This is a genomic window from Streptomyces sp. NPDC041135, assembly GCF_055592085.1.
Window position 1 is genome coordinate 56,436 of record NZ_JBVIYZ010000012.1, and the last position, 113,278, is coordinate 169,713.

101 protein-coding genes and 1 pseudogene (2 of these 102 only partly in view) are annotated in these 113,278 nt (G+C 73.0%); 74 read left to right on the top strand and 28 right to left on the bottom strand.

Features of this window, described 5'->3' with window-relative positions; all coding sequences use genetic code 11:
- Together ACZ6CZ_RS25535 and ACZ6CZ_RS25540 are read left to right on the top strand one after the other, a co-directional pair.
- Positions 1-674, top strand: the 3' portion of a protein-coding gene (locus ACZ6CZ_RS25535; protein WP_469025375.1) for an NAD(P)H-dependent glycerol-3-phosphate dehydrogenase. 337 nt of this gene lie to the left of the window's left edge; 674 of the gene's 1,011 nt are visible here — the last part of the coding sequence; the start codon falls outside the window, past its left edge; it ends in the stop codon at positions 672-674.
- Positions 675-744: 70 nt separating this feature from the next.
- Positions 745-1,920 carry a D-alanine--D-alanine ligase family protein gene (locus ACZ6CZ_RS25540; RefSeq protein WP_469025377.1) on the top strand — a complete coding sequence of 392 codons (1,176 nt, stop codon included), beginning with the start codon at positions 745-747 and terminating at the stop codon, positions 1,918-1,920.
- Positions 1,921-1,971: 51 nt separating this feature from the next.
- Here ACZ6CZ_RS25540 and ACZ6CZ_RS25545 read toward each other — a convergent pair whose 3' ends face one another.
- The gene (locus tag ACZ6CZ_RS25545) at positions 1,972-2,490 is read right to left on the bottom strand and encodes a DUF3515 domain-containing protein (RefSeq protein ID WP_469025380.1); all 519 of its coding nucleotides are present in this window, start codon (positions 2,488-2,490) and stop codon (positions 1,972-1,974) included.
- Positions 2,491-2,510: 20 nt separating this feature from the next.
- Positions 2,511-2,744, bottom strand: a complete 234-nt coding sequence (locus ACZ6CZ_RS25550) for an Lrp/AsnC family transcriptional regulator (RefSeq protein WP_469025382.1) — start codon at positions 2,742-2,744, stop codon at positions 2,511-2,513.
- Positions 2,745-3,024: 280 nt separating this feature from the next.
- On the opposite strand from ACZ6CZ_RS25550, the gene ACZ6CZ_RS25555 reads away from it, so the two are divergent.
- Both ACZ6CZ_RS25555 and thiD read left to right on the top strand, forming a co-directional pair.
- Positions 3,025-3,990 (top strand): thiamine-phosphate kinase, encoded by a 966-nt coding sequence (locus ACZ6CZ_RS25555; RefSeq protein ID WP_469025384.1) that lies wholly within the window; start codon positions 3,025-3,027, stop codon positions 3,988-3,990.
- Positions 3,987-4,772, top strand: a complete 786-nt coding sequence (thiD, locus tag ACZ6CZ_RS25560) for a bifunctional hydroxymethylpyrimidine kinase/phosphomethylpyrimidine kinase (RefSeq protein ID WP_469025387.1) — start codon at positions 3,987-3,989, stop codon at positions 4,770-4,772. The genes ACZ6CZ_RS25555 and thiD overlap by 4 nt, the downstream gene beginning before the upstream one ends.
- A gap of 156 nt (positions 4,773-4,928) precedes the next feature.
- On the opposite strand, the gene rpmB is transcribed toward thiD, so the two are convergent.
- Positions 4,929-5,114 carry a 50S ribosomal protein L28 gene (rpmB, locus tag ACZ6CZ_RS25565; RefSeq protein ID WP_004924906.1) on the bottom strand — a complete coding sequence of 62 codons (186 nt, stop codon included), beginning with the start codon at positions 5,112-5,114 and terminating at the stop codon, positions 4,929-4,931.
- A 257-nt stretch (positions 5,115-5,371) separates the two neighbouring features.
- On the opposite strand from rpmB, the gene ACZ6CZ_RS25570 reads away from it, so the two are divergent.
- Entirely contained in the window at positions 5,372-7,132 is a 1,761-nt protein-coding gene (locus tag ACZ6CZ_RS25570; RefSeq protein WP_469025389.1) for a DAK2 domain-containing protein, read from the top strand.
- A gap of 22 nt (positions 7,133-7,154) precedes the next feature.
- On the opposite strand, the gene ACZ6CZ_RS25575 is transcribed toward ACZ6CZ_RS25570, so the two are convergent.
- Together ACZ6CZ_RS25575 and ACZ6CZ_RS25580 are read right to left on the bottom strand one after the other, a co-directional pair.
- Entirely contained in the window at positions 7,155-10,154 is a 3,000-nt protein-coding gene (locus ACZ6CZ_RS25575) for a tetratricopeptide repeat protein (protein ID WP_469025391.1), read from the bottom strand.
- Entirely contained in the window at positions 10,154-11,995 is a 1,842-nt protein-coding gene (locus ACZ6CZ_RS25580; RefSeq protein ID WP_469025393.1) for an HSP90 family protein, read from the bottom strand. The genes ACZ6CZ_RS25575 and ACZ6CZ_RS25580 overlap by 1 nt, the downstream gene beginning before the upstream one ends.
- A gap of 169 nt (positions 11,996-12,164) precedes the next feature.
- Here ACZ6CZ_RS25580 and recG point away from each other — a divergent pair, with 169 nt between their 5' ends.
- From recG to mutM, 8 genes are all read left to right on the top strand, one after another.
- On the top strand, positions 12,165-14,381 hold the full coding sequence (gene recG / locus ACZ6CZ_RS25585; protein WP_469025396.1) for an ATP-dependent DNA helicase RecG: 2,217 nt from the start codon (positions 12,165-12,167) through the stop codon (positions 14,379-14,381).
- A gap of 150 nt (positions 14,382-14,531) precedes the next feature.
- Positions 14,532-15,119: a 16S rRNA (guanine(966)-N(2))-methyltransferase RsmD gene (gene rsmD, locus ACZ6CZ_RS25590; protein WP_469025398.1), complete on the top strand. Its 588-nt coding sequence runs from the start codon at positions 14,532-14,534 to the stop codon at positions 15,117-15,119.
- A 26-nt stretch (positions 15,120-15,145) separates the two neighbouring features.
- On the top strand, positions 15,146-15,625 hold the full coding sequence (gene coaD, locus ACZ6CZ_RS25595) for a pantetheine-phosphate adenylyltransferase (RefSeq protein WP_469025658.1): 480 nt from the start codon (positions 15,146-15,148) through the stop codon (positions 15,623-15,625).
- Between the two features lie 131 nt (positions 15,626-15,756).
- Positions 15,757-16,860 (top strand): ATP synthase F0 subunit B, encoded by a 1,104-nt coding sequence (locus ACZ6CZ_RS25600; protein WP_469025400.1) that lies wholly within the window; start codon positions 15,757-15,759, stop codon positions 16,858-16,860.
- A 178-nt stretch (positions 16,861-17,038) separates the two neighbouring features.
- Positions 17,039-17,692, top strand: a complete 654-nt coding sequence (locus ACZ6CZ_RS25605) for a YceD family protein (protein ID WP_469025402.1) — start codon at positions 17,039-17,041, stop codon at positions 17,690-17,692.
- Between the two features lie 2 nt (positions 17,693-17,694).
- Positions 17,695-17,868 (top strand): 50S ribosomal protein L32, encoded by a 174-nt coding sequence (gene rpmF, locus ACZ6CZ_RS25610; protein ID WP_007493396.1) that lies wholly within the window; start codon positions 17,695-17,697, stop codon positions 17,866-17,868.
- Between the two features lie 8 nt (positions 17,869-17,876).
- On the top strand, positions 17,877-18,704 hold the full coding sequence (rnc, locus tag ACZ6CZ_RS25615; RefSeq protein WP_469025404.1) for a ribonuclease III: 828 nt from the start codon (positions 17,877-17,879) through the stop codon (positions 18,702-18,704).
- Between the two features lie 81 nt (positions 18,705-18,785).
- Positions 18,786-19,700 carry a bifunctional DNA-formamidopyrimidine glycosylase/DNA-(apurinic or apyrimidinic site) lyase gene (mutM, locus tag ACZ6CZ_RS25620; RefSeq protein ID WP_469025407.1) on the top strand — a complete coding sequence of 305 codons (915 nt, stop codon included), beginning with the start codon at positions 18,786-18,788 and terminating at the stop codon, positions 19,698-19,700.
- Here mutM and ACZ6CZ_RS25625 read toward each other — a convergent pair.
- Positions 19,673-20,074 (bottom strand): winged helix-turn-helix transcriptional regulator, encoded by a 402-nt coding sequence (locus ACZ6CZ_RS25625; RefSeq protein ID WP_469025409.1) that lies wholly within the window; start codon positions 20,072-20,074, stop codon positions 19,673-19,675. The genes mutM and ACZ6CZ_RS25625 overlap by 28 nt on opposite strands.
- A 179-nt stretch (positions 20,075-20,253) precedes the next feature.
- Here ACZ6CZ_RS25625 and ACZ6CZ_RS25630 point away from each other — a divergent pair, with 179 nt between their 5' ends.
- Positions 20,254-20,838: a flavodoxin family protein gene (locus ACZ6CZ_RS25630; RefSeq protein ID WP_469025412.1), complete on the top strand. Its 585-nt coding sequence runs from the start codon at positions 20,254-20,256 to the stop codon at positions 20,836-20,838.
- 84 nt (positions 20,839-20,922) lie between these two features.
- On the opposite strand, the gene ACZ6CZ_RS25635 is transcribed toward ACZ6CZ_RS25630, so the two are convergent.
- On the bottom strand, positions 20,923-22,173 hold the full coding sequence (locus tag ACZ6CZ_RS25635; RefSeq protein WP_469025414.1) for a CAP domain-containing protein: 1,251 nt from the start codon (positions 22,171-22,173) through the stop codon (positions 20,923-20,925).
- A 191-nt stretch (positions 22,174-22,364) separates the two neighbouring features.
- Here ACZ6CZ_RS25635 and ACZ6CZ_RS25640 point away from each other — a divergent pair, with 191 nt between their 5' ends.
- The 5 genes from ACZ6CZ_RS25640 (at position 22,365) to ftsY (ending at position 30,197) form a co-directional block, all read left to right on the top strand.
- On the top strand, positions 22,365-22,646 hold the full coding sequence (locus ACZ6CZ_RS25640) for an acylphosphatase (protein ID WP_469025416.1): 282 nt from the start codon (positions 22,365-22,367) through the stop codon (positions 22,644-22,646).
- 379 nt (positions 22,647-23,025) lie between these two features.
- On the top strand, positions 23,026-23,229 hold the full coding sequence (locus tag ACZ6CZ_RS25645; protein WP_232032133.1) for a hypothetical protein: 204 nt from the start codon (positions 23,026-23,028) through the stop codon (positions 23,227-23,229).
- A gap of 220 nt (positions 23,230-23,449) precedes the next feature.
- Positions 23,450-27,040: a chromosome segregation protein SMC gene (gene smc, locus ACZ6CZ_RS25650; RefSeq protein WP_469025419.1), complete on the top strand. Its 3,591-nt coding sequence runs from the start codon at positions 23,450-23,452 to the stop codon at positions 27,038-27,040.
- 255 nt (positions 27,041-27,295) lie between these two features.
- Entirely contained in the window at positions 27,296-28,714 is a 1,419-nt protein-coding gene (locus tag ACZ6CZ_RS25655; RefSeq protein WP_469025422.1) for a sugar porter family MFS transporter, read from the top strand.
- Positions 28,715-28,985: 271 nt separating this feature from the next.
- Positions 28,986-30,197, top strand: a complete 1,212-nt coding sequence (gene ftsY, locus ACZ6CZ_RS25660; RefSeq protein ID WP_469025424.1) for a signal recognition particle-docking protein FtsY — start codon at positions 28,986-28,988, stop codon at positions 30,195-30,197.
- Positions 30,198-30,356: 159 nt separating this feature from the next.
- Here the strand turns inward: ftsY and ACZ6CZ_RS25665 are convergent, their stop codons facing one another.
- Positions 30,357-31,013 carry a bifunctional DNA primase/polymerase gene (locus ACZ6CZ_RS25665; RefSeq protein ID WP_469025426.1) on the bottom strand — a complete coding sequence of 219 codons (657 nt, stop codon included), beginning with the start codon at positions 31,011-31,013 and terminating at the stop codon, positions 30,357-30,359.
- Positions 31,014-31,470: 457 nt separating this feature from the next.
- On the opposite strand from ACZ6CZ_RS25665, the gene nsdA reads away from it, so the two are divergent.
- From nsdA to ffh, 5 genes are all read left to right on the top strand, one after another.
- A complete protein-coding gene (gene nsdA / locus ACZ6CZ_RS25670; RefSeq protein WP_469025429.1) occupies positions 31,471-32,952 on the top strand; it encodes a transcriptional repressor NsdA in 1,482 nt (493 codons plus the stop codon).
- A 333-nt stretch (positions 32,953-33,285) separates the two neighbouring features.
- Positions 33,286-34,626: an ammonium transporter gene (locus tag ACZ6CZ_RS25675; protein WP_469025431.1), complete on the top strand. Its 1,341-nt coding sequence runs from the start codon at positions 33,286-33,288 to the stop codon at positions 34,624-34,626.
- Positions 34,623-34,961 (top strand): P-II family nitrogen regulator, encoded by a 339-nt coding sequence (locus ACZ6CZ_RS25680; protein WP_392201172.1) that lies wholly within the window; start codon positions 34,623-34,625, stop codon positions 34,959-34,961. The genes ACZ6CZ_RS25675 and ACZ6CZ_RS25680 overlap by 4 nt, the downstream gene beginning before the upstream one ends.
- A gap of 28 nt (positions 34,962-34,989) precedes the next feature.
- Positions 34,990-37,506: a [protein-PII] uridylyltransferase gene (locus ACZ6CZ_RS25685; RefSeq protein ID WP_469025434.1), complete on the top strand. Its 2,517-nt coding sequence runs from the start codon at positions 34,990-34,992 to the stop codon at positions 37,504-37,506.
- A gap of 75 nt (positions 37,507-37,581) precedes the next feature.
- Positions 37,582-39,132 carry a signal recognition particle protein gene (ffh, locus tag ACZ6CZ_RS25690; protein ID WP_469025437.1) on the top strand — a complete coding sequence of 517 codons (1,551 nt, stop codon included), beginning with the start codon at positions 37,582-37,584 and terminating at the stop codon, positions 39,130-39,132.
- 119 nt (positions 39,133-39,251) lie between these two features.
- On the opposite strand, the gene ACZ6CZ_RS25695 is transcribed toward ffh, so the two are convergent.
- Positions 39,252-40,106, bottom strand: a complete 855-nt coding sequence (locus ACZ6CZ_RS25695; protein ID WP_469025439.1) for a class I SAM-dependent methyltransferase — start codon at positions 40,104-40,106, stop codon at positions 39,252-39,254.
- Positions 40,107-40,733: 627 nt separating this feature from the next.
- Here ACZ6CZ_RS25695 and ACZ6CZ_RS25700 point away from each other — a divergent pair.
- From ACZ6CZ_RS25700 to ACZ6CZ_RS25780, 17 genes are all read left to right on the top strand, one after another.
- Complete coding sequence (locus ACZ6CZ_RS25700) at positions 40,734-41,336, top strand: hypothetical protein (protein WP_469025442.1); 603 nt, start codon at positions 40,734-40,736, stop codon at positions 41,334-41,336.
- A 282-nt stretch (positions 41,337-41,618) separates the two neighbouring features.
- Positions 41,619-42,035, top strand: a complete 417-nt coding sequence (rpsP, locus tag ACZ6CZ_RS25705) for a 30S ribosomal protein S16 (RefSeq protein ID WP_469025444.1) — start codon at positions 41,619-41,621, stop codon at positions 42,033-42,035.
- A 5-nt stretch (positions 42,036-42,040) separates the two neighbouring features.
- Positions 42,041-42,280, top strand: a complete 240-nt coding sequence (locus tag ACZ6CZ_RS25710) for an RNA-binding protein (RefSeq protein ID WP_005479813.1) — start codon at positions 42,041-42,043, stop codon at positions 42,278-42,280.
- Between the two features lie 107 nt (positions 42,281-42,387).
- On the top strand, positions 42,388-42,930 hold the full coding sequence (gene rimM / locus ACZ6CZ_RS25715) for a ribosome maturation factor RimM (protein WP_469025446.1): 543 nt from the start codon (positions 42,388-42,390) through the stop codon (positions 42,928-42,930).
- Entirely contained in the window at positions 42,930-43,763 is an 834-nt protein-coding gene (gene trmD / locus ACZ6CZ_RS25720) for a tRNA (guanosine(37)-N1)-methyltransferase TrmD (RefSeq protein ID WP_469025449.1), read from the top strand. Before rimM ends, trmD begins: the two co-directional genes overlap by 1 nt.
- Positions 43,764-43,896: 133 nt before the next feature.
- Complete coding sequence (rplS, locus tag ACZ6CZ_RS25725; RefSeq protein WP_469025451.1) at positions 43,897-44,247, top strand: 50S ribosomal protein L19; 351 nt, start codon at positions 43,897-43,899, stop codon at positions 44,245-44,247.
- A 45-nt stretch (positions 44,248-44,292) separates the two neighbouring features.
- On the top strand, positions 44,293-45,027 hold the full coding sequence (gene lepB, locus ACZ6CZ_RS25730; RefSeq protein WP_469025454.1) for a signal peptidase I: 735 nt from the start codon (positions 44,293-44,295) through the stop codon (positions 45,025-45,027).
- A complete protein-coding gene (lepB, locus tag ACZ6CZ_RS25735) occupies positions 45,020-46,111 on the top strand; it encodes a signal peptidase I (protein WP_469025456.1) in 1,092 nt (363 codons plus the stop codon). Before lepB (ACZ6CZ_RS25730) ends, lepB (ACZ6CZ_RS25735) begins: the two co-directional genes overlap by 8 nt.
- A complete protein-coding gene (gene lepB / locus ACZ6CZ_RS25740) occupies positions 45,999-46,979 on the top strand; it encodes a signal peptidase I (protein WP_469025459.1) in 981 nt (326 codons plus the stop codon). Before lepB (ACZ6CZ_RS25735) ends, lepB (ACZ6CZ_RS25740) begins: the two co-directional genes overlap by 113 nt.
- 142 nt (positions 46,980-47,121) lie before the next feature.
- Positions 47,122-47,901, top strand: a complete 780-nt coding sequence (lepB, locus tag ACZ6CZ_RS25745; RefSeq protein ID WP_469025462.1) for a signal peptidase I — start codon at positions 47,122-47,124, stop codon at positions 47,899-47,901.
- Positions 47,891-48,427, top strand: a complete 537-nt coding sequence (locus ACZ6CZ_RS25750) for an NUDIX hydrolase (protein ID WP_469025464.1) — start codon at positions 47,891-47,893, stop codon at positions 48,425-48,427. The genes lepB (ACZ6CZ_RS25745) and ACZ6CZ_RS25750 overlap by 11 nt, the downstream gene beginning before the upstream one ends.
- An 87-nt stretch (positions 48,428-48,514) precedes the next feature.
- Entirely contained in the window at positions 48,515-48,823 is a 309-nt protein-coding gene (locus tag ACZ6CZ_RS25755; protein ID WP_003965949.1) for a DUF2469 domain-containing protein, read from the top strand.
- A 172-nt stretch (positions 48,824-48,995) separates the two neighbouring features.
- Entirely contained in the window at positions 48,996-49,361 is a 366-nt protein-coding gene (locus ACZ6CZ_RS25760; RefSeq protein ID WP_469025466.1) for a YraN family protein, read from the top strand.
- The gene (locus tag ACZ6CZ_RS25765) at positions 49,361-50,986 is read left to right on the top strand and encodes a YifB family Mg chelatase-like AAA ATPase (protein WP_469025469.1); all 1,626 of its coding nucleotides are present in this window, start codon (positions 49,361-49,363) and stop codon (positions 50,984-50,986) included. Before ACZ6CZ_RS25760 ends, ACZ6CZ_RS25765 begins: the two co-directional genes overlap by 1 nt.
- Positions 50,983-52,260 (top strand): DNA-processing protein DprA, encoded by a 1,278-nt coding sequence (gene dprA / locus ACZ6CZ_RS25770; RefSeq protein WP_469025471.1) that lies wholly within the window; start codon positions 50,983-50,985, stop codon positions 52,258-52,260. Before ACZ6CZ_RS25765 ends, dprA begins: the two co-directional genes overlap by 4 nt.
- 324 nt (positions 52,261-52,584) lie before the next feature.
- The gene (gene whiG / locus ACZ6CZ_RS25775; RefSeq protein ID WP_469025473.1) at positions 52,585-53,427 is read left to right on the top strand and encodes an RNA polymerase sigma factor WhiG; all 843 of its coding nucleotides are present in this window, start codon (positions 52,585-52,587) and stop codon (positions 53,425-53,427) included.
- 104 nt (positions 53,428-53,531) lie between these two features.
- A complete protein-coding gene (locus ACZ6CZ_RS25780) occupies positions 53,532-54,089 on the top strand; it encodes a TetR/AcrR family transcriptional regulator (protein ID WP_469025661.1) in 558 nt (185 codons plus the stop codon).
- Between the two features lie 66 nt (positions 54,090-54,155).
- Here ACZ6CZ_RS25780 and ACZ6CZ_RS25785 read toward each other — a convergent pair whose 3' ends face one another.
- Complete coding sequence (locus tag ACZ6CZ_RS25785; RefSeq protein WP_469025476.1) at positions 54,156-54,758, bottom strand: murein hydrolase activator EnvC family protein; 603 nt, start codon at positions 54,756-54,758, stop codon at positions 54,156-54,158.
- Between the two features lie 279 nt (positions 54,759-55,037).
- Between ACZ6CZ_RS25785 and rpsB the strand changes: the two genes are divergently transcribed.
- The 8 genes from rpsB to ACZ6CZ_RS25825 all read left to right on the top strand — a co-directional run bounded on the left by rpsB (position 55,038) and on the right by ACZ6CZ_RS25825 (position 63,238).
- Positions 55,038-55,979, top strand: coding sequence for a 30S ribosomal protein S2 (gene rpsB, locus ACZ6CZ_RS25790; protein WP_469025478.1), 942 nt, complete (start codon positions 55,038-55,040; stop codon positions 55,977-55,979).
- Positions 55,980-56,154: 175 nt separating this feature from the next.
- A complete protein-coding gene (gene tsf / locus ACZ6CZ_RS25795; RefSeq protein WP_469025479.1) occupies positions 56,155-56,991 on the top strand; it encodes a translation elongation factor Ts in 837 nt (278 codons plus the stop codon).
- Between the two features lie 190 nt (positions 56,992-57,181).
- On the top strand, positions 57,182-57,940 hold the full coding sequence (pyrH, locus tag ACZ6CZ_RS25800) for a UMP kinase (RefSeq protein ID WP_469025482.1): 759 nt from the start codon (positions 57,182-57,184) through the stop codon (positions 57,938-57,940).
- A 141-nt stretch (positions 57,941-58,081) separates the two neighbouring features.
- Positions 58,082-58,639 (top strand): ribosome recycling factor, encoded by a 558-nt coding sequence (gene frr / locus ACZ6CZ_RS25805; RefSeq protein ID WP_356346623.1) that lies wholly within the window; start codon positions 58,082-58,084, stop codon positions 58,637-58,639.
- Positions 58,639-59,763: a phosphatidate cytidylyltransferase gene (locus tag ACZ6CZ_RS25810; RefSeq protein WP_469025485.1), complete on the top strand. Its 1,125-nt coding sequence runs from the start codon at positions 58,639-58,641 to the stop codon at positions 59,761-59,763. Before frr ends, ACZ6CZ_RS25810 begins: the two co-directional genes overlap by 1 nt.
- A 236-nt stretch (positions 59,764-59,999) precedes the next feature.
- Positions 60,000-61,244: a cytochrome P450 gene (locus ACZ6CZ_RS25815; protein WP_469025488.1), complete on the top strand. Its 1,245-nt coding sequence runs from the start codon at positions 60,000-60,002 to the stop codon at positions 61,242-61,244.
- Between the two features lie 43 nt (positions 61,245-61,287).
- Complete coding sequence (locus tag ACZ6CZ_RS25820; RefSeq protein WP_469025490.1) at positions 61,288-62,925, top strand: serine hydrolase; 1,638 nt, start codon at positions 61,288-61,290, stop codon at positions 62,923-62,925.
- A 103-nt stretch (positions 62,926-63,028) separates the two neighbouring features.
- Positions 63,029-63,238, top strand: coding sequence for a hypothetical protein (locus tag ACZ6CZ_RS25825; RefSeq protein WP_469025492.1), 210 nt, complete (start codon positions 63,029-63,031; stop codon positions 63,236-63,238).
- 378 nt (positions 63,239-63,616) lie between these two features.
- Here ACZ6CZ_RS25825 and ACZ6CZ_RS25830 read toward each other — a convergent pair whose 3' ends face one another.
- Positions 63,617-63,838: a hypothetical protein gene (locus tag ACZ6CZ_RS25830; protein WP_469025664.1), complete on the bottom strand. Its 222-nt coding sequence runs from the start codon at positions 63,836-63,838 to the stop codon at positions 63,617-63,619.
- Between the two features lie 181 nt (positions 63,839-64,019).
- Here ACZ6CZ_RS25830 and rlmN point away from each other — a divergent pair, with 181 nt between their 5' ends.
- The 5 genes from rlmN (at position 64,020) to ACZ6CZ_RS25855 (ending at position 69,972) form a co-directional block, all read left to right on the top strand.
- On the top strand, positions 64,020-65,126 hold the full coding sequence (gene rlmN / locus ACZ6CZ_RS25835; protein ID WP_469025494.1) for a dual-specificity RNA methyltransferase RlmN: 1,107 nt from the start codon (positions 64,020-64,022) through the stop codon (positions 65,124-65,126).
- 222 nt (positions 65,127-65,348) lie between these two features.
- Positions 65,349-66,422, top strand: a complete 1,074-nt coding sequence (locus ACZ6CZ_RS25840; protein WP_469025496.1) for a thiamine ABC transporter substrate-binding protein — start codon at positions 65,349-65,351, stop codon at positions 66,420-66,422.
- A 53-nt stretch (positions 66,423-66,475) separates the two neighbouring features.
- Complete coding sequence (locus ACZ6CZ_RS25845) at positions 66,476-68,083, top strand: ABC transporter permease (RefSeq protein WP_469025498.1); 1,608 nt, start codon at positions 66,476-66,478, stop codon at positions 68,081-68,083.
- A complete protein-coding gene (locus ACZ6CZ_RS25850) occupies positions 68,083-69,156 on the top strand; it encodes an ABC transporter ATP-binding protein (protein WP_469025501.1) in 1,074 nt (357 codons plus the stop codon). Before ACZ6CZ_RS25845 ends, ACZ6CZ_RS25850 begins: the two co-directional genes overlap by 1 nt.
- A 24-nt stretch (positions 69,157-69,180) precedes the next feature.
- Positions 69,181-69,972, top strand: coding sequence for a maleylpyruvate isomerase N-terminal domain-containing protein (locus ACZ6CZ_RS25855; RefSeq protein WP_469025503.1), 792 nt, complete (start codon positions 69,181-69,183; stop codon positions 69,970-69,972).
- Positions 69,973-70,054: 82 nt separating this feature from the next.
- On the opposite strand, the gene ACZ6CZ_RS25860 is transcribed toward ACZ6CZ_RS25855, so the two are convergent.
- The 7 genes from ACZ6CZ_RS25860 to ACZ6CZ_RS25890 all read right to left on the bottom strand — a co-directional run bounded on the left by ACZ6CZ_RS25860 (position 70,055) and on the right by ACZ6CZ_RS25890 (position 76,865).
- A complete protein-coding gene (locus tag ACZ6CZ_RS25860) occupies positions 70,055-70,753 on the bottom strand; it encodes an LAETG motif-containing sortase-dependent surface protein (protein WP_469025505.1) in 699 nt (232 codons plus the stop codon).
- 159 nt (positions 70,754-70,912) lie between these two features.
- Entirely contained in the window at positions 70,913-72,037 is a 1,125-nt protein-coding gene (locus ACZ6CZ_RS25865) for an LOG family protein (RefSeq protein ID WP_469025508.1), read from the bottom strand.
- A 59-nt stretch (positions 72,038-72,096) separates the two neighbouring features.
- Positions 72,097-72,504, bottom strand: a complete 408-nt coding sequence (locus ACZ6CZ_RS25870) for a VOC family protein (RefSeq protein ID WP_469025510.1) — start codon at positions 72,502-72,504, stop codon at positions 72,097-72,099.
- A 106-nt stretch (positions 72,505-72,610) separates the two neighbouring features.
- Positions 72,611-74,026, bottom strand: coding sequence for a hypothetical protein (locus tag ACZ6CZ_RS25875; protein ID WP_469025512.1), 1,416 nt, complete (start codon positions 74,024-74,026; stop codon positions 72,611-72,613).
- Positions 74,008-74,748, bottom strand: a complete 741-nt coding sequence (locus tag ACZ6CZ_RS25880) for an ABC transporter ATP-binding protein (protein ID WP_469025515.1) — start codon at positions 74,746-74,748, stop codon at positions 74,008-74,010. Before ACZ6CZ_RS25880 ends, ACZ6CZ_RS25875 begins: the two co-directional genes overlap by 19 nt.
- 234 nt (positions 74,749-74,982) lie before the next feature.
- On the bottom strand, positions 74,983-76,365 hold the full coding sequence (locus ACZ6CZ_RS25885; protein ID WP_469025518.1) for an aspartate aminotransferase family protein: 1,383 nt from the start codon (positions 76,363-76,365) through the stop codon (positions 74,983-74,985).
- Entirely contained in the window at positions 76,350-76,865 is a 516-nt protein-coding gene (locus ACZ6CZ_RS25890) for an Lrp/AsnC family transcriptional regulator (protein WP_469025667.1), read from the bottom strand. Before ACZ6CZ_RS25890 ends, ACZ6CZ_RS25885 begins: the two co-directional genes overlap by 16 nt.
- Positions 76,866-77,045: 180 nt before the next feature.
- Here ACZ6CZ_RS25890 and ACZ6CZ_RS25895 point away from each other — a divergent pair, with 180 nt between their 5' ends.
- Positions 77,046-78,494 carry a gamma-aminobutyraldehyde dehydrogenase gene (locus ACZ6CZ_RS25895; protein WP_469025521.1) on the top strand — a complete coding sequence of 483 codons (1,449 nt, stop codon included), beginning with the start codon at positions 77,046-77,048 and terminating at the stop codon, positions 78,492-78,494.
- 283 nt (positions 78,495-78,777) lie between these two features.
- Here the strand turns inward: ACZ6CZ_RS25895 and ACZ6CZ_RS25900 are convergent, their stop codons facing one another.
- The 4 genes from ACZ6CZ_RS25900 to ACZ6CZ_RS25915 are packed head-to-tail and all read right to left on the bottom strand — an operon-like array spanning position 78,778 to position 82,971.
- On the bottom strand, positions 78,778-79,647 hold the full coding sequence (locus tag ACZ6CZ_RS25900) for a carbohydrate ABC transporter permease (RefSeq protein ID WP_469025524.1): 870 nt from the start codon (positions 79,645-79,647) through the stop codon (positions 78,778-78,780).
- Positions 79,644-80,603: a carbohydrate ABC transporter permease gene (locus tag ACZ6CZ_RS25905; protein ID WP_469025526.1), complete on the bottom strand. Its 960-nt coding sequence runs from the start codon at positions 80,601-80,603 to the stop codon at positions 79,644-79,646. The genes ACZ6CZ_RS25900 and ACZ6CZ_RS25905 overlap by 4 nt, the downstream gene beginning before the upstream one ends.
- On the bottom strand, positions 80,597-81,934 hold the full coding sequence (locus tag ACZ6CZ_RS25910) for an ABC transporter substrate-binding protein (RefSeq protein ID WP_469025529.1): 1,338 nt from the start codon (positions 81,932-81,934) through the stop codon (positions 80,597-80,599). The genes ACZ6CZ_RS25905 and ACZ6CZ_RS25910 overlap by 7 nt, the downstream gene beginning before the upstream one ends.
- The gene (locus ACZ6CZ_RS25915) at positions 81,931-82,971 is read right to left on the bottom strand and encodes a GNAT family N-acetyltransferase (protein ID WP_469025531.1); all 1,041 of its coding nucleotides are present in this window, start codon (positions 82,969-82,971) and stop codon (positions 81,931-81,933) included. The genes ACZ6CZ_RS25910 and ACZ6CZ_RS25915 overlap by 4 nt, the downstream gene beginning before the upstream one ends.
- Positions 82,972-83,281: 310 nt before the next feature.
- Between ACZ6CZ_RS25915 and ACZ6CZ_RS25920 the strand changes: the two genes are divergently transcribed.
- The 5 genes from ACZ6CZ_RS25920 to ACZ6CZ_RS25940 all read left to right on the top strand — a co-directional run bounded on the left by ACZ6CZ_RS25920 (position 83,282) and on the right by ACZ6CZ_RS25940 (position 85,993).
- The gene (locus tag ACZ6CZ_RS25920) at positions 83,282-83,686 is read left to right on the top strand and encodes a sortase-dependent protein (protein WP_469025534.1); all 405 of its coding nucleotides are present in this window, start codon (positions 83,282-83,284) and stop codon (positions 83,684-83,686) included.
- Positions 83,683-84,291 carry a class F sortase gene (locus tag ACZ6CZ_RS25925; RefSeq protein WP_469025536.1) on the top strand — a complete coding sequence of 203 codons (609 nt, stop codon included), beginning with the start codon at positions 83,683-83,685 and terminating at the stop codon, positions 84,289-84,291. The genes ACZ6CZ_RS25920 and ACZ6CZ_RS25925 overlap by 4 nt, the downstream gene beginning before the upstream one ends.
- A 92-nt stretch (positions 84,292-84,383) precedes the next feature.
- Positions 84,384-84,875 carry an RNA polymerase sigma factor gene (locus ACZ6CZ_RS25930; RefSeq protein ID WP_469025539.1) on the top strand — a complete coding sequence of 164 codons (492 nt, stop codon included), beginning with the start codon at positions 84,384-84,386 and terminating at the stop codon, positions 84,873-84,875.
- Positions 84,859-85,428 (top strand): hypothetical protein, encoded by a 570-nt coding sequence (locus ACZ6CZ_RS25935; protein WP_469025542.1) that lies wholly within the window; start codon positions 84,859-84,861, stop codon positions 85,426-85,428. Before ACZ6CZ_RS25930 ends, ACZ6CZ_RS25935 begins: the two co-directional genes overlap by 17 nt.
- Before the next feature lie 37 nt (positions 85,429-85,465).
- Positions 85,466-85,993 (top strand): hypothetical protein, encoded by a 528-nt coding sequence (locus tag ACZ6CZ_RS25940; RefSeq protein WP_469025544.1) that lies wholly within the window; start codon positions 85,466-85,468, stop codon positions 85,991-85,993.
- Positions 85,994-86,034: 41 nt separating this feature from the next.
- Here the strand turns inward: ACZ6CZ_RS25940 and ACZ6CZ_RS25945 are convergent, their stop codons facing one another.
- Positions 86,035-86,721 (bottom strand): glycerophosphodiester phosphodiesterase, encoded by a 687-nt coding sequence (locus ACZ6CZ_RS25945; protein ID WP_469025547.1) that lies wholly within the window; start codon positions 86,719-86,721, stop codon positions 86,035-86,037.
- Between the two features lie 35 nt (positions 86,722-86,756).
- Positions 86,757-87,981, bottom strand: a pseudogene (locus tag ACZ6CZ_RS25950) (adenosine deaminase).
- Between the two features lie 44 nt (positions 87,982-88,025).
- Here ACZ6CZ_RS25950 and ACZ6CZ_RS25955 point away from each other — a divergent pair.
- Entirely contained in the window at positions 88,026-88,964 is a 939-nt protein-coding gene (locus ACZ6CZ_RS25955; protein WP_469025550.1) for a DUF4190 domain-containing protein, read from the top strand.
- A 24-nt stretch (positions 88,965-88,988) separates the two neighbouring features.
- On the opposite strand, the gene ACZ6CZ_RS25960 is transcribed toward ACZ6CZ_RS25955, so the two are convergent.
- Positions 88,989-89,555 (bottom strand): NADAR family protein, encoded by a 567-nt coding sequence (locus tag ACZ6CZ_RS25960; RefSeq protein WP_469025552.1) that lies wholly within the window; start codon positions 89,553-89,555, stop codon positions 88,989-88,991.
- A 208-nt stretch (positions 89,556-89,763) separates the two neighbouring features.
- On the opposite strand from ACZ6CZ_RS25960, the gene ACZ6CZ_RS25965 reads away from it, so the two are divergent.
- From ACZ6CZ_RS25965 to ACZ6CZ_RS26000, 8 genes are all read left to right on the top strand, one after another.
- Positions 89,764-91,299, top strand: coding sequence for a gamma-aminobutyraldehyde dehydrogenase (locus ACZ6CZ_RS25965; RefSeq protein WP_469025555.1), 1,536 nt, complete (start codon positions 89,764-89,766; stop codon positions 91,297-91,299).
- A 52-nt stretch (positions 91,300-91,351) separates the two neighbouring features.
- On the top strand, positions 91,352-92,599 hold the full coding sequence (locus ACZ6CZ_RS25970) for a polyamine ABC transporter substrate-binding protein (protein ID WP_469025558.1): 1,248 nt from the start codon (positions 91,352-91,354) through the stop codon (positions 92,597-92,599).
- Entirely contained in the window at positions 92,596-93,762 is a 1,167-nt protein-coding gene (locus ACZ6CZ_RS25975; RefSeq protein ID WP_469025561.1) for an ABC transporter ATP-binding protein, read from the top strand. The genes ACZ6CZ_RS25970 and ACZ6CZ_RS25975 overlap by 4 nt, the downstream gene beginning before the upstream one ends.
- Positions 93,763-93,764: 2 nt before the next feature.
- Positions 93,765-94,694, top strand: a complete 930-nt coding sequence (locus ACZ6CZ_RS25980; protein ID WP_469025564.1) for an ABC transporter permease — start codon at positions 93,765-93,767, stop codon at positions 94,692-94,694.
- Positions 94,695-95,495 (top strand): ABC transporter permease, encoded by an 801-nt coding sequence (locus tag ACZ6CZ_RS25985; protein WP_469025566.1) that lies wholly within the window; start codon positions 94,695-94,697, stop codon positions 95,493-95,495.
- Between the two features lie 22 nt (positions 95,496-95,517).
- The gene (locus tag ACZ6CZ_RS25990; RefSeq protein ID WP_469025569.1) at positions 95,518-96,936 is read left to right on the top strand and encodes an NAD(P)/FAD-dependent oxidoreductase; all 1,419 of its coding nucleotides are present in this window, start codon (positions 95,518-95,520) and stop codon (positions 96,934-96,936) included.
- Positions 96,937-97,054: 118 nt separating this feature from the next.
- Entirely contained in the window at positions 97,055-97,513 is a 459-nt protein-coding gene (locus ACZ6CZ_RS25995; protein WP_469025571.1) for a hypothetical protein, read from the top strand.
- A 230-nt stretch (positions 97,514-97,743) separates the two neighbouring features.
- A complete protein-coding gene (locus ACZ6CZ_RS26000) occupies positions 97,744-99,492 on the top strand; it encodes a chitinase (protein ID WP_469025670.1) in 1,749 nt (582 codons plus the stop codon).
- Here ACZ6CZ_RS26000 and ACZ6CZ_RS26005 read toward each other — a convergent pair.
- Together ACZ6CZ_RS26005 and gabT are read right to left on the bottom strand one after the other, a co-directional pair.
- Positions 99,431-100,309, bottom strand: a complete 879-nt coding sequence (locus ACZ6CZ_RS26005; protein ID WP_469025574.1) for a phosphatase PAP2 family protein — start codon at positions 100,307-100,309, stop codon at positions 99,431-99,433. The two genes, ACZ6CZ_RS26000 and ACZ6CZ_RS26005, sit on opposite strands and share 62 nt — an antisense overlap.
- A 120-nt stretch (positions 100,310-100,429) precedes the next feature.
- Positions 100,430-101,764 (bottom strand): 4-aminobutyrate--2-oxoglutarate transaminase, encoded by a 1,335-nt coding sequence (gabT, locus tag ACZ6CZ_RS26010; protein ID WP_469025576.1) that lies wholly within the window; start codon positions 101,762-101,764, stop codon positions 100,430-100,432.
- A gap of 259 nt (positions 101,765-102,023) precedes the next feature.
- On the opposite strand from gabT, the gene ACZ6CZ_RS26015 reads away from it, so the two are divergent.
- From ACZ6CZ_RS26015 to ACZ6CZ_RS26025, 3 genes are all read left to right on the top strand, one after another.
- Positions 102,024-104,150, top strand: coding sequence for an ATP-binding protein (locus tag ACZ6CZ_RS26015; protein WP_469025579.1), 2,127 nt, complete (start codon positions 102,024-102,026; stop codon positions 104,148-104,150).
- A 146-nt stretch (positions 104,151-104,296) separates the two neighbouring features.
- Positions 104,297-105,955: a PucR family transcriptional regulator gene (locus tag ACZ6CZ_RS26020; RefSeq protein ID WP_469025582.1), complete on the top strand. Its 1,659-nt coding sequence runs from the start codon at positions 104,297-104,299 to the stop codon at positions 105,953-105,955.
- Positions 105,956-106,129: 174 nt separating this feature from the next.
- Positions 106,130-107,575 carry an aldehyde dehydrogenase family protein gene (locus ACZ6CZ_RS26025; RefSeq protein WP_469025585.1) on the top strand — a complete coding sequence of 482 codons (1,446 nt, stop codon included), beginning with the start codon at positions 106,130-106,132 and terminating at the stop codon, positions 107,573-107,575.
- A gap of 74 nt (positions 107,576-107,649) precedes the next feature.
- Here the strand turns inward: ACZ6CZ_RS26025 and ACZ6CZ_RS26030 are convergent, their stop codons facing one another.
- Positions 107,650-110,487, bottom strand: coding sequence for a glycoside hydrolase family 3 C-terminal domain-containing protein (locus tag ACZ6CZ_RS26030; RefSeq protein WP_469025587.1), 2,838 nt, complete (start codon positions 110,485-110,487; stop codon positions 107,650-107,652).
- 368 nt (positions 110,488-110,855) lie between these two features.
- Here ACZ6CZ_RS26030 and ACZ6CZ_RS26035 point away from each other — a divergent pair, with 368 nt between their 5' ends.
- Both ACZ6CZ_RS26035 and ACZ6CZ_RS26040 read left to right on the top strand, forming a co-directional pair.
- Positions 110,856-112,547: an extracellular solute-binding protein gene (locus ACZ6CZ_RS26035; protein WP_469025590.1), complete on the top strand. Its 1,692-nt coding sequence runs from the start codon at positions 110,856-110,858 to the stop codon at positions 112,545-112,547.
- A 27-nt stretch (positions 112,548-112,574) separates the two neighbouring features.
- On the top strand, positions 112,575-113,278 hold the 5' portion of the coding sequence (locus tag ACZ6CZ_RS26040) for an ABC transporter permease (RefSeq protein WP_469025593.1). It continues 331 nt past the right edge of the window; only the first 704 of its 1,035 coding nucleotides appear in the window; its start codon is at positions 112,575-112,577; its stop codon lies off the right edge, out of view.

A 113,278-nucleotide genomic window follows, 5' to 3' on the forward strand; every position in this document is an offset into this window, starting at 1 on the left:
TCGGCTCCGCCATGCGGATGAGCGAGGTCGTCGAGGACGTCGCGGGGGTCGGCCGGGACCGGATCGCCGTGGTCAGCGGGCCCAACCTCGCCCGGGAGATCGCCGCCCGGATGCCGGCCGCCGCCGTGGTCGCCTGCACCGACGAGGCGGTCGGACGGCGGTTGCAGACCGCCTGCCACACCCCGTACTTCCGCCCGTACACGATCACCGACGTCGTCGGCTGCGAACTCGGCGGCGCCGTCAAGAACGTCATCGGCCTCGCCGTCGGCATCGCGGACGGCATGGGCCTCGGCGACAACGCCAAGGGCTCCCTCATCACCCGCGGCCTCGCCGAGACCGCCCGGCTCGGCGCCGCGCTCGGGGCCGACCCGATGACCTTCGCCGGCCTCGCGGGCCTGGGCGACCTGGTGGCCACCTGCTCCTCGCCGCTGTCGCGCAACCACACCTTCGGCACCAACCTCGGCAAGGGCATGACCCTCCAGGAGACCATCGCCGTCACCCGGCAGACCGCCGAGGGCGTCAAGTCCTGCGAGTCGGTGCTGGATCTGGCGCGGCGGCACGGCGTCGACATGCCGATCACCGAGATGGTCGTCGGCATCGTGCACGAGGGCAAGCCGCCGGTGGTCGCCCTCAAGGAGCTGATGTCGCGCAGCGCGAAGCCGGAACGACACTGAGCGACAGCCCCCGTTCGGCGGCCCGCCGACGCTGTCTCCCGGCCCTGCCACCAGGTACTCTCATCGCGATATGAGCACCGAGAACCTCCCCCAGAGCCCTGAGCAGCCGTCACGCAAGCCGCGCGTGGCCGTCGTGTTCGGCGGCCGCAGCTCCGAACACGGGATCTCCGTGGTCACCGCCGGCGCCGTACTCAAGGCCATCGACCGGACCAAGTACGACGTCCTGCCGATCGGCATCACGCGGGACGGCCGCTGGGCGCTCACCGCCGACGAGCCGGAGCGGATGGCCATCACCGACCGCCGTACGCCCAGCGTCGACGAACTCGCCGAGTCCGACGAGGGCGGCGTGGTGCTCCCCGTCGACCCGGCCAGCCGCGAGGTCGTCTACAGCGAGCCGGGCTGCGTGCCCAAGGCGCTCGGCGAGGTCGACGTGGTCTTCCCGGTGCTGCACGGCCCCTACGGCGAGGACGGCACCCTCCAGGGCCTGCTGGAGCTGTCCGGGGTGCCGTACGTGGGCTCGGGCGTGCTCGCCTCGGCCGTCGGCCAGGACAAGGAGTACATGAAGCGGGTGTTCACCTCCTTCGGGCTCACCGTCGGCCCGTACGTGGTGATCCGGCCCCGCGAGTGGGAGCAGGCCGGCCCCGGCGGCGACCTGGGCGCCGCCGCCCGCAAGAAGATCGTCGACTTCGCCGGCGAGCACGGCTGGCCGCTGTTCGTGAAGCCCGCGCGCGCCGGCTCCTCGATCGGCATCACCAAGGTCGACGACCTCTCCGGCCTCGACGAGGCGATCGCCGAGGCCCGGCTGCACGACCCGAAGATCCTGGTGGAGGCCGCGCTGCGCGGCCGCGAGATCGAGTGCGGCGTCCTGGAGTTCGAGGACGGCCCGCGGGCCTCCGTACCGGCCGAGATCCCGCCGCCGGACGCCCACGCGTACTACGACTTCGAGGCCAAGTACATCGACTCCACGCCCGGCATCGTCCCGGCCCCGCTCACCGACGAGGAGAGCGCCGAGGTGCGGCGGCTGGCCGTGCGGGCCTTCGACGCCGCCTCCTGCGAGGGACTGGTCCGCGCGGACTTCTTCCTCACCGAGGACGGCGAGTTCGTGATCAACGAGATCAACACGATGCCCGGCTTCACCCCCATCTCGATGTACCCGCAGATGTGGCAGGCCGAGGGCATCGGCTACGCCGAGCTGGTGGACCTCCTGCTCCAGGCGGCGCTGCGCCGCTCCACCGGGCTGCGCTGACCCCGCCGGAGTGCTCCGGCCCCGGCGGGCCGCGCCGGTCCGCCGCGTGCGTCAGGTCATGGAGGCGGTCCCCACCGGGACCGCCTTCTTCACGCAGGCCGCGAGGCCGGTGAGGACCGCGGTGCCCTCGTCCTCGGGGGACATCCCCGCGGGCAGGGTCACCTGCACGTAGGCCAGCCGGTTGGCCGTGGTGAACCGCCAGGTGCCGTCGCCCTGCTTCTCCATCAGCCAGTCCACGCCGTTCACCCCGCCCGCCAGGACGTCGCGGTAGGCGCCCTCGGCCACCTTGGGGTCGATCATCTTCGGCGGCCGTACGACACCGCAGCGCAGTATGATCGCCGGGCTTCCCCAGCCCGCCGTGTAGCGGGACGGGGGCCCGGGGTCGTCGCGGTCCCGCCCGGCCAGCTTCTTCGGCAGCGCCGTGTCCAGGTCCCGGCAGACCGGGGCCGTCCTGGCGTCGGGGCGGGGAACCGCGACCGTGTCGCTGTCGTCTGCTGAGGAGCAGCCCGCGACCGCGATCAGCAGGGCCAGCGCGGGCAGGGCGGGGAGCCGGAGGGACGAGGAGTTCACCGGCCAAGGGTAGACGGGGGCTACAGATGCACCACCGGGCAGGTCAGGGTGCGCGTGATGCCGTCCACTTGCTGGACCTTCGCGACCACCATCCGACCGAGGTCGTCGACGGTGTCGGCCTGGGCGCGCACGATGACGTCGTACGGTCCCGTCACGTCCTCGGCCTGGATCACACCAGGGATCGTGCCGATCGTCTCGGCGACGGTCGACGCCTTGCCGACCTCCGTCTGGATCAGGATGTACGCCTGTACCACGGAACCTCCAGGGCGGCCACGAGGATCATGTGGGGAAAAGGAACGCCACGGTATCGCGTCGCCGCTCGTCACGGGGAGACCCGGGGACAGCGGGCTTGCGCGCCAGGGTGCGGGAACGACGGAAGTTGACGGTCCGCCCGCCGGTCTCCTCGACGGTAGCGGGGGCGAGGATGATGCGCGAGCAGGGCGGGCGAGCCGGGCGGCGCGCGGGCACGGACAGGCACGGACAGGCACGGACAGGCACGGACAGGCACGGACAGGCACAGAAGGGGCTTGAGCAATGAAGGGCACTGTGGGTGAGCTAGGTGAGTTCGGGCTCATCAGGGAGCTGACCTCCCGTCTCACCACCACCCCGGCGGTCCGGGTCGGCCCCGGCGACGACGCCGCGGTGGTCGCCGCACCCGACCGCAGGGTCGTGGCGAGCACCGACATCCTGCTGGAGGGGCGGCACTTCCGCCGCGACTGGTCCACGGCCTACGACGTGGGCCGCAAGGCGGCCGCGCAGAACCTCGCGGACATCGCCGCCATGGGCGCCGTACCGACCGCGCTGCTGCTCGGCCTGGTCGTCCCGGCCGAACTGCCGGTCACCTGGCCGAGCGAGCTGATGGACGGCCTGCGCGACGAGTGCCAGGTCGCGGGCGCCTCGGTGGTCGGCGGCGACGTGGTGCGCGGCGACACGATCATGGTGTCGATCACCGCGCTGGGCGATCTGCGCAACCAGGAGCCGGTGACCCGGGGCGGGGCCCAGCCCGGCGACCTGGTGGCGGTCACGGGCTGGCTGGGCTGGTCGGCGGCCGGGTACGCGGTGCTCTCCCGCGGCTTCCGCTCACCGCGCGCCTTCGTGGAGGCCCACCGGCGCCCCGAACCGCCGTACCACGCCGGTCCGGCGGCCGCCGGGCTGGGCGCGACGGCCATGTGCGACGTGAGCGACGGGCTGATCGCCGACCTCGGGCACATCGCGGAGGCCAGCAAGGTCCGCATCGACGTCCGCTCCGGCGCCATCGACATCCCCTCGCAGATGAACGACATCGGGCAGGCCGTCGGCGTCGACCCGCTGCAATGGGTGCTGACCGGGGGCGAGGACCACGCGATCGTGGCCACGTTCCCGCCGGACGTGAAGCTGCCCGCCCGCTGGAAGGTGATCGGCGAGGTCCTCAACCCCTCGGCGCTGCCCCAGGTGACGGTCGACGGGGCGCCGTGGACCAGCAAGGGCGGCTGGGACCACTTCGGGGACATCGAGTCGTGATCCCCAGGGTGCTCACGGTGGCGGGCTCCGACTCCGGCGGCGGCGCCGGGGTCCAGGCCGACCTCAAGACGATGCTGGCGCTCGGGGTGCACGGGATGAGCGTGATCACGGCCGTGACCGCGCAGAACTCCCTCGGCGTGCAGGGCGTCTGGGAGCTGCCGGCGCAGGCGGTGCGCGCCCAGTACCGCAGCGTCGTCGACGACATCGGCGTACAGGCCGTCAAGACCGGCATGCTCGCCTCGGCCGCACTGGTCGAGGAGGTCGCCGGCCTGCTGGCCGGGACGGACGCGCCGGCGGTCGTGGACCCGGTGGGCGTCTCCAAGCACGGGGACCCGCTGCTGGCGGCCTCCGCGCTGGAGGCGGTGCGCACGGTGCTGCTGCCGGTGGCGACCGTGGCCACGCCCAACCTCGACGAAGTGGCGCAGCTCACCGGGGTGCGGGTGGAGACGGAGGACGATCTGCGGCGGGCCGCCGAAGCCGTGCTGGCCCACGGCCCGCGGTGGGTGCTGATCAAGGGCGGCCATCTGCCCGGCGACGCCGTGGACCTGCTGACGGACGGCTCCGCCGAGCACCGGCTGCGGGCGCCCCGGCGCGACAACCGGCACACGCACGGCACGGGGTGCACGCTGGCCTCGGCGATCGCGGCGGGGCTGGCGCGGGGGCTGCCCGTGCCGGAGGCGGTGGCGGCGGCCAAGCGCTACGTCACCGGGGCGATCGAGGCGGGCTTCGCACTCGGCGCGGGCATCGGACCGGTGGACCACGGGTGGCGCCTGCGCAGCTGACCGCGGGGCGCCGTGGGACACGCCTCGGGGACGCTCACCTCGGGGACGTTCACCTCGCGGACGCGCACCTCGGGGAACGGCAAAAAGCCGGCCCACCCTGAGGTGGACCGGCTCCGTGCAGCGAACCAGGCAGTGGCCGCGCGCTCAGCTGTAGCGTCAGCGCGAGACCTTGCCGGCCTTGATGCACGAGGTGCAAGCGTTCACGCGCTTCGGCGTCCCGCCGACCACGGTACGCACGCGCTGGATGTTCGGGTTCCAGCGGCGGGGCGTACGGCGGTGCGAATGCGAGATGTTGTTGCCGAAGCCCGGGCCCTTGCCGCAGACGTCGCAGTTGGCAGCCACGGGTCACTCCAAAGACTTCAGATGCTCTTACGGTTGATCCCGGCATGCCGGGATCGAGATCAGAACAAGAGATCTTGAGTGGCGCTGCCAGGGGGAATGGCCCGATCGGATCGGGCAACCGGAGCAGCATACAACGACTGCGTCCGGACAACGAAACTACCATGGCAGCTCAGGCCCCCGTCCCGGCCCTCTTCCGGCGCGCACCGATCCGGGGTCTACGCTGCGTCCCACGTCCGACAGCACCCAGGGAGGCGCAGGTGCCGCAGGTGCCGCCGACATTCTTCGACGCCCTCGCGGTGCGCACCTGGTGCGGACTGTCGCTGCGGGCGCTGGGGCGGGCGCGCGAGGAGATCGACGCGATCAACGTCTACCCGGTGGCGGACGGCGACACGGGCACGAACCTGTACCTGACCGTGGAGTCCGCGGCCACGGCCGTGGAGGCGGTGTTCGCCGGGCACGCGGCCGGACCGGGGGAGGGCGGTGACCCCTCGCTGGCCGACGCCGTGCGCGCGATGGCGCACGGGGCGCTCATCGGGGCCCGGGGCAACTCCGGGACGATCCTCGCGCAGCTGCTGCGCGGCATGGCCCAGGTCCTCGCCGAGGACGGGCGCACCCACGCCGACGGCAGCGGACTGCGGCGGGCCCTGCGCCGGGCCGCCGACTCCGCCCGCCGGGCCGTGGCCCACCCGGTCGACGGCACGGTGCTGTCGGTCGCCTCGGCCGCCGCCGACGCCGCCGAGGGGGCCGGGGACGACTGCGCGGCGGTGGCGCGCGCGGCTCACGCGGGGGCCTGCGTGGCGCTGGCGGCCACTCCGGGGCAGCTGGCCGTCCTGCGGCGGGCCGGGGTGGTCGACGCCGGGGGCCGGGGGCTGGTGGCGGTGCTGGGGGCCCTGGTGGAGGCGTGCACGGGGGAGGCGGTGCGGGAGGCAGAACCGGGCGCGGGGTCCGGTGCGCGGGGGCGGTCCGTGCCCGGCGACGAGGGCGCGCAGGCCGCCGCCGACGCCCACGCGCGCGTGGGGACGGCCTGCGAGGCCGTGACCGTCTCGGAAGCGGCACCCGCCGCCGCGACGGCGCCCTGCCCCGAGGAGACCGGCGGCGGCCCCGCCTTCGAGGTCATCTACCTGCTGGAGGCCGACGACACCGCCGTGGCCCGGCTGCGGGCGCGGCTCGACGCCCTCGGGGACTCACTGGTCGTGGTCGGCGGCGACGGCCTGTGGAACGTCCACGTGCACGTCGACGACGCCGGCGCCGCCGTGGAGGCGGGCGTGGAGGCGGGCCGGCCGTACCGCATCCGGATCACCCACTTCGGGCAGGGCGACGTGCACACCGGTGGCGAGCGGCCGCCCCGGGAACCCGTCCAGCGCGCCGTCGTCGCCGTCGTACCCGGCGAGGGGCTGGCCGGGCTGTACGGCGAGGCGGGCGCGACCACCGTCCTCGCGCGCCCCGGGGAGCCGCCCGCCAGCGGTGAGCTGGTGCAGGCCGTGCGGCGGGCCCACGCGCGCGAGGTCGTGCTGCTGCCCAACGACGCCGAGCTGCGGCACACGGCGGCCGCAGCGGCCGAGCAGGCCCGCGTCGAGGGCATCCGCGTCGCCCTCATCCCCACCCGCTCCGCGGTCCAGGGCATCGCCGCCCTCGCGGTGCACGAGCCGGAGCGCCGCTTCGACGAGGACGTCGTGCAGATGACCTCGGCGGCGGGCGCCACCCGCTACGCCGAGGTGGTCGTCGCCGAACGCGAGTCCTGGACGATGGCCGGGATCTGCCAGGCCGGTGACGTCCTCGGCCTGATCGACGGCGACGTGGCGGTGATCGGCTCGGACGTCACCGCCACCGCCGAGACCGTGCTGGACCGCATGCTCCAGGCGGGCGGCGAGCTGGTCACCCTCGTCCTGGGCGACGGCGCCCCGCAGTCCGTCGCCGAGCGCCTGGAGGCACGCGTGCGCGAGTCCTACCTGGCCGTCGACACCGTGGTGTACCGGGGCGGCCGGCAGGGAGCGCCGCTCCTCATCGGCGTGGAGTGAGCGGCGCCGGCGCCGGCCGGCCTCACGGCCGCTCGTCGCCCGTCCCGTCCACCGACCGCAGCAGCTGCTCCGCCTCCGCCCGCCGGGCCGCCACGGTCCCCTCCGCGTCGTCGTGCCCGTCCCCGGCGTCCTCGTACGGTTCCGGGCCGGCCTCGGCCCCGTCGTACGCCGCCAGCACCGCACGCGCGCGGGCCGCCGCCCCGGCCGTCCGGCCCAGGTCGGCCTCCAGCCAGCCGGCGGCCAGTTCGGCCCCCGTACGGCTGTGCAGCGCGGCCCCGCCGAGGTCGTCGAAGACGGCCGCGGCCCGGGTCATGTGGGCCAGGGCCTCCTCGAAGGCGGCCCGGATCGCCGCGTCGTCGGCCTCCTCGGAGACCGAGCGGGCCAGCAGGTCACCGAACTGGCGGTGGGTGTTGCCGAGTTCGGCGGTGAGCCGGTCGCGCTCGGCCGGGTCGGCGGCCTCGGCGAGGGCGCCGGCGCACTCCAGGACCGCGTCCGCCATCAGCTCCCGCGCCCCGTCGGCCCCCGCCTCGCCGCGCAGCGCCAGCCAGGCGCGGGCCCGCAGCGAGCGGACCAGGAAGTGCACGTTGCCCAGCGAGCGCCACAGGTCGCCCGCGCGCGCGTAGGCCCGGTCCGCCTCGGCGGTCAGCCCCGCCTGGCCGAGGGACTCGGCGGCGAGGTGGGCGAGCGTCGCGTGGTCCTGCTGCTCGGGCCAGTGCCGGGCGGTCTCGGCGGCCTGAAGCCGGCGTTCGGCTGCCGCGCGGTGCTCGCCCAGCTCGCTCAGGCAGTCACCCAGCCACCACTGCGTCTGCACGACCGCGCCGTCGCCGTGCGTCTCCACGTCCAGCTCGGGCAGCGCCGACTCCAGCACCTCGGCGGCCTCCGCGTACCGCCCCTGCCGCAGCAGGAATCCGCCGAGCTGGTGGCGCGCCCAGGCGCCCAGGGTGCCGCTCTCGCCCGCCTCGTCGGCCCAGTGCGCCGCTTCCAGGGCCTGCTCGGCGGCCTCCTCGACCGCGCCCCGGGCGCCGGTCACCTCGGCCAGCTGGAGATGCAGCTGGGCCCGCCCGGCCGGCTCCACGTACGGCCCGCCGTGCTCCAGGGCGGCCCGCAGCGCCCGCTCGGCCCCCGGGAGGTCGCCGAGGTGATGGGCGAGGGCGGCCACCCGCACCTCGTACTCCACCGCGAACCACGGCAGCCCCACCCCGGTGAACTCCTCCGCCGCCCGCCGGAACAGCTCCACCGCCCGCGGCAGGTCACCGGCGAGTTCGGTCAGCTCCGCCAGCATCGCGCGGGCCTCGGCGCCCCGGGACACCAGCCGGACGTCCGTGCCGCCGTGCCCGTCGACGAGCGCCAGCACCTCCCGCACGGCCCGCTCGGCGTCGCGGGGGGCGTCCCGGACGCCGCCCCCGGCGGCCCCGGCCCGCTCGTGCACCCGCCGCAGCAGCACCCGCGCCCGGCTCATCAGCACCGACGCCGTCTGCCGGATGCCGGTGTCGCCCTGGGCATACAGCGTCAGGATGCGGTCGTACGGTTCGGCGACCGCGGCCAGCGCCTCGTCCACCTCGCCCGCCAGGGCCCGTACGTAGGCTCCCCGCGCGCGTGCCGCCAGCGCCTCCCCGGGGTCGCCCGCCTCCGCGTACAGCTGCGCCGCCCGCTCGAACAGCGCGGCGCCCCCGGGACCGCTGTCCATCGCCCGGTGCTCGGCGATCTCCGCCCGGGCACGGGCGTCCAGCTCGACCCCCTCGGCGGCCCGGGCGACCTCCGCCCACGCCTGGAGCGCGTGCGGCCGCAGCCCCTCCGACAGCCGCCGCGCCCGCGCCAGCAGCGCGGCCAGGTCCGCCGGCTCCGCACCGGCCGCGGGCTCCGCCTCCGCGGGTGGCGACACGGCCGGCGCCGCGGCCGGGCCCGGCCGGGCCGCGCGCACGCCCAGCGGCAGCCGGTCCACCAGCGGGCGCTGCGCCATCCGCGCGCGCACCCGCTCACCCACGTACGGCGTGCCGTTGCGCTGGTCGAACCGCCCGGCCAGCTCCAGGGCCTCCGCGCGCGCGTGGGCGGCCAGTTCCCGCGCCGTCCACACCCGCCCGGCGGGCCCGGGCACCCGCTCGCCGCCCAGACCCAGCTCGCCCAGCCGGTCCATCAGCAGCGCCACCACGGCCAGGAAGTCCAGCCGGCTGCGCGGATGCCCGGTGCCGGTGAAGTACGCGGGCCGCTCGGCGAGCAGCTCCAGGCCGCGCGCCTCGTTGCCGGTCAGCGCGCAGAACTCCACATGGTCGGCGTACGCGCCGCGCATGCTCTCCATCGGCCGCACCAGCCGGAAACCGCGCAGGTGATGGGCGCGCGCCTCGTCCAGCCGGCCCAGGCGCAGCAGCGGCGCCAGGGAGGAGGCGAGCACGGTGTGCGGTTCGTGCGCGCAGCTGTACTCGCCCTCCAGCACCGGCCGCCACAGCTCCAGCGCCTGCGCGTCCCGGCCCCGCCGGACCTGCCAGGTGCCCTGCCCGTGCAGCTCACAGGCGTGGCAGTCGGCCATGTCGTCCCGGTCGGCGGCCAGCCAGGCGGCGTACGCCCGCTCCGCGCGCGCCAGGTCCCCGATGTGCGCGGCGACGCTGAACTCCGCGCTGCGCACCGCCCGTTCGGAGTGCCCGGCGAGCCGGTAGCGGTGCTCCATCTCGCCGAGCCACTTCTCGATGGAGGCGAGCGGCACGTGCGGCTGGTCCAGCATGCCGGCCGACACCCACTTGAACACCCAGTGCAGCGAGTGCGTCTCGTAGGCGTCGAAGTCCTCGGGGCGCTCGTCCCACATGCGCAGCAGCCGCGCGAACGGGACGAACATCTTGTCCTTCTCGGAGCTGTAGTTGTAGACCTTCAGCTGGTGCCCGAGCGCCTCGATCACCGCCAGCGGGACGTCCAGTTTCTCGGCCTGCGCCAGCAGCTGCTCCGCGCGCGCGTTGCGGGCCGGTCCCTCCGGCTGCTCCGCGTTCTGGGCCAGCGCCCGGCGCAGCGCGTCGAAGTCCGTGATCCCGGCCATCAGCGACCGTCCTCCCCGTGTGCGGATTCCCCGTGAGTGGCCCACTCCAGCAGGCCGATGAACGCCCGGTTCAGCAGCGCGGAGTCCGCGGGCCGCAGCGGACGCTGCGCCATCAGCAGCGCCTGTCCGTACAGCGACTCGGTCGCCGTGCCGATCAGCTCCGACTCCCGCAGCGAGCCGATCCGCCGCACCAGCGGGTTGAGATGGTTGAGCACCAGCCGCGCGCGCGGGGCGCTGCCGCGCAGCGAGCCGAGGATGCCCGCCCACAGGTCGTCGGCCTGCTCCTCGGCCGCCGCGCGGGCCTGCTCGTGCCGGGCGGCCCGGTCGTCGAGGTGCAGCGCGGGCACCGACAGCGGATGGAAGGAGCGCAGCACCACGTCACAGCCCAGGGGGTCGAGCTTCGCCCGGGCGGCCGCCAGGAAGCCGGACAGGGCCAGCTCCTCGGCCGGGTCGACGGCGTCCAGGTGGGCGGTCACGGTGTCCGCGTCCAGCTCGGCGACCACCGTCCCCGGGCGCACCGACGGCAGCGCCTCGACCAGCTCGCTGTCGTAGGTGTAGCCGCCGTTGACCACGCCGACGCCCTGCGCGGCGGCGATCGGCGCGACCTGCCGGTACTCCTCGACCGTCCGGGTGAAGTGCACCACCGGGTGGCGCCGCGCGAACTCCTCCAGGGACACCCGCCCGTCGGTGGTCTCGAACGGCAGCCACGGCAGCATCGTGCGCAGCATCCCGGCGTCGTGCCGGGCCAGCGACTTCACGCCCAGGTGGTGCACCGACAGGAACGCCGCCAGCCGCTCCGGGTCACCGGCCGCCAGCGACGTCAGCCAGGACCTGATCCGCTCGCCCAGCGCCTCCCGCACGGCGGCCAGCGTCTCGTCCTCGTACAGCGACTCCCGGGAGGCCGTCGGGCGCAGGCTGTCGGTGTCCAGCACGCAGCGCACGAAGAACGCCCAGTCCGGCAGCAGCTGTTCGGCCCGCTCGGTCAGCAGCATGCCCTTCAGGTGCACCCGGTGCGACGCCCGCTGCGCCGGGCTGACCGCCGACGGCAGCACGTAGGCCACGCCCCGGACACCGGCCAGCGGCACGCTCAGGTCCACGGCGTCCAGCGGGGTGAAGCCGAAGGTGTCGTGGCAGTGCCGGGCCAGCGCCACCCGGCGGGCGGCGGGGGAGGGATAGGCGCGGTCCCAGGGCGCGGGCAGGTCGGTGACCGCCTCCGCGCCCACCCGCACGTCGTAGGGCAGCAGCGCGCCGAAGTCCCGGGCCAGCGCCAGCACGCGCTCCTCGCTCAGCCAGTCCGCCGACCCCGGGCGGGCCACCAGGTGCACCGTGGTGCCCGGCTCCGGCCGCGCCGACGCGGGCAGTGTGCGCACGGTGTACGACCCGTCGTCGCGGGCCGTCCACTCCACGGGCGGGGCGTCCGGCGTGCGGGCGCTGCGGCTGACCACCCGGATCCGCTCGGCCACCACGAAACAGGCCAGCAGGCCGATGCCGAACTGGCCGAGGAAGTCCGACCGGGCCTCCTGGAGACCCTCGGCCCGCTTGGAGCTGCGCCCGATGGTCGCCAGCAGGCTGTGCACGTCCGACTCGGTCAGCCCGACGCCGCTGTCCTCCACCCGCAGCTCACCGTCCGCCGCGTGCAGCCGCACCCGCGCCGGAGCACCGGGCTCCGCGGCCCGCCGGGCGGTGATGGCGTCCACCGCGTTCTGCAGCAGCTCGCGCAGATAGACCTTGGGACTGGAGTACAGGTGATGGGAGAGCAGGTCCACCAGACCGCGCAGGTCGACCTGGAAGGTGTGGGGTGACGGGGAGCCTTGGGATGACTGTGGGGTCTGGTAGTCCATCGTCGCAGCGCCGGAGGGGGGAGGGGCACGATCGGCGCGGGGTCGGGCGGTCCGGGTGGGGCGGTGACCGCGGGGGGATGGCCGGAGCGCGTCATCCTAGGCCCGGAACAGCGCCGCTGACCAGGGGTTTCGGGGGACGTATACGGCATTGTCGGTGCCGTGGTGTGCAATGGATCTCGTGCCCGCACCGCAAGAACCACTACAACAGCCGCTGAAGGTGGTGCTCGGTCCCGCCACCGCCAAGGTGATGGCCGAGCACCTCGGCCTGCACACCGTCGGCGACCTGCTGCACCACTACCCGCGCAGGTACGAGGAGCGCGGCCAGCTCACCCACCTCGCCGACCTGCCGATGGACGAGCACGTCACGGTCGTCGCCCAGGTCGCCGACGCCCGGCTGCACTCCTTCGCCTCCGCCAAGGCCCCCCGCGGCAAGGGCCAGCGGCTGGAGGTGACGATCACCGACGGCAGCGGCCGGCTCCAACTGGTCTTCTTCGGCGCCGGCGTGCACAAGCCCCACAAGGAACTGCTGCCCGGCACGCGCGCGATGTTCGCGGGCAAGGTCTCGGTGTTCAACCGCCGGCTGCAACTCGCCCACCCGGCCTACGAACTGCTGCGCGCGGAGGGCGAGGAGGCGGTGGAGACCTGGGCCGGCGCCCTCATCCCGCTCTACCCCGCCACCGCCAAGCTGGAGTCCTGGAAGATCGGCAAGGCCGTGCAGACGGTGCTGCCCAGCGCCTCCGACGCCACGGATCCGCTCCCGGACTCCCTGCGCGAGGGCCGCGGACTGGTCTCCCTCCCGGAGGCCCTGCTCAAGATCCACCGCCCGCACACCAAGGCCGACATCGCCGACGCCCGCGCCCGCCTGAAGTGGGACGAGGCCTTCGTCCTCCAGGTCGCCCTGGCCCGCCGCCGGCACGCCGACGCGCTGCTGCCCGCCGTCGCGCGCCGACCCGCACCCGACGGCCTGCTCGCCGCCTTCGACGACCGGCTGCCCTTCACCCTCACCGAGGGCCAGCGGAAGGTCTCCCGGGAGATCTTCGCCGACCTGGCCACCGACCACCCCATGCACCGCCTGCTCCAGGGCGAGGTCGGCTCCGGCAAGACCATGGTCGCCCTGCGCGCCATGCTCGCCGTCGTCGACGCGGGCGGCCAGGCCGCCATGCTCGCGCCCACCGAGGTGCTCGCCCAGCAGCACCACCGGTCGGTGACCGAGATGATGGGCGAGCTGGCCCAGGGCGGCATGCTGGGCGGCGCCGAGCACGCCACCAAGGTGGTGCTGCTGACCGGGTCGATGGGCACCGGCGCCCGGCGGCAGGCGCTGCTCGACCTGGCCACCGGTGAGGCCGGCATCGTCATCGGCACCCACGCCCTGATCGAGGACAAGGTGCAGTTCCACGACCTCGGCCTGGTCGTCGTCGACGAACAGCACCGCTTCGGCGTCGAGCAGCGCGACGCCCTGCGCGGCAAGGGCAAACAGCCCCCGCACCTGCTGGTCATGACCGCCACGCCGATCCCGCGCACCGTCGCCATGACCGTCTTCGGCGACCTGGAGACCTCCGTCCTCGACCAGCTCCCGGCCGGCCGCTCGCCCATCGCCAGCCATGTCGTCCCGGCCGCCGACAAGCCCCACTTCCTGGCCCGCGCCTGGGAGCGGGTGCGCGAGGAGGTGGAGAACGGCCACCAGGCCTACGTCGTCTGTCCCCGCATCGGCGACGACGCCGACGACGCCGCCGCCCGGAAGAAGAAGTCCCCCGAGGACGAGGCGGAGCGGCGGCCCCCGCTGGCCGTCCTCGACGTGGCCGGCCAGCTCGGCCGGGGCCCCCTCCAGGGCCTGCGCGTCGAGGTGCTGCACGGCCGGATGCACCCGGACGACAAGGACGCCGTCATGCGCCGCTTCGCGGCCGGGGAGACGGACGTCCTGGTCGCCACCACCGTCATCGAGGTCGGCGTCAACGTCCCCAACGCCACGGCCATGGTCATCATGGACGCCGACCGGTTCGGCGTCTCGCAGCTGCACCAGCTGCGCGGCCGCGTCGGCCGGGGGTCGGCACCCGGCCTGTGCCTGCTGGTCACCGAGATGCCCGAGGCGAGCCCGGCCCGGCAGCGCCTCGGCGCCGTCGCCGCCACCCTGGACGGGTTCGAGCTGTCCCGCATCGACCTCGAACAGCGCCGCGAGGGCGACGTCCTCGGCCAGGCCCAGTCCGGCGCCCGCTCCAGCCTCCGGGTGCTCGAGGTCATCGAGGACGAGGAGATCATCGCCGAGGCCCGGCAGGAGGCGACGGCGCTCGTCGCCGCCGACCCGGAGCTGGAGAGCCTCCCGGGCCTGCGCACCGCCCTGGACGCCCTGGTGGACCACGAGCGGGAGCAGTACCTGGAGAAGGGCTGACCCCGGCCCGACCGCGGCCTGCCCCGGGCCGGACCCGGTCCTCCCCGGGCCCGGCGTCCGTCCCCGCCTCCCCCCGGCCGGCCGGGCGCACCCCGGCGGCGCCTGCCAGACTGGCCACGACGCAGCCGACGAAGCAGAAGGACCCCGTACATGACCCGCGTGATCGCCGGCGCCGCCGGCGGACGCCGCCTGGCGGTACCGCCCGGTTCCGGCACCCGCCCGACCTCCGACCGCGCACGCGAGGGCCTCTTCTCCACCTGGCAGTCCCTCCTCGGCGCCCCCCTGGACGGCGAACGGGTCCTCGACCTCTACGCCGGCTCCGGAGCCGTCGGCCTGGAGGCCCTCTCCCGCGGCGCCGGACACACCCTGCTGGTCGAGGCCGACGCCCGCGCCGCCCGCGTCGTCCGTGAGAACGTACGGAGCCTGGGCCTGCCGGGCGCCGAGGTCAGAGCGGGCAGAGCGGAGCAGATCATCCGCACCCGGCCGCCTGCGGAGCCGTACGACCTGGTCTTCCTGGACCCGCCGTACGCCGTCTCCGACGACGATCTTCGGGAGATCCTGCTCACACTCCGCGCGGAAAGCTGGCTCGCGGCGCGGGCCCTCGTCACCGTGGAGCGCAGCACCAGAGGCGGTGAATTCCGGTGGCCGGACGGCTTCGAGGCCCTCAGGTCCCGGCGTTACGGCGAGGGAACGTTTTGGTACGGTCGCGCCGCCTCTACGTGCGAAGACGCACGATGACCGGACCGGAGAGCGAGGGATCACTAGTGCGCCGCGCCGTCTGTCCCGGGTCGTTCGACCCCATCACCAACGGACACCTCGACATCATTGCCCGCGCCTCCCGTCTGTACGACGAGGTCTACGTCGCGGTCATGATCAACAAGGCCAAGAAGGGCCTGTTCGAGATCGACGAGCGGATCGAGCTGATCCGCCAGGTCACCGCCGACTACGGCAACGTCCGGGTCGAGGCCTTCCACGGCCTGCTCGTCGACTTCTGCAAGCAGCGCGACATCCCCGCCATCGTCAAGGGCCTGCGCGCCGTCAGCGACTTCGACTACGAGCTGCAGATGGCCCAGATGAACAACGGCCTCTCGGGCGTCGAGACGCTGTTCGTCCCCACCAACCCCACCTACAGCTTCCTGTCCTCCTCGCTCGTCAAGGAGGTCGCGACCTGGGGCGGCGACGTCTCCCACCTGGTCCCGCCCGCGGTCCACGACGCCCTCGCCGAGCGCCTCAAGACGGACTGAGCCCGCACCGGGCGCCCGACGGCCCCCGCCCCGGCGCCCGGCGGCCCGTCATCCGGTGTCCGGGGCGCACGCCGGGGTCGTACAGTCGTCCCGTCCGTCTCCAACACAGCTGTAGAGAGTGGCGAGCACAGGTGGACGTGCAGAAGAAGCTCGACGAGATCGTGGCCGCGGTCTCCAGCGCCCGGTCGATGCCCATGTCGGCGTCGTGCGTGGTCAACCGCGCCGATCTGCTCGCGATGCTCGAAGAGGTGCGCCAGGCCCTGCCCGGCTCCCTGGCGCAGGCCCGGGAACTGATCGGCGACCGCGAGCAGATGGTCGAGCAGGCCCGCCAGGAGGCCGAGCAGATCATCCGCGGCGCGCACGCCGAGCGCGGCTCGCTGATCTCCGGCACCGAGGTCGCCCGCCGCTCGCAGGCCGAGGCCGACCGGATCCTCGACGAGGCCCGCAAGGAGGCCGAGGAGATCCGCGCCGAGGCCGACGACTACGTCGACTCCAAGCTCGCCAACTTCGAGGTCGTCCTCACCAAGACCCTCGGCTCGGTCGGCCGCGGCCGCGAGAAGCTGCTCGGCACCGGCCCGGGCCTCGACGAGCAGGGCTTCGCCGACGAGGACGCCCCCGAGCGCAGCCACGACCCGGAGACGCTGCGCCGCACCGCCGACGAGTACGTCGACGTCAAGCTCGGCGCCTTCGAGGCGGTCCTCGCCAAGACGCTGGAGGCCGTCGGCCGCGGCCGGCAGAAGCTGCACGGCCGCATCGCCTCCGACGATCTCGGCGCCCTCGCCGACGACACCACGACCTTCCAGCACTCCAGCGACGCCGACTACCTCGCCGACCTCGCCGCCCCGTCGGACCTCGCGACCGGGCGCCCGGCCGCGCCGCAGCGGCCCGAGCCGCAGCCCACGTACGAGCAGCAGCCGGCGTACGGCTACGACCAGCAGCCGGACCCGTACGCCGGCTACCCGCAGCAGACCGGCTACGGACAGCAGGACCCCTACGGCTACCAGCAGGCAGACCCCTACGCGGCCGCCTATCAGGGCTACGACACCCAGCAGGCGGCCTACGACCCGGACCCCGCCCGGCAGGACCCCCAGTCCCACCAGGACCACCAGGGCCGGCAGAACCAGCAGCCCCACCAGTCCCAGCAGGACTACGCCCTCGACGAGACCAGCCTGTTCGACACCGGGATGATCAGTGCCGAGCAGCTGCGGGCCTACGAGCAGGGACGCGGCCTGTAGGACCCCGCCCGGGCGCCGCGGGAGGCGCCCGCGACCACCGGATTGGGCCGAGAGGGAAAGGTCCAGTATCCTGGGCGTTCGGTCGCGCGTGCGCTGCGCCGACCTCGCAGACGTTCGACGCTGCCCGGCCCACCGCCGAGCGGCGTCCCCTCCCCTCACACGAAGATCGAAAGCAGGAATGGCCTCCAACGCACGCCTCGACCACCGCAACCCCCTCGTGTTCGACACGCACGAGCTGGGTCGGCGTCCGGGTGCGTTGCGGCGCCTGACCCGCACGATCGACGCCCCGCCGGACCTCGGCCTGGTCGGAATCATCGGAGTGCCGCTCGGCGCCCCGGTGGAACTCGACCTGCGCCTGGAGTCGGTCCTGGAAGGGGTGCTTGTCACAGGCACCGCCCGTGCACAGGCCGAAGGGGAGTGCGTAAGGTGTCTGGAGCCGCTCGGGCTCGATCTCGAAGCGGACTTCCAGGAACTGTTCTCGTACCCCGACGCCGACGACCGGGGCCGCGTCACCGCGGAACCGGGCGACGACGTCGAGGACGACGAGGACAGGTACTTCCTCGAGGACGGATTGTTCGACCTCGAACCCCTGCTGCGGGATGCGGTGGTGCTCGCACTGCCGATGCAGCCGGTGTGCCAGGAAGACTGCCCGGGTCTGTGCTCCGAGTGCGGAGCGCGGCTCGCGGACGACCCGGGACACCACCATGACGCCGTCGACATCCGTTGGGCGGCTTTGCAGGGACTCGCCGGCACCATGCAGGACGGCGAGAAGGACGAGATGAGCGGCGGCGTGCCTCGATCCGCACCCGCCGACGAGAAGCAGGAGAAGTAGCCGTGGCTGTTCCGAAGCGGAAGATGTCGCGCAGCAACACGCGCCACCGCCGGTCGCAGTGGAAGGCTGCGGTCCCCACCCTGGTTGCGTGCGAGCGCTGCCACGAGCCCAAGCTGCAGCACATCGCGTGCCCGTCGTGCGGCACCTACAACAAGCGCCAGGTCCTCGAAGTCTGAGCGGGCTGGTGAGAGGCACTGTGTCCAGTCCCAAGAAGGCGGAAGACGCCATGGCGGACTCGTCCGTCAAGAAGAAATCGGACCACACGGCCTCGTCCCACACGCTTCTGGAAGGGCGGCTCGGCTACCAGCTCGAGTCCGCCCTTCTGGTACGCGCACTGACGCACCGTTCCTACGCGTACGAGAACGGCGGTCTGCCGACGAACGAGCGGCTGGAGTTCCTCGGGGACTCCGTCCTGGGGCTCGTCGTCACGGACACGCTGTACCGCACCCACCCCGACCTGCCCGAAGGCCAGCTGGCCAAGCTGCGGGCCGCGGTGGTCAACTCGCGTGCGCTTGCGGAGGTGAGCCGGGGCCTCGACCTGGGCTCCTTCATCCGGCTCGGCCGTGGTGAAGAGGGAACGGGCGGCCGGGACAAGGCATCCATCCTCGCGGACACCCTGGAAGCGGTGATCGGCGCGGTCTATCTCGACCAGGGCCTCGAAGCGGCGTCCGAGCTGGTGCACCGGCTCTTCGACCCGCTGATCGAGAAGTCCTCCAACCTCGGAGCCGGCCTGGACTGGAAGACCAGTCTCCAGGAGCTGACCGCGACCGAAGGGCTCGGCGTGCCCGAGTACCTGGTCACGGAGACCGGCCCCGACCACGAGAAGACCTTCACTGCTGCCGCCCGCGTCGGAGGCGTCTCGTACGGCACCGGCACCGGCCGCAGCAAGAAGGAGGCGGAGCAGCAGGCCGCCGAGTCGGCCTGGCGGTCCATCCGGGCCGCGGCGGACGAACGGGCCAAGGGCGCCGGCACGGCCGCCCAGGACGGCGGCCCAGCCTCCGCCACCGCCTGACGAACAGCGCACCCAGCGCCCGCCCCGCGGCCTTCCGCGGGGCGGGCGCTCGGTTCATCCACGGTCCGTACGGGAGACGTGATGCCCGAGTTGCCCGAGGTCGAGGTCGTACGGCGCGGCCTGGAGCGGTGGGTCGCCCATCGCACCGTCACCGACGCCGAGGTGCTGCACCCGCGTGCCGTACGCCGCCACGTGGCCGGTGCGGAGGACTTCGCGCACCGTCTGCGGGGCCACCGGATCGGCGTCCCGAGCCGCCGCGGCAAGTACCTGTGGCTGCCCCTGGCGGACACCGGCCAGTCCGTCCTCGCCCACCTCGGCATGAGCGGCCAGCTGCTGGTGCGGCCGCACACCGCACCGGACGAGAAGCACCTGCGCATCCGGGTCCGGTTCACCGACACCCTGACCGCGGACGGCACCGCGGCGAGCGGCGACGCGGAGAGCGGCGACGCGGCGGCCGGGACCGAGCTGCGCTTCGTCGACCAGCGCACCTTCGGCGGGCTGTCGTTGCACGACACCACCCCCGAGGGCCTGCCCGACGTCATCGCGCACATCGCCCGCGATCCCCTGGACCCGCTGTTCGACGAGGAGCGCTTCCACCAGGCGCTGCGCCGCAAGCGGACCACCATCAAACGGGCCCTGCTGGACCAGTCGCTGATCAGCGGCGTCGGCAACATCTACGCCGACGAGGCCCTGTGGCGCGCCCGCGTGCACTACGAGCGCCCCACCGCCGGCTTCACCCGCCCGCGCACCACCGAACTCCTCGGGCACGTGCGGGACGTGATGAACGCGGCCCTCGCCGTCGGCGGCACCAGCTTCGACAGCCTCTACGTCAACGTCAACGGCGAGTCCGGCTACTTCGACCGCTCCCTGGACGCCTACGGGCGGGCGGGCCTGCCCTGCCGGCGCTGCGGCACCCCGATGGTCCGGCGCCCCTGGATGAACCGCTCCAGCTACTTCTGCCCGGCGTGTCAGAGGGCGCCGCGGTCGGCGTCGTAGCGCTCCCGGGCGGCCAGCACGTCGTCCATGGCCCCCTCCACGCACTGGATGAGGGCCAGCAGCCGCTCGGCCACCGCGCGGCCGAGGGCGGTCAGTTCGTAGTCCACGCGGGGCGGGTTCGTCGGTTGGGCCTCGCGGCGCACCAGGCCGTCGCGCTCCAGCGCGTGCAGCGTCTGGGACAGCATCTTCTCGCTCACCCCGTCGACCCGGCGGCGCAGCTCGTTGAAGCGCAGCGAGCCCTCGTACAGCGCGCCGAGCGTCAGTCCGCCCCAGCGGCCGGTGACGTGCTCCAGCGTGCCGCGCGACGGACAGGCCTTGGCGAACACGTCGTAGGGGAGATCCGACTCTGCGGCCGGCTCCTGGATGGTCTCCATACCACGAGCGTACTCCAGCGCAGCGCTAACTCGCAGGTTGCACTAACCAGAAGTTAGTGCTTTCCTTTGGTCACCGCTCGCCGAGCGGGCCAGGCTGTCGAACGGTTCGTCGCTGTCCGTGCAGTCACCGTCGTCCGAGCAGTCACCGCTGTCCGAGGACCGTCCGAGGAGTACCCACCGTGACCAGCCCCGTCGTCTCCATCGCCTACCACTCCGGCCACGGCCACACCGCCGTCCTGGCCGAGGCCGTCCGGGCCGGTGCCGCCCGGGCCGGCGCCGAGGTCCACCTGATCGCGGTGGACGAGATCACCGACGCGCAGTGGGAGCTGCTGGACCGCTCCGACGCGATCGTGTTCGGCTCGCCCACGTACATGGGCACCGCCTCCGGCGCCTTCCACGTCTTCGCCGAGGCGTCCTCCAAGCGCTGGTTCGGGCAGGACTGGAAGGACAAGCTGGCGGCCGGCTTCACCAACTCCGGCTCCAAGAGCGGCGACAAGCTGCACACCCTGCAGTTCTTCCAGATCCTCGCCGCCCAGCACGGCATGCACTGGGTCAACCTGGGTCTGCACCCCGGCTGGAACAGCAGCGAGGCCTCCGAGAACGACCTCAACCGCCTCGGCTTCTTCGCCGGCGCCGCCGCCCAGACCAACGTCGACGAGGGCCCCGAGGCCGTCCACAAGGCGGACGTGGCGACGGCCGAGCACCTCGGTCACCGGGTCGCCGAGACGGCGAAGACCTTCACCCGAGGCCGCCTCGCGGCCTGAGCGGCCGAGTGTCCCGGGCCGCGCCGGGCCGGCCGGCGGCCCGCGGACGGCCCAGGACGGTTCCCAGGGCTTGATCTGCGGCTGTCAGTAACCGAAGTCCTGCGTCCACCACGGGCCGCCGGGGGCCAGGTGCACGCCGACGCCGAGGGTCTTGAAGTCGCAGTTCAGTATGTTGGCGCGGTGGCCGGGGCTGTGCATCCAGGCGTCCATCACCGCCGCCGCGTCGGCCTGCCCGCGGGCTATGTTCTCGCCGCCGAGGTCCGCTATGCCGGCCTTCGCCGCCCGGTCCCACGGCGTGGCGCCGTCCGGGTCGGTGTGGTCGAAGAAGCCCCGGTCGGCCATGTCCTGGCTGAAGGACTCCGCCAGCCCGGTCAGCGCGGAGTTGGCCGACAGCGCGCTGCAACCGACCTTCGCCCGCTCGTCGTTGACCAGCTTCAGCACCTCGGCCTCGGCGGCGGCCTGCGCCGACACCGTCACCGGCGCGGACGTCCTGGCCGGTGCCTTCGTCGCCGCGGGGGCCGACGGGGCGGCCGTCCGGGTCGGCTGGGCGGTGGGCTTCGGCTTCGCGGTCGCCGTCTTCGACGGGGAGGGCGAGGAGGAGGGGGCCGCCGAGGAGGCGGGGGCCGACGGCGCGGGGGAGGCCGAGCGCTGGGCGTCCCGGCTGGTCGAGGAGCCACCGGCGCGGCCGTCGGCACTGCCGGAGGTGCCGCCCTGGCCGCTGGCGGTGTTGCTGGGCGAGCCCGCCGCCTGCACCAGGTCACCGGGGCCGGCGCTGGTGCCGCCGCCGAGCTTGTAGTTCTCCAGGCCCGGCACGACGCCGGTGGCCACCGCGACCGTGCCGAGGGCGACGGCGGCGGAGACGCCGAGCAGCCCGGTGCGCACCGGCCGCGCGGCCTTCTTCCGGCGCCGGTGCCCGTGACCGGAACCGGACCCGGAACCATCGGCCGGTCCGGCGAGCGGGCCGAAGTCGTCGGCGGTGAAGACGGCCGTGGCGAAGTCCGGCGCACCACCCGCCGCGGCGAAGTCCCGCGGGTCGGAGGGGCTGCTGAAGTCCTCGATGCGGGCGGTGCTGGTCACGTCCTCGGGGCCGCCGGCCGCGGTGAGGTGCTCCGGCCGGCCGGAGCCCGCGGGGTCCGCGAACCGCGGCGCGGAGTACAGATAGGCGGCGGCCCTGGCGTTGGTCTCGGCGTACGCCTCGGGGTTCAGGTACGGGGCGATGCCCATCGGGGCCCGCTCACCCGCGTACCGGGCCGGCGGGCCGTCGCCGTCCGTGACGGAAGGGTGCGGCGCGGCCCCCGTGGCGCGGCCGGCGGCGGAGCGTCGGTGGCGTCCCATGTCCTTGCCTTCTTCCTCGTCCTCGCGACCGACCAGGGGCCGTCCTCGCTGCGGAGGCCCGTGACTCCTTCTGGTCGACCCGACTCACTCGATCGAGCGAGTTTCATATGCGATTCATTGGGTCGGGACGGTACCGCATGACGCCCGGGGAGGAAGTGTCCCGAGTGACATCGGCCGGTTAGGTTGCAGCCATGAACGAGGAAGTACGGCTGGTCGCCTGGGTGCGCGGACGCGTCCAAGGTGTGGGTTTCCGCTGGTTCACGCGTGCCAAGGCGCTGGAGATCGGCGGCCTGAGTGGTTTTGCTCTCAATCTGGGCGACGGACGGGTGCAGGTCGTCGCCGAGGGCCCGCGACAGGGCTGCGAGGGGCTGCTGCAGTGGCTCCAGGGCGGCGACACGCCCGGACACGTGGACGGCGTCACCGAGATCTGGGACACACCCAGGGGCGGCTACGAGGGCTTCGTCATCCGCTGACCCCACCGGCCCGGCACCCCCGGCCGGCGCCGGCGAACTGCCACCGGCACGTGCGCGGAACGCAATTGACCTGGTGGTTGCCAAGAACCGCTTGCCGTGGCAGGCTCCGCAGGGAAGGATCACCGATACGCCCCGGGGGCTCCGCAGGAGTCGCCGCGCCGCCGTTCCCGGCCGCGTGCCCCCGGTTCACCCCCCAATACGGGGCGTGATCGTGTTGACCGTCAAACTTTTTGGTGAGACGCTGAAAGCCCCGCGCACCTTAGCTGTTTGGCATGAATCAATAGCAGAGCACCACTCGAGCGTGCCAAGCACCGCGGGTGCGAATCCCTCACGACCCACACCGCATCGGTCGGTCACTCATTGTGGAGGACCATCCATCATGGCAAAGGCGCTTCTCGGTTACGTCGGCGGCTCCGACCCGCGACTCCTCGCCGAGATGCGACGGCTCCAGCAGCGCGTCCAGGACCTGGAATCCGAGCTCGTACGGATCCAGGCGGAGAACGAAGCGCTGGCGGCTGCCGCTTCTCACGACAGGATCATGGAGAGCATCGACGCACACCAGGCGGAGCCCGCGCTCACCTGATCGCTGCAACGCTCCACAACGGCACACGCAGCGGTTGGGCTGCCCGTAACAACCGCTCAGTTGTCAGATTTGCAAGGGACGCTTCGGCGTCCCTTCTTTCTTTCCCCCGCATCCTTTCACTGTCTTCACCGTCTGGTCTGCCCTCCGCGTTCATTGACGAAACCGCGGGGTTGCCAACGTTCATGGAGTGAGATAGCGGCGCCGGGTAGAGTCCAGCGGCGTGCACCTCAAGGCCCTGACCCTGCGCGGGTTCAAGTCGTTCGCGTCGGCGACCACGCTCCGCTTCGAGCCGGGCATCACCTGCGTCGTCGGACCGAACGGCTCGGGCAAGTCCAACGTCGTGGACGCGCTCAGCTGGGTCATGGGCGAGCAGGGCGCCAAGTCGCTGCGCGGCGGCAAGATGGAGGACGTCATCTTCGCCGGCACCACGGGGCGCCCGCCGCTGGGCCGCGCCGAGGTCTCCTTGACCATCGACAACTCCGACGGCGCGCTGCCCATCGAGTACGCCGAGGTCACCATCACGCGGATCATGTTCCGCAACGGCGGCAGCGAGTACCAGATCAACGGTGACACCTGCCGCCTGCTGGACATCCAGGAACTGCTGTCCGACTCCGGCATCGGCCGCGAGATGCACGTCATCGTCGGCCAGGGCCAGCTCGACTCCGTCCTGCACGCCGACCCCATGGGCCGCCGCGCCTTCATCGAGGAGGCGGCCGGAGTCCTCAAGCACCGCAAACGCAAGGAGAAGGCGCTGCGGAAACTGGACGCGATGCGGGCCAACCTCGCGCGCGTGCAGGACCTCACCGACGAGCTGCGCCGCCAGCTCAAACCGCTGGGCCGGCAGGCGGCGGTGGCACGCCGGGCCGCCGTGATCCAGGCCGACCTGCGCGACGCCCGGCTGCGGCTGCTCGCCGACGACCTCGTACGGCTGCGGGAGGCGCTGCGGGCCGAGGTCGCCGACGAGGCGGCGCTGAAGGCGCGCCGGGAAGCCGCCGAGGCCGAGCTGAAGCGGGCCCTGCAGCGCGAGACCCTGCTGGAGGACGAGGTGCGCCGGCTCACCCCGCGCGTCCAGCGCGCCCAGCAGACCTGGTACGAGCTGTCCCAGCTGGCCGAGCGGGTGCGCGGCACGGTCTCACTGGCCGACGCCCGCGTCATGAGCGCCACCTCCGCGCCCCCCGAGGAACGGCGCGGCCGCGACCCGGAGGACCTGGAGCGCGAGGCCGCCCGGGTCCGTGAGCAGGAGGCCGAGCTGACAGCCGCCCTGGAGGCGGCCCAGCACGCCCTGGACGACACCGTCGCCCACCGGGCCGAGCTGGAGCGGGCCCTCGCCCTGGAGGAGCGCCGGCTGAAGGACGTCGCCCGGGCCATCGCCGACCGCCGCGAGGGCCTGGCCCGGCTCAGCGGTCAGGTCAACGCCGCCCGCTCCCGCGCCGCCTCCGCACAGGCCGAGATCGACCGGCTGGCCGCGGCCCGGGACGAGGCACGGGAGCGGGCGGAAGCGGCGCAGGAGGAGTACGAGGCGCTGCGGGCCGAGGTCGACGGCCTGGACGCCGGGGACGCCGAGCTGGCCGAGCGGCACGAGGACGCCGAGCGGCAGCTGGCCGAGGCGGCGGCCGCCCACTCCGCCGCCCGGGAGGCGGTCACCGCGGCGGAACGCCGGCGCGCCGCGACCCAGGCCCGCCACGACGCGCTGTCGCTCGGCCTGCGGCGCAAGGACGGCACCGGGACACTGCTGGCCGCCCGGGACCGGATCACCGGGGTGCTGGGCCCGGCGGCGCAGCTGCTGACCGTGACCCCCGGCTACGAAGTGGCGCTGGCCGCCGCCTTCGGCGCGGCGGCGGACGCCGTCGCCGTGACCACCCCGGCCGCGGCGGCCGAGGCGATCCGGCTGCTGCGCAAGCTGGACGGAGGCCGGGCCGCCCTGCTCCTGACGGACGCCCCGGAGGACCCGCCGGCCCTCGCCGACCCGCGGGCCGGCGGCCCGGGCAGCGGCCCCGGCGGCGACGGGCGGGCGCCCTTCGCCGCTGATCTGGTGCGGGGGCCCGCCGAGCTGATGCCGGCCGTGCGCCGGCTGCTGCGGGGCATCGTGGTCGTCGCGACGCTGGAGGACGCCGAGGACCTGGTGCACGCCCGGCCCGGGCTGACCGCCGTCACCACCGAGGGCGATCTGCTCGGCGCGCACTTCGCGCACGGCGGCTCCGCCGGGGCGCCCAGCCTCCTGGAGGTGCAGGCCTCCGTCGACGAGGCGGCGGCCGAGCTGGCCGAGCTGGCGGTGCGTTGCGAGGAGCTGGCCGCGGCGCAGCACGCCGCCGCCGCGCGCCGTCAGGAGTGCGCCGCGCTCGTCGAGGAGCTGGGGGAGCGGCGCCGGGCCGCGGAGCGGGAGAAGTCGGCCGTGGCCCAGCAGCTCGGGCGGCTCGCCGGGCAGGCGCGGGGCGCGGCCGGGGAGGCGGAGCGGTCCACGGCGGCCGCGGCGCGGGCGCAGGAGGCGCTGGAGCGGGCCGTCGAGGAGGCCGAGGAGCTGGCCGAGCGGCTGACGGTCGCCGAGGAGATGCCGGCCGAGGAGGAGCCGGACACCTCGGTACGGGACCGGCTCGCCGCCGACGGCGCCAACGCCCGGCAGACCGAGATGGAGGCCCGCCTCCAGGTCCGTACCCACGAGGAGCGGGTCAAGGCACTGGCCGGGCGGGCGGACTCCCTGGACCGGGCGGCGCGCACGGAACGCGAGGCACGCGCGCGTGCCGAGCAGCGGCAGGCCCGGCTGCGGCACGAGGCGGCCGTGGCGCGCGCCGTGGCCGCCGGTGCGCGCCAGCTCCTCGCGCACGTCGAGGTGTCCGTGGGCAGGGCGCAGGAGGAGCGCGCCGCGGCCGAGGCCGCCAAGGCCCTGCGGGAGCGGGAACTGGCCGCGGCCCGCGGCGCCGGGCGCGAGCTGAAGGCGGAACTCGACAAGCTGACGGATTCAGTTCACCGGGGCGAGGTACTAGGAGCAGAGAAGCGGCTGCGCATCGAGCAGCTGGAGACCAGGGCTCTGGAGGAACTCGGTGTGGAACCGGCGGGGCTCGTCAGCGAGTACGGTCCCCACCAGCTCGTGCCCGCCTCGCTCCCCGCCGAGGACGAGGAACTGCCGGAGGACCCCGAGCACCCCCGCAACCGGCCCCGCCCCTTCGTCCGCGCCGAGCAGGAGAAGCGGCTGAAGGCCGCCGAGCGCGCCTACCAGCAGCTCGGCAAGGTCAACCCGCTGGCGCTGGAGGAGTTCGCGGCCCTGGAGGAGCGGCACAAGTTCCTCAGCGAGCAGCTGGAGGACCTGAAGAAGACCCGTGCCGACCTGCTCCAGGTGGTCAGGGAGGTCGACGAGCGCGTCGAGCAGGTCTTCACCGAGGCCTACCGGGACACCGCGCGCGAGTTCGAGGGAGTCTTCGGCCGGCTGTTCCCCGGCGGCGAGGGACGTTTGGTGCTCACCGACCCCGGCAACATGCTCACCACGGGCGTGGACGTCGAGGCGCGTCCGCCGGGCAAGAAGGTCAAGCGGCTGTCCCTGCTCTCGGGCGGTGAGCGGTCGCTGACCGCGGTGGCGCTGCTGGTGTCGATCTTCAAGGCGCGGCCGAGCCCGTTCTACGTGATGGACGAGGTCGAGGCGGCGCTGGACGACACCAACCTGCAGCGGCTGATCCGGATCATGCAGGAGTTGCAGGAGGCCTCGCAGCTGATCGTGATCACGCACCAGAAGCGCACGATGGAGGTGGCCGACGCCCTGTACGGCGTCTCGATGCAAGGTGACGGTGTGTCGAAGGTCATCAGCCAGCGGCTGCGCTGACGTCGGCTGCCGCTGACGTCAGCTCCCCGCGACGCCAGGTTAGTTGGCCTATGCCTTCAAGAACTTAACGAAAGCTGACTCGCTGTATCGAAAAATTCACATTAGTTGAACTATTGACTTCGAAACTTGAAGGCATAGTCTCTGCAACGTTGCTTTTACCTTCAGGTGTGAGTGGCGTGACCTTGTGCGCCACTTGAACATGACAGGGCTCACCCCCACCCCCGGCAGCGTTGCCGGTGGCCCGAGGAGTTATTCGTGACCAGCACAGCGCAGGCACCCCAGTCAGGAGCCAGAACGGCTCACCCCGACCATCTCGGGCACGTCATCTTCATCGCGGCGGCGGCCGCGATGGGCGGATTCCTCTTCGGCTACGACAGCTCCGTGATCAACGGTGCCGTCGAGGCCATCCGGTCCCGCTACGACGTCGGGTCCGCGGCCTTGGCCCAGGTCATCGCCATCGCGCTGATCGGCTGCGCGATCGGCGCCGCGACCGCGGGCCGGATAGCCGACCGCATCGGCCGCATCCGCTGCATGCAGATCGCCTCCGTGCTGTTCACCATCAGCGCCGTCGGCTCCGCGCTGCCCTTCGCGCTGTGGGACCTCGCCTTCTGGCGCATCGTCGGCGGCTTCGCCATCGGCATGGCCTCCGTCATCGGCCCCGCCTACATCGCCGAGGTCGCCCCGCCGGCCTACCGCGGCCGCCTCGGCTCCTTCCAGCAGGCCGCGATCGTCGTCGGCATCGCCATCTCGCAGCTGGTCAACTGGGGCCTGCTCAACGCCGCCGGCGGCAACCAGCGTGGCGAGCTGATGGGCCTGGAGGCCTGGCAGGTCATGCTCGGCGTCATGGTGGTCCCCGCCGTGCTGTACGGCCTGCTGTCCTTCGCCATCCCCGAGTCCCCGCGCTTCCTGCTCTCCGTCGGCAAGCGCGAGCGCGCCCGCGAGATCCTGGCCGAGGTCGAGGGCAAGGACGTCGACCTGAACGCCCGCGTCAGCGAGATCGAGCTGGCCATGAAGAGCGAGCACAAGTCCACCTTCAAGGACCTGCTCGGCGGCGGCTTCTTCTTCAAGCCGATCGTCTGGGTCGGCATCGGCCTGTCGGTCTTCCAGCAGTTCGTCGGCATCAACGTCGCGTTCTACTACTCCTCGACGCTGTGGCAGTCGGTCGGCGTCGACCCGACGGACTCGTTCTTCTACTCCTTCACGACGTCGATCATCAACATCGTCGGCACCGTGATCGCGATGATCTTCGTGGACCGGGTCGGCCGCAAGCCGCTCGCCCTCATCGGCTCGGTCGGCATGGTCGTCGGCCTGGCGCTGGAGGCGTGGGCCTTCTCCTACGACCTGGTCGGCGGCAAGCTGCCCGCCACCCAGGGCTGGGTCGCCCTGGTCGCCGCGCACGTCTTCGTCCTCTTCTTCGCCCTCTCCTGGGGCGTGGTCGTCTGGGTGTTCCTCGGCGAGATGTTCCCGAACCGGCTGCGCGCCGCCGCGCTGGGCGTGGCCGCCGCCGCCCAGTGGATCGCCAACTGGGCGATCACCGCGAGCTTCCCGTCGCTGGCCGACTGGAACCTCTCCGGCACCTATGTGATCTACACGGTCTTCGCCGCGCTCTCCATCCCCTTCGTCCTGAAGTTCGTCAAGGAGACCAAGGGCAAGACCCTGGAGGAGATGGGCTGAGCCCCGCTCCGCGACCCACGGTCCCGATCCCGGGGCCCACGGACTCGAGGAGAAGGGCCAAGTCCCCGCTGCCCCTCTCCTCGTACCTTCCGCCGCCCCCGCTCCGGCACCACCGGAGCGGGGGCGGCGGTGTCGTACGCGCCCGGGCCGGTGCCGGCGTGCGGGGACCCGGCCTGGCTGACGGGGTGTCAGGGGGGCCGGGTGCGCCGCCCCCGTTCGGCCGTGCCGGGAGCGGTCCGCGCCGGGAGGGGTCGCGCATACTGGATGGGTTATGGAAACCATCATCCTTGCTGTAGTCATCGCCGTGGTCGTGCTCGGCGCGCTCGGCGGGCTCATCGTCGGCAGCCGGCGCAAGAAGCCGCTGCCCCCGCCGCCGCCCGCCGCGCCCGACATCACCGCGCCCCCGGCCGAGCCGCACGTCGGCGACGAGGCCGAGACGCCGCGCGACGAGCCGCGCCGGACGATCGAGGAGGTGGATCTTCCGGGCGGCCCGGCACCGGTCGTCGTGGAGGAGCCCCCGGCCGGCCCCGAGTTCGAAGCGCCCCCGATCGAGATCCCGGAGCCCACGGCGGGCCGGCTGGTCCGTCTGCGGGCCCGGCTGTCCCGCTCGCAGAACGCCCTGGGCAAGGGACTGCTCACGCTGCTGTCCCGCGAGCACCTCGACGAGGACACCTGGGAGGAGGTCGAGGACACGCTGCTCACCGCCGACGTCGGCGTGCTGCCCACCCAGGAGCTGGTCGAGCGGCTGCGCGAGCGCGTGAAGGTGCTCGGCACCCGCAGCACCGCGGAGCTGCGCGGCCTGCTGCGCGAGGAACTGCTCAAGCTGATCGGCACGGACGTCGACCGCACCGTGCGGACCGAGCCCGAGGACCGCAAGCCCGGGATCGTGATGGTCGTCGGCGTCAACGGCACCGGCAAGACCACCACCACCGGCAAGCTGGCCCGCGTCCTGGTGGCCGACGGACGCACCGTCGTGCTCGGCGCCGCCGACACCTTCCGGGCCGCCGCCGCCGACCAGCTGCAGACCTGGGGCGAGCGCGTGGGCGCCTACACCGTGCGCGGGCCGGAGGCCGGCGACCCGGCCTCCGTCGCCTTCGACGCGGTCAAGGAGGGCAAGGAGATGGGCGTCGACGTGGTGCTCATCGACACCGCCGGGCGCCTGCACACCAAGACCGGCCTGATGGACGAGCTGGGCAAGGTCAAGCGCGTGGTGGAGAAGCACGCGCCGCTGGACGAGGTGCTGCTGGTCCTCGACGCCACGACCGGCCAGAACGGGCTGGTCCAGGCCCGGGTCTTCGCCGAGGTCGTCAACATCACCGGCATCGTGCTGACCAAGCTGGACGGCACCGCCAAGGGCGGCATCGTGATCGCGGTCCAGCGCGAGCTGGGCGTCCCGGTCAAGCTGGTCGGCCTGGGCGAGGGCGCCGACGACCTGGCGCCGTTCGAGCCGGAGGCGTTCGTCGACGCCCTCATCGGCGACTGACACCCGCCGCGCCCGCGACGGACCGCCGTCCGCGGGCCCGCGGCACACGCGGAAGAAGCGCCCGCCCCCGAGGTGCAGTCGGGGACGGGCGCTTCGCTGTGCGGGGCCGGGCCGGGCCCTCGTGGACGGGTCGTCGCACCTGCTCCGAGGGTGGCGACCCTAGGCCCGCGACCGGTGGGCCACGTAGGCCAGGGTGCCCAGCAGCAGCCGGGCCGCCGGGGGCTTGGACACCGAGTCCAGCGCGGGCGGGCGCAGCCAGCGCACCGGGCCGAGGCCGCCCCGGTCGGAGGGCGGGGCGGTGATGTACGTACCCGGGCCGAGGCCGCGCAGGTCCAGGGAGGCCGGGTCGTCCCAGCCCATGCGGTACAGCAGCTGCGGCAGCTGCGCGGCGGCGCCCGGGGCCACCAGGAACTGGGCGCGGCCGTCCGGAGTGGCGGTGACCGGGCCGAGGGGCAGGCCCATGCGCTCGAGGCGGACCAGGGCGCGCTGCCCGGCGGGCTCGGCGACCTCGATGACGTCGAAGGCGCGGCCGACCGGCAGCAGCACCGCGGCCCCCGGGAACTCCGCCCAGGCCCGGGTCACCGCGTCCAGCGTGGCGCCGGCCGGGACCCGCGGCGCGAAGTCGAGGGGGTGTGCGCCGGGCGCGTCGCAGTCCGCCCGGCCGCAGGAGCACGCGCCGCCCGCGGCCCGCGCGCCCAGTGCCACGTCCCAGCCCCACAGCCCGGTGAACTCGGCGACCGCGGTGCACTCGGAGGTGCGGCCCCGCCGACGTGTGCCGGTGCGGATCTCGCGCATGCCGCCGATCGTGAAGCCCATGCCCCCTCCAACGGGTCCGGCCTGCCGGTGGTTACGACGCGGAGCGGTTCGGAAGCGGAACGTGACGCTCTGGCTCTGCCTTCCCGCGTGTCCGCGGTCCCAGGGCGGCGCCCGGATGTGCCCTGGGTGGTGCGTCCGGCGGCGCGCGCCCCTGCGTGCACCGCTCCGCTCACTTCCGGTCGTCCTATGTCAAGTGAATCGCGCCGAGGCGACGTTGAGTTCATTCGTTGGGGTGGCGAATGGTGGCGTTTCCAGGATCGCCGTGGCCGGACGGGTGATCGTAGGATTACTGTGAGTGCGCGAGGCCTGAGGGCACATGCGCTCATGGGTATGCCGGAGGCAAGGCGCCGATTCGTTCGAAGGCTGAGAAGTGGCGGACGGGCGGCCCTGTCGACAGGCATTCTGATAGGGCTTGGCGCACTCGGTGACAAGCGGTCTGAGGATTGGGGGCGTTCCAGTGGGCGGCAACGGCGGTGGCGGGACGAACGCTGACAAGCGCCCCAATGAGCTGCTCGGCTCGTGGTTCGTGCGCAGCGGCTGGTCCAAGGGCGAGCTGGCCCGGCAGGTCAACCGCAGAGCACGCCAGCTGGGAGCCAACCACATCTCCACCGACACCTCGCGGGTGCGCCGCTGGCTGGACGGGGAGAACCCGCGCGAGCCGATCCCGCGGATCCTGTCCGAGCTGTTCTCCGAGCGGTTCGGCTGCGTCGTCTCCGTCGAGGACCTCGGCCTGCGCGCCGCCCGCCAGTCACCCTCCGCGTCCGGCGTCGACCTGCCCTGGACGGGCCCGCAGACGGTGGCGTTACTGAGCGAGTTCTCCCGCAGCGACCTGATGCTCGCCCGCCGCGGTTTCCTCGGCACCTCGCTGGCGCTGTCCGCCGGACCCACCCTCATCGAGCCGATGCAGCGCTGGCTGGTGCCCTCGCCGTCCGCCCCCGCCGCGCGCCGCGAAGGCGACCCCGTCCTCGAACCGCGCCGCCCGGGCCGGCTGTCCGGGCCCGAGCTGGACCTGCTGCAGACCACCACGGTGATGTTCCGCCAGTGGGACGCCCAGTGCGGCGGCGGCCTGCGCCGCAAGGCGGTCGTCGGTCAGCTGCACGAGGTCACCGACCTGCTCCAGGAACCGCAGCCGGAGGCCACCACCCGCAAGCTGTTCCGGGTCGCCGCGGAACTGGCCGAACTGGCCGGCTGGATGAGCTACGACGTGGGCCTGCAACCCACCGCCCAGAAGTACTTCGTCCTCGCCCTGCACGCCGCCAAGGAAGCCGGCGACAAGCCCCTGGGCTCCTACGTCCTGTCCTCGATGAGCCGCCAGATGATCCACCTCGGCCGGCCCGACGACGCCCTGGAGCTGATCCACCTCGCCCAGTACGGCAGCCGGGACTGCGCGAGCCCGCGCACCCAGTCCATGCTGTATGCGATGGAGGCCCGCGCCTACGCCAACATGGGCCAGCCCGGCAAGTGCAAACGGGCGGTCCGGATGGCCGAGGACACCTTCGCCGAGGCCGACGAGTGGGACGAGCCGGACCCCGACTGGATCCGCTTCTTCTCCGAGGCCGAACTGCACGGCGAGAACTCGCACTCCTTCCGCGACCTCGCCTACGTCGCCGGCCGCAGCCCCACCTACGCCTCCCTGGCCGAGCCCCTGATGCAGCGGGCCGTCGACCTGTTCGCCAAGGACAGCGACCACCAGCGGTCGTACGCGCTGAACCTCATCGGGATGGCCACCGTGCACCTGCTGCGCCGCGAACCGGAGCAGAGCACGGCCTACGCCTCACGGGCGATGGACATCGCCAGGAAGGTGCGCTCCGAACGGGTGAACACCCGTATCCGAAAGACGGTCGACACGGCCGTGCGCGACTTCGGCGACCTGGCCCAGGTCGTCGACCTCACCGACAAGCTCGCCGTCGACCTGCCGGAGAGCGCCGAGGCCGTCTGAGCCCCGGCAGACCGCGGAAAACCCGCCAAGCCCCGGCCGCGGCCGGTCCTCCCGAACAGTCCGACTCGGCTCCCCCATGCCAGGTCACCGGAGAGGCCGCCGCGGCCGGCTTCTGCCATGGTTGCGTCACGATAACGATCGCCACGCACGGTATCCGGCAGTTCATGGACGCGTAACACGCCAGGCGCCTTCGTCACCCCGGCGAAACAACGAGGGGCTTCCACGGAAACGGCGCTGCGCCAATCTCATGGCGCATAACCGGCCCACCCCTCACTGACCGGACCGCTCAGGCTTCGCCCGCACGGGGCCGTACCAACCGACGAGGAGACGCCGATGGCACCAGCCATCATGCTTGCGGCGGACGCACCCAAACTGTCGTCCGCCAACACAGGCTTCATGCTCATCTGTTCCGCCCTGGTGATGCTCATGACGCCGGGTCTTGCCTTCTTCTACGGGGGCATGGTCCGGGTCAAGAGCACCCTGAACATGCTGATGATGAGCTTCATCAGCCTCGGGATCGTCACCGTCCTGTGGGTGCTCTACGGCTTCTCCATGGCCTTCGGCACCGACAAGGGCTCCCTCGTCGGCTGGACGTCCGACTTCGTCGGCTTCTCCGGCATCGACAAGATGGACCTGTGGCCGGGCTACACCATCCCGACCTTCGTCTTCGCCGTCTTCCAGCTGATGTTCGCGATCATCACCCCGGCCCTGATAAGCGGCGCCCTCGCCGACCGGGTGAAGTTCTCCGCGTGGGCGGTCTTCCTGGCCCTGTGGGTCACGGTCGTGTACTTCCCGGTCGCCCACTGGGTGTGGGGCACCGGCGGCTGGGCCTTCGAACTCGGCGTCATCGACTTCGCCGGCGGTACGGCGGTGCACATCAACGCCGGTGCGGCCGCGCTCGGCGTGATCTTCGTCATCGGCAAGCGGGTCGGTTTCAAGAAGGACCCGATGCGCCCGCACAGCCTCCCGCTGGTCATGCTCGGCGCCGGTCTGCTGTGGTTCGGCTGGTTCGGCTTCAACGCCGGCTCCTGGCTCGGCAACGACGACGGCGTCGGCCCGCTGATGTTCGTCAACACCCAGGTCGCCACCGGTGCCGCGATGCTCGCCTGGCTGATCTACGAGAAGATCCGCCACGGCGCCTTCACCACCCTCGGTGCCGCCTCCGGCGCCGTCGCCGGCCTGGTCGCGATCACGCCCTCCGGCGGCGCGGTCACCCCGCTCGGCGCGATCGCCGTCGGCGCCATCGCCGGTGTCGCCTGCGCCGCGGCCGTGAGCCTGAAGTACCGGTTCGGCTACGACGACTCCCTCGACGTCGTCGGCGTCCACATGGTCGGCGGTGTCATCGGCTCCCTGCTGATCGGCTTCTTCGCCAGCGGCAAGGGCCAGTCCGACGTCAAGGGCCTGTTCTACGGCGGCAACGCCGACCAGCTGTGGAAGCAGTGCGCGGGCGTCTTCGCCGTCCTCGCCTACTCGATGGCCGCCTCCGCGGTCCTCGCCTTCCTCCTCGACAAGACCATCGGCATGCGGGTCACCGAGGACGAGGAGGTCTCCGGCATCGACCAGGCCGAGCACGCCGAGACCGCATACGACTTCAGCGGCGCGGGCGGCGGTGTCGTCGCGTCCGCCGCCGGACCGGCCCTGGCCGCCACGCAGGCGAAGAAGGTGGACGCATGAAGCTCATCACCGCCGTCGTCAAGCCCCACCGGCTCGACGAGATCAAGGAAGCCCTCCAGGCGTTCGGCGTCCACGGACTGACGGTCACCGAGGCGAGCGGCTACGGTCGTCAGCGGGGACACACCGAGGTCTACCGCGGTGCCGAGTACACCGTCGACCTGGTCCCCAAGATCCGCATCGAGGTACTCGTCGAGGACGACGACGCCGAGCAGCTGATCGAGGTCGTCGTCAAGGCGGCCCGGACCGGCAAGATCGGTGACGGGAAGGTCTGGTCCCTCCCCGTCGAGACGGCCGTACGGGTCCGTACCGGCGAGCGCGGGCCCGACGCGCTCTGAGGCAGGCACACAGAACAGGAGTCGCTGGGTGACGAGCACGGATCTCCGTAATGACGCAGAGGACTCGGGACCCAGCGGCTACGCGGCGGCCCGGCTGCGCCTCCTCACCGAGGGGACGCGGTCCGGGCCGCCGCGCCGTACCGCCCTGGCCGGACTGACCGACGACTGGCTGACCGGTCTGTTCACCGCCGCCACCGCCGCGACCACCACCGGCGAGGGGGCCGGCCGGCGCCAGGGCGACGAGCGCCGCGAGCCCGTCAAGGGCGTCTCGCTCGTCGCCGTCGGCGGCTACGGCCGCAGCGAGCTGTCCCCGCGCAGCGACCTCGACCTCCTCCTGCTGCACGACGGCAGCGACCCCAAGGCCGTCGCCGCCGTCGCCGACCGCCTCTGGTACCCGGTGTGGGACCTCGGCCTCGCCCTCGACCACTCCGTGCGCACCCCGGCGGAGGCGAGGAAGACCGCCGGGGAGGACCTCAAGGTCCACCTCGGCCTGCTCGACGCGCGCCACCTCGCCGGGGACCTCACCCTGACCGCCGCACTGCGCACCGCTGTCCTCGCCGACTGGCGCAACCAGGCGCCCAGGCGCCTGCCCGAACTCCAGGAGCTGTGCGCCGAGCGCGCCGAACGGCAGGGCGAACTGCAGTACCTGCTGGAACCCGACCTCAAGGAGGCCCGGGGCGGACTGCGCGACGCCACCGCGCTGCGCGCCGTCGCCGCGTCCTGGCTCGCCGACGCCCCCCGCGAGGGCCTCGCCGACGCCCGGCGCCGGCTGCTCGACGTACGCGACGCCCTGCACCTGGCCACCGGACGCGCCACCGACCGCCTCGCCCTCCAGGAACAGGACCAGGTCGCGGCCGAACTGGGCCTGCTCGACGCCGACACCCTGCTGCGCCAGGTGTACGAGGCGGCACGCGTCGTCTCCTACGCCAGCGACGTCACCTGGCGGGAGGTCGGACGGGTGCTGCGCTCGCGCGCCGTACGGCCCCGGCTGCGCGCCATGCTCGGCGGCGGCAAGTCCGTCACCGAGCGCTCCCCGCTGGCCGAGGGAGTGGTGGAACAGGACGGCGAGGTGGTGCTCGCCCGCGTCGCCCGCCCCGAACGCGACCCCGTCCTGCCGCTGCGCGCCGCGGCCGCCGCCGCCCAGGCCGGCCTGCCGCTCTCGCTGCACGCGGTGCGGCGCCTGGCCGCCACCGCGCGCCCGCTGCCCACGCCCTGGCCCGCCGAGGCCCGCGAACAGCTGGTCACCCTGCTCGGCTCGGGCCGCCCGACCGTCGACGTCTGGGAGGCGCTGGAGGCCGAGGGCCTCATCACCCAGCTGCTGCCGGACTGGGAGCGGGTGCGCTGCCGCCCCCAGCGCAACGCCGTGCACGTGTGGACCGTCGACCGGCACCTCATCGAGACGGCCGTGCGCGCCTCCGAGTTCACCCGCCGCGTCAGCCGCCCCGACCTGCTCCTGGTGGCCGCCCTGCTGCACGACATCGGCAAGGGCTGGCCCGGCGACCACTCCGTCGCCGGCGAGATCATCGTCAAGGACGTCGCCGCGCGGATCGGCTTCGACGGCACGGAGGTGGCCGTCCTCGCCGCACTGGTCCGCCACCACCTGCTGCTCGTCGAGACCGCCACCCGGCGCGACCTGGAGGACCCGGCCACCGTCCGCGCGGTCGCCGAGGCGGTCGGCACCCACAGCACCCTGGAACTGCTGCACGCCCTCACCGAGGCCGACGCGCTGGCCACCGGCCCCGCCGCCTGGTCCTCCTGGCGCGGCTCCCTCGTCGCCGACCTGGTCAAACGGGTCTCCGCGGTGCTCGCGGGCGACGCCCCCGAGGAGCCGGAACCCGCCGCGCCCACCGCCGAGCAGGAACGGCTCGCCATCGAGGCGTTCCGCACCGGCGGCCCCGTCCTCTCCCTGCGCGCCCAGACCGAACCGGCACCGCCCGGCGAGGACCAGCCCGCCGGCGCCCCCGAACCGCTCGGCGTGGAACTGCTCATCGCCGTACCGGACCAGCCCGGCGTGCTGCCCGCGGTCGCCGGCGTCCTCGCGGTGCACCGCCTGACCGTCCGCACCGCCGAACTGCGCACCCTGCGCCTGCCCGACGACGTCGACGACGGCTCGGTGCTGCTGCTCGACTGGCGGGTGGCCGCGGAGTACGGCTCCCTGCCCCAGGCCGCCCGGCTCCGCGCCGACCTGGTCCGGGCCCTGGACGGCACCCTGGACATCGCCGCCCGCCTCACCGAACGGGACGCCGCCTACCCGCGCCGCCGCGGCTGGGTGGCCCCGCCCCCGCGCGTCACGGTGGACCCGGCCGCCTCCCGGCACGCCACGGTGATCGAGGTCCGCGCCCAGGACGCCCCCGGCCTCCTCTTCCGCATCGGGCGGGTCCTGGACGACGCCGGGGTGCGCATGCGCAGCGCCCATGTCAGCACGCTCGGCGCCAACGCCGTGGACGCCTTCTACGTCACCGGTGCGCAGGGGGCGCCGCTGCCGGCCGGGGAGGCGTCGGCGGTGGCGCGGAAGCTGGAGGACACCCTGCGGGGACGACCGTGACCCGATCCAGCCCGGCCGGGATACCCTGGAGGGCGATTCCCTGAGCCATCTCCGACCCCGAGGACCGACGCCGCCGTGTTCGATACTCTCTCCGACCGCCTCTCAGCGACTTTCAAGGGCCTGCGCGGCAAGGGGCGGTTGTCCGAGGCGGACATCGACGCCACGGCCCGCGAGATCCGCATCGCCCTGCTCGAGGCGGACGTGGCACTCCCCGTCGTGCGGTCGTTCATCAAGAACGTCAAGGAGCGCGCGCTCGGGGCCGAGGTCTCCAAGGCGCTGAACCCCGCCCAGCAGGTGCTCAAGATCGTCAACGACGAGCTGGTCACCATCCTCGGCGGCGAGACCCGGCGCCTGCGCTTCGCCAAGCAGCCGCCCACCGTGCTGATGCTGGCCGGTCTCCAGGGTGCGGGCAAGACCACCCTCGCCGGCAAGCTCGGCAAGTGGCTCAAGGACCAGGGGCACTCCCCGCTCCTGGTCGCCGCCGACCTCCAGCGCCCGAACGCCGTGAACCAGCTGAGCGTCGTCGCCGAGCGCGCCGGCGTCGCGGTCTACGCGCCCGAGCCGGGCAACGGCGTCGGCGACCCGGTGAAGGTGGCCCAGGACTCCATCGAGTTCGCCAAGCAGAAGGTCCACGACATCGTGATCGTGGACACCGCCGGCCGCCTCGGCATCGACCAAGAGCTGATGCGGCAGGCCGCGGACATCCGCGACGCCGTGCGGCCCGACGAGATCCTCTTCGTCGTCGACGCCATGATCGGCCAGGACGCGGTCAACACCGCCGAGTCCTTCCGCGACGGCGTCGGCTTCGACGGCGTGGTGCTCTCCAAGCTCGACGGTGACGCCCGCGGTGGTGCCGCCCTGTCGATCGCCCAGATCACCGGCAAGCCGATCATGTTCGCCTCCAACGGCGAGAAGCTCGAGGACTTCGACGCCTTCCACCCGGACCGGATGGCCTCCCGCATCCTCGACATGGGTGACCTGCTCACCCTGATCGAGCAGGCGGAGAAGACCTTCAGCCAGGAAGAGGCCCAGAAGATGGCCTCCAAGCTGGCGTCCAAGAAGGGGCAGGACTTCACCCTCGACGACTTCCTGGCCCAGATGGAACAGGTCCGGAAGATGGGCTCCATCTCCAAGCTCCTGGGGATGCTGCCCGGCATGGGCCAGATCAAGGACCAGATCCAGAACCTGGACGAGCGGGACGTCGACCGCACGGCCGCGATCATCAAGTCGATGACCCCGGGCGAGCGACAGGACCCGACGATCATCAACGGCTCGCGCCGCGCCCGTATCGCCCGGGGTTCCGGTGTCGACGTCAGCGCGGTGAAGAACCTGGTCGAGCGGTTCTTCGAGGCCCGCAAGATGATGTCCCGCATGGCCCAGGGCGGCGGCATGCCGGGGATGCCGGGCATCCCGGGCATGGGCGGCGGACCCGGCCGGCAGAAGAAGCAGCAGAAGAAGGCCAAGGGCAAGCAGCGCTCCGGCAACCCGATGAAGCGCAAGCAGCAGGAGCTGGAGGAGGCGCAGCGCCGCGAGGCGGCCGCCCAGTCCGGCGGCGCCCTGGGGCTGCCCCAGCAGAACGTGCAGGACTTCGAGCTGCCGGACGAGTTCAAGAAGTTCATGGGCTGAGCCCGGCCGGGCCTCGCGAAGGCCCGGAACCGGCCACGCAGGACGAGGACCTCCGGGGTGGTACGCCGTTCGCGGCCGTGCCACCCCGGAGGTCTTTTCCGGTCGTCGGGTGTCAGGCCCTAGGGCACGCGGGCGATCAGGTAGCGGAAGACGTTCGGCATCCACACCGTCGCGTCCGGCCGCCGGTACGGGTGCAGCGCCTCCGCCAGCTCCTTGCCGACCCGCTCCAGGTCCATGGCCGCGGCGGCCGCGTCCAGCAGGCCCGTGGACAGCAGGCCGCGCACCGCGCTGTCGACGTCGGCGTACCCGAACGGGCAGGACACCCGGCCGGAGCCGTCCGGCCGCAGCCCGGCCCGCTGGGCGGCCTCCTCCAGGTCGTCGCGCAGGGCGCTGCGCCACCGGCCCGCGCGCCGCGGCTCGCCCCGCTTCGTCGCCGCCCGCACCACCGCCGGGGTGGCGCAGCGCTCCGGCGGGCCCCATCCGGCCAGCACCACCACCGCACCCCGCCCGGCGAGCGGGAGGGCGGCCGCGAGCAGGTCGTCCAGGCTCTCCGGGTCCCCGGGGAGGCAGCCCATCGGCTCGAAGACGGTCACCAGGGTGTACGGCGCCGTCTTCGCGTCGGCCGCGTCCCGGGGCGAGCCCCGCAGCAGCCGGGTGCCGGCCTCCGCGCGCCTGCCGCGCACGGCGTTCACCGGCAGGCGCTCCCGCGCCAGGGCGAGCCGCTCGGGGCTGGAGTCGACACCGGTGACCGAAGCGCCCCTGGAGGCCGCCATCAGCAGGGCGAGCCCGGAACCGCAGCGCAGGCCCAGGAGCCGGGTGGCGGGGCCCACGTCAAGTCGCTCGTAGACGGCTTCGTAGAGCGGGACCAGCATCCGCTCCTGGATCTCGGACCAGTCACGCGCGCGTGCGCACAGGTTCACGTGGGACACGGGTTCCGCACGAGTCGGCTGTGGCCGCACGAGCGTAGGTGTCATAGGTAAGCGCCCCCATCTGCCGAGAGTTGCGGCCGCGCACGGCCTGGGCTCCCGTGCCGTGCGCCGGCACCTTCCACGTATGCCAGGTAACTCCCGGCTCGCGGCGCCGTCCAGGGGTCGCGGGGCCCCGCTTGTGTCCTGCTGGTGCCTGTGGCGAGAATTCACATCCCGGCAACGTGGCCCACCACCCCGCGGCCACGGCAGCGGCGCCCGGCGCGAGCGCCGGCGCGGCCGAAACTGGCCGACAACACCCCGCCCGCCCACCGGCGGGCCGCCCACCGCCCGCCGCCCGGGGCGGGCCGGTGCCCGGCGGCCGCGGCCCACCCGGTAACGTCACGACCCTGACGCACGCCGACCGCGGCGGCGCCCCGGCACACGAGCGACGAAAAACCACCTCTCGCGCACCCGCCGCGCGGCCCCTCCCGCCGGCTGAGCCGATCTACGCGCCGGGCTGTACGTCGGCATACGTAGGGCTACGCACCGGCTTGGTATGAGCTGTGAGGCTTCTCCGCAGATCAGCGCACCCGCCCTCGTCAGGACGCATCAGCGGCAACTGACTGGTACGTGCAAATTATTTGGGATGCCCCGGAATAGGAACACAGCGGCACCCCCGCTCGTTGTTGTTACGTGAGCACGACACAGACACCACCTGTACTCGCCGCAGAACTGGCGCAGGCGTGGGCCGACATTCAGCGGTACCACCCCGAGCTGCCGGACCTCGCCGCGCCAGAGTCCCTGATCGGGGAGTCGTCGTCCGCCTGCGGTCACGAGCTCTCCTTCGAGCGGCTGCTCCATGAGGCAGTCCACGGCATCGCCGCCGCGCGCGGGGTACGCGACACCTCCCGCGCCGGTCGCTACCACAACCGCAGGTTCCTCGCGATCGCCGAGGAACTGGGCCTCGACCACCCCGACGAACCGCATCCCAGCAGCGGCTTCTCGCTGGTCACGCTCAATCCCGAGGCCAAGCGGCGCTACCGCCCGACCATGGAGCGGCTGCAGCGCGCGCTGAAGGCGCACACGGCGGCCACCTCCTCCGACACCTCCCGCACCTTCCGCGGACCGGCCGCCCGGCACGGCTCCTCGGGCGGCGGCGTCCGGGTCAAGGCGGTCTGCGACTGCGGCCGCAACGTCCGGGTCGTCCCCTCGGTCCTGGCCCAGGCCCCCATCGTGTGCGGCGGCTGCGGCAAGCCGTTCCGCATCCCGGAGGTCGTGGGGGCGGCGGTCGGCTAGGAGTACGGCTGCTCGTGGCAGCCGTACCCGGCCCCGCCGGCCGGTCACGCACCCGACGCACCCCCCGCGCCGGGTGCCTCCCAGTCATGCCCGGGCACTCCCGCCCCACCGCCCCCGGCGCAAGCGCCTCCCAGGGTGTGGCAGAATGGCCAGCTGTACTCGACAGCCGAACAGGACCCCTCTCTCCTCCGGCTGACGCGTCCGTCGGGCACTCGGGTACCGCAACCCCACGCGGCCGTCCCGCCGTGCCCAACCCACGTCAATCCAGGAGAACCCACTCCCGTGGCAGTCAAGATCAAGCTGAAGCGTCTGGGCAAGATCCGTTCGCCTCACTACCGCATCGTCGTCGCCGACTCCCGTACCCGCCGTGACGGCCGGGCCATCGAGGAGATCGGCAAGTACCACCCGACCTACAACCCGTCGGTCATGGAGGTGGACGCCGACCGTGTCGCGTACTGGCTCGGCGTCGGCGCCCAGCCGACCGAGCCCGTGCTCGCCATCCTGAAGAAGACCGGCGACTGGCAGAAGTTCAAGGGCGAGCCCGCCCCGGCGCCGCTGCTGGTGGCCGAGCCCAAGGCCACGCGTCCGTCGTTCGAGGCGCTCGGCGGCGACGACGAGGGCAAGGGTGAGGCGATCACCCAGAAGAAGAAGGCAGAGAAGAAGGACGAGGCCGCGGCCGAGTCCGAGACCGAGGCCTGAGCACCATGCTCGAAGAGGCGCTCGAGCACCTCGTGAAGGGCATCGTCGACAACCCCGACGATGTGCAGGTCGCCTCGCGCGACCTGCGCCGCGGGCGGGTGCTGGAGGTCCGGGTCCACCCCGACGACCTCGGCAAGGTGATCGGCCGCAACGGCCGCACCGCGCGCGCCCTGCGCACCGTCGTGGGCGCCATCGGCGGCCGCGGTGTCCGTGTCGACCTCGTCGACGTGGACCACGTCCGCTGACGCTTCATCGCACACCGGCTCGGGCCGGGGAGGGCCTGAGGGCCGTCCCCGGCCCGCAGTCGTATGAGCCGCCCCGCGGCTCGCGTTCCGACAGGAGATCAAGCACAGTGCAGCTGGTAGTCGCACGGATCGGCCGCGCCCACGGCATCAAGGGCGAGGTCACCGTCGAGGTACGTACCGACGAGCCCGAACTCAGGCTCGCCCCCGGCGCCGTCCTGGCCACCGACCCCGCCACGGCGGGCCCGCTCACCATCGCGGCCGGCCGCGTGCACAGCGGCCGGCTGCTGCTGCGCTTCGAGGGCGTCGGCGACCGCACCGCCGCCGAGGCCCTGCGCAACACCCTCCTGATCGCCGAGATCGACCCGGAGGAACGTCCCGAGGACGACGACGAGTACTACGACCACCAGCTCATCGACCTCGACGTGGTCACCGAGGACGGCACCGAGGTCGGCCGGATCACCGAGATCTCCCACCTGGCCGCCCAGGACCTGTTCATCGTCGAGCGCCCCGACGGCAGCGAGGTGCTGATCCCCTTCGTCGCCGAGATCGTCGCCGACATCGACCTGGAGGAGCAGAAGGCCGTCATCACCCCGCCCCCCGGGCTGATCGACGACCGTGCGGAGATCGCCTCCTCCCGGGACGACTCCTGATGCGCCTCGACGTCGTCACCATCTTCCCCGAGTACCTCGACCCGCTGAACGTCTCCCTGGTCGGCAAGGCCCGCGCCCGCGGCCGGCTCCAGGTCCACGTCCACGACCTGCGGTGCTGGACCCACGACCGGCACAACACCGTCGACGACACCCCCTACGGCGGCGGACCCGGCATGGTCATGAAGACCGACCCCTGGGGCGACGCCCTCGACACCGTCCTCGCCGACGGCTACGAGAGCGGCGCGCACAGCCCCGCGCTGATCGTGCCCACCCCCAGCGGCCGCCCCTTCACCCAGGAACTGGCCGTCGAGCTGTCCGAGCGCCCCTGGCTGGTGTTCACACCGGCCCGCTACGAAGGCATCGACCGCCGCGTCATCGACGAGTACGCCACGCGCATACCGGTGTACGAGGTCTCCATCGGCGACTACGTCCTGGCCGGCGGCGAGGCGGCCGTCCTGGTCGTCACCGAAGCCGTCGCCCGGCTGCTGCCCGGCGTCCTCGGCAACGCCGAGTCCCACCGCGACGACTCCTTCGCCCCCGGCGCCATGGCCGACCTCCTGGAAGGCCCCGTCTACACCAAGCCGCCCCTCTGGCGCGGCCGGGACATCCCCGAGGTGCTGCTCAGCGGCCACCACGGCAGGATCGCCCGCTGGCGCCGCGACGAGGCCCTGCGCCGCACCACCGCGCACCGGCCCGACCTCATCCAGCGCAGCGCCCCCGCGGCCTTCGACAAGAAGGACCGCGAGATGCTCTCCATCCTCGGCTGGGCACCCGACCCGGAGGGCGAGCCGTACGGCCGATTTTGGCGCCGCACCGACGACGTGGAACAATAGGCCGCTGTTGTGCGTCCGACCGGCGTGCGCCCCTGCCACAGGGGGACACGACGCCCGCCGATGCGCACAGCGGTCCCCCTGGAAACCTCCTTCCCGTTGATGACCTGTGGCATCAGCGAAGAAAGCAGACACGATGTCCCACCTGCTCGACACCGTCGACTCCGCCTCGCTGCGCAGCGACATCCCGGCCTTCCGCCCGGGTGACACCGTCAACGTCCACGTGCGCGTCATCGAGGGCAACCGCTCCCGTGTGCAGCAGTTCAAGGGCGTGGTCATCCGCCGTCAGGGCTCCGGCGTCCGCGAGTCCTTCACGGTCCGCAAGGTCTCGTTCTCCGTCGGCGTCGAGCGCACCTTCCCGGTGCACACCCCGATCGTCGAGAAGATCGAGCTGGTCACCCGCGGTGACGTGCGCCGCGCCAAGCTGTACTACCTCCGTGAGCTGCGCGGCAAGGCCGCGAAGATCAAGGAGAAGCGCGACAACTGAGCGTTGCGCGGAGTTCCTGGCCGGGCCGGATAGCATCTGGCCCCGATGGACACCGAAGCACAGCCGACGAAACGCGACCGCTCCCCCCGTCCGCCCGCACCGGGCACGGAGGGACGGTCGCGTTTCGCATGGGTGAGGCGGATCACCGACTGGCTGCCGGGCGGCCGGATCACCCTCACCCTCTTCGCCTGCCTGGCGTTCCTGCTGCTGATGAACACCTGGGTGGCACAGCCCTTCCAGATCCCCAGCGGATCCATGAAGCAGGGATTGAGGATCGGGGACCGGGTTCTCGTAAACAAGTTGGCGTACCGTTTCGGAGCCGCCCCGCGCCGCGGCGACGTGGTCGTCTTCGACGGCACCGGGTACTTCGGGAACGCCGACTACATCAAACGCGTCGTAGGCGTAGGAGGCGACCACGTGGTCTGCTGCGACCAGGAGGGCAGGATCGACGTGAACGACCGGCCCGTCGACGAGACGGCGTTCCTCTACCCCGGGGACAGCCCCTCCTCCGTACCCTTCGACGTCCGCGTGCCCGACGGCCGCCTCTTCGTCCTCGGCGACCACCGCAGCGACTCCAGCGACTCCCGCGACCACCTCGGCTCACCCGGCGGCGGCATGATCCCGGTCGGCGACGTCATCGGCCGGGCCGACTGGATCGTCTGGCCCTCCGCCCACTGGACCCGGCTGCACCGGCCCGCCGGCTACGCGCGCGTGCCCGCCGCGGCGGCCGCCTCCGCCGCCCGGAACCCCGAGAAGGCACCGGCGGGCACACATGGGTAGCCGCGGCAAACCGCGCGCCGCGCCCGGCGCACCCGGCGACGACCTGCTGCCCACCGGCGTCCGGCGCGCCGTCGGATCGTCCGGCGGACGTTCGCGCCAGGAGCGCCGCAAACTCCAGCGCAAGGTCAAGCGCAAGCGCAGGCGCTCGGCCGTACGGGAGATCCCCCTGCTCGTCGGCGTGGCCGTGCTGATAGCCCTCGTGCTGAAGACCTTCCTGCTCCAGGCGTTCGTGATCCCCTCCGGCTCCATGGAGGAGACCATCCGGATCGGCGACCGCGTCCTGGTCGACAAGTTCACCCCGTGGTTCGGCTCGAAGCCGCAGCGCGGGGACGTCGTCGTCTTCCACGACCCGGGCGGCTGGCTGGCGGGCGAACAGACCACCAAGAAGAACGACCCCGTCGGCGTCAAACAGGTCAAGGAAGGGCTCACCTTCATCGGCCTGCTGCCCTCCGACAACGAGAAGGACCTCATCAAACGGGTGATCGGAGTCGGCGGCGACCACGTCAAGTGCTGCGACGCCCAGGGCCGCGTGACCGTCAACGGCGAACCCCTGACCGAGGGCGACTACCTGTACCCCGGGGACGCGCCCTCCACCACCCCGTTCGACATCACCGTCCCCCAGGGTCGGCTGTGGGTGATGGGCGACCACCGCGGCAACTCCGCCGACTCCCGCGCCCACCAGGACACCGACTACGGCGGCACCGTCGCCGCGGGCTCCGTGGTCGGCCGGGCCATGGTCATCGGCTGGCCCTTCGGGCACTGGACAAGGCTGACGGAACCTAAAACCTTCGCAAGCGTGCCCGACTCCGTGTCCGGGTCGACCGCTGCCCCCTCGCCGTCGCATAGGGTTGCCCCCGACGATCCGAACAGAACGATCGGGCTCCCGACCCCTGCGGAACTCCCGCTCGTTATGGGAGTGGTGGGCCTGCGCCGAGGATGGCGCCGGCGGCGGCACGGAGTAAGGAGTTGGCGTGGGGGATGTGGCGGTTGGCGCACGGTCGGGACACGACGGCGAGGAGCACCGCGGGCGCCCCGAGGAAGCGTCCGCCCCTGCTCCGGACGGCGCCGTGACCTCAGGGAATGACGGCGCCGCGCGCGCGGGCGGCACGCCGGCGGGCGAGCAGCCGCCCCCCGGCGCGGGCGACGGCCCCCCGGCGACCGGGTCGGCGCCCCGGCCCGCGAAGCCGCGCTCCTTCTGGAAGGAGCTGCCGATCCTGATCGGCATCGCACTGGTCCTGGCCCTGCTGATCAAGACGTTCCTCGTCCAGGCGTTCTCGATCCCCTCCGACTCGATGCAGAACACCCTCCAGCAGGGTGACCGCGTCCTGGTCGACAAGCTCACCCCGTGGTTCGGCTCCGAGCCCGACCGCGGCGAGGTCGTCGTCTTCCACGACCCGGACAACTGGCTGGCCGGCGAGCCCACGCCGACGCCGAACGCCGCGCAGAAGGTCCTCAGCTGGATCGGCCTCATGCCGTCCGCCGAGGAGAAGGACCTCATCAAGCGGGTCATCGGCGTCGGCGGCGACACCGTCCAGTGCAAGGGCACCGGCCCCCTCCTGGTCAACGGCCACGCGCTGAACGAGCCCTACGTGTACCCGGGCAACACCCCGTGCAGCCAGGACGACCAGGGCGGCCAGTTCAAGGTCAAGGTGCCCAAGGGCTACATCTGGGTGATGGGCGACCACCGCCAGAACTCCCGTGACTCCCGCTACAACCAGACCGACCGCAACCACGGCATGGTCCCGGTGGACCAGGTCGTCGGCCGCGCCGTCGTCAAGGCCTGGCCGGTCAACCGCTGGGGCACGCTGCCCGTCCCGGACACCTTCGACCAGCCGGGCCTCGACAAGCAGTCCACGGCCGCCGCGTCCCTGCCGGTCGCCCCCGGCGCCGTCGCCGTCGTCGCCCTGCTGCCGGTGGTGGCACGGCGCCGCAGGCGGCCGGGCCGGGCGTAACCCGCCACCGCGTCGAAGGGCTCTCGGTCGGCGCCGCCGACCGCCCCCGCGCCCGCACCCGGTGAAGCTCCGGGAAAGGTGTGACCAGGGTCGTGAAACAGGGACTCCCCCCGTCCGGTACCGCCGGGTAGGGTGCGGGTCCATGGGTGGTCAGAGCACGATACGTACGGCCCCGTCAGGCGGCGGCACCGGCACGGCACAGGCCGGCGGCCGGACCGGACAGCGGTTGTCCGGACTGGCCGTCGCACTCGGACTGGTGCTGTTCCTCGCCGGCTTCGGATGGGGAGCGGTGGTCTACCAGCCGTACACCGTGCCCACCGAGTCGATGACGCCGACGATCGACGCGGGCGACCGGGTCCTGGCCCAGCGCATCGACGGCGGCGAGGTGCGCCGCGGTGACGTGGTCGTCTTCCGGGACAAGGACTGGGTCACCAACGCCGACGTCGTCAAGCGCGTCGTCGCGGTCGGCGGCGACACGGTGTCCTGCTGCACCGACGGCAAGCTGACCGTCAACGGCCACCAGATCGACGAGCCCTACCTGGCCGCCGGCACCCCGGCCGAGACCAAGAAGATCCCCACCGTCACGGTGCCCAAGGGCCGGCTGTTCCTCCTCGGCGACGAACGCCACACCTCCCTGGACTCCAGCGCCCACCTCACCGACGCGGCCGGCGGCACGGTCGCCCGCAGCGCCGTCTCCGCCCGCGTGGACGCCGTCGTCTGGCCGATGAACGGCATGCTCCAGCGCCCCACCGGCTTCCAGGCCCTCGGCGCGCTGTCCCGGCCGGGCCCGCTGCGGACCATCACCGTCATGATCGTCGCCGGCGCTGTCCTGGTCCTCGCCGGCGGCGCGTACGGCCCCCTCGCCAAACGCCTCGGCCGCTCCCGCACCAGGCCCCGGGCGGAGTCCGCCGGTGCCCGCTGAGGCCACGGACGCGGACGGCACCGGCGCCCACCCCGGCGGCCTGCGCAAGGTCGCGCGGGTGATCCTGCTCGACCCCGAGGACCGCATCCTGCTCCTGCACGGCCACGAACCGGACGCCCCGGCCGACGACTGGTGGTTCACGCCCGGCGGCGGACTCGAGGGCGACGAGACGCACGAAGAGGCCGCCCTGCGGGAACTCGCCGAGGAGACCGGCATCACCGGTGTCGACCTCGGACCGGTGCTGTGGCGGCGCAGGTGCTCCTTCCCGTTCGCCGGCCGCCGCTGGGACCAGGACGAGTGGTACTACCTGGCCCGGACCACCGCGGCCACCCGGACGGTGCCCGCAGCGGTGTCCCTGACGGAGCTGGAGCGGCGCAGTGTCGCCGGAGCGCGCTGGTGGACGTGCCGGGAACTGAGCCGGTCGCATGAGACGGTGTATCCGACCAGACTCGCCGGGCTGCTGCGCAGGCTGCTCGACGAAGGTCCCCCGGCCAGTCCCGTGACCCTCGACCCGGAAATCGTCTAGCGAATCGTCTGGCGACCCGGAAACCGTCGGAGGGCTTCGGCGACTGGCGCACAATGGGGGGATCGCACGGCTGAAGGGGAACATGCCATGAGCGCCGAGGACCTCGAGAAGTACGAGACCGAGATGGAGCTGAAGCTCTACCGGGAGTACCGAGACGTCGTCGGTCTGTTCAAATACGTGATCGAGACCGAGCGGCGCTTCTATCTCACCAACGATTACGAGATGCAGGTGCACTCCGTGCAGGGCGAGGTGTTCTTCGAGGTGTCCATGGCGGACGCCTGGGTCTGGGACATGTACCGGCCGGCCCGGTTCGTCAAGCAGGTGCGCGTCCTCACGTTCAAGGATGTGAACATCGAGGAGCTGAACAAGAGCGACCTCGAGCTGCCGGGCGGGTGACGGCGGGCGGCGGCAGGCAGCGGGCGGGCAGCGGGCGGTGACGCAGGCGGGTCCGCGGTGGCGCGGCCCTCACCCTCACGGGTGACGGAGTTGTCCACAACCGGCGGGTAACACACCAAGATCAACACCATCCGGCGCAATGCGTGACCGTGGGCGCCGGAGGTGGTGCCCCATGGACAAGGCACGCAACGCACTCGGCAGGTACGGCGAGGAACTGGCCGCGCGGCGGCTGACCGAAGCCGGCATGACGGTCCTGGAGCGCAACTGGCGCTGCGGCAGGACCGGCGAGATCGACATCGTCGCCCGCGACGGCGACGTCCTGGTCGTGTGCGAGGTGAAGACCCGCAGGGGCGGCCGCTACGAGCACCCCATGGCCGCCGTCACCGCCGACAAGACACGGCGGCTGCTCGGCCTCGCGCAACGCTGGATCCAGAGCCACGGAGGAGCACCGCCGGGAGGCGTCCGCATCGACCTCGTCGGCGTCCTGCTGCCCCGGCGCGGAGCCGCGCTCGTCGAGCACGCACGGGGGGTGGCCTGATGGGATTCGCCCGGACGTGCTCGGTCGCCCTGGTCGGCGTCGACGGAGTGGTCGTCGAGGTCCAGGCCGACCTCGAACCCGGAGTCGCCGCCTTCACCCTGGTGGGCCTGCCGGACAAGAGCCTCACGGAGAGCCGCGACCGGGTACGGGCGGCCGTCGTCAACTCGGGCGGCGAATGGCCGCAGAAGAAACTCACCGTCGGCCTCAGCCCCGCCTCGGTGCCCAAGGCCGGCTCCGGCTTCGACCTCGCCGTCGCCTGCGCCGTCCTCGGCGCCGCCGAACGCATCGACCCCCGCGTCCTCGCCGACATCATGATGATCGGCGAACTCGGCCTCGACGGACGCGTACGACCGGTACGCGGCATCCTGCCCGCCGTCCTGGCCGCCGCCGACGCCGGATACGAACAGGTCGTCGTCCCCGAGAGCGCCGCCGCCGAAGCCGCCCTCGTCCCCGGGGTCTCCGTCCTCGGCATCCGCAGCCTGCGCCAGCTCATCGCCGTCCTGACGGACGAACCCGTCCCCGACGAGGAACCGGACGGACCCGGCCGCCCCGACCCCCTGCTGGCCGGCCTGCGCGTACCCGGCACCCGAGCCGCCACCGGCATGCACACCCTCGACGCGGCACAGCACGAACAGGACCACGACCTGGCCGACGTCGTGGGCCAGACCTCGGCCCGCACCGCCGTCGAGGTGGCCGCCGCCGGCGGACACCACCTGTTCCTGGAGGGACCGCCCGGCGCCGGCAAGACCATGCTCGCCGAACGGCTGCCCGCCGTGCTGCCCCGGCTGGACCGGCAGGACTCGCTGGAGGTCACGGCCGTGCACTCGGTGGCCGGACTGCTCCCTCCGGGCAAACCCCTCATCGACACCGCGCCCTACTGCGCCCCCCACCACTCCGCCACCATGCAGTCACTCGTCGGCGGCGGCCAGGGCATCGCCCGCCCCGGCGCCGTGTCCCTGGCCCACCGCGGAGTGCTCTTCCTCGACGAGGCCCCCGAATTCCGCACCCAGACCCTCGACGCCCTGCGGCAACCCCTGGAAGCCGGACACGTCGTCATCGCGCGCAGCGCCGGAGTGGTGCGCTTCCCCGCCCGGTTCCTCATGGTGCTGGCCGCCAACCCCTGCCCCTGCGGACGCTTCTCGCAGCGCGACTCGCTGTGCGAATGCCCGCCCTCGGCGATCCGCCGCTACCAGTCCCGGCTGTCCGGACCACTCCTCGACCGGGTCGACCTGCGCGTCGAGGTCGACCCCGTCACCCGCGCCCAGCTCACCGCACCGGGCGCCCGGGGCGAGTCCACCGCGACCGTCCGGGCCCGGGTCGCGGCGGCCAGGGAACGGTCGGCGGCGCGCCTGGCCGGCACCCCCTGGCGGAGCAACAGCGAGGTACCCGGACGCGAACTGCGCGGCCGCTGGCAGGCCACGGCCGGCGCGATGGACGAGGCCGAGCGCAGCCTCGAACGGGGCGTGCTCACGGCCCGGGGCATCGACCGGGTGCTGCGGGTCGCCTGGACGGTCGCGGACCTCCTCGGCCATGACCGCCCGGACGCCACCGACGTCGCCCTGGCCCTGCAACTGCGCACCGGCGTCCCCCGCGGCGTGCCGATGGTCATCGGAGCCCTGACATGACCGACAGGGACGGCGCCGACGGCACCGACGGCAGGGACCGCCCAGGGGACAGGGAGGCCCCGGGAGGCGGGGCGGACGGCGGTGGTGGGCCGGGCAGGGGAGGCGGGCCGGACCCCGGCGCCGCCGGGACGCCGGGTGCCGAGCTGCTGCACCGGGTCTTCCTCACCCGGGTGCTCGAACCCGGGGACGAGACCGGCGGACGGTGGCTGCGGGAGTACGGTCTCCGAGAGGTGGCCGGCCGGCTGCGGGGGAGCGGAGAGCCGCTGCCCGGAGTGAGCGCGACCCGGTGGGCGGGGCTGCGCGGGAGAGCCGAGCGGGCGGAACCCGAGCGGGACCTGCACACCGCGCGGGCGGCCGGGGTGCGGTTCGTCAGCCCCGGTGACGCGGAGTGGCCCGCCCAGCTTGACGACCTCGGCGACGCCCGGCCCCTGGGACTGTGGGTGCGCGGCCGGCCCAGCCTGCGGATGTGGGCGCTGACCTCGGTGGCCGTGGTCGGCGCCCGCGCCTGCACGGAGTACGGCGCCCACGTCGCGGCCACCCTCGCCTCCGGCCTCGCCGAACGCGGCTGGGTCGTGGTCTCGGGCGGCGCCTACGGGGTCGACGGCGCCGCCCACCGCGGCGCCCTGGCCGCCGGCGGAGCCACCGCCGCCGTCCTGGCCTGCGGCGTCGACCGGCCCTACCCGCGCGGCCACACCGAACTGATCAACAGGATCGCGGAACAGGGCCTGGTGATCGGCGAGTTACCGCCCGGCGAGCACCCGACACCGACCAGATTCATCCTCCGCAACCGCGTCATCGCCGCGCTGACGCGGGGGACGGTCGTCGTGGAGGCCGCCTGCCGCAGCGGCTCACTGGTCACCGCGCGGGCGGCGCAACGGCTCGGGAGGTTCACGATGGGCGTGCCCGGGCCCGTCACCAGCGCACTCTCCGCGGGCGTGCACGAGCTGCTGCGCGGCGAGGCCGTCCTGGTCGGGGACGCGGCCGAGGTCGTCGAGCTGGTGGGCGACATGGGTGAGCTGGCACCGGTCCGCCGCGGTCCCGTCCTCCCGCGCGACCTGCTGGAACCCGCCGCCCGGCAGGTCCTGGCCGCCCTCCCCGGGAACCGTTCCGCGCCGCCCGCGGAGATCGCGCGCGGCGCGCAGACCACCCAGGACGAGGCGATCGCGAGACTGTACGAACTGCGAGCACTCGGTTACGTCGAACGACACGGCGACGGCTGGAAGTTGACACGCCAGGCCGTGATCTCGGTCCGGCCCGGTCGCGGTCGGCGGTGACCGACGGCGCTCGGCCGTCCGGGGGAACGCCCGACGCCCTTGGGATTCCCGTGAGTTGGCGTCCGCAACCGCTCACACAGAGCCATCGGTGCATGGCCCCGGCAACCATCGGCAGAGGTGAACGCGCAGGGGTGGCGCCCCGTTGTTCGCACACCGCGACTCCTCAGTCACGCTACGCTCACGAACGGTGCCGACGCAGACCGCGCCGACCCGGCATCAGGCAGACACCGCACCCATCCGCCCCCCTTCCCCCCAGCCCAACCCACTCCATCCCACTCCACAGCACTTCACGGCACTTCACGGCAGAACGGCACAAGGCGACCAATGCCCCAGCACACCTCCGGGTCCGACCGGGCGGCGATCCCCCCAGCCGCCCGCGACGGTGGCAGCGTGCGGCCGCCGGCTCCCTCGACGCTCGACGAGCTGTGGCGGTCGTACAAGGCGACGGGGGACGAGCGGCTGCGGGAGCAGCTGATCCTGCACTACTCGCCGCTGGTGAAGTACGTGGCGGGACGGGTGAGCGTCGGGCTGCCGCCGAACGTGGAGCAGGCCGACTTCGTCTCCTCGGGCGTGTTCGGGCTGATCGACGCGATCGAGAAGTTCGACATCGACCGCGAGATCAAGTTCGAGACGTACGCGATCACCCGGATCCGGGGCGCGATGATCGACGAGCTGCGGGCACTGGACTGGATCCCGCGCTCGGTCCGGCAGAAGGCGCGCAACGTCGAGCGGGCGTACGCCACGCTGGAGGCACGGCTGCGGCGCACCCCCAGCGAGGTGGAGGTCGCCGCCGAGCTGGGCATCGAGGTCGAGGAACTGCACGCCGTGTTCAGTCAGTTGTCGCTGGCCAACGTGGTCGCCCTGGAGGAGCTGCTGCACGTCGGCGGCGAGAGCGGTGACGGCCTCAGCGTGATGGACACGCTGGAGGACACCGCCGCCGACAACCCCGTGGAGGTGGCCGAGGACCGCGAGCTGCGCCGGTTCCTCGCCCGGGCGATCAACACGCTGCCCGAGCGGGAGAAGACCGTCGTCACCCTGTACTACTACGAGGGCCTCACCCTCGCCGAGATCGGCAACGTGCTCGGTGTCACCGAGAGCCGGGTCAGCCAGATCCACACCAAGTCGGTGCTCCAGCTGCGGGCCAAGCTGGCCGGCTTCGGCCGCTGAGCGGGGCCGCCGGGGCGACGTGACAGGCGTCCCTGGCGCAGTGCCTCCCGTCCGCGCGGGCGCGTCCGTACAGTGGTCGGGTGCCAAGGATTCGAGCGGCCTCCGTGGCCGAGCACCGGTCGATGCAACGAGCCGCCCTGCTGGACGCGGCCCGGAGCCTGCTGTCCGAGGGCGGCACGGAAGCCCTGACCTTCCCCGCCCTCGCCGAGCGGACGGGGCTGGCGCGGTCCTCCGTCTACGAGTACTTCCGGTCACGGGCGGCCGTGGTCGAGGAGCTGTGCGCCGTCGACTTCCCCGTCTGGGCGGCCGAGGTCGCCGCGGCGATGGAGCGTGCCGAGTCGCCCGGCGGCAAGGTCGAGGCGTATGTGCGGCAGCAGCTGGCCCTGGTCGGGGACCGGCGGCACCGAGCCGTCGTGGCGATCTCCGCGAGCGAGCTGGACGCGGGCGCCCGGGAGAAGATCAGAGCCGCGCACGGCGGGCTCGTCGCGATGATCGTCGAGGCGCTCGGGCAGCTGGGACACGACCAGCCCCGGCTGGCGGCGATGCTGCTCCAGGGAGTCGTCGACGCGGCGGTGCGGCGGATCGAGCTGGGAGCGGCCGAGGAGCCCACGGCGATCACCGAGGCGGCGGTGGGCATGGTCCTGCACGGCGTGACGGGCTGACCCCCTCCCCCCACCCCCCGCCCCTCCCTCTCCCTCCCGCCCCCGCCCCGTCCGTCACTGTCACCGTCACCCTGGCAGCGGCACGTCCAGCACCGGCAGCAGTCGTGACGGGCCGCCGTTCAGCAGCCACGGCGGCAGCAGGGCCAGCGGGTTCAGATACGCCGGTCCGCTGCGCAGGCCCCAGTGCACGCACGTCGTCGCGCAGTGCGAGCCGGCCGGCTCGACCGTGCCGACCGTCTCGCCGGGTGTCACCCGGTCGCCCTCGCGCACGGACGGTGTCACCGGTTCGTAGGTGGTCCGCAGCGCCGTGCCCGCGAGCCGTACCGAGACCACGCCCCGCCCGGCCACCCGGCCCGCGAAGGTGACCCGGCCCGCGGCCACCGCCCGGACGGGGGCGCCGGGCGCCGCCGCCAGATCGACCCCGCGGTGGCCGGGACCGTACGGCGTCGCCGGGGGCTGCCAGCCCCGCAGCACCGCCGGCCGGGTGCCCACCGGCCAGGCACGGGCCACGGCCGGGGCCGGGACGGGTGCCGGGGCCGGTCCGGGCGGCGGGGGAGCGGGGCCCGGGGTGTCCGCCCGGGCCCCGGAGGCCAGGACGGCGAGAGTCAGCCACAGGGCCGGCACTACCCACCCGCACACACGTCGCATGATCCGCAGGAGTCGTCGCATGCGGTAAGGGTCCCGCGGGTGCGGTGATCTTGGCCGGGATCTGTGGACAACCCTCCGGTTGTGGACAGCGGCGTCACCCGCTGCCTCGCCGGTCCCGTACACTTCTGATGGCGATCCGGGTCACCGGGTCGACTTCGCACGCCCCGACGCGAGCCGGCCGGCAACGGCCCGATCGTGTCAGCGCCCCTCGGTCCTTCGTGGCACGGCGCACTGCGGGCGTCAGGCGCGGGAGCCGTCCGGCATCCGCGGCACAACCGAGAAATCCAAGGAGATACGGCCATGGCCGTCGTCACGATGCGGGAGCTGCTGGAAAGCGGCGTCCACTTCGGTCACCAGACCCGTCGCTGGAACCCGAAGATGAAGCGCTTCATCTTCACCGAGCGCAACGGCATCTACATCATCGACCTGCTCCAGTCGCTGTCGTACATCGACCGCGCCTACGAGTTCGTCAAGGAGACCGTCGCCCACGGCGGCACGGTCATGTTCGTCGGCACGAAGAAGCAGGCGCAGGAGGCCATCGCCGAGCAGGCCACCCGCGTCGGCATGCCCTACGTCAACCAGCGCTGGCTGGGCGGCATGCTCACCAACTTCTCCACCGTCTACAAGCGTCTGCAGCGCCTCAAGGAGCTCGAGCAGATCGACTTCGAGGACGTCGCCGCGTCGGGTCTGACCAAGAAGGAGCTTCTCGTGCTCTCGCGCGAGAAGGCCAAGCTGGAGAAGACCCTCGGTGGTATCCGCGAGATGTCCAAGGTGCCCAGCGCCGTCTGGATCGTGGACACCAAGAAGGAGCACATCGCGGTCGGTGAGGCCCGGAAGCTCAACATCCCGGTCGTCGCCATCCTCGACACCAACTGCGACCCCGACGAGGTCGACTACAAGATCCCGGGCAACGACGACGCGATCCGCTCCGTCACCCTGCTCACCCGTGTGATCGCCGACGCGGTCGCCGAGGGCCTCATCTCCCGCTCGCGTGTCGCCACCGAGGGCAAGGGCGACAAGGCCGCCGGCGAGCCGCTGGCCGCGTGGGAGCGCGACCTGCTCGAGGGCGAGAAGAAGACGGACGAGGCGGAGAAGCCGGCCGAGGCCGACGCCGCTGCCGACGCTCCGGCCGCCGAGGCCGCTGCCGAGGCCCCCGCCGCCGAGGCTGCCGCCGACGAGGCGCCCGCTGCCGAGGAGCCCGCCGCCGAGGCCGCTCCGGCCGCCGAGGGCGAGCAGGCCTGACCTTCGGGTCGCAGGCCGTTCGGCTGAAGTGACGGCGGGCGGCGCCGACCGCGCCGCCCGCCGTTCACCCGCAGCCCTGAGATCTTCGTAGGCGGAGATCTTTGGCGGCCGTCCGCTCACCGTGGACTCGCCGCCGACTTCGAGACTTCGAACTCCGAGAAGAGATTCACAGATCATGGCGAACTACACCGCCGCCGACGTCAAGAAGCTCCGCGAGCTGACCGGCGCCGGCATGATGGACTGCAAGAAGGCGCTGGACGAGGCCGAGGGCAACGTCGAGAAGGCCGTCGAGGCGCTCCGCATCAAGGGCCAGAAGGGCGTCGCCAAGCGCGAGGGCCGCTCCGCCGAGAACGGCGCCGTGGTCTCCATCATCGCCGACGACAACTCCTCCGGCGTCCTCGTCGAGCTGAAGTGCGAGACGGACTTCGTCGCCAAGGGTGACAAGTTCCAGGCCGCCGCCAACGCGATCGCCGAGCACGTCGCCAAGTCCGCCCCGGCCGACCTCGAGGCGCTGCTCGCCTCCGAGATCGAGCCCGGCAAGACCGTCCAGGCGTTCGTGGACGAGGCCAACGCCAACCTCGGCGAGAAGATCGTGCTGGACCGCTTCGCGCAGTTCGCCGACGGCTACGTCTCCGCCTACATGCACCGCACGATGCCCGACCTGCCCCCGCAGATCGGTGTCCTCGTCGAGCTGGACAAGCCGAACGCCGAGGTCGCCAAGGGCATCGCGCAGCACATCGCCGCGTTCGCGCCGAAGTACCTCGCCAAGGAGGACGTGCCGGCCGACGTCGTCGAGTCCGAGCGCCGCATCGCCGAGGAGACCACCCGCGCCGAGGGCAAGCCCGAGGCCGCGATCGCCAAGATCGTCGACGGTCGCCTCAACGGCTTCTTCAAGGACGCCACGCTGCTCGGCCAGCCGTACGCGCTGGACAACAAGAAGTCGGTCCAGAAGGTCCTGGACGAGGCCGGTGTCACCCTGAAGCGCTTCACGCGCATCAAGGTCGGCATCTGAGTCCGTACGCGATCGACGCGCGACCCCGATAGGGTCGACAGCAGTCGGCCGTCGCGCTCGAGCGTGCCACCCGGCACACGCGCGTGACGGGCGACAGCAGATCTGACGAGGAGGCCATTGCCGCGCATGGGAGCGAAACGCGAACCCACCGGCAATGGCCTCTTCGTATGTGCACCATGAGGAGATCTCCATGACCACCAAGGCCCAGAAGAGCGACGACGGCAAAGTACGCGGCCGGTTTCTGCTGAAGCTGTCCGGAGAGGCCTTCTCCGGCGGTGGGGGCCTGGGCGTCGATCCCGACGTGGTGCACGCCATCGCCCGCGAGATCGCGGCCGTCGTCCGGGACGGCGCGGAGGTCGCGGTCGTCATCGGCGGCGGCAACTTCTTCCGCGGCGCCGAACTCCAGCAGCGCGGCATGGACCGCGCCCGCTCCGACTACATGGGCATGCTGGGCACCGTGATGAACTGCCTCGCCCTCCAGGACTTCCTGGAGAAGGAGGGCACCGACAGCCGCGTGCAGACCGCCATCACCATGGGTCAGGTCGCCGAGCCGTACATCCCGCTGCGCGCCGTGCGCCACCTGGAGAAGGGCCGCGTCGTCATCTTCGGCGCGGGCATGGGCATGCCGTACTTCTCCACCGACACCACCGCCGCCCAGCGCGCCCTGGAGATCGACGCCGAGGCGCTGCTCATGGGCAAGAACGGGGTGGACGGCGTGTACGACTCCGACCCGAAGACCAACCCGGACGCCGTGAAGTTCGACTCCCTCGGCTACGGCGAGGTCATCACGCGCGATCTGAAGGTCGCCGACGCCACGGCCGTCACCCTGTGCCGCGACAACAAGCTCCCGATCGTCGTCTTCGAACTCCTGAAGGCGGGCAATATCGCCCGCGCCGTCAAGGGTGAGAAGATCGGCACGCTCGTGGGTGACCAGGGCGCCCGGGCCTGACCCGAATTCCCGGGCCTCGGCCGGGGGATGGACAATGTCCTGCCGGTCGGAAACCGTGCAGGAAGAAGACGCGACGCAGCCGGCCGCCGCCCCGACAAGGAACCGCAGCCGGGCCTCACTCAAGACACGCAGGAGCAAGTGGTGATCGAAGAGACCCTCCTCGAGGCAGAGGAGAAGATGGAGAAGGCCGTCGTGGTCGCCAAGGAGGACTTCGCCGCGATTCGCACCGGGCGTGCGCACCCGGCGATGTTCAACAAGATCGTGGCCGACTACTACGGCGCGCCGACGCCGATCAACCAGCTGGCCTCGTTCTCCGTGCCGGAACCGCGCATGGCGGTCGTGACCCCGTTCGACAAGAGCGCGCTGCGCAACATCGAGCAGGCGATCCGCGACTCCGACCTGGGCGTCAACCCCAGCAACGACGGCAACATCATCCGTGTGGTGTTCCCCGAGCTGACCGAGGAGCGCCGCCGCGACTACATCAAGGTCGCCAAGAGCAAGGGCGAGGACGCCAAGGTGTCCATCCGCTCCGTGCGCCGCAAGGCCAAGGACGCCATCGACAAGCTGATCAAGGACGGCGAGGTCGGCGAGGACGAGGGCCGCCGCGCCGAGAAGGAGCTGGACGACACCACGGCGAAGTACGTCGCCCAGGTGGACGAGCTGCTCAAGCACAAGGAAGCGGAGCTGCTCGAGGTCTGATGAACGACTCTTCCTGGGGGGCACCGCCACAATCCGGGTACTGGGGCCCCACCGAGCGAGGGCCTGTCCAGGGCACCGGCCCGGCGGGTCCCACGTACGATGCGCATGAAGCGCAGCAGACTCGCCCCATGCCCATCACGCCCGACGTACCCGCGTACGGCGGAGACCAGGATGACGACCGGGGGGCCGCTCGGCTGAGCGGCCCCTTGTTCCGCGACGACTTGCCGCAGGCGCATCCCTACGAGGCGGCGCCGCAGAATCCGGAGCCCATGCCCGAGGCCTCGCAGCCGGCACCCGCCCCGCAGAAGAAGAGCGCGGGACGGGACCTGGGCGCGGCCATAGGGGTCGGCGTCGGGCTCGGCGTGGTGATCATCGCGTCCCTGTTCATCGTCAAGGCCGTCTTCATCGGCGTCATAGCGGTCGCCGTCGTCGTCGGCCTGTGGGAGCTGACCAGCCGGCTCCAGGAGCGCAAGGCCATCAAGGCGCCCCTGGTCCCGCTGGCCGTGGGCGGCGCGGCGATGGTCGTCGCCGGCTACGTCCGGGGTGCCGAGGGCGCCTGGGTCGCTCTGGCGCTCACCGCGCTCGCGGTGCTGGTCTGGCGCATGACCGAACCGCCCGAGGGCTACCTCAGGGACGTCACGGCCGGTGTCTTCGCGGTCTTCTACGTCCCCTTCCTGGCCACGTTCGTCGCCCTGCTGCTCACCGCGGACGACGGTCCCTTCCGGGTCCTGACCTTCCTGCTGCTGACGGTCGTCAGCGACACGGGGGCCTACGCCGTCGGCTGGCGCTTCGGCAAGCACCGGCTCGCCCCCCGCATCAGCCCCGGCAAGACCCGCGAGGGCCTGCTGGGCGCGGTGCTGTTCGCGATGGTGGCGGGCGCGCTGTGCATGCAGTTCCTGATCGACGACGGCCGCTGGTGGCAGGGCCTGCTGCTGGGCCTCGCGGTCGCGGCCAGCGCCACACTGGGCGACCTGGGCGAATCCATGATCAAGCGGGACCTCGGGATCAAGGACATGGGCACCCTGCTCCCCGGACACGGCGGCATCATGGACCGCCTCGACTCCCTGCTGCCGACGGCCCCGGTCGTCTGGCTGCTGATGGTGGTGTTCGTCGGCTCGGCGTGAGGCCTTCCGGTTCCCGCCGGCGCCGCCCCACCCGGTCTCCGGGCCCCCGTCCTGCTCAGGACGGGGGCCCGTCGCCGTACCGGGGCCGGGTGCGCCGCGGGCGGGGCCATCGCCCCGGTACCCGGATGCCGCAACTGAAATGGCCGGGCCGCCGCGGGCGGCGGCAGACTCCCTGGAGGACGACGTCCTCCTCGACACGGGGCTGCCCCCGGTGACGCAGCAGGGAGTGGTACGCGATGCCCTTCGACCCCGACCCGGATGCGGAGTCCGTCGCCGCCCCGGCCGCGCCGCCCGTGCGGTTCTGGCCCGTCGACGACCTGCCCGCCCTCGACCCCGACCCCTTCCTGGACGAGGTGCTCCGCGAGGAGCCGGTCACCCGGATCAAGCTGCCGCACGGCGAGGGGTATGCCTGGCTCGTCACCCGGTACGAGGACGTCCGCTTCGTCACGACCGACCCGCGCTTCTCCCGGGAGGCGGTCATCGGCCGCCCGGTGACCAGCATGCGGCCCGAGCCGGTGGCGTCGCAGACGGCGGGCCTGCAGTACATCGACCCGCCCCGGCACAACCAGCTGCGCAGGGTCGTCGCCCGGGCGTTCACCGGCCGCAGCATGCAGCGGCTGCGGCCGCTGGCGGAGCGCAGGGCCGGGGAACTGCTCGACCGTATGGAGCGGGCCGGAGCCCTCGCCGACCTGATGGAACACCTCCACGGACCCTTTCCGGTCGCCGTGGTCCGCGACTTCCTCGGCGTCGAGGAGAGCGACTGGCAGCGCTGGGCGCAGACCGGCGAGGCCCTGCTGGCCGCAGGCGCGGACTCGGCGGAGCGCGGCAGAGCGGCGGCCGAGGCGACCCGCGCCCGCATCGTGGAACTCCTCGAACGCCGCCGTGAGGAACCCCGCGAGGACCTGGCGGGAGTGCTGGCGCAGGCCGTCTCCGCCGGGGAGATCACGCGGGACGAGGCCGTCTCCCTCGCCACCGCGATCCAGGTCAGCGGCGGCCACGCGGTCCGCAACAACTCCGGCTCGATGATGTACGCGCTGCTCACCCACCCCGAGCAGCTGGAGCGGCTGCGCCGCGAGCCGGAGCTGCTGCCCAGGGCCGTCGAGGAGCTCTTCCGTTACGTCCCCCACCGCAACGGCGTCGGCATCCCGCGCGTCGCCACCGAGGACGTCGAGGTCGGCGGGCACCTGGTCCGGGCGGGTGACGTGATCTACAACGCCTACGTCGCCGCCAACCGCGACCCCGGCACCTTCCCCGACCCCGACGTCCTGGACTTCGACCGCGACGACGCCCCGCACCTCGCCTTCGGGCACGGCCCGCACCACTGCCTGGCGGCCGTCATGGCCCGGATGGAGGCGGAGGTGATCATCGGCAGCGTCCTCGCCCGCTTCCCGGGCATCCGCCTCGCCGTACCGGCCGAGGAGGTCGAGTTCCAGCGCCAGGGCCTCATCCGCGGCCCGAGGACGCTGCCCGTGACCTGGTGACGAACCGCTTCGACCCACTGGAGCGCGGCGAGGGGAGCGGATCATGGCCGACCGGAAGGGCAGCGGCGGGCGGTGCCGCCGGGCCCGCGCGATCGCCGCGGTGCTGCACCTGGGGGTGCTCGGGCTCGTGACGTCGTCGGGATGCGCCGGCGCGACGGCCACCGCCACGGATCGTCCGTCCGTCACCGCGTCGCTCGCCCCCACGCCGCCGAAGCAGCCGGCCCCGCAGCTGCCACCGGCGCGGGTGACGGCCGCGGTCGGCCGGATCGACGGCCTGGTGGAGAACGCGATGCGGCGGACCGGGGTGCCGGGGATCGCCGTGGGTGTCGTCCACCAGGGCGAGGTGGTGTACGCGAAGGGCTTCGGCGTCCGTGAGCTGGGCAGGAGCGGCAAGGTCGGCACCGGGACGGTCTTCCAGCTGGCGTCCGTGTCGAAGCCGCTGTCGTCCACCGTCGTCGCCGGGGCCGTGGGGCGCGGGGCCGTCGGCTGGGACGATCGGGTGGTCGACCACGATCCGGGTTTCGCGCTGAAGAACCCGTACGTCAGCGCGAACGTGACGGTCGCGGACCTGTTCTCGCACCGCAGCGGGCTGCCCGACCACGCCGGCGACCTGCTGCAGGACCTCGGCTACCAGCGCGACTACATCCTCCAGCACCTGCGGCTGGAGCCACTGTCCCCCTTCCGCGCGAGCTACGCCTACACCAACTACGGCCTCACCGAGGCGGCGGAAGCGGTGGCCGGCGCGGCCGGAACCAGCTGGCCGCGGCTGGCGACCGACACCCTGTTCGCGCCGCTGGGCATGCGCCACTCCAGCTACCGGCGCGCCGACTACGACAAGGCCGCCGACAAGGCCTCGCCCCACATCGAGGTGAACGGCCACTGGAAGCCCTCCACCACGGAGAACGCCGACAGCCAGGCACCCGCGGGCGGCGCGAGTTCGACCGTCGACGACCTCACCCGGTGGATGCGGCTGCAACTGGACAACGGCACCTTCGGCGGGAAGAGGCTGGTCGGCGCGGCGGCCCTGGACCAGACCCGCGTCCCGCACTCCGTGACCCGGCCCCCGCTCGCCCCCGCGGGTGAGCCGGGCTTCTACGGCCTCGGCTGGGACGTCGGCTACGACGACGGCGGCGCCGTCCGCCTGAGCCATTCCGGCGCCTTCGACCTGGGCGCCGCGACCACGCTCACCCTGCTGCCCGGCGAACGGCTCGGCATCGTGGTGCTGACGAACGGGCAGCCCATCGGCGTGGCCGAGGCGGTGGCCGCCGCGTTCCTCGACATCGCCCGCAACGGCAGGCAGAGCGTCGACTGGCTCCCCTTCTACCGCAAGGTCGTGCAGGCCGCCGTCGACACCGGCGCCTCCCGCACGAACTACGGCAAGCCGCCTGCCGGCGCCGCACCGGCCAAGGCCGCCGGCACCTACACGGGCACCTACGCGAACGACTACTACGGCCCGCTCACCGTCACCGGCGACGACAGCGGCCACCTCACCATGACCCTGGGCCCGCGCAAGACGCCCTTCCCCCTGACCCACTACTCGGGCGACACCTTCAGCTACCGCACCCAGGGCGAGAACGCCGCCGGTCTCTCCGGCGTCACCTTCCGCACCCACGCCGGCAAAGCCACCGGCGTCACCGTCGAACACCTCGACACAGAGGGCCTCGGCACCTTCGACCGGTGACCGCAATGTCACCCGAATGGCGGAACATGACGTGCCACCCACATAGGTGAAGATCAGGCTGGCTAGTGTCCCCAACCAAGGCAATCCGTGAAAGGGGAACCGAATGCGCGTTCGACGCATTGTCGCTGCCGTCATCGCCACGGCAGCCCTAGCTGGACTCGGCCTCACAGGCGCCGCCGCCGCCACCGCCGCCACCGCACAGGGTGCCCCGACCTACGTCACCCCTTCCCAGTGCAAGGCGGGCGGCGGAACGGCCGATCTGACGGACAACACCTGCAAGGGCGGTATGTACGACGGGCAGAGTGTCGACTAGCCCCCGCAAGGCGCCCCGCAGCCACGCGCCGCGGGGCGCTCCCGCCCGACTCGCATGTCTGCTCGGCGTCACCCATTCCGAGTAATAGGCCGTCCTTGCAGCAGGCCGTCCCTCGCACCAGGGGCACGCGAGAGGAGAAAGCATGCGCATACGACGACCGCTCGGGAATCGCTAGCTGCACACTCAGGCGGTGGCTGATCGGGTCTCCTCGTCGCCGCAGCGTGGCTGCACGACATCGGTCACGCACCGAACTGCGTGAGACCGGGGTCCTGTACTCAGGTAATGCAGATCTGCACCCACGGCACCTTGCGCCACGACAGTTTCCACGATCACTCGGCATGTTCGACGAACCAGCTACGGCCACATGGGGAATGCCGATCACGCAAACGGTGACAAGCCCTTGCTCTCCAGATGAGCGAGCAACGAGTCGAGGCATGCGTCTGGCGTGGCCAGGTCGGCACGGAAGAACGAGTCCTTGCCGAGCTGCCCGCCGCTGACGATGACCATCCACGCCGCCCGTCGCTCAACCATGCGGTCACCGTCGACCTTGAAGACGGTCGTGACGCCGCGCTCGGCCAACCACTCCATCAGTTCGAGCATGTCCACTCGCACCCCTCCGGACAGATCATCCCATCCCCACTGTCTCGCCCCTTGGGCCGTCCACGGGCAGCCGCCCGAGGGCGACCGACGCTGACACGCACCGCCCGCGGGTGACCACCCCCACCCCGCTCCGGCCCCGGGCCCCGGGCCCCCGGAGATGATCTGCGACACTGGTCGTGTTATGCCTGCACCCGGAGAACTCACTTTCGTCGCGCCGCGCGGGGCCAAGAAGCCGCCGCGGCATCTCGCCGACCTGTCGCCCGCCGAACGCAAGGACGCGGTGGCCGCGATCGGTGAGAAGCCGTTTCGCGCCAAGCAGCTCTCGCAGCACTACTTCGCGCGGTTCGCGCACGACCCGGCGGAGTGGACCGACATCCCGGCCGGGGCCCGGTCCAAGCTGCAGGAGGCGCTGCTCCCGGAGCTGATGACCGTCGTCCGGCACCTGTCGACCGACCAGGGCGCCACCCGCAAGACGCTGTGGCGGCTGTTCGACGGGACGCTCGTCGAGTCCGTGCTGATGCGGTACCCGGACCGGGTGACCATGTGCATCAGCTCGCAGGCGGGGTGCGGGATGAACTGCCCGTTCTGCGCGACCGGGCAGGCCGGGCTGGACCGGAACCTGTCCACCGCGGAGATCGTCCACCAGATCGTGGACGGCATGCGGGCGCTGCGCGACGGCGAGGTCCCGGGCGGTCCGGCGCGGCTGTCCAACATCGTCTTCATGGGGATGGGCGAGCCGCTCGCCAACTACAACCGGGTCGTCGGCGCCGTCCGCGCGCTCACCGACCCCGCCCCGGACGGGCTGGGCCTGTCGCAGCGCGGGATCACCGTGTCGACCGTCGGGCTGGTGCCCGCCATCCACCGGTTCGCCGACGAGGGCTTCAAGTGCCGGCTGGCGATCTCCCTGCACGCCCCCGACGACGAGCTGCGCGACACCCTCGTCCCCGTGAACACGCGGTGGAAGGTGCGCGAGGTGCTGGACGCCGGGTTCGAGTACGTCGAGAAGTCCGGCCGGCGGCTGTCCATCGAGTACGCGCTGATCCGCGACATCAACGACCAGGCCTGGCGGGGCGACCGCCTCGGCCGGCTGCTGCGGGGCCGACCGGTGCACGTCAACCTGATCCCGCTGAACCCGACTCCGGGTTCGAAGTGGACCGCCTCCCGGCCGGAGGACGAGAAGGCGTTCGTCGAGGCCATCGCCGCGCACGGGGTGCCGGTCACCGTCCGGGACACCCGCGGTCAGGAGATCGACGGGGCCTGTGGTCAGCTGGCGGCCACCGAGCGGTAGTCTGACGCCGTACAGACATCTTCATATTCCGACAGGGGAGCGCCACAGCGCTGAGAGTGCGGCATCGGGCCGCAGACCCTCTGAACCTCGCCCAGGTCATTCTGGGTAGGAAGTTCGGTCATCACTCAAGCTGTTGCGCCCTGCCCGGGCACCGGCGGACCACTCCGCGGGTGCCCGGGCGGGGCCGCGTCTCTTCCTGGCCAACCCCCAGGAGGACATCCAGTGCACACCAAGACCTTCGCGGCAGCGGCCGTCGGGCTCGGCCTCCTCGCGCTGTCCGCGTGCGGCTCCGGTGACGGCGGGTCGTCGGCGGACTCGCACACCGTCACCCTCGTCAGCCACGACTCGTGGGCCGTCTCCAAGAACGTGCTGCACGACTTCGAGAAGCAGTCCGGCTACACGGTGAAGGTCCTCAAGGACGGCGACGCCGGGCAGGCCGTGAACAAGGCCATCCTGACCAAGGACAACCCGCAGGGCGACGTCCTCTTCGGCGTGGACAACACCCTGCTCTCCCGCGCCCTCGACAACGGGCTGTTCCAGTCGTACGAGCCGCGGGGCGCCGGCCGGGTGCTGCCCCAGTACCGCGTCGACCAGGCCCGGCACCGGGTCACCCCGATCGACACCGGCGACATCTGCGTCAACTACGACAAGGCCTGGTTCGCCAAGCACAAGCTGACCCCGCCGCGCACCTTCGCCGACCTCGCCGAGCCGGCGTACAAGAACCTGCTGGTCACCGAGAACGCCGCCACCTCCTCGCCCGGCCTCGGCTTCCTGCTGGGCAGCGCCGCGCAGTTCGGCGACACCGGCTGGCAGGACTACTGGAAGCGGCTGAAGGCCAACGGTGTGAAGGTCGTCGACGGCTGGGACCAGGCCTACGACCAGGAGTTCTCCGGTTCCGCCGGCGGCCGCAAGGCCGGTGGCGACCGGCCGCTCGTGGTGTCGTACGCCTCCTCGCCGCCCGCCGAGGTCATCTACGCCGACCCCCGGCCGAGCACCGCCCCGACCGGGGTCGCCACCGGCACCTGCTTCCGGCAGACCGAGTACGCCGGACTGCTCAGCAACGCCGCGAACGCCAAGGGCGGCAAGGCGCTCCTCGACTTCCTGGTCGGCCGGGAGTTCCAGCAGGACATGCCGCTGAACATGTTCGTCTACCCCGTCACCGAGGGCGCCGCGGTGCCGAAGGAGTTCACGCGGTACGGGCCGCGGGCCGCGCACCCCGAGACCATGGCGCCCGCCAGGATCGCCGCCAACCGTGACCAGTGGGTCAAGTCGTGGACGTCGCTCGTACTGAAGTAGCGCGGCGCCGGCCGGACCCGGCGCGGCGCGGGAACGCGGCGCGGCTCGCCCTGATGGCGGCGCCCGTCGCGTTCTTCGCCGTGTTCTTCGCCTGGCCCGTCGCCGCGATCGTCACGCGCGGGCTGAAGGCGGACGGGTCCTGGCGGTTCGGGCGGATCGCGGACGTCGTCGCCGAACCCGGCATCCGGCACGTGCTGTGGTTCACCACCTGGCAGGCGCTGGCCTCCACCGCGCTGACCCTGCTGCTCGCCCTGCCCGCCGCCTACGTCTTCGCCCGCCTCGACTTCCCCGGCAGACACCTGCTGCGGGCCGTCGTCACGGTGCCGTTCGTGCTGCCGACCGTCGTCGTCGGCTCCGCCTTCCTGGCGCTCGTGGGGCGCGGCGGGCTCCTCGACGAGCTGTGGGGCGTACGGCTGGACACCACCGTGTGGGCCATCCTGCTCGCCCACGTCTTCTTCAACTACGCGGTCGTCGTCCGCACGGTCGGCGGCCTGTGGGCCCAGCTCGATCCCCGGCAGGAGGACGCCGCCCGGATGCTGGGCGCGTCCCGGTTCGCCGCCTGGCGCACGGTCACGCTGCCCGCGCTCGGCCCCGCCGTGGCCGCCGCCGCGCTGATGGTCTTCCTGTTCACCTTCACCTCCTTCGGCGTGGTGCAGATCCTCGGCGGTCCCACGTTCTCCACGCTCGAAGTGGAGATCTACCGGCAGACGGCCGAGATCTTCGACCTGTCCACGGCCGCCGTGCTCACCCTCGTGCAGTTCGCCGCGGTCGGCGCCGTCCTCGCCGTGCACGCCCGGACGGTACGGCGGCGGGAGACCGCGCTGCGCCTGGTGGACGCCGCGGGGACGGCACGCCGGCCGCGCGGGGCCGGGCAGTGGGCGCTGCTCGCGGGCGTCCTGGCCACCGTCGCCGTGCTGCTGGTGCTGCCGCTCGCCGTGCTAGTGCGCCGCTCGTTCGGCGGTGGCGGCGGGGGCCTCGGCTACTACCGGGCGCTGACCGACGCCGACGGCGGCATGTTCCTGGTCGCGCCGATCGCCGCCGTGTGGAACTCCCTGCAGTACGCCGCCGCCGCGACGGCCGTCGCCGTGGTGATCGGCGCGCTGGCCGCGGCCGCGCTGGCCCGACGGGACGCGGGGCGGCTGGTGCGGGGCTTCGACGCGCTGCTGATGCTGCCGCTCGGGGTGTCCGCCGTGACCGTGGGCTTCGGGTTCCTGATCGCGCTGGACCGGCCGCCGCTGGACCTGCGGCAGTCCTGGATGCTCATCCCGCTGGCCCAGGCGCTGGTGGGCGTGCCCTTCGTCGTGCGGACCATGCTGCCGGTGCTGCGGGCGGTGGACGGACGGCTGCGGGAGGCGGCCGCCGTGCTCGGCGCGTCGCCGTGGCGGGTGTGGCGGGAGGTCGACCTGCCGCTGGTGCGGCGGGCCCTGCTCGTCGCGGCCGGTTTCGCGTTCGCCGTGTCGCTCGGCGAGTTCGGGGCGACGGTGTTCATCGCGCGGCCGGACAACCCGACGCTGCCGGTCGCCGTGGCCCGGCTGCTGGGGCGGCCCGGAGACCTCAACTACGGGCAGGCGATGGCCCTGTCCACGATGCTGATGCTGGTGTGCGCGGCCGCCCTGCTGGTCCTGGAGCGGCTGCGCACCGACCGGACGGGGGAGTTCTGATGCCGACGCGCGACCGGGCGGGGGAGCCGGGTGCCGAGGGGGACGCGGGGGCGCTGCTGCGCCTGCGGGAGGCGACCGTGCGCTTCGGCGGGCGGGCCGTGCTCGACGCGGTCGGCCTCGACGTCGCCGAGCACGAGGTGGTGTGCGTGCTCGGGCCCAGCGGCAGCGGCAAGTCGACGCTGCTGCGGGCGGTGGCCGGACTCCAGCCCCTCGACGCCGGGCGGGTCCTGCTCGACGGGCGCGACCAGGCGGGCGTGCCCGCGCACCGGCGCGGGGTCGGGCTGATGTTCCAGGACCACCAGCTCTTCCCGCAGCGGGACGTCGGCGCCAACGTGGCGTTCGGGCTGCGGATGCACGGCACGCCGAAGGCCCGGCAGGGCGCCGAGGTCGCCGAGCTGCTGCGGCTCGTGGGGCTGCCGGGGGCCGAACGGCGGGCCGTGGCCGCGCTGTCCGGCGGCGAGCAGCAGCGGGTGGCGCTCGCCCGGGCGCTCGCGCCGCGGCCCCGGCTGCTGATGCTGGACGAGCCGCTCGGGCAGCTCGACCGCTCGCTGCGGGAGCGGCTGGTGGTCGAACTGCGGGAGCTGTTCGGCCGGCTGGGCACCACCGTGCTCGCCGTGACGCACGACCAGGGCGAGGCGTTCGCGCTGGCCGACCGGGTGGTGGTGATGCGGGACGGGCGGATCGCCCAGTCCGGCACCCCGCTGGAGGTGTGGCAGCGGCCGGCCGACGCCTTCGTGGCGCGTTTCCTCGGCTTCGAGAACGTGGTGGCCGCGACCGTCGCCGGTGAGGCCGCCGACACGCCCTGGGGCAAGGTGCCGGTGCCCGAGGGCGCCGCGCAGGGCACGCGCACGCTGCTGGTGCGGCCGGCCGGGGTCCGGCTGGTCGCGGCCGACGCGGGCCTGCCCTGCACGGTGACCGCCCGTACCTTCCGCGGCACCCATGTCGCCGTCCGCCTCCAGCCGCGCGACGGCGGCCCGCGCCTGGAGGCCGCCTGCGCGCTGCGGGCGGCGCCGGAGCCCGGGGACGAGGCCGGCGTCGCCTTCGACCCGTCCGAAATCGTCGTGCTGGGGTGATCCACGCGGCCGTAGGGTGACGGCATGACCCTGCTTGCGCATGAGCGTTACTGTGACGAGATCACCCACCAGGTCGCCGGACTGCGGGCCGTGGTGACCTCCGGCGCCGATCTGGGCGCGACCGTGCCCACCTGCCCGGACTGGACGCTGGAGCAGCTCGTGCGGCACACCGGCGGCGCCCTGCGGTGGGCGGAGACCCTGGTGCGGACGCAGGCGCAGGAGCAGGTGGGGCCCGAGCGGGTTCCCGGACACGCGGGCCCCGACGCGCGGGGTGATGCCGCCGCCCTGGACGCCTGGCTCGCCGAGACCGCGGAGCTGCTGGTGGCGGCCCTGCGCGAGGCCGGACCCGACCGCCCGGTGTGGAGCTGGTCCGGCGACAACAGGTCCGGCTTCTGGGCGCGCCGGATGACCCACGAGGCCGCCGTGCACCGCGCCGACGCCACGTTCACCGCCGGGCTGCCCTACGAGGTCGCCCCCGAGGTGGCCGCCGACGCGCTGGACGAGTGGCTGGACATCTCCGCGCTGGTGCGGCGCTACCGGGGCCGGGAGGAGGGGCTGCTGGAGGGGTCCGCGCGCAGTATCCACCTGCACGCCACCGACACCGCGCCCGATCTGGACGCCGAGTGGCTGGTGGAGTTCGGCGGGCCGGGCCTCGCCTGGCGCCGCGGCCACGAGAAGGCGACGGTCGCCCTGCGCGGCCCGCTCACCGCCCTGCTGCTCGCCTCCTGCCGCCGGCTCCCGCTGGACGCTCCCGGGCTGGAGGTCATCGGCGAGCGCGAGGTGCTGGAGCTGTGGCTGGACCGCTCGGCCTTCTGACCGGCCCCCTACGACCGCGGCCCGTCCCCCGGGGATACGGGGACGGGCCGCGGTGCGGTACGGAGGGTGGAGCGGCGAGGCGTCAGCTGTTGCCGTTCGCCCCACGGCGGCGCATGCCGAGGAACACGGCGCCACCGCCGACGACGACCAGGGCGGCCGCGACACCGGCGATCAGGCCGGTGTTGGAGTTGGCACCGGTCTCGGCGAGGTTGGAGTCACCGGCCGCCGGGGACGGCGCGTTGCTCGCGCTCGGCGCCGGGGCGGCGCCGCTGTCGGAGGCCGACGGGGCCGGGGTGGCCGACTCGGCCGGGGCCGAGGGGGTCTGCGACGCCGGGGTGCCGGCCGGCGGCGTCGGGGTGGGGGTGGCGGTCTCCTCGGTCTTGCAGGCCGTGGAGGGGGTGGTCAGGTCGGGCTTGATGTCCTGGTCGACCCGGTTGGTGGCCTTGACGTGGACGCGGTACGTCGCGTTCGGCTTCCAGTCCTCGGAGAAGGTGACCGTGGCGCCCTCGCGGGTGCCCTTGACCTCCTGCGGCTGGCCGACCTGCTCGGCGTCGGCGCCGTTGTTCTCCAGGAAGACGGTGATGACGGCCGGGGTGCCGGAGGCGTCCTTGTCGGTGACGACGATGACGCCCTTGCCGCCGTCGCACGTGGCTTCGGCGGAGAACTCACTGATGTTGCAGGCGAGGGCGTTGCCCGCGACGCCCAGGGCCAGCGCGGCGGAGGCGGAGGCGACACCCAGGATGCGCACGGAACGGCGTGCGCTGCGGCGAGTTGGGGACACGTTTGTCCTTTACAGAGTGCACAACTGCGGGGGGTTGAGGGGAGACAGGACGTCAACGTGACGAGGCCCCGTCACCCCCAAGAGACTCACAGGTCTATAAGCGCGCCGTAAGAGGTGTCAATGCATATGCCGCTCAGAGCCGTTGGCTTTGCCATCTTATTAACCATGGAGACGTTTCAAGACCTCCGGAGCCTGCTCGATACGGTCAACGAGGGCTATTCTGCCCGCCATCGGCCGGTCGGCGGCCAGCGACCGCAGCAGCGGCCAGGCCGGCAGCTCCTCCGTCCAGTGCGCTTTGTCCACCAGCACCATGGGCGTGGGCTCGCCCCGCGACCCGTAGTAGTTCGGCGTCGCGTTGTCGAATACCTCCTGTACGGTCCCGGCGGCGCCCGGCAGGAACACCACGCCCGCGGTGCAGCGGGCCAGCAGGCCGTCCTCGCGGGTGGCGTTGGCGAAGTACTTGGCGATGTGCGCGGCGAAGGCGTTCGGCGGCTCGTGGCCGTAGAACCAGGTGGGGATCCCGACCGACGGGCCGCCGTCCGGCCAGCGCTCGCGCACCGCGAACGCCGCCCGCGCCCAGTCGGTCACCGACGGCCGGAACGAGGGCGCCGCGGCGAGCAGTTGGAGGGCCTGCTCCAGCATCGCGTCGTCGAAGGGTGCGGCGTACGCGCCGAGGTTGGCCGCCTCCATGGCGCCCGGGCCGCCCCCGGTGGCCACCGTGAGTCCGGCCCGCGCCAGTTCGCGGCCCAGGCGCGCCGCACCGGCGTAGGCCTGCGTGCCGCGGGCCATCGCGTGACCGCCCATCACGCCCACCACCCGCGTACCGGCCAGGAGTTCGTCGAGCGCGTCGGAGACGGCGTCGTCGTGGACGGCGCGCAGCATCGAGGCGAAGACGTCACCGTCGGCCTTCGTGCGCTGGAACCAGGCGTACGCCCGGGCGTCCGGGGTGGCCTCGTAGCCCTGGCCGAGCGACTCGAACAGCTCGGCGGGGCTGTAGACGAACCCCCGGTACGGGTCGAAGGGCAGTCCCGGGACGGGCGGGAACACCAGGGCGCCCGCGGCCCGTACGTGCGCGGCGGCGTCCGGGTGCATCGGGCAGCCGAGGAAGACGGCGCCCTCCGTGCCGGTGGAGAGCAGGACGTGCGTACGGTCCGTCAGATCGACGGCCTGGACGCGGTACCGGGCGAGCGAGCCGTGGGCGGCGACGACCTCGTCGAACTCGGTGAGCGACTCGATCTCGAGGTCGCGGGCGGCGCGGTGCGGCTGGGCGGGTGTCTGGTTCACCCGCCCATGCTAGGCAGCGCGTTCACCCGGACGGGTGAGCCGGCCGGCTCCGGGGGCGGTCAGCCCTGGACGGCCGCGGGGTCCATCCAGACCACTTCCCAGCTGTGGCCGTCGAGGTCGTCGAAGGAGCGGCCGTACATGAAGCCGTGGTCCTGGGTCTCACCGCTGACGCTGCCGCCGGCCGCGATCGCCTTCTCGACCAGCTCGTCGACCTTCTCGCGGCTCTCGGCGCTCAGACACAGCAGCACCTCGCTGGACGTCCTCGGGTCGACGATCTCCTTCCGGGTGAAGCGGCGGTAGTGCTGAGCGGTCATCAGCATCGCGACGATGGTGTCGCTGATCTGGACGCACACGTTCTCGTCCGTGCTGAACTGCGGGTTGATGGCGTACCCGAGTTCGGTGAAGAACTTCCGCGTGGCGGGGACGTCGGCGGTGACCAGGTTCACGAAGATCATCTGCTGGTACATGGTGTCTCTCCCTCAGGGGCTCCGGCGCGTTCGAGAGGTCAGACCCCGGTCCGGCGCGAAAGTCATCGGTCGCCACAGGTCTTTTCGCGTGCGGCGGCCACCGGTCCTAGGAGCGGGTCAGCGGCAGCGCGGCGAGGTCGGCGACCACCAGGGCGAGCGGGCCGAACAGGGCCAGCAGGGCGGCGGTGCGCAGGGCGGCCGCGGTGCGCAGCATCGTCGCGGGAGCGCCGAGGCGCAGCAGCGCGGCGGTGGTGTCGGCGCGGGCCTGGCGGGCCTCGACGGCGGCGGTCAGCAGGGTCGCCACCGTGCAGCCGGCGACCAGGGCCGCGCCGAGGGTGGTCAGCGGCCCGGGCGCCGGAAAGGCGCCGTCGTGCACGGCGCTGACGGTGCAGGCGGCGGACGCCACCGCGCAGACCACGCCCAGGGGGCGGCCGATGCGGGTGGCCTCCGCCATCAGGAAGCGGCCGGACAGCAGCCGCAGTGCGCCCGGGCGGGCGGTCTGCAGGAGCTTCCCGCACAGGTGGGTCAGGCCCGGGGCGGCGAGCACCAGGCCCACGGCGGTCAGGGCCCACCCGGCCAGCATGCCGGTGGCCCCGCCGGTCAGGGCGGCCCGGGCGAGTCCCGGGGAGCGGCTGGTGTACGCCTCGACGGCGAGGCCGGCGGCGAGCACGGCGACGCCCCAGGGGAAGCCGGCCGGGGCGGCCTGCGGGTCGCGGGTCAGGGCGCCCGCCCAGCCGGCGTCCGGTGCGGCGGCGCGGCGGCCGGGCGCCCCGGGCGGCGTCTCCGGTCCCGCGCCGTCCGCCGCCGCGGCGCGGTCCGCACCGGAGTGCGCGGGACCGGGGACGTCCGCGGTCCGGCGCGCCTCGGGGTGCGGTGCCGCGGCCTGCGCGGCGGTGGCGGGGCGGGGAGCGGGGGAGCGGGCGGCGAACCGGGCGCAGGCGCCGAAGGTCTCGCGGACGCTCGTGCCCCGCGCGCCGAACCGGCCGAAGGCGCGCGGGGTGCGGGGGCGCGGGTCGCGGGGTCGCAGCACGAGGGCCACCGCGGCACAGGCGAGGGCCGGGGGCAGGGCCAGCAGGGTGAGGACCGCCGGCACCGGCAGGGGCCGGCCCGCGGCGAGGGACTCGGACGCGGCGCCGTCGAAGGGCATGCCCGTGATGTCGCCGCGCAGGTGGAGGAACACGAACAGGGCCAGCATCGAGCCGAGCGCGCAGGACAGGGCCGTCGTCACGACCGAGACCGCCATCAGCCGGGCGGGGCCGAGGCCGATGGCCGAGAGGCCGGGGCGGGGCCTGGTCCCGGGGTCGGTACGGGCGACGGCGACCGCGAGCTGGACCGTGGCGGCCAGCGGGATCGCGCACCAGGCCAGCCGCAGGACCGCCGCGCCCGCCGCCCCGGGGTGGTCCATGGCGTAGCCCAGGGCGCACAGCAGGAGGAAACCGGTGCCCGCCGCGGCCGCCGTCACCAGCAGGCGGCGCAGGTGGACGGCCGGCCGGGCGGCGCGGCTCAGACGGAGAGCGAGCACGCGGCCCGGCCCTCCGTCTCGGGGGCCGGCGGGAGGTGGACGGTGTTCACGCGCCGTCCGTCCAGCAGGGACACCGTGCGGTCGGCGAGGGCCGCGGTCTCCGCCTCGTGGGTGGCGAGGACGACCGTGATGCCGTGCGAGCGGGCCGCCGCCAGGAGCGTGCGCAGGACGTGGGCGCGCTCCGCCCGGTGCAGCGGGGCGGTCGGTTCGTCGGCGAACAGGACGGTGGGCGCCGGGGCCAGCGCCCGGGCGATGGCCACGCGCTGGCGCTCGGCCTGGCGCAGCTCACGGGGGTGCGCACGGGAGTGGTCGCCGACGTCGAGGCGCTCCAGCCACTCCAGGGCGGTCACCTTGGCCCGGCGGCGGCTGGTGCCGCGCAGCATCAGGGGCAGGGCGGCGTTCTCCCAGACGGTCAGCTCGGGCACCAGGGCCGGCACGGGGTCGATCCAGCCGAAGCGGTCGCGGCGCAGCCGTTCCCGGGCGACGGGGCCGAGGGTGTGCACGGGCGCGCTGTTGAACCACACCTCGCCGCTGCCGACCGGCACCAGCCCGGACAGGCAGCGCAGCAGGGTCGTCTTGCCGCTGCCGCGCGGGCCGCCGACGGCGAGGATCTCGCTCTCGCGCACACCGAGCGAGATCCCGGTCAGGCCCGGTGAGCCGTCGGGGTGGGTGAAGTGCAGGGAGCGTGCCCAGAGCACGTCGTTGTCCGGCGGGGCCTCCATGGGCGTACACCTCGGTTCTGATCCGTTTTCCCGTCCCCCGTGTCCGCGCGGGCGCCTGTCGCAGGGCCTTCAGGAGCAACGAGGACCGGGCCGATCGGTCACTGGCACGCTAGGCAGCGGCCGCCGGGGGCCCGGACAGCACACGGCCCCGGGCCGCCGTTCCCACTCGAACGGACGGCACCGGGGCCGGGGCGGATCAGCTGATCGGACGTACGGCGCTCAGGAGTGCGGGACTCAGAGCTTGGTCCACGCCTCGGTCAGCGTCGCGCGCAGGATCTGCTCGATCTCGTCGAAGGTCTCCTGGGTGGAGATCAGCGGCGGGGCGAGCTGGATGACCGGGTCGCCGCGGTCGTCGGCACGGCAGTACAGGCCGTTGTCGAACAGCGCCTTGGAGAGGAAGCCGTACAGGACGCGCTCGGTCTCCTCGTCGTTGAAGGACTCCTTCGTCGCCTTGTCCTTGACCAGCTCGATGCCGTAGAAGAAGCCGTTGCCGCGGACGTCGCCGACGATCGGCAGGTCGTGCAGCTTCTGCAGCGTGGAGAGGAAGGCGCCCTCGTTGTCCAGCACGTGCTGGTTGATGTTCTCCCGCTCGAACAGGTCGAGGTTGGCCAGGCCCACCGCGGCCGAGACCGGGTGACCGCCGAAGGTGTAGCCGTGCAGGAAGGTGTTGTCACCCTTGTAGAACGGCTCGGCCAGGCGGTCGGAGATGATGCAGGCGCCGATCGGGGAGTAGCCCGAGGTCATGCCCTTGGCGCAGGTGATCATGTCCGGGACGTAGTCGAACTTGTCGCAGGCGAACATCGTGCCCAGGCGGCCGAAGGCGCAGATGACCTCGTCCGACACGAGCAGCACGTCGTACTGGTCGCAGATCTCGCGCACCCGCTGGAAGTAGCCGGGGGGCGGCGGGAAGCAGCCGCCGGCGTTCTGCACCGGCTCCAGGAAGACCGCGGCGACGGTGTCCGGGCCCTCGAAGAGGATCTGCTGCTCGATCTGGTCGGCGGCCCAGCGGCCGAAGGCCTCGGGGTCGTCACCGAACAGGGACGCGCGGTAGATGTTGGTGTTCGGCACCTTGTGCGCGCCGGGGACCAAGGGCTCGAAGGGGGCCTTCAGGGCCGGCAGGCCGGTGATCGACAGGGCGCCCTGCGGGGTGCCGTGGTAGGCGACCGCGCGGGAGATGACCTTGTACTTGGTCGGCTTGCCCTGGAGCTTGAAGTACTGCTTCGCCAGCTTCCAGGCGGTCTCGACGGCCTCGCCGCCACCGGTGGTGAAGAAGACCTTGTTCAGGTCGCCGGGGGCGTGGTGGGCCAGCCGCTCGGCCAGCTCGACGGCCTTGGGGTGGGCGTACGACCACACCGGGAAGAACGCGAGCTCCTGGGCCTGCTTGAAGGCGGTCTCGGCCAGTTCGGTGCGACCGTGACCGGCCTGGACCACGAACAGCCCGGCGAGACCGTCGAGGTAGCGCCTGCCCTTGTCGTCGTAGATGTAGGTGCCCTCGCCCCGGACGATGGTCGGGACGGGGGAGTTCTCGTACGAGGACATGCGGGTGAAGTGCATCCACAGGTGGTCGTACGCGGTGCGGCTGAGGTCCTTCTGGCTCACGGTTATCGGGTTCCCCACATGTAGGTCTGCTTCTTGAGCTTCAGGTAGACGAAGCTCTCGGTGGAGCGCACGCCGGGCAGCGCCCGGATGCGTTTGTTGATGACGTCCAGCAGGTGGTCGTCGTCCTCGCAGACGATCTCGGCGAGGATGTCGAACGAGCCCGCGGTCATCACCACGTACTCGACTTCCGACATGGCCGTCAGCGCGTCCGCGATCGACTCGACATCGCCCTCGGCGTTGACACCGACCATCGCCTGCCGCCGGAAACCCACGGTGAGCGGGTCGGTGACGGCGACGATCTGCATCACGCCCTGGTCCAGCAGCTTCTGGACGCGCTGGCGCACGGCCGCCTCGGACAGGCCCACGGCCTTGCCGATCGCGGCGTACGGCCGGCGGCCGTCCTCCTGGAGCTGCTGGATGATGGCGAGGGAGACGGCATCCAGCTGAGGGGTGCCGTTCCTGGACTCGCGGGAGTCCCTCTGGTCTGCGCTTCGACTGGCCACGACCTCACTCTGCACGACACCTCGATAGTTACGCAAGCCTGAAGCGATGATATTCGTTGTTTACGAGACTGACACTTGCGGATTTCGCAGAAGTCGGCCGGGCGGGGGTGTTGAAAACGTCGGACGGCGGGCTAGGGTGGGTGTCTCACCCAATGGGACAGCTTCGAAGACTTGAACCAGATCAGGAGGCCGGCAGTGAGCACCGAGCTGCGTGGGCTGCGCACTCTCCGCAATTACGTCGACGGTGAGTTCCGGGACGCCGCCGACGGACGGACCACCGAGGTGGTCAACCCCGCGACGGGCGAGGCGTACGCGACGGCGCCCCTGTCCGGGCAGGCGGACGTGGACGCCGCGATGAAGGCCGCGGCCGCCGCCTTCCCCGGCTGGCGCGACACCACGCCCGCCGAGCGGCAGCGGGCCCTCCTGAAGATCGCGGACGCGTTCGAGGAGCGCGCCGAGGACCTGATCGCGGCCGAGGTGGAGAACACGGGCAAGCCCATCGGGCTGACCCGCTCCGAGGAGATCCCGCCGATGGTCGACCAGATCCGCTTCTTCGCGGGTGCCGCCCGGCTGCTCGAGGGCCGCTCGGCCGGCGAGTACATGGAGGGACTGACCTCCATCGTGCGCCGCGAGCCGGTCGGCGTCTGCGCCCAGGTCGCGCCGTGGAACTACCCGATGATGATGGCCGTGTGGAAATTCGCCCCGGCCATCGCCGCGGGCAACACGGTCGTCCTGAAGCCCTCGGACACCACCCCCGCCTCCACGGTCCTGATCGCCGACATCATCGGCTCGATCCTGCCCAAGGGCGTCTTCAACGTCATCTGCGGCGACCGCGACACCGGCCGCCTGATGGTCGAGCACCCGACCCCGGCGATGGCCTCCATCACCGGCTCGGTGCGCGCGGGCATCTCCGTCGCCGAGTCCGCCTCCAAGGACGTCAAGCGCGTCCACCTGGAGCTGGGCGGCAAGGCGCCGGTCGTGGTCTTCGAGGACACCGACATCGCCAAGGCCGTCGAGGACATCTCCGTCGCGGGCTTCTTCAACGCCGGCCAGGACTGCACGGCCGCCACCCGCGTCCTCGTCCAGGAGTCCATCCACGACGAGTTCGTCGCCGCGCTGGCCAAGGCCGCGTCGGAGACCAGGACCGGGCAGCCGGACGACGAGGACGTCCTGTACGGCCCGCTCAACAACCCCAACCAGCTCAAGCAGGTCGCCGGCTTCATCGAGCGCCTCCCCGCCCACGCCAAGGTCGAGGCGGGCGGGCAGCGGGTCGGAGACAAGGGCTACTTCTACGCCCCGACCGTCGTCTCCGGCCTGAAGCAGGACGACGAGATCATCCAGAACGAGGTCTTCGGCCCGGTCATCACCGTGCAGTCCTTCACGGACGAGGACCAGGCCGTCGAGTGGGCCAACGACGTCGAGTACGCCCTCGCCTCCTCGGTGTGGACCAAGGACCACGGGCGTGCCATGCGGCTGTCCAAGAAGCTCGACTTCGGCTGCGTGTGGATCAACACCCACATTCCGCTGGTCGCGGAGATGCCGCACGGTGGCTTCAAGAAGTCCGGGTACGGCAAGGATCTGTCGGCGTACGGGTTCGAGGACTACACGCGGATCAAGCACGTGATGACATCGCTGGACGGATAGCGCTCCGCCGGTGCCTTTGCCTTCGGGGTGCGGGGGACTGTTGCTCGGTCGCACAGTTCCCCGCGCCCCTTTGAGGTGTCCGGGGCCTTCGAGTGCGGGGGTTGAGGGGGCCGTGCGCGGTTCCCCGCGGCCCTGTGGCCAGGGCGGGGTCGGCAGAGTGTCGGTCGCCCTGGGCAGGGCTTGACGGAACGTCGATTGTCCGGGGGTGCGGCCCGGGGAACGACGACGAGTTCTTCGGCAAGATCAGCCCGGCCCTGATGAACCACCAGTCGGCCGGCCGGACTCACTTGAGGCCGCTGAGCAGGACGCCGCGGACGTAGTGCCTCTGCAGGAGCAGGAACAGGACCAGCACCGGCAGGGTGCTGAGCACGAGGCCGGCCATGACGACGGGCATCGTGCGGGCCGGGTCGACGTGGTCCTGCAGCAGCTGGATGCCGACGGGCAGGGTCATCAGGCCGGGGTTGGCGGTCGAGACGAGCAGCGCCCAGATGTACTCGTTCCAGGCGTCGACGAAGGTCAGCAGCGCCAGCGTCACCATGACCGGCTTGGTCTGCGGCACCACGATCCGCCACCACACCGCGAACTCGCCCGCCCCGTCGATGCGCGCGGCCTCGAGGACCTCGTCCGGGATCGCCGTCATGAACTGGCGCATCAGGAAGATCCCGAAGCCGTTGACGAGGAAGGGCATGACGAGCGCCGCGACGCTCACGGTCAGGCCCGCGCCGCCGCGCCCGAAGAGGTCGTTGCCGCCCGCCAGCGGCCAGTGGACCATGATCATGAAGTGCGGTACGAAGAACAGGAACGGCGGGAACATCATCGTCGCCAGCACCACGCGGAAGACGACGTCCCGTCCCGGGAAGCGGAGCTTGGCCAGCGCGTAGCCGGTGAGCGAGGACGTCAGCAGCACCGACGCGGTGATCAGGGCGGTGGCGAGGGCGCTGTTGCCGAACAGCACCGGCAGGTCCAGCTGGGCCACCGCCGCCCGGTAGTTGGACAGGTCGGGCGCCTCGGGCAGGAACCGGTACGGCAGCCTGCCGGACTCGCCGGGCCCCTTGAACGAGGTCATCACCATGTCGAGGAACGGCACCACGGTGAGCACGGCGCCGGTCGCCACCACCAGGTACGACAGCCACGGGAAGCGGCGGCGCATCATACGTCCTCCCCCGTGCGCCGGAAGAACCACAACTGGACCAGCGTGACCATCAGCACCACCAGGAACAGCACGAAGGCGGCGGCGCTCGCGGTGCCCCAGTCGCCGTAGGAGAACGCCAGGCGGTACATCTCCAGCGCGGCCACACTGGTCGCGTCACCGGGGCCGCCCCTGGTCATCACGGTGATCAGCGCGAAGGACTGGAGCCCGGTGAGGAACTGGGTGACGCACACGAACAGCAGCGACGGCCGCAGCAGCGGCAGCGTGATCCGCGTGAAGACGGTCACCGGCCCGGCGCCGTCGAGCGCGGCGGCCTCGTAGTAGTTCTCCGGGACGGACTTCAGGCCCGCCGTCAGGACGAGGACCGCCGTGCCGAGCGAGGCCCAGGTCTGCACGACCACCACCGAGGGCAGCGCGGTGTCCGGGTCCTGGAGGAACGCCACCGAGCCGAGGCCGAGCGCGTTCAGCACGCCGTTGGCGAGGCCGCCCGGCTCGTACATGTACTTCCACACGTTGCCGACGGCGACGACGGTCGTGACGATCGGCAGCAGGTACAGGGTCCGCCACAGCCCCTGGAAGCGCAGCCGGTCGATGCAGGTCGCGACGGTGACGGACCCGCAGAGCGCCAGGGCCACCGTGCCCAGGGCGTACAGCAGCGTGTTGGTGAGCACCGGCACCACGAACGTCGAACCGCCGGCGAAGAGGCCGGCGTAGTTGTCCAGGCCCACCGGGCGGATGCCGCCGAGGTCGAAGCCGGACCAGTGCGACACCGACAGCAGCAGCGCGAAGCCGAGCGGCAGCACCAGAAAGACGGCGAAGAACAGCAGCGCCGGCGCCAGGAACAGGTACGCCACGACCGACTGCCGGTGCCGGCCGCGGCGGCGGCCGGTGACGGCGGGCGCGGCGGGCCGCGGACCGTGCGCCCGTCCGGCGGGCGGCGGCGCCAGGGTGTTCACCATGAGCGCGCCACCTCCTGGTCGACCTGGCGGCGGGTGCTGCGCAGCGCCTCGTCCACCGACCGCTGACCGGTCCACAGCGCCTCGATGTTCTGGCGCAGCAGCGACTTGGCCCGCTGGGCGCCCGGCACGTTCGGCTCCGGCACCGCGTAGGCCAGGGCGTCCCGGAACGGGCGCAGGTTCGGATCGGCGCCCGCGTCCAGCAGGGTGCGCATGTCGTCGGCGCGGCCGGTCAGGGAGCCGACCGCCACCTGGAGGCGGCTCATCCGGGTCGCCGTCGCGCCCGGCCCGGCGCCCCGCACGCGGACCTTCTCGGTGTTGAGCCAGCGCAGGAATTCCCAGGCCTCGCGCGGGTGCCGGCTCGCCGTGTCGACGCCCAGCATGAACCCGGTGGCCAGGGTGGCGGGTTCGTCGTCCGCGTGGGGCACGGGCACGGGTGCGACGCCGACGTCGCGGTAGTCCGCGCCCATCGACTCCTTCAGGCTCGTCGTCCACCAGCCCGCGCTGACGACCATGGCCACCTGCCCGGACGCGAACGCCTGGTAGACGTTGACACCGGGGTCGCTCGCGCCCCGGGCGACCAGGCGGTGCTCCAGGCCGAACACGGCCCGGCCCGCCGGGGAGTCGATGGCGGTGCCCCGGTCGTCCGCCGGGACGAACGTGCCGCCGGCGGCGTTGAGCAGCGCGAGGGTCTGCCCGACGGTGGTGGAGTCGTCGTAGACCGACAGGCCGAAGCCCTGCACCAGCGTGTTGCCGTACCGGTCCCGCTCGGTGGCGCGGTAGGCCGTCTCCTCCAGCTCCCGCCAGGTGCGCGGAGGACCGGCGGCACCGGCCGCGCGCAGCAGCCGCCTGTTGTAGTAGAGGGCGTACGTCTGCATCTCGGTGGGGTAGCCGTAGACCGTGCCGTCCACCGACGCGGCGCCGACCGCGGCCCGGCCGTAGCCGCGCCTGATCTCCTCGGCGTGGTCGGACGGGGCGGGCCGCAGGACGCCGGCCCGGACGAGCTGGCCGTTCCACAGGCAGTACGGGTGCAGGATGTCGGGGCCCTGGCCCGCCGCCTGCCGGACCATGAACGTGGTCAGCAGGTCCGTGAACTCCACTGCCTTGGTGCGCACCTTGACCCGGTCGTGGGTGGCGTTCCACTCGTCGACCGGGCCCTGGAGGGCCTGTTTGAGCGCCCCGCTCGCGTAGTGGGAGAGCAGGGTGAGGACGATCGGGTCGCCGGGGCGCCCGGTGCCCCGGTGCGGCGCGGCGCACCCGGCGGCGAGCAGCGCCGACGGCAGGCCCAGCGCCACCTGACGGCGGCTCGGGCCGGGTCGGCCGGCCGGCGTCACCGGGCCGCCTCCCGGCGCAGCACGCGGAACACCCGGGTCGTGGTGAAGCCGGTCTTGCGGTACAGGTGGCCCGCCGGGGACCGCTCGCCGGTCCACAGGAACCACGCCGCGTGCGCGCGGCGCGCCCGCATCCGTTCCAGCACCAGGTGGAGCAGGACTTCGCCCAGGCCGGTGCCGCGCATCTCCTCCAGCACGCCGATCGGGCCGAACCGCTCGTCCACCGCGTCGAACGCGCCGTGCATCGCCCAGCCCGCCATACGGCCGGCGGGGTCCCGCACGACGACGATCCGGTCGAGCGGGGTGCCCGCGGCCAGACAGTCCCGGATCGTGCGCGCCCAGTCCGGGCCGAAGTGGCCGCCGGCCAGGGCGAGGAGGTCGACCAGGTCGTCGTCGCACGGGGTGGCGAACCGGAAACCCCGCGCCGTCAGCCGGTCCCGGCGGTCCGCGACCTCCTGCGGCAGGCGGTAGCCGACCAGGCGGCGGTCCATCGCGGCCGCCTCGTACTGGGTGCGGAAGCCCAGCGACTCCAGCAGCCCGGCCGCCTCCGGGTACGCCTCGGCGTCCAGGCCGGGGAAGACGTAGTTCGGAGTGTACGAGGAGAAGTCCACCCGGGTGCGGCCGTGGCCGTGCAGCCAGTCGAGGACCTCGGTCAGCAGCCGGCGTCCCAGACCGCGCCCGCGGGCGGCCGGGTCGACGAAGAAGAACGGGATCCAGCCCTGCTCCGGCTCCAGGTCGGTGCCGTGCAGCGGCGTCAGGCGGCGCACGCCGTAGGCGGCGCCGACGACGCGGTCACCGTCGAGGGCGACCCGGAGCCCCTCAGGGTCGAAGTTGGCGTCGAGCAGCACCAGGGTGCGGAAGCGGTCCGGGGTGATCGGGTCGGCCGGCGCGCCGCGGCGCCACGCCTCCACCAGCCGCGGGCCGTCGCCCGCGCGGAAACCCCGCACCTCGGTGCGGCCGCCCGTCGTCTGATGGGTCGTCGTCTGACGGGTCGTCGTGCGGTCGGTCGTCGTGCGGTCCGTCGTCGTGCGATCGGTCATCGACGGGCTCGTCCTTCCAGGTGCGGGTCACGGACGGCGTCCCGGACGGCTGCGCGGCGACGGGGTCTGCCGGTGACCCCGAGGCGGTGGCTGGAATGTACTTGTACGTCCGGGAATTATGCAATTTCAGCACCCACCGTCGTGTCGGAAGCCGGTGGCGCCGCCGCACGCCAACTGCCGGGCGGCGGTGCGCCGGAGGCGGCTTTGCCATGCCTTTACAACCCGGTGCCGGGCTGCCTCGTCTCTTCGCTCGATCCGTCACACGGTCCGCCGTTCACCGGCCGGGCCGGACAACGAAAGAGAGCGAGTCATGCGCCGAACTGCCCTCAGTGCCGCCGCCCTTGCCTGCGCCGCCGTGCTGGCGAGCGGGGTGCCCGCGTTCGCCGACGGGGCGAGCGCGACCCCGACCGCCCGCCCGACCGCCACCACCGCGCCGAGCCCGGTGCCCAGCGCCCGGCCCAGCACCGGGGCGAGCCAGGTCCCCAGCGCCCGGCCCACCAAGGCCCCGTCCCGGGCGGCCACCCCCGTCCCGACCAAGGTGCCGGGCGGGCGCCGGGGCCAGGTCACCGCCGTACCGGAGGGCGCCCCCGACACCGGGGTGGCCGCCGGCTCGTCGAGCGGGCCGGCCGGCGTGCTGATCGGCGGGGGAGCCGCCGTGGCCGTGGCCGGCGCGGGCTTCGTCCTCGTGCGCCGCCGCCGGGCATCCGGGGCGTGAGGGGCCCGTCCCGCCGCGCCGTCACCGTCGCGGCGGCCGCCGCCCTGCTCGCCGGCTGCGGCGGACCGCACGCGCGGCGGACCGCGACCGGCACCGCGCACGCCGCCCCGGCGCCCGCCGCCCGGCGGTCCGCCGCGCCACCGGCGGCCGCGCCCTCGGTCCCGGTGCGGCTGCTCATCCCGGCGATCGGCGTCGACACCCCCGTCCTGCGGTTGGGCCTGGAGCCCGACGGCGAGGTGGAGGTGCCGCCGGTCACGGCGCACGACCGGGCGGGCTGGTACGGCGGCTCGCCGGCACCGGGCCGGCCGGGCCCCTCGGTGTTCCTCGGCCACGTCACGGTCGGCGCCTACGGCGACGGGGTCTTCCGCCGGCTCGGCCGGCTGCGCCGCGGCGACCGGATCGAGACGCGCTTGCGCGACGGCAGGGCACCGCGGTTCACCGTCACCGCGCTGCGCACCGTCGCCAAGGCCGACTTCCCGACCGACGACGTCTACGGCGACGTCGACCGGCCGGAACTGCGGCTCATCACCTGCGCCGGCCCCCGCGCCGGTGACGGCTACCGCGACAACCTCATCGTCTTCGCCGCGCTGGAGGCCGTGAGCTGAGCCGCCCGGGACCCCGGACCGGTGGAACGCGCGACGCCGGTCCGGGGTCCTCCCCCACGAGCACCCCCGCGTGCCCCGTCCCCTGGAGAGCGTTGAAACGGTCCCGTGAGAAGGCAGCAGCCGAGCTGTTCGCCGCCCTCTACCCCCGCCTGGCCGGCTGGTGCCGCCGGCTGGTCGACGACGACGAGACCGCCCACGAGATCGCCTCCGAGGCGTTCACCCGGCTCTGGGCCCGCTGGACGTCCGTCGCGGAGCCCCGGGGCTTCCTCTACGTCACCGCCGCCAACCTGGTCCGGGACCACTGGCGCAAGCTGGAGCGCGAGCGCCGGGCCGTGCGCCGCGCCACCGCGGAGGCCGCCGTCCGCCCGCCCGCCGAACAGGCCGACCCCTCGGTACGGCTGCTCGTGCAGGCGCTGCCCGAACGGCTGCGCATACCGATCCTGCTGCACTACTACGCTGACATGCCGATCCGGGAGGTGGCCGGGCTCACCGGACGCAAGGAGGGAACCGTCAAGGCCGATCTGCACGCGGCCCGCGAGCTGCTGCGCGCCCATCTGAGGAGAAGTCTTGATCACATACTCTGACGACGACCCGGACCTCGGGCCCGACGATCCCCTCACGGTCATCCTGCGGCCGCCCTCCGACCGCCTCCCGGCACCTCCCGGCCGCTACGAGCGGGTGCGCCGCGGCGCGGCCCGTCGCCGCACCCTGCGCGCGGTGGCCGGCGCCGGGCTGACCTGCGCGGTCGCCGCCGCCGTCGTCGCCGCGCTGCCGCTGCTGCGGCCGGCCGGCGATCAGCCGGTGGCCCCGGTCGTCCCGCTCGCCCCGCCGCCCGCCAGCAGCCCGGCGTCGCCCGCGCCCGCGTCACCCGTCCCGTCGCCCGCGCCCGGCACCGGCAGGACCTCCGGTCCGCCGGGCACCCCCACGGCCGGGTCCACCGGCGTGCCCCCGGCGAAGCGCGACCGGACCGCCGTCCCGCAGCAGACCGGCAGCGCGCGGCGGACCCCGGAGCGGACGTCGGAGCCTGAGCGGAGCCCGGACCCGGAGCCGACCACGAGCCCGCAGGGGACCACGAGCCCGCGGCGCAGCGTCACCGCCGTGCCGACCACCGCCTCCGGAGGGACCGCCGGGCCGTAATTTTGAACGCGTTCAACTCTGGGCGTACCCTCCTGCCATGAGCGACAGAGCCGCCCAGCTCAAGGGCATCCGCGTCTGGCTGGCCACCTTCGTCGTGTGCCTGGTGCTCAGCGGCGCCACCGCCTTCCCCCTGGTGCACGAACTGCGCTGGACGGAGGACGCGTTGCGCGCGCTGTCGGTGCCGGAGCACCTGCCGGCCCTCATGGAGTGGATCGTGCGCGTCCGGCGCGGCCTCGACACCGCCGACACCGACTACCCGTTCCTGCTCTACGGCACGGACTGGCTGGCCTTCGCCCACCTGGTGATCGCGGTGGCCTTCTACGGGCCCTACCGCGATCCGGTCCGCAACATCTGGGTCGTCGAGTTCGGCATGATCGCCTGCGTCGGCATCGTCCCGCTCGCCCTGGTCTGCGGACCGGTCCGGGGCATCCCGTTCTGGTGGACGCTCCTCGACATGTCGTTCGGAGTGGTGGGGATCGTCCCGCTGTACGTCGTGCGGCGGAAGATCAAGCGCCTGGAGTCGCTCACCGCACCGGTCGCGGCCGGTGCGGTGAGCGCCGCCTGACGGCCGCCCGGCGCGGGCCGGGCGGAGGAGACCCGGGGGGCTCAGGCGCCGTCGCGCAGGGCGTGCAGGGTGTCGACGCGGTTGGTGGTGACCGAGTCGACGCCCAGCTCCAGGAGGCGGCGCATCGAGCGGCGGGTGTCCGGGGTCCACACCGACAGCAGGTAGCCGTCCCGGTGGACCCGGGCGGCGAGGTCGCGGCCGACCAGGGAGAAGCGGTAGTTGAGCCAGCGCGGCCGCACCACCGTCAGCAGGGCCGGCCGCGGCGGCGCCAGGCTGGTCCAGGTCAGGGCGATCTCGGCGGCCGGATCGGCGGCGCGCACGGCGAGCATGGCCGCGGCGCCCGCGCAGTAGTACACGCGCTCCTCGGCCCCGCTCCGCCGCACGGCGTCCATGATCCGCTGGACGGTCCGGCGCTCGACCCGCCCCGGTAGGTCGAGCATCACCCGGCTGCCCTCCGTCGCGGCCAGCGCCTCGGCCAGCGTCGGCACCCCGCCCGCGGTGAGCGAGCGCACCTCGTCCGCAGACAGCGCCGACAGCGGCCGGTCGTGCCCCCACAACCGCTCCAGCGTGCTGTCGTGCAGCAGCACGGGCACGCCGTCGCGGGTGAGCCGTACGTCGACCTCGACCGCGTCCGCGCCCCGGCGGAGCGCGGAACGCAGCGAATCGAGGGTGTTCTCGCGGAAGCGGTAGGGGTCGCCGCGGTGGGCCACGGCGGTCACGGTCTGCATGGCCCCCATTGTGGCGGGCCGCACGCCACCGGCGGTCAGCGGGCGAGCCACCGCTCGGTGTACGTGTCGATCTCCCCGGCGATCCGCGCCTTGCCCGCCGCGTCCAGGAAGGATGCCTCGACGGCGTTCCTGGCGAGGCCGGCCAGACCCCGCTCGTCCAGGTCGAGCAGCCGGGCGGCGACGGCGTACTCGTTGCACAGGTCGGTGCCGAACATCGGCGGGTCGTCGGAGTTGACGGTGACCAGGATCCCGGCGGCGACGAAGTCCCGGAGGGGATGCTCCTCCAGGGTGCGGACCGCGCGGGTGGCGATGTTGGAGGTCGGGCACACCTCCAGCGGGATGCGGTGCTCGGCCAGGTGCGCCAGCAGCTCGGGGTCCCGGGCGGAGCTGGTGCCGTGCCCGATCCGCTCGGCGCGCAGCTCGGTCAGCGCGTCCCACACCGTCTGCGGGCCGGTGGTCTCCCCGGCGTGCGGGACGGAGTGCAGCCCGGCGGCGAGGGCCCGGTCGAAGTACGGCTTGAACTGCGGCCTCGGTACGCCGATCTCGGGCCCGCCGAGCCCGAACGACACCAGTCCCTCCGGGCGCAGCCGGTCGTCGGTCGCCAGCCGGGTCGTCTCCTCGGCGGCCTCAAGACCCGCCTCGCCCGGGATGTCGAAGCACCACCTGAGCACGGTCTGGAAGTCGGCCTCCGCGGCCTTGCGGGCGTCCTCGATGGCGTCCATGAAGGCCCGCTCGTCGATCCCGCGGCGGGTGGAGGAGAAGGGGGTGACGGTCAGCTCGGCGTACCGCACCTGCTGCCGGGCCAGGTCGCGGGCCACCTCGTAGGTGAGCAGCCGGACGTCCTCCGGGGTGCGGATGAGGTCGACGACGGACAGGTACACCTCGATGAAGTGGGCGAAGTCCGTGAACGTGAAGTACTCGGCCAGGGCCTCGGGGTCGGCGGGGACCTTGGAGCCGGGGTGGCGCGCGGCCAGTTCCGCGACGATGCGGGGGGAGGCGGAGCCGACGTGGTGGACGTGCAGTTCGGCCTTGGGCAGTCCGGCGATGAAGGCGCGCAGGTCGCGGTCGGCGGTACCGGCGGCGGGTACGGCGTTCTGGTCGGTCAAGGTTCCTCCCCGGGCGCCCGGGTCCGCGGTCCACCGGCCGGGGCGGGCGGTCGAACGTCCGTGGCCTGCGGCGGCGTGGTCCGCGGCGGGGCGCGGTGATCGGCTGATCGGGTGACTGAGGATCATCGTAGGCCCCGCCCGTGGTCTGCGGCACGGGGCCGTAGCATGACGGCACTGTCAGCAGAGGGGACCCGCACCATGCCCGACGAGGCACCGCAGGCACCGCAGGCACCGCGGGACGGCGCCGGGAACCAGGCGGCTGCCCGGGCCGACGCGCCGGCCGGTCCCCGCGTCGACCTCGCCAAGCCGGCCGGCCCGCCGGCGGACCGGGTGCCCGCGCAGGACCGTGTACCGGCGGACCAGGTTCCCGCGCAGGACCGTGAACCGGCGGACCGGGTGCCCGCGGCCGCCGAGGTCTCGCTGGAGAAGCCCGCGCGACCCGCCTCCGTGCACGAGCAGCAGACCGTGACCTCCCTGCCCGCCATGGAGGCACCGGCCGCGCCGGCGTGGGCCGACCCGTTCGCCGCGCCCGGGCCGCCGGCTCCCGCGGCTCCCGCCCCGGCCAACCCCTTCGCCCCGCCCGGGCCCGGCGCGCCCGCCCCGGGCCCCGCCCCGCAGGCCTGGGCCCAGCCGTACGCGCCGCCCGCGGCCAACCCCTTCGCCCCGCCCGCCGCGACGCCCTTCCCGGCGTATCCCGCCGGCGACGCGGTGCCGCCGCCGCCCCTCGCCCCGGACGGCCCGGGCCAGGTCCCCTACGGCTACCCGGGCGCACCGGCGCAGGGCTACGGCTACCCGGCCGCGCCGTACGGCGGCCCGCCCGGCTACGGCGTCCACGGCCCGGGGCCCTACCCGGGCGGTCCGGGGCCCGGCTGGCCGGGGTACCAGTCCGCGCCGAACAACGGCCTGGGCACCGCGAGCCTCGTGGTGGGCATCGTGTCGGCGGTCGGCTTCTGCACCATGCCGGTGGCCGTCCTGCTCGGGCTGCTGGCCGTGGTCCTCGGCGCGCTCGGCCGGGCCAAGGCGCGCCGGGGCGAGGCGACCAATCCCGGCCAGGCCCTGGCGGGCATGATCTGCGGGGCCGTGGCCGTCGTGCTGGCCCTGGGGCTGCTGGCGGCCCTGATAGCCAGAACCTCCTGACGCACCGCACGGCCGCCCCCGCGCTCAGCCCGCCGCGGTGGCGGCCAGTCTCTCCCGCGCCTCCATGAGGGCGAAGCCGAGGAGGTTCGGTCCCCGCCACCGCTCGGGGTGGGCGGCCGCCTCGTCGTCCGCCGCGAGACCGATGCCCCAGACGCGGTCCACCGGACTCGCCTCCACCAGGACCCGGTCCCCGGTGTCCAGCAGGAACCGGCGCAGCTCGGGATGGGCGGCGAACTTGTGGACGCTGCCCTCGACGACGATCCGGAACCGCTCCCGCTCCCAGACGGCCTCGTCGAAACCGCGCACCAGCCGGCCGGCCTTCTTGGCCTGGGACGGGTGGCCGGCGGCCACCGCGCGGCGCTCCGCCTCCGCGTCCCCGAACAGCCGCGCCTTGGCCGCCATCATCCAGTGCTCGGCCGTCGCGTACTCGACACCGCCGACGGTGAAGGGCGACGGCCACCACTGACTCAGGCAGCTCGCGTCCACCCGCCCGTCCGCCCGGGCCCGGTGTCCCCAGAAGTGCACATACTTGATCCGGGAGCCCGCCCGCACCTCGCTGATCAGGGCTTCCACCCCGTCGATCCGTCCCATGCACGCGAGTGTGGCACGCACCACGGACACTCCGTCCGGCCTTTTCCGCCGTGACTCGACACCTGGTCGACAGATTCCGTCGCGTAACCAAAAGGCAACAACGGAATCACTTGTTGGGTGCCCATAGCTCTGTCAGGATCGGCACTCAAATCGAGCTGGAGCTACGCCACCCGCCCCCCGGGACGGGACGACGGCGGAGGAGAGCCACATGCACAATCCGGACACCGCCACCGGGGGACGCTTCCCGGCGCAGGACCGTCTCGCGGACGGCGCGCAGTTCATCGGCGGCCGGCTGACCAAGGGCACGTCCGGCCGTACGCACGCCGTCGTCGACCCGGCCACCGGCGCGGAGGTCTTCACCTACGACCTGGCCGGGACGGACGACGTGGACGCGGCCGTGGCCGCCGCAAGGGAGGCCTTCCCCGGCTGGGCGGGCACCACCCCGGGCGAGCGCTCCGACGCGCTGCACCGCTTCGCCGCCGTCCTCGCCGACCGGGCCGAGGAGTTCGCCCGCGCCGAGTCGCTCCAGTGCGGCAAGCCGCTCAAGCTGACCCGGGAGTTCGACGTCCCGGGGACCATCGACAACACCGCGTTCTTCGCGGGCGCCGCACGCCACCTGCAGGGTCAGTCGGCGGGGGAGTACTCCGGCGACCACACCTCCTACGTCCGCCGCGAGCCCATCGGCGTCGTCGGTTCCATCGCCCCCTGGAACTACCCCCTCCAGATGGCCGCCTGGAAGATCCTCCCGGCCGTCGCCGCGGGCAACACCGTCGTGCTCAAGCCCGCTGAGCTGACCCCGCTGACCTCGCTGCTGTTCGCGCGGGCCGCGACGGACGCCGGACTCCCGGACGGCGTGATCAACGTCGTCACCGGCACCGGCCGGGAGGCCGGGGAGCACCTGGTCGGGCACCCGGACGTGGCGATGACCTCGTTCACCGGCTCCACCGCCGTGGGCAGGCGCGTCGCCGAGATCGCCACCGCCACCGTCAAGCGCCTGCACCTGGAGCTGGGCGGCAAGGCGCCCTTCGTGGTCTTCGACGACGCCGACCTGGAGGCGGCCGTGCACGGCGCGGTCGCGGGCTCACTGATCAACACCGGGCAGGACTGCACGGCCGCCACGCGCGCGTACGTGCAGCGGCCGCTCTACGAGGCGTTCGTCGAGCGCACGGCCGCCCTGATGGAGACGGTCCGGCTCGGCGACCCGTTCGCCCCCGGCACCGACCTCGGGCCGCTCATCTCGCACGCCCAGCGCGACCGGGTCGCCGCCTTCGTCGACCGGGCGCGGTCCTACGCGCGCGTGGTGACCGGCGGCGAGGCTCCCGGCGGCGAGCTGGCGGGCGGCGCCTACTACCGGCCGACGCTGGTGACGGACGCGGCGCAGGACAGCGAGATCGTCCAGTCGGAGATCTTCGGGCCGGTACTGGTCGTTCTGCCGTTCGACAGTGATGATGAGGGCATCCGGCTGGCCAACGACACCCCCTACGGTCTCGCCGCCTCCGCCTGGAGCGGCAACGTCTACCGGGCGAACCGCGCGACCCGGGAGATCAAGGCCGGCTGCGTGTGGGTCAACGACCACATCCCGATCATCAGCGAGATGCCGCACGGCGGCTACCGGGCGTCCGGTTTCGGCAAGGACATGTCCATGTACTCGTTCGAGGAATACACGCAGGTCAAACACGTAATGTTCGACAACACGGCGGTTGCCCGGAAAGACTGGCACCGCACGATCTTCGGGGACCGATAGTCACTGCCGCGGCCGTCGACCAGGCCGATTCTCCCGAAAGGGCACCACGCGCATGGAGCAGTACGAGCCCGACCGCCTGACCCCGGCCCAAGTGGCCGCCGTGCGGCGCAGTCTGCGCAACGGCCGGGCGGCCATGACCCGCCGTTCGCTGTTGCGCGCCTCCGCCGGCGGCGCCCTGGCGGTCGGCGGACTCGGGGCGCTGAGCGCCTGCGGTATCCCGGCCGCGGGCCAGACCCAGGGCGGCACGTCCGCCGAGGACCACTCGGCGAAGGAGAAGGTCGTCAACTTCTCCAACTGGACCGAGTACATCGACGTCGACGACAGCGGCAAGCACCACCCGACGCTGGAGGCGTTCACCGGGCGGACCGGCATCCAGGTCAACTACACCGAGGACATCAACGACAACGGCGAGTTCTTCGGCAAGATCAAGCCGCAGCTCGCCGCAGGCCAGGACACCGGCCGCGACATCGTCGTGCTCACCGACTGGCTGGCCGCCCGGCTCATCCGGCTGGGCTGGGTCCAGAAGCTGGACGCCTCCAACCTGCCGCACGCCTACACGAACCTGTCGCCCCAGTTCCGCGACCCCGACTGGGACCCTGGCCGTGCCTACTCCTACCCGTGGCAGGGCATCTCGACGGTCATCGCCTACAACAAGAAGGCGCTCGACGGCATCGAGGTGAAGTCGATCTCCGACCTGCTCGACAACCCCAGGCTCAAGGGCCGGGTCGGGTTCCTGTCGGAGATGCGCGACAGCATCGGCATGACGCTGCTGGACATGGGCAAGGACCCCGGGAAGTTCGGCGACGACGACTTCGACGCCGCCGTCGCCCGCCTGCAGAGGGCCGTCGACAAGGGGCAGATCCGCCGCTTCACCGGCAACGACTACACCTCCGACCTCACCAAGGGCGACTTCGCGGCCTGCGTCGCGTGGGCCGGTGACGTGGTCCAGCTGAAGGCGGACAGCCCGGACGTCGACTTCGTCGTCCCCGACAGCGGCTACATGACGTCGACCGACAACATGCTGATCCCCAACCGGGCACGTCACAAGACGAACGCCGAACGGCTGATGGACTTCTACTACGAGCCCGCGCAGGCCGCCGCGCTCGCCGCCTACATCAACTACGTGACCCCGGTCGACGGCGTGAAGCCCTACCTCGCCCGGATCGACAAGGACGCGGCGGACAACCCGCTGATCATTCCCGACAAGGCCATGCAGGCCCGGTCCCACGCCTTCCGGTCGCTCAGCCAGAAGGAAGAGACGGCCTACGAAACGAAGTTCGCGAAGCTCACAGGGGCGTGACGACGATGAAGACGACGACAGACCCGGGCGGCGACGTCCGCCTCACCGGTATCGGCAAGACCTACGGCTCCTTCACCGCCGTGCACCCGCTGGACCTGACCGTGCCGCAGGGCTCCTTCTTCGCCCTGCTCGGCGCGTCCGGCTGCGGCAAGACCACCACCCTGCGGATGATCGCGGGCCTGGAGGAGCCGACCAGCGGCACCGTGCACCTCGGCGACCAGGACGTGACGCACCTGCCGCCCTACAAGCGGCCGGTCAACACGGTCTTCCAGTCCTACGCCCTCTTCCCGCACCTCGACATCTTCGAGAACGTGGCCTTCGGCCTGCGCCGGCGCGGCCTGAAGAGCGTGAAGAAGCAGGTCGAGGACATGCTGGAGCTGGTCCAGCTGGGGGAGCAGGCGCGCAAGAAGCCGCACCAGCTCTCCGGCGGCCAGCAGCAGCGCGTCGCCGTGGCCCGCGCGCTGATCAACCACCCCAAGGTGCTCCTCCTCGACGAGCCCCTCGGCGCCCTCGACCTGAAGCTGCGCCGCCAGATGCAGCTGGAGCTCAAGCGCATCCAGACCGAGGTCGGCATCACCTTCGTGCACGTCACCCACGACCAGGAGGAGGCCATGACGATGGCCGACACGGTCGCGGTGATGAACGGCGGCCGGGTCGAGCAGCTCGGCTCGCCCGCCGACCTCTACGAGAACCCGCGGACCACGTTCGTCGCCAACTTCCTGGGCACCTCCAACCTGATCCAGGCCGAGGTCGACACCACGAGCGGCGACGACATCGTGCTCCGGGCGGGCGGCGGCAAGCTGGTGCTGCCCTCCGCGCGGTGCAGCGCGCCGACCGCCTCCGGCGGCAAGGTCCTGGTGGGCATCCGCCCCGAGAAGATCTCCCTCACCCACGCCGACGACGCGGGCCTGATCGCCGAGGACCGCAACCGGATCACCGGCCGCATCGCCGACTCCAGCTTCATCGGCGTCTCCACCCAGTACGTCGTCGACAGCCCCGCCTGTCCCGGCTTCGAGGTCTACGCCCAGAACATCGACCGCGACCCCCGCCTGGTGCGCGGCGCCGAGGTCGTCCTGCACTGGAACCCGGCCCACACCTTCGGGCTGGACGCGGCCCAGGCCATCGACGCCGGTGTCGAGAGCGTCGAGGAAGAGGCCGCGTAGACATGTCGACGCTGACCGAGGCGCCCCCGCCCCTCGCCCCCGCCGAGCCGGCCGGGAAGCCCCCGCGCAGGCGCGGCCGGTTCACGCCCTACTGGCTGCTGCTGCCCGGCCTGCTGTGGCTGATCGTCTTCTTCGCCCTGCCGATGGTCTACCAGGCCTCCACGTCCGTGCAGACGGGCTCCCTGGAGGACGGCTACAAGGTCACCTGGCACCTCGCGACCTATTGGGACGCGCTGAGCGACTACTGGCCGCAGTTCCTGCGCTCCGTCGTCTACGCGGCCGCCGCGACCCTGCTGTGCCTGCTGCTGGGCTACCCGCTGGCCTACCTCATCGCCTTCCGGGCGGGCCGCTGGCGCAACCTGATCATGATCCTGGTGATCGCGCCGTTCTTCACCAGCTTCCTGATCCGCACGCTGGCCTGGAAGACGATCCTCGCCGACAACGGCCCCCTGGTCGGCGCCCTCAACACCCTGCACGTCCTGGACGTCACCAGCTGGCTCGGCTGGACGTCGGGCGACCGGGTGCTGGCGACGCCGCTCGCGGTGGTGTGCGGGCTGACGTACAACTTCCTGCCGTTCATGATCCTGCCGCTGTACACCTCGCTCGAGCGGATCGACGGCCGGCTGCACGAGGCGGCCGGCGACCTCTACGCCAAGCCCTGGACGACCTTCCGCAAGGTGACCTTCCCGCTGTCGATGCCGGGCGTCGTCTCCGGCACGCTGCTGACCTTCATCCCGGCGGCCGGTGACTACGTCAACGCCGAACTGCTCGGCTCCACCGACACCCGCATGATCGGCAACGTCATCCAGACGCAGTTCCTGCGCATCCTGGACTACCCGACGGCGGCCGCGCTCTCCTTCATCCTCATGGCCGCGATCCTGCTCATGGTCACGGTCTACATCCGCCGGTCCGGGACGGAGGACCTGGTCTGAATGGCTCTCGTCACCTGGCTCAAGCGACGGCTCGTCGTCATCGCGGGACTGCTGACCCTCGGCTATCTCCTGCTGCCCAACATCGTCGTGACGGTGTTCTCCTTCAACAAGCCCAAGGGCCGCTTCAACTACGAGTGGCAGCAGTTCTCCACGGACGCCTGGCAGGACCCGTGCGGCGTCGCCGGCATGTGCGGCTCGCTCTCGCTCAGCCTCCAGATCGCGGTCTGGGCGACGGTCGGCGCGACCGTCCTCGGCACGATGATCGCCTTCGCGCTGGTGCGCTACCGCTTCCGCGCGCGGGGCGCCGTCAGCTCGCTGATCTTCCTGCCGATGGCCATGCCCGAGGTCGTCATGGCGGCCTCGCTGCTGACGCTGTTCCTCAACATGGGCGCGCAGCTCGGCTTCTGGACGATCCTGATCGCGCACATCATGTTCTGCCTCAGCTTCGTCGTCACCGCCGTCAAGGCGCGCGTGATGTCGATGGACCCGCGCCTGGAGGAGGCCGCCCGCGACCTGTACGCCGGTCCGGCGCAGACCTTCCTGCGGGTCACCCTGCCCATCGCGGCACCCGGCATCGCCGCGGGCGCGCTGCTGTCCTTCGCGCTGTCCTTCGACGACTTCATCATCACCAACTTCAACGCCGGCTCGACCGTCACCTTCCCCATGTTCGTGTGGGGCTCGGCGCAGCGCGGCACGCCCGTGCAGATCAACGTCATCGGCACGGCCATGTTCCTGGTCGCCGTCCTGTTCGTGCTGACCTCCATGGTCGTCACCCACCGCCGCACCAAGCAGCGCGCATAACCTCTCGTAGGGAGTTGAGATCATGGCCCCGAGCGCCATGACCCGCTGGACGACGTCTCTCTCCGAAGCACAGCCGGTCCCGTACTGGCTCGAAGACCCCGGCAAGCCCCGCGCCGAAGCCGCGCTCACCGGCGCCGAGACCTGCGACCTGCTGGTCGTCGGCGGCGGCTACAGCGGACTGTGGACCGCGCTCCTGGCCAAGGAGCGCGACCCGCGGCGGGACGTCGTCCTGCTGGAGGGCCGCGAGGTGGGCTGGGCCGCCTCCGGCCGCAACGGCGGATTCTGCGCCGCCTCCCTCACCCACGGCCTGCCCAACGGGCTCAGCCGCTGGCCGCACGAGATCGGTACGCTCCAGCGGCTGGGCGAGCGGAACCTCGACGAGATCGAGCGGGCGGTCGACCGGCACGGCATCGACTGCGACTTCGAACGCACCGGCGAGATCGACGTCGCCACCGAGCCGTACCAGGCGCGGGAGCTGCGCGACTGGCACCGGCGGCTGAGCGAGCGGGGCCTCGCGGACGGCATCGAGTTCCTCGACGCCGACGCCGTGCGCGAGCAGGTCGACTCGCCCACCTTCCAGGCCGGCCTGTGGGACCGCCGGGGCGTGGCCATGCTGCACCCGGCCAAGCTCGCCTGGGGCCTCAAGCGCGCCTGCGCCCGGCTCGGCGTGCGGGTGTACGAGCACACCCCCGCCCTGACACTGCGGCCCGACGGCGCCGGGATGGCCGTGACCACCCCGTACGGGTCGGTCCGCGCCCGCCAGGTCGCGCTCGGCACCAACGTCTTCCCCAGCCTGCTGCGCCGCGTCCGCTCCTACACGGTCCCGGTCTACGACTACGCCCTGATGACCGAGCCCTTCACCACCGACCAGCTCGCCTCCATCGGCTGGAAGAACCGCCAGGGCCTGGGCGACTCGGCCAACCAGTTCCACTACTTCCGGCTCTCCGCCGACAACCGCGTCCTGTGGGGCGGCTACGACGCGGTCTACCCGTACGGGGGCCGGGTGCGCGCCGAGTACGACGACCGCCCGGAGACCTACGCCCGGCTCGCCGGGCACTTCTTCACCTGCTTCCCGCAGCTGGAGGGCGTCCGTTTCAGCCACGCCTGGGGCGGCGCGATCGACACCTGCTCGCGCTTCTCGGCGTTCTTCGGCACCGCGCACCGCGGCCGGGTCGCCTACGCGGCCGGGTACACCGGCCTCGGGGTGGGTGCCACCCGCTTCGGCGCCGACGTGATGCTGGACCTGCTGGCGGGCGAGGACACCGAGCGCAGCCGGCTGGAGATGGTCCGCAAGAAGCCCCTGCCCTTCCCGCCGGAGCCCTTCGCCTGGACCGGCATCGCCCTCACCAAGTGGTCGCTGGCCCGCGCCGACGCCCATGGCGGCCGCCGCAACCTGTGGCTGCGGACCATGGACCGGCTGGGCCTGGGCTTCGACAGCTGACCACAGCTGACCCGGTCCGCTCGAAGAAGGTGCCCGAACCCGCGTAATGCCCGCCGGGCGGCCTCCCTCTCCCTCCCGTGGCGCGACCGCGTCCACGCGGTGAGAGGGAGGTCGTGTGATGACTGGGGCGAAGACGGCGGTCGAGTGGCTGGCATCCGTCGCACCGGACCCCGGGGCCTGCCGCTGGGAGTGGGAGCGCAGCCCCCTCGGGGTGGCGCTGCTGCCCGCCGGCAAGGCCTGGGACGTCCTGATTCTGCCGGGCGCTCTCGGCTACCCCACCCTCGACGTGCTCACCCGCGTCCTCGATCAGCCCGGCCCGGTGCTGGCCGACTTCGGGGACCACCGGGTGGGCTTCTTCGTGCCGCCGGGCACCGCCGCCCGCTGGCTGGGCACCGGCATCCGGACGGCGGGGGCCGGGACCTGGATCGTCGTGCCCCACCCGGGGCGGGCCGCCCAGCACGTGCGCTGGCTGGTGACGCCGGACGGCTCCGGCACGCTCACCGATCCGGTGCTGCTGGAGCTGGCGATGCACGAGGCCGCTGCCGCGCTCGCCAGGGACCGGGATGCGGACGGATAGCGGCGCGACACCTTGACAACGGGATTGGTCTGGACCAAGTTGGGCGCGCTCCACCCACTCTCCCCTTCCCTCCCCCCTCGCCGGAGGCACGCGTGGAACGCCCCAGACCCCCCGCCCGGTCCTCGTCCGCAGCCCCCTGCCCGCCGCCGCCCGCGCCGCCGGGCCACCGGCCCCGTTCGTCGAGGTCCGTGCTCGCCGTGCTCACCGCCGCCCTGCTGGCCGTGTCCGGCATGACCGCGCTCTCCCCGGCCGCCCGGGCGGCCGACGCCGACCTCGTGGCCAACGGCGGCTTCGAGTCCGGTACGGCCGGCTGGACCTGCACCGCGGGCGCCGCCGTCGCCGCACCCGTGCACAGCGGCGGCAAGGCCCTCCAGGCCACCCCGGCCGGCAGCGACAACGCCCAGTGCACCCAGACCGTGACCGTGCGGCCCGACGCGCAGTACACCCTGTCCGGCTGGGTCCGCGGCTCCTACGTGTACCTCGGCGCGACCGGCACCGGCACCACCGACGTCTCCGCCTGGACCCAGTCCGCCACCGACTGGCAGCGGCTGACGACCACCTTCCGCACCGGCGCCGCCACCACCCGGGTCACGCTGTACACCCACGGCTGGTACGGCACCGGCGCCTACTACGCCGACGACATCTCGCTGACCGGCCCGGGCGCCCCGACGGGCCAGCCGCCCGCGCCGCCGGCCGCACCGACGGCCGGCGCCGTCACCTCCTCCAGCGTCGCCCTGTCCTGGCCGGCGGTCTCCGGTGCCACGGGCTACGGCGTCTACCGCGACGGCGTCCGGGTCCAGACGGTGAGCACGGCCTCGGCCACCGTGACCGGACTCGCCGCCGCCACCGCCTACAGCTTCCAGGTCACCGCGGTCAACGACGCCGGCGAGTCCGCGAAGTCGGCCGCGGTGACCGCGACGACGTCCGCCGCACCCGGGGGCGGCTCCGGCGGCGGCTCGGCCGGACTGCCCGCCCACGCCCTGGTCGGCTACCTGCACACCACTTTCGCCAACGGCTCCGGCTACACCCGCCTCGCCGACGTCCCCGACAGCTGGGACGTCATCGACCTGGCCTTCGGCGAACCCACCTCCGCCACCTCCGGCGACATCCGCTTCACCCGCTGCCCGGTCACCGAGTGCCCGAACGTGGAGAGCGACGCCGACTTCAAGGCGGCCGTCCGGGCCAAGCAGGCGGCGGGCAAGAAGGTGCTGATCTCCATCGGCGGCCAGAACGGCCAGGTCCAGCTGACCACCACCGCCGCCCGCGACACCTTCGTCGCCTCCGTCTCGAAGATCATCGACGAGTACGGCCTGGACGGCCTGGACGTCGACTTCGAGGGCCACTCGCTGTCGCTGAACGCGGACGACACCGACTTCAAGAACCCGAAGACCCCGGTCGTCGTCAACCTGATCTCCGCCCTGAAGACCCTCAAGGCCCGCTACGGCTCGTCGTTCGTGCTGACCGCGGCCCCGGAGACCTTCTTCGTCCAGATGGGCTACCAGTACTACGGCACCGGCCGCTGGGGCGGCCAGGACCCCCGCTGCGGCGCCTACCTGCCGGTGCTCTACGCCCTGCGCGACGACCTGACCCTGCTGCACGTCCAGGACTACAACTCAGGGCCGATCATGGGTCTGGACAACCAGTACCACTCCATGGGCGGCGCCGACTTCCACATCGCCATGACCGACATGCTGCTCACCGGCTTCCCGGTGGCGGGCGACCCGGGCAACGTCTTCCCGCCGCTGCGCCCCGACCAGGTGGCGATCGGCATGCCGGCCTCCGTCAACGCGGGCAACGGCTACGTCTCCCCGGCCGAGGTCACCAAGACCCTGGACTGCCTGACGAAGCGCACGAACTGCGGCTCGTACGCCCCCCACGGCAGCCGGCCCGCCCTGCGCGGCCTGATGACCTGGTCGGTCAACTGGGACCGGTTCGCGAACTGGGAGTTCCAGCACACCTTCGACGGCTACTTCGGCTGAGCGCCGGCCACACCGCGGTGAACAGCACCGTGCACAGGCACCAGCTCGCCACCACGTCCAGCGGCCAGTGGTACCCCCTGCGGACCAGCCCGAAGGAGACCCCGGCGACCAGCAGCGCGTACCCGGCGACCAGGCTCCGGCGGGCGCGGGGCGAGCGCAGCCACGGGAGGAGGAGCAGCACCGAGGCGCCGTAGGCGACCGCCGCCGTGGCGGTGTGCCCGGAGGGGAAGTAGCCGGTGCCCGGGGGCACCGCCGGGGTCCCGGGCCGGGCCGTCCAGTCCTTCAGTGGTACGACCACCGCCGGGACCAGGGCCATCAGCACGGCCGCCGCGGCGGGCGCCCGCCACCACCGCCGCACGCCGCGCGTGCGCCCCCGCCAGGCGGCGTACGCGAGCGCGGCGGCGAGGACCGGGAGGGCGACCTGGGCGTTGCCGAGGTCGGAGAGGAGCGAGGAGGCGCGGTCCGGGTGGACCAGGGCGCGGCTCAGGCGCTCGTCCAGGCGCACCAGCGGGCCGTCCGCGACGACCTGCCAGGTGATGAGCGCCAGGAGCAGGGCCGCGACGGCCGGCAGCACGCGCAGCGGCGGGAGGGAGAAGGAGGTCGGCCGCCCCGGAACAGGGGGGGTGGTTCCGGGGCGGCCGTCCGGACCGGAACGCCGCGCGCCCCGGGGGGTTTGGGGCGGGCGGCCGTCCGATCGGTGAGGAGATCCGGGGCCAGGGGCCCCGGGTGTGTGCGCGAGGGCACGACCAGGTCGAAGCTGGGGAGGCCTCGGCCTGAGACCGTCCACAGTCCCCTGTGGACGAGGTGTATCTCTCATCTGGGTAGAACCTACGGCAGCGGGCGGCGGGACGACAGGCACAAACGCGTCCCGTCATCCACCCCGCACACGTTCTTCACACGGCCTGCCGCCGACCGGTCAGAAGTGCGTACCCGCTGCTCAGATGCGCGCGAAAGCCTCCTCGATGATGTCGAGGCCCTCGTTCAGCAGGTCCTCGCCGATCACCAGCGGGGGCAGGAAGCGCAGCACGTTGCCGTAGGTGCCACAGGTCAGGACCAGCAGGCCCTCCTGGTGGCAGGCCTTGGCCAGCGCGGCCGTCGCCTCCGGGTTCGGCTCCTTGGTGGCGCGGTCCTTGACCAGCTCGATGGCGATCATCGCGCCGCGGCCGCGGACGTCGCCGATGACGTCGTACTTCTCGGCCATGGCGGTGAGGCGGGACTTCATGATCGCCTCGATGTTCTTCGCCTTGGCGTTGAGGTCCAGCTCCTTCATCGTCTCGATGGCGCCGAGCGCACCGGCGCAGGCCACCGGGTTGCCGCCGTAGGTGCCGCCCAGGCCGCCCGCGTGCGCGGCGTCCATGATCTCGGCGCGGCCGGTGACGGCGGCCAGCGGCAGACCGCCGGCGATGCCCTTGGCGGTGGTGATCAGGTCCGGGACGATGCCCTCGTCCTCGCAGGCGAACCACTGGCCGGTGCGGCAGAAGCCGGACTGGATCTCGTCGGCGACGAAGACGATGCCGTTGTCGTTGGCGAACTTCACGATCTCCGGCAGGAAGCCCTTGGCCGGCTCGATGAAGCCGCCCTCGCCGAGCACCGGCTCGATGATGATCGCGGCCACGTTGTCCGGGCCGACCTGCTTGGTGATCTGGTCGATGGCCTGCTTGGCGGCCTCGGGGCCGGCGTTCTCCGGGCCGGTCGGCCAGCGGTAGCCGTAGGCGACCGGGACGCGGTAGACCTCGGGCGCGAACGGGCCGAAGCCGTGCTTGTACGGCATGTTCTTCGCGGTCAGCGCCATGGTCAGGTTGGTGCGGCCGTGGTAGCCGTGGTCGAAGACGACGACCGCCTGGCGCTTGGTGTACGCGCGGGCGATCTTGACCGCGTTCTCGACGGCCTCGGCGCCGCTGTTGAACAGCGCGGACTTCTTGGCGTGGTCACCCGGGGTCAGCTCGGCGAGGGCCTCGGCGACCTCCACGTAGCCCTCGTAGGGGGTGACCATGAAACAGGTGTGGGTGAAGTCGGCCAGCTGGGCGCTCGCCCGGCGTACGACGGCCTCGGCGGAGGCGCCGACGGACGTCACGGCGATGCCGGAGCCGAAGTCGATCAGCCGGTTGCCGTCGACGTCCTCGATGACGCCCCCGCCCGCGCGCGCGGTGAACACGGGCAGAACGGAGCCCACACCCTGGGCGACCACGGCGGTACGGCGGGCCTGCAGCTCCTGCGACTTCGGGCCGGGGATGGCGGTGACGACGCGTCGCTCCTGCGGAAGTGCGGTCATGCGGGGCTCCTGGGGGTGTTACGGATGCTTTCCTTCTTTTTCGCAGGCTAGGTCGCACGGCGGGGAGCGGGCATGCTCCATGTGGGCGTTGTCGGCGGGTGCGGTTGTCCGCGGTGGACATAGGACGGCCGGCGACCGCCTGGCCCGCCGCGAACCCGCGCTCCGTCCCGTCGGCCGCGTAAGCGGTGAACTCCCGTTCCCGGGGCGTTAGATTGACTCGCTGACGGTGGACGGAACGGCTGGTCAGGGGGCAAGGGCGATGAACAGCGACGGGACGCGGGACGTGCGGGGCACGCATGCCGATCCGGTACCGCGTCCGGCGGCGCCGTACGAGGCCCCCGCGGTGCCGCCGCGGCCGGCCGTGCCGCCCGGGGCGCCGCCGATGCCGGACGGCTCGGCCTTCCTCGGCTGGCTGCGCGCGCCCAGGCCCGAGGCACCGCCGGGAGTGTGGCGGTTCCACCACGAGGTGCGGCCCGAGGAGGAGCCCGAGCGGGTCCCGACCCGCCAGCTGCTCGGCGGTGCGCTGATCGCGTTCCTGGTGGGCTGGCTGATGTGGTCGCTGCTGTGGAACGGCTACCTCGGCGGCTGGTGGGTGCTGCCCCTGGAACTGTTCACCCCGGACTCCTGGCGGTACGGCAGCAGCAGCGTCGGCAACGCCGTCGTCTGGTACGGCTACTACACGCTGATCGCCGTCGCCATCCTGCTCGTCGTCGGCCGCCTCGGCCGCTGGGGCGAGGTCTGGCGCCGCTTCGGTCCCCCCGCCTGGCGCCCCGCCGTCCCCGCCGCCGAGCCCGCCCCCGCCCCCGAGCAGGACCCCGCCGAGTGGCCGCAGCTGCGCCGGGCCGGGGCGCACGACGCCGCCGACCGGCTGGCCGCCGAGGCGCGGGCCGGGCTGATGCGGGACGTGGACCTGGCCCGCATCGCCCGGGCCTGGCAGGGCGTGCGCGGCGGACGGCACAGCCTGGCCGCGTTCCGGGGGGCCGTGGTCCGGGAGGGCGCGGCCGCCTGCCCGCACCCCTCCGGCGAGCGCGACCTGCCCGCCCGCACCGCCCGGCACGACCTGCTCACCGGCCAGGTGCGGCTCGGCACCGCCGCCGACGACCCGCGCAACCCCTACCACTACCGGGGCACCGGCCTCGCCCTCGGCCCCGAGCTGCTGGGCACCTCGCTGGTCGCCGTCGGCCCCTCCGGCTCCGGCAAGACCGGCGCGCTGGTGCGGCCGCTCACCGAGTCGCTGTGCCTGCACGCGCTCGCCGGACGGGCCTCCGTCGTGGTGGTCGGCGCGGCCGGCGCCGGGCTCGGCCCGGCCGGCTCCTACGACGTCGTCGTCCGGATCGCCCACCCCGAGTCGGTCTACGACCTCGACCTGTACGGCGGCACCACCGACCCCGACGAGGCCGCCGCCATACTCGCCGAGGCCCTCGTCGGCGACCTCGCCGACCCGCACCCCGGCAGCGACACCCGCCGCTCCACCACCGTGCTCGCCCAGTTGCTGGGCCCCTTCCGCGCGGTGCACGACCGCTTCCCGTCCGTCCCGGAGCTGCGCCGCCTCCTCGACGGCGACCGGGCCCCGCTGGCCGCGCTGCGCAAGGCGCTCACCGACACCGGGCGGGAGTCGCTGGTGCGGGAACTCGACGCGCGGGAGCGGCAGATGGGACACCCCGGGGACGTCGGCGCGGTGCTGGCCGACCGGATCGCGCTGCTCGACCGGCCCGCCTTCGCCGGCTTCTTCGACACCTCCGGGCAGACCCGGCCGTTCTCCCTGAAAGCGCTCGACCACCCCGTGCGCGTCCGCATCGACCTGCCCGAGCGCGGGCACGCGGACGCCTCCCGCATCCTCGCCCGGCTGGTGCTGGCCCAGTTCACGGCCGCCGTGACGGTACGTGAGGACCGCTCGCTGTTCACCTGCCTCCTGCTGGACGACGCGGCCGGTGTGGTCACGCCGGAGGCGGTGCGCGGCGTGCAGCGGCTGCGGTCGGCCAACGCCGGGGTGGTGCTGACCCTGCGCACCCTGGACGACGTGCCCCGGCCGCTGCGCGGACCGCTGCTGGGCGCCACCGGGTGCCGGATGGCGCTGTCCGGGCTGACCCCCTGGGACGGGCAGGACTTCGCCGAGGTGTGGGGCAAGGAGTGGACCGAGACCCGGGACGTCACCGACCGGCAGATCATCGCCGAGACCCCGGCCGGCAAGGCCGTCCACGTGCTGCGGCGGGTGATCACCGGAAAGGCGCCCACCGCCCGGGCGGTCACCGTCCGCCAGGTCGAGCGGGAGCGCTGGTCGGCGTCCGAGCTGGCGCACGGGGTGCCGCCGGGCCACGCGGTGCTGTCCCTGACCACGGTCACCGGGGAGCACGCCCCTCCGCTGCTGGTGGACCTGCGCGGCTGAGGGCCGGGGCGCCCGAGGACCGTACGGTACGGCGGAATCGGCATAGGCTGTTCGTACGTGTCGGCCAAAAGTCCGCGACGCCCCCCTGATCCGCCGCTGCGCGGGTGCCCCGACCCGACCGCGACCCGATCCGACCTGAAGGCCCCATGCCCCCGACGCTCGCCTCGCTCGTCCACCATTCCGCGCTCAAGCTGACCGTGCGCGCCGGGGAGGACCGTCTCGACGTGCCCGTCCGCTGGGCGCACGTCAGCGAGCTGGCCGACCCCGTGCCCTACATGGAGGGCGGGGAGCTGCTGCTGATCACCGCGCTGAAGCTGGACGCCGACGACCCGGAGGCGATGCGCCGGTACGTCAAACGGCTGGCCGACGCCGGTGTCGTCGGGCTCGGCTTCGCGGTCGGGGTCACTTATGACGAGATCCCGAAGGCCCTCGTCGACGCGGCCGCGCAGGAGGGCCTGCCGCTGCTGGAGGTGCCCCGGCGCACCCCCTTCCTCGCCATCAGCAAGGCGGTGTCCGCGGCCATCGCCGCCGACCAGTACCGCGCGGTCACGGCCGGGTTCGCCGCCCAGCGGGAGCTGACCCGGCAGGCGCTCAACGCCGGCCCCGAGGGCCTGCTCACCGCCCTCGCCGCCCAGGTCGACGGCTGGGCGGCGCTGTACGACGCCTCGGGCGCCGTCGTCGCCACCGCGCCGGACTGGGCGGGGCGGCGGGCGGCCCGGCTCACCGCGGAGGTGGAACGGCTGCGCGACCGGCCCGCGCCCGCCTCCTCCGTGGTCGGCGGCCCGGACCACGAGGACCGCGTCGAGCTGCACTCCCTGGGCACCGGCCGGCGCCCGCGGGCCGCGCTCGCCGTGGGCACCGCCGCCGCCCTCGGCACCGCCGAGCGCTACGCCGTGCACTCCGCCATCGCCCTGCTCACCCTGACCACGGAGCGCTCCCGCTCGCTGGCCGCGGCCGAACAGCGGATCGGCACGGCGGTGCTGCGCATGCTGCTCGCCGGGGAGCCCGACCACGCCCGGGCCGTCGCCGGGGACCTGTACGGCGGCCTGCTGGACGCACCCTTCCGGATGATCGTGGCCGAGTCGGTGCCGGCGTCGGCCGCCCGGGCGCACGCCGAGGCACGCGCCCGCGCGGCCGCGGCCGGTCCGGGCCCGGCCGCCGCGCTCGCCGCCGCCGGTGGCGACCCGCTGGGCGGCCTCGCCGAGGCCGTGGAGTCCGCCGCCGCCCGCTCCGGTGAGGCGGTGCTGGTGGTGCCCGAGGGCGAGCGGCTGGTGGTGCTGGCCACCGACGGGGGCCCGGCCGTGGCGGCCTGCGCCCAGTACGCGGCCGCGGTGGAGGCCGCCAGGGCCGTGCCGGAGCAGGCCGCGGGCGGGGACGAGGACGAGCTGGTGGTGGGTCTGTCGGCGCCGGCCGGGCCGATCGCGGCGGCCGCCGCCTACAAGCAGGCCGAGCAGGCCCTGTCGGTGGCGCGACGCCGGGGCCGGGTGCTGGTGGAGCACGAGCGGCTGGCGGCCGGGTCGGTGCTGCCGCTGCTGGCGGACGACGCGGTGAAGGCGTTCGCGGACGGGCTGCTGCGGGCGCTGCACGAGCACGACGCCACCGGGCGCGGTGACCTGGTCGCCTCGCTGCGGGCGTGGCTGTCGCGGCACGGGCAGTGGGACGCGGCGGCGGCCGACCTCGGCGTGCACCGGCACACCCTGCGCTACCGGATGCGCCGCGTCGAGGAGATCCTGGGCCGCAGCCTGGACGACCCGGACGTCCGGATGGAGCTGTGGCTGGCGCTGAAGGCCACGTCACCGGAGTGAGCGGCACGGGCTGCCCGCCTCCCGCGTACCGCCCACGCCGGTGACCCCGCCGATTCGGCGTACCCCGGCCGCCGACTTCTCCGCGCCGGACAAGCGCCGTCCGGCCGCCCCCGCCCTACCGTGGACGACGAAACCGACAGCACACCCCCAACGCGGAAGGGCCGGGACTCCTCAATGACTTCCACCCACGCCTTCTGGCTCGCCGGCCGCCAGGTCACCGGCGAGGACACCTTCGACGTCACCTCCCCGTGGGACGGCCGTCTCGTCGGCAAGGTGAGCCTGCCGACGGACGAGCAGGTCGAGGAGGCCGTGGCCGCCGCCCACGCCGTCCGCGACGAGTTCGCCGCCACCCCGGCCCACGTGCGCGCCGCCGCCCTCGACCACGTCAGCAAGCGGCTGGCCGAGCGCACCGAGGAGATCGCCCAGCTGATCTCCGCGGAGAACGGCAAGCCGGTCAAGTGGGCCCGCGGCGAGGTCGGCCGTGCCGTCTCGGTGTTCCGGTTCGCCGCCGAGGAGGCCCGGCGCTTCAACGGCGGCGAGGCCCAGCGCCTCGACACCGACGCCGGCGGCCAGGGCCGGCTGGCCCTGACCCGGCGCTTCCCCAAGGGTGTCGTCCTCGGTATCGCGCCCTTCAACTTCCCGCTGAACCTGTGCGCCCACAAGGTCGCCCCGGCGATCGCGGCCGGCGCGCCGATCATCCTGAAGCCGGCCCCCGCCACCCCGCTCTCCGGTCTGATCCTCGGTGACCTGCTCGCCGAGACCGAGCTGCCCGCCGGGTCCTGGAGCATCCTGCCGGTCGCCAACGACCGCATGCCCGCGCTGGTCCAGGACGAGCGCCTGCCGGTGATCTCCTTCACCGGGTCCGAGAAGGTCGGCTACGCGATCATGGACTCGGTGCCGCGCAAGCACTGCACGCTGGAGCTGGGCGGCAACGGCGCGGCCGTCGTCCTCGCCGACTGGGCGAGCGACGCGGACCTGGACTGGGCCGCGAACCGCATCGCGACCTTCTCCAACTACCAGGGCGGCCAGTCCTGCATCTCCGTGCAGCGCGTGATCGCCGACGCCTCGGTGTACGACCGGCTGCTGCCGCGGATCGTGGCCGCCGTCGAGGCGCAGGTCACCGGTGACCCGGCCGACGCGAGCACCGACGTCGGCCCGCTGGTCAGCGAGGACGCCGCCAAGCGGGTCGAGGCGTGGGTCCAGGAGGCCGTCGACGCCGGCGCCGAGCTGCTGACCGGCGGCAAGCGGGACGGCGCCTCCTACGCGCCGACCGTCCTGACCGGCGTACCGGCCGGCACCACGCTGTCCTGCGAGGAGGTCTTCGGACCGGTCCTCTCCGTGCAGAAGGTGGACGGCGAGGCCGAGGCCTTCGCCGCGGTCAACGACTCCAAGTACGGCCTCCAGGCGGGCGTGTTCACGCACGACGTGCAGGCCGCCTTCCGCGCTCACCGCGCCCTGGAGGTCGGCGGTGTCGTGGTCGGCGACGTCCCCTCCTACCGCGCCGACCAGATGCCGTACGGCGGCGCCAAGCAGTCCGGCGTCGGCCGCGAGGGCGTGCGCTACGCGATGGACGACTACACCTACGAGCGCGTGCTGGTCCTGACCGGGCTCGCCCTCTAGGCGCCTTTTTCCCTCCGAAGGGGCCCGGCACCGGTGCCGGGCCCCTTCGGCGCGTCCCGGGCCCGCCCGCGCCCTCAGCCGGAGAAGCCGGTGTGCGCCAGCCGCAGCGGGCCGCGCAGCCGCACCCGGAGGTCGCGCACGCCGGCGGCGCTGACCGGAGCCCGCAGCGGGGTGTAGTCGTACGGTCCGGCCGTCGGGGTGCCGAGCGTGAGCACGGCCAGGACCGGACCGCCGTCCAGCGACAGCTCCACCGTGCCCGCACCGGCCACCCGCACCGTCACCTCCGTCGCCCCGGCGCCGAAATCGCAGGCGCGGTAGAGGAGTTCGCCCGCGCCGCCGGACACCGGGGTCACCGCGTCGCCCGCCACCTTCGTCCGGTCGGTGAGCACGATCCCGGACTGCTCGTCGAAGTCCGCCGCCGCCAGGCCCCGTTCCAGGACCGGCCGGGGCGCGGCGGGCTCGCCGTCGAGGACGACGGTCGTGCGCAGCCGGACGTCCTCGCTGGAGGCGCCGACCATGAGGTCGTAGGGCCCGCCCTCCACACGCATCCGCCCGTGGGCCACGTCCCAGAACGCGAAGGCGGACAGCGGGACGTCGAAGACGACCTCCGCCCGCTCGCCCGGCACCAGCGTGATCCGGCGGTGCGCGAGCAGCTCGCGGCGCGGCCGGACCACGGACGGGTCGGCGGCGCGCGTGTACAGCTGGACGACCTCGTCGGCGGCGCGGTCACCGGTGTTGGTGACCGTGCAGCCGACCCGCACGGCGCCGGCGTCCGCCCGGGCCGTGAGAGCGGCGTAGGTGAAGGACGCGTAGGACAGGCCGTGCCCGAACGGGAACAGCGGCAGGCCCTCGAAGTACAGATAGGTCTGGCGGCCGCCGATCACGTCGTAGTCCAGCAGGTCGGGCAGGTCGGCGTCGGCGGCGTACCAGGTCTGCGGCAGCCGGCCGGCGGGGGAGACGTCCCCGGCGAGCACCCGGGCCAGCGCGGTACCCGCGGCCTGCCCGCCGTGCGCGGTCCACAGCACGGCCGGCAGCCGGGACACGTCCACCGCGTAGGGGTACGCCGACACCAGCACCAGCGCGGTGCGCGGGTTGGCGGCCCGGGCCGCCCGCAGCAGCCCCTCCTGGTGCGCGGGCAGCGCCAGCGTCGTACGGTCCTCGGTCTCCCGGCCGTTGATGTGCGGGTCGTTGCCCGCCACCACCAGCACCACGTCGGCCTCCGCGGCGGCCCGCGCCACGGCGTCCGCACCGCGCTCCACGACGACCAGCTCGAAGGTTTCCGCGGCGCCCTCGGCAACCCGCACGCCGTCGGCGGCGACAGTGACTTGGCGACCCGTGCCGAGGTGGAGCAGGAGGTGACCGTCGCCGTGCGGTTGCAGCCGGAACGTCTCCTGGACGACCCAGCCGCCGGGCTGGTCGGCGGAGGCCCGGACGAAGCCGTCGCCCGCGACCGACAGGTAGCGGCCGTCGGGGGCGCGCAGCGTCAGCACGCCGTCGCCCCAGTCGGTGAGCGCGAACTCGGTGCCGTCCGCGTCCGCGGTGAGCGGTGGCAGATCGGTGCGCCCGGTGAGCAGAGCCGGATCGAGGGCGCCCCCGTCCGCTGGCGCCCGGTCCGGGGCGGCGGTGTCCGGCACCCGCAGGAAGCGGCCGTCGGCGGTGCGCAGCCGGACCCGCTCCACGCCCTCCGCGAACCGGACCCGGTCGGCGCCGAACCGCTCGTACAGGCCCTCCAGCGGTGTGGAGCGGTGCAGGAGCGTGCCGCTGTACCAGTCGAGCTTGCACTCGTCGGCGAGCAGGCCCACCACGGCGATCCGGGTGCCGGGGGCCAGCGGCAGCAGGTCGCCGTCGTTCTTCAGCAGCACGACCGCCTGCTCGGCGGCCTCCTGGGCGAGCGCGCGGTGGGCGGGGGTGTCGAACGCGCCGGTGCCGGCGTGCGGATCGTCGAGCGGGTCGAACTCGCCGAGCCGGAAGCGGACCGAGAGCTGGCGGCGGACCGCCGTGTCGACGTCGGCCTGCGTCAGCAGCCCCTGCCGCAGGGCGCCGTGCACCCGCCCGGTGATCCGCGAGCCGTCGGTGCCGTGGTCGGTGAAGCTGTCCACGCCCGCCAGCAGGGCGGCCGCGGTGGCCTCCTCGTGGGTGTCGAAGTAGTGCTCGGAGTCGACCAGGTTGGAGGGCGCGCCCGCGTCCGAGCAGACCAGCAGGGACTGCCCCGTCCAGGTGCGCAGGTGCTCGCGCAGATACGGCGAGAGGTGGTTGGGGCGGCCGTTGACGAGGTTGTAGGCGGGCATCACCCCGGCCACCGCACCCGCGGCGACCGTGGGCCCGAAGGCCCGCAGGTCGTACTCGTGCAGCACGCGCGGCCGCACGGAGGCGGACGAGGTGTCCCGGGCCGTCTCGTTGTTGTGGGCCAGCCAGTGCTTCAGGACGGGGGCCGTGCGCCAGTACACCGGGTGCTCGCCCCGCAGGCCCCGGGTGTAGGCGGTGGCGATCGCGGAGGTCAGCGCCGGGTCCTCGGAGTAGCCCTCCTCGTTGCGGCCCCACAGTGGGTGGCGCAGCAGGTTGACCGTCGGCGACCAGACGTTGAGGCCGACGCGCTCGTCGCGGGCGCGCATCGCGCGGGCCTCCCGGGACACCGCCTCGCCGACCCGGCGCACCAGCTCCGGGTTCCAGGTGGCGCCGAGCCCGACGGCCTGCGGGAACACGGTCGCCGGGCCCATCCAGGCCACGCCGTGCAGGGCCTCCTGGCCGGTGCGGAAGGCGGCGATGCCGAGCCGCTCCACAGCGGGCGCGAACTGGTGGAGGAAGGAGACCTTCTCGTCCAGGGTGAGCCGGGCCAGCAGGTCGTCGATGCGCTCGGCGAACGGCAGCCGCGGATCGCGGAACGGCGGCGCGGGCGGCGTCTGTGCGGTCACGTGGAGTTCCCCTTGCATGGAGCGACACAGTGCTTTCGAAGCGCTTCGATGCTCGTTCCGCGCAGGGCGGGGTGTCAAGACACCTCGGCGCAACAACCGCGACTGCGCGCCGACATCCTAAGTGCCACATGAGAAGGGTCGAAAGGGGCCGCCGACGGCCACAGGACGGAGGAATCTTGCCACCGGGCCTTGTGCGCCCCCTGGTGTTCACTTAACCTCGCAGCAACATCGAAGCGCTTCGACAGGACCGTGACCGCCGTCCGCGGACCGTCCCGTGCCGACCGTTTCGGCTCAGCCAGTTCCACCGAAGACACCGCAGCCGACGGCCCACCGCCGGGTGTCCTGGTGCGCCATGAAGGGTTGACGCAATGACGCCGAACGCCGCCTCCGCCTCCTCGCCGAGCCGGAGAAGCTTCCTCGCCTCCACCGCGGTCGCCGCAGCGGCGGCGGCGGGCGGGATGCCGCTGCTGACCGCCTGCGGCGGCTCGGACAGCGGCTCGCGCGAGGGCACCACGTCCGGCAAGGCGGCCCGCAAGCTGCTGCCCGCCTACGTCGCCGGCACCGTGGTCGTGCCGGACATCCCCGCCAGGAACGGATCCGCGGCCGGCTTCACCGGCAAGCTCGACCTGTCCGAGCTGAAGACCTCGGTGCCCCGCAAGCTCGGCAAGGGCGGCGAGGTCACCGTCATGTCGCCGTTCTGGGGCTCCCCGCCCAAGGGCGGCAACGCCTACTACCGGGCGATGAACGAGCTGATCGGCGTCGACGTCCGCTGGCAGAACCAGGACGGCAACACCTACGAGCAGAAGCTCGGCGCGGTGCTCGCCTCCAGCGACGTACCGGACGTGGTCGTCGTGCCCAGCTGGAACCTCAACGGCAAGATACCCAGCGCCATCATCAGCAAGTTCGCCGACCTCGGCCCCTACCTGTCCGGCGACGCGGTCAAGGACTACCCCAACCTCGCGGCCGTCCCCACCGACGCCTGGCAGCGCTCGATCTTCGGCGGCAAGCTGCGCGGCCTGCCCCAGCCGTCCCCCTACGTCACCGGCATCGTGCCCCTCTACCGCCAGGACATCTTCGAGAAGGAGGGGTACGACGTCCCCACCTCCGCCGACGAGTTCCTGGCCCTGGCGAAGGACATCACCGACGCCAAGGCCAAGCGCTGGGCCTGCCTGGACATGAAGTGGACCGCCTTCCAGTCCTTCGGCGTGTTCTCCGGCAGCGAGAAGCCGCTCGGCTGGAACCTGGTCGACGGCAAGCTGGTCAACCGCATCGAGACCGACGCCTACCTCGAGGCGCTGGAGTGGACCCGCAAGCTGTTCGCCGCCGGGGTCGTCCACCCCGACGCGATGCTCGGCAAGAGCCAGGCCACCGACCCCGGCCCGAAGTTCGCCAAGGGCGAGTTCCTCATCTACGCCAACAACATCAGCCAGTGGTGGAGCCGCACGGCCGAACAGGCCACCCAGAACCCGGACTTCAAGGTGTGGGGCATGGACGTCTTCGGCCACGACGGCGGCCACCCGGCGCTCTGGGCCGAACAGCCCGCCGGCATCTGGGCCTTCGTCAACAAGAAGGCCTCCGAGTCGGTGATCCGCGACGTGCTGGCCGTCGCCAACGTGACCGCGGCGCCGTACGGCACCAAGGAGTACATGATGACCAACTACGGTGTGGAGGGCACCCACTACACCGTCAAGGACGGCGTCCCCGCCAAGACCGACCAGGGCAACATCGACGTGCTGAACGCGTACGTCATGATCGCGAGCCCGGCGCCGACCATCGCCCACCCCGACTTCCCCCGAGTCGCCAAGGGCCAGGTCGAGTGGCAGCAGCGGATGGGCGCCTTCACCCGCAAGTCCTCCTTCTACGGCATGCAGATCACCGAGCCCAGCCGCTACACCAACCTCTCCAACGACTTCGAGCAGTTGGAGGACGACATCACCCGCGGCCGCAGGAAGGTCAGCGACATGCAGCGGGCGGTGGCCGACTGGAAGAGCAAGGGCGGGGACAAGCTGCGCGACTGGTACCGGAAGATCCTGGACGAGAACGGCTCCGCGACCGACTGACCGGGCACCGAGGCGAGGAGAACGACCGTGTCCCACAGCACGGTGCCTCGGAGCAGGACCGAGGCCGACGAGAGCGAGAAGTCCCCGAAGACGGCCGGCGGCGCCGGCTCTTCCCCCGCGCGGCGGCCACCCGGCCGGCCGAGCCTGAGGGCGCGGCTGCGGCGCGACCGCGTCCTGCTGCTGATGACGCTGCCGGCCGTGGCGCTGATCCTGCTGTTCAACTACGTGCCCATCCTCGGCAACGTCGTCGCCTTCCAGGACTACGACCCCTACATCAGCGACAACGGCGTCGTCTCCATGCTGCACAGCCCCTGGGTGGGCCTGGAGAACTTCCAGCGCATCTTCGCCGACTCCGCCTTCTGGCAGGCGATGCGCAACACCCTGGTGCTGTTCTTCCTCCAGCTGGTGCTGTTCTTCCCGGTGCCGGTCCTGCTCGCGCTGCTCATCAACAGCGTGGTCAGGCCCCGGGTGCGGGCCGTCGCCCAGGCCGTGCTCTACCTGCCGCACTTCTTCTCCTGGGTGCTGGTCATCGCCGTCTTCCAGCAGCTGCTGGGCGGCGCGGGACTGCTCTCCCAGCTGCTGCGCGACCACGGCTACGACGGCCTGAGCGTCATGACCGACCCGGACACGTTCAAGTTCCTGGTCACCGCCCAGTCCGTGTGGAAGGACGCCGGCTGGGGGATCATCGTCTTCCTCGCCGCGCTGGCCGCGGTCAGCCCCGACCTGTACGA

Excerpts from the sequence above, each read along its gene's own strand:
- ACZ6CZ_RS25635 (WP_469025414.1), bottom strand. The coding sequence starts at position 22,173 with ATGGGACGCCACCGACGCTCCGCCGCCGGCCGCGCCACGGGGGCCGCG.
- ACZ6CZ_RS25810 (WP_469025485.1), top strand. The coding sequence starts at position 58,639 with ATGAACGACTCTTCCTGGGGGGCACCGCCACAATCCGGGTACTGGGGC.
- lepB (WP_469025454.1), top strand. The coding sequence starts at position 44,293 with ATGGACACCGAAGCACAGCCGACGAAACGCGACCGCTCCCCCCGTCCG.
- ACZ6CZ_RS25825 (WP_469025492.1), top strand. The coding sequence starts at position 63,029 with ATGCGCGTTCGACGCATTGTCGCTGCCGTCATCGCCACGGCAGCCCTA.
- ACZ6CZ_RS25905 (WP_469025526.1), bottom strand. The coding sequence starts at position 80,603 with ATGGTGAACACCCTGGCGCCGCCGCCCGCCGGACGGGCGCACGGTCCG.
- ACZ6CZ_RS25870 (WP_469025510.1), bottom strand. The coding sequence starts at position 72,504 with ATGTACCAGCAGATGATCTTCGTGAACCTGGTCACCGCCGACGTCCCC.
- rlmN (WP_469025494.1), top strand. The coding sequence starts at position 64,020 with ATGCCTGCACCCGGAGAACTCACTTTCGTCGCGCCGCGCGGGGCCAAG.
- gabT (WP_469025576.1), bottom strand. The coding sequence starts at position 101,764 with ATGACCGCACTTCCGCAGGAGCGACGCGTCGTCACCGCCATCCCCGGC.
- ACZ6CZ_RS25785 (WP_469025476.1), bottom strand. The coding sequence starts at position 54,758 with ATGCGACGACTCCTGCGGATCATGCGACGTGTGTGCGGGTGGGTAGTG.
- ACZ6CZ_RS25580 (WP_469025393.1), bottom strand. The coding sequence starts at position 11,995 with ATGGACTACCAGACCCCACAGTCATCCCAAGGCTCCCCGTCACCCCAC.
- ftsY (WP_469025424.1), top strand. The coding sequence starts at position 28,986 with ATGGAAACCATCATCCTTGCTGTAGTCATCGCCGTGGTCGTGCTCGGC.
- ACZ6CZ_RS25540 (WP_469025377.1), top strand. The coding sequence starts at position 745 with ATGAGCACCGAGAACCTCCCCCAGAGCCCTGAGCAGCCGTCACGCAAG.
- ACZ6CZ_RS25955 (WP_469025550.1), top strand. The coding sequence starts at position 88,026 with ATGCCCGACGAGGCACCGCAGGCACCGCAGGCACCGCGGGACGGCGCC.
- ACZ6CZ_RS25830 (WP_469025664.1), bottom strand. The coding sequence starts at position 63,838 with ATGCTCGAACTGATGGAGTGGTTGGCCGAGCGCGGCGTCACGACCGTC.
- mutM (WP_469025407.1), top strand. The coding sequence starts at position 18,786 with ATGCCCGAGTTGCCCGAGGTCGAGGTCGTACGGCGCGGCCTGGAGCGG.
- ACZ6CZ_RS25970 (WP_469025558.1), top strand. The coding sequence starts at position 91,352 with ATGGAGCAGTACGAGCCCGACCGCCTGACCCCGGCCCAAGTGGCCGCC.
- ACZ6CZ_RS25625 (WP_469025409.1), bottom strand. The coding sequence starts at position 20,074 with ATGGAGACCATCCAGGAGCCGGCCGCAGAGTCGGATCTCCCCTACGAC.
- ACZ6CZ_RS25995 (WP_469025571.1), top strand. The coding sequence starts at position 97,055 with ATGACTGGGGCGAAGACGGCGGTCGAGTGGCTGGCATCCGTCGCACCG.
- ACZ6CZ_RS25675 (WP_469025431.1), top strand. The coding sequence starts at position 33,286 with ATGGCACCAGCCATCATGCTTGCGGCGGACGCACCCAAACTGTCGTCC.
- ACZ6CZ_RS25915 (WP_469025531.1), bottom strand. The coding sequence starts at position 82,971 with ATGACCGATCGCACGACGACGGACCGCACGACGACCGACCGCACGACG.
- lepB (WP_469025462.1), top strand. The coding sequence starts at position 47,122 with ATGGGTGGTCAGAGCACGATACGTACGGCCCCGTCAGGCGGCGGCACC.
- ACZ6CZ_RS25820 (WP_469025490.1), top strand. The coding sequence starts at position 61,288 with ATGGCCGACCGGAAGGGCAGCGGCGGGCGGTGCCGCCGGGCCCGCGCG.
- ACZ6CZ_RS25920 (WP_469025534.1), top strand. The coding sequence starts at position 83,282 with ATGCGCCGAACTGCCCTCAGTGCCGCCGCCCTTGCCTGCGCCGCCGTG.
- ACZ6CZ_RS25755 (WP_003965949.1), top strand. The coding sequence starts at position 48,515 with ATGAGCGCCGAGGACCTCGAGAAGTACGAGACCGAGATGGAGCTGAAG.
- ACZ6CZ_RS25980 (WP_469025564.1), top strand. The coding sequence starts at position 93,765 with ATGTCGACGCTGACCGAGGCGCCCCCGCCCCTCGCCCCCGCCGAGCCG.
- ACZ6CZ_RS25695 (WP_469025439.1), bottom strand. The coding sequence starts at position 40,106 with ATGACACCTACGCTCGTGCGGCCACAGCCGACTCGTGCGGAACCCGTG.
- ACZ6CZ_RS25845 (WP_469025498.1), top strand. The coding sequence starts at position 66,476 with ATGGCGGCGCCCGTCGCGTTCTTCGCCGTGTTCTTCGCCTGGCCCGTC.
- ACZ6CZ_RS25940 (WP_469025544.1), top strand. The coding sequence starts at position 85,466 with ATGAGCGACAGAGCCGCCCAGCTCAAGGGCATCCGCGTCTGGCTGGCC.
- pyrH (WP_469025482.1), top strand. The coding sequence starts at position 57,182 with ATGACCACCAAGGCCCAGAAGAGCGACGACGGCAAAGTACGCGGCCGG.
- ACZ6CZ_RS25965 (WP_469025555.1), top strand. The coding sequence starts at position 89,764 with ATGCACAATCCGGACACCGCCACCGGGGGACGCTTCCCGGCGCAGGAC.
- ACZ6CZ_RS25945 (WP_469025547.1), bottom strand. The coding sequence starts at position 86,721 with ATGCAGACCGTGACCGCCGTGGCCCACCGCGGCGACCCCTACCGCTTC.
- ACZ6CZ_RS25990 (WP_469025569.1), top strand. The coding sequence starts at position 95,518 with ATGGCCCCGAGCGCCATGACCCGCTGGACGACGTCTCTCTCCGAAGCA.
- ACZ6CZ_RS25900 (WP_469025524.1), bottom strand. The coding sequence starts at position 79,647 with ATGATGCGCCGCCGCTTCCCGTGGCTGTCGTACCTGGTGGTGGCGACC.
- ACZ6CZ_RS25815 (WP_469025488.1), top strand. The coding sequence starts at position 60,000 with ATGCCCTTCGACCCCGACCCGGATGCGGAGTCCGTCGCCGCCCCGGCC.
- ACZ6CZ_RS25960 (WP_469025552.1), bottom strand. The coding sequence starts at position 89,555 with ATGGGACGGATCGACGGGGTGGAAGCCCTGATCAGCGAGGTGCGGGCG.
- rsmD (WP_469025398.1), top strand. The coding sequence starts at position 14,532 with ATGACCCGCGTGATCGCCGGCGCCGCCGGCGGACGCCGCCTGGCGGTA.
- whiG (WP_469025473.1), top strand. The coding sequence starts at position 52,585 with ATGCCCCAGCACACCTCCGGGTCCGACCGGGCGGCGATCCCCCCAGCC.
- ACZ6CZ_RS25765 (WP_469025469.1), top strand. The coding sequence starts at position 49,361 with ATGGGATTCGCCCGGACGTGCTCGGTCGCCCTGGTCGGCGTCGACGGA.
- ACZ6CZ_RS25575 (WP_469025391.1), bottom strand. The coding sequence starts at position 10,154 with ATGGCCGGGATCACGGACTTCGACGCGCTGCGCCGGGCGCTGGCCCAG.
- ACZ6CZ_RS25555 (WP_469025384.1), top strand. The coding sequence starts at position 3,025 with ATGAAGGGCACTGTGGGTGAGCTAGGTGAGTTCGGGCTCATCAGGGAG.
- ACZ6CZ_RS25645 (WP_232032133.1), top strand. The coding sequence starts at position 23,026 with ATGGCAAAGGCGCTTCTCGGTTACGTCGGCGGCTCCGACCCGCGACTC.
- lepB (WP_469025456.1), top strand. The coding sequence starts at position 45,020 with ATGGGTAGCCGCGGCAAACCGCGCGCCGCGCCCGGCGCACCCGGCGAC.
- rplS (WP_469025451.1), top strand. The coding sequence starts at position 43,897 with ATGTCCCACCTGCTCGACACCGTCGACTCCGCCTCGCTGCGCAGCGAC.
- ACZ6CZ_RS25680 (WP_392201172.1), top strand. The coding sequence starts at position 34,623 with ATGAAGCTCATCACCGCCGTCGTCAAGCCCCACCGGCTCGACGAGATC.
- ACZ6CZ_RS25665 (WP_469025426.1), bottom strand. The coding sequence starts at position 31,013 with ATGGGCTTCACGATCGGCGGCATGCGCGAGATCCGCACCGGCACACGT.
- ACZ6CZ_RS25640 (WP_469025416.1), top strand. The coding sequence starts at position 22,365 with ATGAACGAGGAAGTACGGCTGGTCGCCTGGGTGCGCGGACGCGTCCAA.
- ACZ6CZ_RS26020 (WP_469025582.1), top strand. The coding sequence starts at position 104,297 with ATGCCCCCGACGCTCGCCTCGCTCGTCCACCATTCCGCGCTCAAGCTG.
- ACZ6CZ_RS25880 (WP_469025515.1), bottom strand. The coding sequence starts at position 74,748 with ATGGAGGCCCCGCCGGACAACGACGTGCTCTGGGCACGCTCCCTGCAC.
- ACZ6CZ_RS26025 (WP_469025585.1), top strand. The coding sequence starts at position 106,130 with ATGACTTCCACCCACGCCTTCTGGCTCGCCGGCCGCCAGGTCACCGGC.
- recG (WP_469025396.1), top strand. The coding sequence starts at position 12,165 with ATGGATCTCGTGCCCGCACCGCAAGAACCACTACAACAGCCGCTGAAG.
- rpsB (WP_469025478.1), top strand. The coding sequence starts at position 55,038 with ATGGCCGTCGTCACGATGCGGGAGCTGCTGGAAAGCGGCGTCCACTTC.
- dprA (WP_469025471.1), top strand. The coding sequence starts at position 50,983 with ATGACCGACAGGGACGGCGCCGACGGCACCGACGGCAGGGACCGCCCA.
- trmD (WP_469025449.1), top strand. The coding sequence starts at position 42,930 with ATGCGCCTCGACGTCGTCACCATCTTCCCCGAGTACCTCGACCCGCTG.
- ACZ6CZ_RS25760 (WP_469025466.1), top strand. The coding sequence starts at position 48,996 with ATGGACAAGGCACGCAACGCACTCGGCAGGTACGGCGAGGAACTGGCC.
- ACZ6CZ_RS25985 (WP_469025566.1), top strand. The coding sequence starts at position 94,695 with ATGGCTCTCGTCACCTGGCTCAAGCGACGGCTCGTCGTCATCGCGGGA.
- ACZ6CZ_RS25850 (WP_469025501.1), top strand. The coding sequence starts at position 68,083 with ATGCCGACGCGCGACCGGGCGGGGGAGCCGGGTGCCGAGGGGGACGCG.
- ACZ6CZ_RS26005 (WP_469025574.1), bottom strand. The coding sequence starts at position 100,309 with ATGAGAGATACACCTCGTCCACAGGGGACTGTGGACGGTCTCAGGCCG.
- ACZ6CZ_RS26000 (WP_469025670.1), top strand. The coding sequence starts at position 97,744 with ATGACCGCGCTCTCCCCGGCCGCCCGGGCGGCCGACGCCGACCTCGTG.
- ACZ6CZ_RS26015 (WP_469025579.1), top strand. The coding sequence starts at position 102,024 with ATGAACAGCGACGGGACGCGGGACGTGCGGGGCACGCATGCCGATCCG.
- ACZ6CZ_RS25605 (WP_469025402.1), top strand. The coding sequence starts at position 17,039 with ATGGCCTCCAACGCACGCCTCGACCACCGCAACCCCCTCGTGTTCGAC.
- ACZ6CZ_RS26035 (WP_469025590.1), top strand. The coding sequence starts at position 110,856 with ATGACGCCGAACGCCGCCTCCGCCTCCTCGCCGAGCCGGAGAAGCTTC.
- ACZ6CZ_RS25855 (WP_469025503.1), top strand. The coding sequence starts at position 69,181 with ATGACCCTGCTTGCGCATGAGCGTTACTGTGACGAGATCACCCACCAG.
- ACZ6CZ_RS25710 (WP_005479813.1), top strand. The coding sequence starts at position 42,041 with ATGCTCGAAGAGGCGCTCGAGCACCTCGTGAAGGGCATCGTCGACAAC.
- tsf (WP_469025479.1), top strand. The coding sequence starts at position 56,155 with ATGGCGAACTACACCGCCGCCGACGTCAAGAAGCTCCGCGAGCTGACC.